Annotated in this window: 98 protein-coding genes and 3 pseudogenes (1 of these 101 cut by a window edge); 48 read left to right on the plus strand and 53 right to left on the minus strand. The window is 70.4% G+C overall.

Annotated features, from left to right (window positions below; genetic code table 11):
• Positions 1–62 precede the first annotated feature (62 nt).
• From ACFRMN_RS04465 to ctaD, 10 genes are all read right to left on the minus strand, one after another.
• Entirely contained in the window at positions 63–6,551 is a 6,489-nt protein-coding gene (locus ACFRMN_RS04465; RefSeq protein WP_383013077.1) for a DUF4157 domain-containing protein, read from the minus strand.
• Complete coding sequence (locus tag ACFRMN_RS04470) at positions 6,548–6,838, minus strand: hypothetical protein (RefSeq protein WP_383013080.1); 291 nt, start codon at positions 6,836–6,838, stop codon at positions 6,548–6,550. The genes ACFRMN_RS04465 and ACFRMN_RS04470 overlap by 4 nt, the downstream gene beginning before the upstream one ends.
• Positions 6,829–8,850 (minus strand): ATP-binding protein, encoded by a 2,022-nt coding sequence (locus tag ACFRMN_RS04475; RefSeq protein WP_383013728.1) that lies wholly within the window; start codon positions 8,848–8,850, stop codon positions 6,829–6,831. Before ACFRMN_RS04475 ends, ACFRMN_RS04470 begins: the two co-directional genes overlap by 10 nt.
• A 33-nt stretch (positions 8,851–8,883) precedes the next feature.
• Positions 8,884–9,786 (minus strand): DUF4255 domain-containing protein, encoded by a 903-nt coding sequence (locus ACFRMN_RS04480; protein WP_383013083.1) that lies wholly within the window; start codon positions 9,784–9,786, stop codon positions 8,884–8,886.
• Positions 9,787–9,790: 4 nt separating this feature from the next.
• Positions 9,791–10,549, minus strand: coding sequence for a hypothetical protein (locus ACFRMN_RS04485; RefSeq protein ID WP_383013086.1), 759 nt, complete (start codon positions 10,547–10,549; stop codon positions 9,791–9,793).
• Complete coding sequence (locus tag ACFRMN_RS04490) at positions 10,542–11,288, minus strand: hypothetical protein (protein WP_383013089.1); 747 nt, start codon at positions 11,286–11,288, stop codon at positions 10,542–10,544. Before ACFRMN_RS04490 ends, ACFRMN_RS04485 begins: the two co-directional genes overlap by 8 nt.
• Before the next feature lie 141 nt (positions 11,289–11,429).
• Entirely contained in the window at positions 11,430–11,954 is a 525-nt protein-coding gene (locus ACFRMN_RS04495) for a phage tail protein (protein ID WP_249950016.1), read from the minus strand.
• Positions 11,955–11,982: 28 nt separating this feature from the next.
• On the minus strand, positions 11,983–13,833 hold the full coding sequence (locus ACFRMN_RS04500; protein WP_383013092.1) for a phage tail sheath family protein: 1,851 nt from the start codon (positions 13,831–13,833) through the stop codon (positions 11,983–11,985).
• A 448-nt stretch (positions 13,834–14,281) separates the two neighbouring features.
• On the minus strand, positions 14,282–14,623 hold the full coding sequence (locus ACFRMN_RS04505; RefSeq protein WP_383013095.1) for a hypothetical protein: 342 nt from the start codon (positions 14,621–14,623) through the stop codon (positions 14,282–14,284).
• A 94-nt stretch (positions 14,624–14,717) separates the two neighbouring features.
• Positions 14,718–16,448: a cytochrome c oxidase subunit I gene (gene ctaD / locus ACFRMN_RS04510; protein WP_383013098.1), complete on the minus strand. Its 1,731-nt coding sequence runs from the start codon at positions 16,446–16,448 to the stop codon at positions 14,718–14,720.
• A gap of 519 nt (positions 16,449–16,967) precedes the next feature.
• Here ctaD and ACFRMN_RS04515 point away from each other — a divergent pair.
• Positions 16,968–18,116 (plus strand): NADH:flavin oxidoreductase, encoded by a 1,149-nt coding sequence (locus tag ACFRMN_RS04515; RefSeq protein ID WP_383013101.1) that lies wholly within the window; start codon positions 16,968–16,970, stop codon positions 18,114–18,116.
• A 90-nt stretch (positions 18,117–18,206) separates the two neighbouring features.
• On the opposite strand, the gene ACFRMN_RS04520 is transcribed toward ACFRMN_RS04515, so the two are convergent.
• On the minus strand, positions 18,207–19,754 hold the full coding sequence (locus tag ACFRMN_RS04520; protein WP_383013104.1) for a carboxylesterase/lipase family protein: 1,548 nt from the start codon (positions 19,752–19,754) through the stop codon (positions 18,207–18,209).
• 169 nt (positions 19,755–19,923) lie between these two features.
• Between ACFRMN_RS04520 and ACFRMN_RS04525 the strand changes: the two genes are divergently transcribed.
• Together ACFRMN_RS04525 and ACFRMN_RS04530 are read left to right on the plus strand one after the other, a co-directional pair.
• A complete protein-coding gene (locus ACFRMN_RS04525) occupies positions 19,924–21,240 on the plus strand; it encodes an aldehyde dehydrogenase family protein (protein ID WP_383013107.1) in 1,317 nt (438 codons plus the stop codon).
• Positions 21,241–21,406: 166 nt separating this feature from the next.
• Entirely contained in the window at positions 21,407–22,327 is a 921-nt protein-coding gene (locus ACFRMN_RS04530; protein ID WP_383013110.1) for an AEC family transporter, read from the plus strand.
• A 310-nt stretch (positions 22,328–22,637) separates the two neighbouring features.
• On the opposite strand, the gene ACFRMN_RS04535 is transcribed toward ACFRMN_RS04530, so the two are convergent.
• The 3 genes and pseudogenes from ACFRMN_RS04535 to ACFRMN_RS04545 all read right to left on the minus strand — a co-directional run.
• Positions 22,638–22,868, minus strand: coding sequence for a hypothetical protein (locus ACFRMN_RS04535; RefSeq protein ID WP_383013113.1), 231 nt, complete (start codon positions 22,866–22,868; stop codon positions 22,638–22,640).
• A 61-nt stretch (positions 22,869–22,929) separates the two neighbouring features.
• The gene (locus ACFRMN_RS04540) at positions 22,930–23,439 is read right to left on the minus strand and encodes a MarR family winged helix-turn-helix transcriptional regulator (RefSeq protein WP_383013116.1); all 510 of its coding nucleotides are present in this window, start codon (positions 23,437–23,439) and stop codon (positions 22,930–22,932) included.
• Between the two features lie 73 nt (positions 23,440–23,512).
• A pseudogene (locus ACFRMN_RS04545) lies at positions 23,513–23,753 on the minus strand (FUSC family protein); the annotation flags it as partial.
• A 153-nt stretch (positions 23,754–23,906) separates the two neighbouring features.
• Between ACFRMN_RS04545 and ACFRMN_RS04550 the strand changes: the two are divergent.
• The 5 genes from ACFRMN_RS04550 (at position 23,907) to ACFRMN_RS04570 (ending at position 28,096) form a co-directional block, all read left to right on the plus strand.
• The gene (locus ACFRMN_RS04550) at positions 23,907–24,380 is read left to right on the plus strand and encodes an SPW repeat protein (RefSeq protein WP_383013119.1); all 474 of its coding nucleotides are present in this window, start codon (positions 23,907–23,909) and stop codon (positions 24,378–24,380) included.
• A 181-nt stretch (positions 24,381–24,561) separates the two neighbouring features.
• Positions 24,562–25,200: a peptide deformylase gene (locus ACFRMN_RS04555; RefSeq protein ID WP_383013730.1), complete on the plus strand. Its 639-nt coding sequence runs from the start codon at positions 24,562–24,564 to the stop codon at positions 25,198–25,200.
• A 196-nt stretch (positions 25,201–25,396) separates the two neighbouring features.
• Positions 25,397–26,260, plus strand: coding sequence for a helix-turn-helix domain-containing protein (locus ACFRMN_RS04560; RefSeq protein ID WP_383013122.1), 864 nt, complete (start codon positions 25,397–25,399; stop codon positions 26,258–26,260).
• Positions 26,261–26,531: 271 nt separating this feature from the next.
• Entirely contained in the window at positions 26,532–27,482 is a 951-nt protein-coding gene (locus ACFRMN_RS04565; RefSeq protein ID WP_383013125.1) for a TauD/TfdA dioxygenase family protein, read from the plus strand.
• Between the two features lie 125 nt (positions 27,483–27,607).
• Positions 27,608–28,096 carry a beta-class carbonic anhydrase gene (locus ACFRMN_RS04570; protein WP_383013128.1) on the plus strand — a complete coding sequence of 163 codons (489 nt, stop codon included), beginning with the start codon at positions 27,608–27,610 and terminating at the stop codon, positions 28,094–28,096.
• 118 nt (positions 28,097–28,214) lie between these two features.
• Here the strand turns inward: ACFRMN_RS04570 and ACFRMN_RS04575 are convergent, their stop codons facing one another.
• Positions 28,215–28,382: a hypothetical protein gene (locus tag ACFRMN_RS04575; RefSeq protein ID WP_383013131.1), complete on the minus strand. Its 168-nt coding sequence runs from the start codon at positions 28,380–28,382 to the stop codon at positions 28,215–28,217.
• Positions 28,383–28,494: 112 nt separating this feature from the next.
• Between ACFRMN_RS04575 and ACFRMN_RS04580 the strand changes: the two genes are divergently transcribed.
• The 4 genes from ACFRMN_RS04580 (at position 28,495) to aspA (ending at position 33,516) form a co-directional block, all read left to right on the plus strand.
• Complete coding sequence (locus tag ACFRMN_RS04580; protein ID WP_383013133.1) at positions 28,495–29,292, plus strand: FadR/GntR family transcriptional regulator; 798 nt, start codon at positions 28,495–28,497, stop codon at positions 29,290–29,292.
• Positions 29,289–30,797, plus strand: coding sequence for an amino acid permease (locus ACFRMN_RS04585; RefSeq protein WP_383013135.1), 1,509 nt, complete (start codon positions 29,289–29,291; stop codon positions 30,795–30,797). The genes ACFRMN_RS04580 and ACFRMN_RS04585 overlap by 4 nt, the downstream gene beginning before the upstream one ends.
• A 2-nt stretch (positions 30,798–30,799) precedes the next feature.
• On the plus strand, positions 30,800–31,930 hold the full coding sequence (locus tag ACFRMN_RS04590) for an asparaginase (protein ID WP_383013137.1): 1,131 nt from the start codon (positions 30,800–30,802) through the stop codon (positions 31,928–31,930).
• A 143-nt stretch (positions 31,931–32,073) separates the two neighbouring features.
• The gene (aspA, locus tag ACFRMN_RS04595; RefSeq protein WP_383013139.1) at positions 32,074–33,516 is read left to right on the plus strand and encodes an aspartate ammonia-lyase; all 1,443 of its coding nucleotides are present in this window, start codon (positions 32,074–32,076) and stop codon (positions 33,514–33,516) included.
• Between the two features lie 66 nt (positions 33,517–33,582).
• On the opposite strand, the gene ACFRMN_RS04600 is transcribed toward aspA, so the two are convergent.
• Positions 33,583–34,197 carry a helix-turn-helix domain-containing protein gene (locus ACFRMN_RS04600; protein ID WP_383013141.1) on the minus strand — a complete coding sequence of 205 codons (615 nt, stop codon included), beginning with the start codon at positions 34,195–34,197 and terminating at the stop codon, positions 33,583–33,585.
• Between the two features lie 87 nt (positions 34,198–34,284).
• On the opposite strand from ACFRMN_RS04600, the gene ACFRMN_RS04605 reads away from it, so the two are divergent.
• The 3 genes from ACFRMN_RS04605 to ACFRMN_RS04615 all read left to right on the plus strand — a co-directional run bounded on the left by ACFRMN_RS04605 (position 34,285) and on the right by ACFRMN_RS04615 (position 36,651).
• Entirely contained in the window at positions 34,285–34,542 is a 258-nt protein-coding gene (locus tag ACFRMN_RS04605) for a hypothetical protein (protein ID WP_351395350.1), read from the plus strand.
• A gap of 178 nt (positions 34,543–34,720) precedes the next feature.
• On the plus strand, positions 34,721–35,593 hold the full coding sequence (locus ACFRMN_RS04610) for a serine protease (RefSeq protein ID WP_383013143.1): 873 nt from the start codon (positions 34,721–34,723) through the stop codon (positions 35,591–35,593).
• Positions 35,594–35,787: 194 nt separating this feature from the next.
• Entirely contained in the window at positions 35,788–36,651 is an 864-nt protein-coding gene (locus ACFRMN_RS04615) for an SMP-30/gluconolactonase/LRE family protein (RefSeq protein ID WP_383013145.1), read from the plus strand.
• A gap of 11 nt (positions 36,652–36,662) precedes the next feature.
• Here the strand turns inward: ACFRMN_RS04615 and ACFRMN_RS04620 are convergent, their stop codons facing one another.
• From ACFRMN_RS04620 to ACFRMN_RS04635, 4 genes are all read right to left on the minus strand, one after another.
• A complete protein-coding gene (locus ACFRMN_RS04620) occupies positions 36,663–37,247 on the minus strand; it encodes a hypothetical protein (RefSeq protein ID WP_383013148.1) in 585 nt (194 codons plus the stop codon).
• A gap of 88 nt (positions 37,248–37,335) precedes the next feature.
• On the minus strand, positions 37,336–38,241 hold the full coding sequence (gene htpX, locus ACFRMN_RS04625) for a zinc metalloprotease HtpX (protein ID WP_383013151.1): 906 nt from the start codon (positions 38,239–38,241) through the stop codon (positions 37,336–37,338).
• A 135-nt stretch (positions 38,242–38,376) separates the two neighbouring features.
• Positions 38,377–40,119 (minus strand): glycoside hydrolase family 6 protein, encoded by a 1,743-nt coding sequence (locus ACFRMN_RS04630; protein WP_383013154.1) that lies wholly within the window; start codon positions 40,117–40,119, stop codon positions 38,377–38,379.
• Positions 40,116–41,633, minus strand: a complete 1,518-nt coding sequence (locus ACFRMN_RS04635; RefSeq protein ID WP_383013157.1) for a cellulose binding domain-containing protein — start codon at positions 41,631–41,633, stop codon at positions 40,116–40,118. Before ACFRMN_RS04635 ends, ACFRMN_RS04630 begins: the two co-directional genes overlap by 4 nt.
• A 259-nt stretch (positions 41,634–41,892) precedes the next feature.
• Between ACFRMN_RS04635 and ACFRMN_RS04640 the strand changes: the two genes are divergently transcribed.
• The 4 genes from ACFRMN_RS04640 to ACFRMN_RS04655 all read left to right on the plus strand — a co-directional run bounded on the left by ACFRMN_RS04640 (position 41,893) and on the right by ACFRMN_RS04655 (position 49,534).
• Positions 41,893–44,883 carry a glycoside hydrolase family 48 protein gene (locus tag ACFRMN_RS04640; protein ID WP_383013160.1) on the plus strand — a complete coding sequence of 997 codons (2,991 nt, stop codon included), beginning with the start codon at positions 41,893–41,895 and terminating at the stop codon, positions 44,881–44,883.
• A gap of 412 nt (positions 44,884–45,295) precedes the next feature.
• Positions 45,296–46,852: a M4 family metallopeptidase gene (locus ACFRMN_RS04645; RefSeq protein WP_383013733.1), complete on the plus strand. Its 1,557-nt coding sequence runs from the start codon at positions 45,296–45,298 to the stop codon at positions 46,850–46,852.
• A 148-nt stretch (positions 46,853–47,000) separates the two neighbouring features.
• Entirely contained in the window at positions 47,001–48,515 is a 1,515-nt protein-coding gene (locus ACFRMN_RS04650) for an MFS transporter (protein ID WP_383013162.1), read from the plus strand.
• Positions 48,512–49,534 (plus strand): glutathione S-transferase family protein, encoded by a 1,023-nt coding sequence (locus ACFRMN_RS04655; protein ID WP_383013165.1) that lies wholly within the window; start codon positions 48,512–48,514, stop codon positions 49,532–49,534. Before ACFRMN_RS04650 ends, ACFRMN_RS04655 begins: the two co-directional genes overlap by 4 nt.
• Before the next feature lie 23 nt (positions 49,535–49,557).
• Here the strand turns inward: ACFRMN_RS04655 and ACFRMN_RS04660 are convergent, their stop codons facing one another.
• The 3 genes from ACFRMN_RS04660 to ACFRMN_RS04670 form a co-directional block, all read right to left on the minus strand.
• Positions 49,558–50,751 carry an MFS transporter gene (locus tag ACFRMN_RS04660; protein ID WP_383013168.1) on the minus strand — a complete coding sequence of 398 codons (1,194 nt, stop codon included), beginning with the start codon at positions 50,749–50,751 and terminating at the stop codon, positions 49,558–49,560.
• Between the two features lie 576 nt (positions 50,752–51,327).
• On the minus strand, positions 51,328–52,050 hold the full coding sequence (locus ACFRMN_RS04665; RefSeq protein ID WP_383013171.1) for a hypothetical protein: 723 nt from the start codon (positions 52,048–52,050) through the stop codon (positions 51,328–51,330).
• 3 nt (positions 52,051–52,053) lie between these two features.
• Complete coding sequence (locus ACFRMN_RS04670) at positions 52,054–52,677, minus strand: RNA polymerase sigma factor (protein WP_383013174.1); 624 nt, start codon at positions 52,675–52,677, stop codon at positions 52,054–52,056.
• A gap of 324 nt (positions 52,678–53,001) precedes the next feature.
• Between ACFRMN_RS04670 and ACFRMN_RS04675 the strand changes: the two genes are divergently transcribed.
• Entirely contained in the window at positions 53,002–53,814 is an 813-nt protein-coding gene (locus ACFRMN_RS04675; RefSeq protein ID WP_383013177.1) for an SAM-dependent methyltransferase, read from the plus strand.
• Here the strand turns inward: ACFRMN_RS04675 and ACFRMN_RS04680 are convergent.
• The 6 genes from ACFRMN_RS04680 to ACFRMN_RS04705 form a co-directional block, all read right to left on the minus strand.
• Positions 53,787–54,713, minus strand: coding sequence for an ion transporter (locus ACFRMN_RS04680; RefSeq protein WP_383013179.1), 927 nt, complete (start codon positions 54,711–54,713; stop codon positions 53,787–53,789). The genes ACFRMN_RS04675 and ACFRMN_RS04680 overlap by 28 nt on opposite strands.
• Positions 54,714–54,890: 177 nt before the next feature.
• Positions 54,891–55,922, minus strand: a complete 1,032-nt coding sequence (locus ACFRMN_RS04685; RefSeq protein WP_383013182.1) for a hemolysin family protein — start codon at positions 55,920–55,922, stop codon at positions 54,891–54,893.
• Positions 55,919–57,253 carry a hemolysin family protein gene (locus ACFRMN_RS04690; RefSeq protein WP_383013185.1) on the minus strand — a complete coding sequence of 445 codons (1,335 nt, stop codon included), beginning with the start codon at positions 57,251–57,253 and terminating at the stop codon, positions 55,919–55,921. The genes ACFRMN_RS04685 and ACFRMN_RS04690 overlap by 4 nt, the downstream gene beginning before the upstream one ends.
• 188 nt (positions 57,254–57,441) lie before the next feature.
• Positions 57,442–58,767: an LCP family protein gene (locus tag ACFRMN_RS04695; protein ID WP_383013736.1), complete on the minus strand. Its 1,326-nt coding sequence runs from the start codon at positions 58,765–58,767 to the stop codon at positions 57,442–57,444.
• A gap of 207 nt (positions 58,768–58,974) precedes the next feature.
• Positions 58,975–59,961, minus strand: coding sequence for a M56 family metallopeptidase (locus ACFRMN_RS04700; protein WP_383013188.1), 987 nt, complete (start codon positions 59,959–59,961; stop codon positions 58,975–58,977).
• Positions 59,962–59,964: 3 nt separating this feature from the next.
• Positions 59,965–60,396 carry a BlaI/MecI/CopY family transcriptional regulator gene (locus ACFRMN_RS04705; protein ID WP_383013738.1) on the minus strand — a complete coding sequence of 144 codons (432 nt, stop codon included), beginning with the start codon at positions 60,394–60,396 and terminating at the stop codon, positions 59,965–59,967.
• 255 nt (positions 60,397–60,651) lie between these two features.
• Here ACFRMN_RS04705 and ACFRMN_RS04710 point away from each other — a divergent pair, with 255 nt between their 5' ends.
• From ACFRMN_RS04710 to ACFRMN_RS04720, 3 genes are all read left to right on the plus strand, one after another.
• Positions 60,652–61,227, plus strand: coding sequence for a TerD family protein (locus ACFRMN_RS04710; RefSeq protein WP_383013191.1), 576 nt, complete (start codon positions 60,652–60,654; stop codon positions 61,225–61,227).
• Positions 61,228–61,294: 67 nt separating this feature from the next.
• The gene (locus tag ACFRMN_RS04715) at positions 61,295–61,873 is read left to right on the plus strand and encodes a TerD family protein (RefSeq protein WP_383013194.1); all 579 of its coding nucleotides are present in this window, start codon (positions 61,295–61,297) and stop codon (positions 61,871–61,873) included.
• Positions 61,874–61,945: 72 nt separating this feature from the next.
• Positions 61,946–62,401: a TerB family tellurite resistance protein gene (locus tag ACFRMN_RS04720; RefSeq protein WP_365751980.1), complete on the plus strand. Its 456-nt coding sequence runs from the start codon at positions 61,946–61,948 to the stop codon at positions 62,399–62,401.
• A 303-nt stretch (positions 62,402–62,704) separates the two neighbouring features.
• On the opposite strand, the gene ACFRMN_RS04725 is transcribed toward ACFRMN_RS04720, so the two are convergent.
• The 4 genes from ACFRMN_RS04725 to ACFRMN_RS04740 form a co-directional block, all read right to left on the minus strand.
• The gene (locus ACFRMN_RS04725; protein WP_383013740.1) at positions 62,705–63,538 is read right to left on the minus strand and encodes a YhjD/YihY/BrkB family envelope integrity protein; all 834 of its coding nucleotides are present in this window, start codon (positions 63,536–63,538) and stop codon (positions 62,705–62,707) included.
• Positions 63,539–63,727: 189 nt separating this feature from the next.
• The gene (locus ACFRMN_RS04730; RefSeq protein ID WP_383013197.1) at positions 63,728–64,480 is read right to left on the minus strand and encodes a PIG-L deacetylase family protein; all 753 of its coding nucleotides are present in this window, start codon (positions 64,478–64,480) and stop codon (positions 63,728–63,730) included.
• Positions 64,477–65,199: a papain-like cysteine peptidase gene (locus ACFRMN_RS04735; RefSeq protein WP_383013200.1), complete on the minus strand. Its 723-nt coding sequence runs from the start codon at positions 65,197–65,199 to the stop codon at positions 64,477–64,479. Before ACFRMN_RS04735 ends, ACFRMN_RS04730 begins: the two co-directional genes overlap by 4 nt.
• A gap of 35 nt (positions 65,200–65,234) precedes the next feature.
• Positions 65,235–66,455, minus strand: coding sequence for a hypothetical protein (locus ACFRMN_RS04740; protein WP_383013203.1), 1,221 nt, complete (start codon positions 66,453–66,455; stop codon positions 65,235–65,237).
• Positions 66,456–66,698: 243 nt separating this feature from the next.
• Here ACFRMN_RS04740 and ACFRMN_RS04745 point away from each other — a divergent pair, with 243 nt between their 5' ends.
• A complete protein-coding gene (locus ACFRMN_RS04745) occupies positions 66,699–67,178 on the plus strand; it encodes a nuclear transport factor 2 family protein (RefSeq protein WP_383013206.1) in 480 nt (159 codons plus the stop codon).
• Positions 67,179–67,440: 262 nt separating this feature from the next.
• On the opposite strand, the gene ACFRMN_RS04750 is transcribed toward ACFRMN_RS04745, so the two are convergent.
• On the minus strand, positions 67,441–67,797 hold the full coding sequence (locus ACFRMN_RS04750) for a PRC-barrel domain-containing protein (protein WP_383013209.1): 357 nt from the start codon (positions 67,795–67,797) through the stop codon (positions 67,441–67,443).
• 205 nt (positions 67,798–68,002) lie between these two features.
• Between ACFRMN_RS04750 and ACFRMN_RS04755 the strand changes: the two genes are divergently transcribed.
• Both ACFRMN_RS04755 and ACFRMN_RS04760 read left to right on the plus strand, forming a co-directional pair.
• Positions 68,003–69,064: a fatty acid desaturase family protein gene (locus ACFRMN_RS04755; protein WP_383013212.1), complete on the plus strand. Its 1,062-nt coding sequence runs from the start codon at positions 68,003–68,005 to the stop codon at positions 69,062–69,064.
• Positions 69,065–69,113: 49 nt separating this feature from the next.
• Positions 69,114–69,602, plus strand: coding sequence for a GNAT family N-acetyltransferase (locus ACFRMN_RS04760; protein WP_383013215.1), 489 nt, complete (start codon positions 69,114–69,116; stop codon positions 69,600–69,602).
• A 21-nt stretch (positions 69,603–69,623) separates the two neighbouring features.
• Here the strand turns inward: ACFRMN_RS04760 and ACFRMN_RS04765 are convergent, their stop codons facing one another.
• The 4 genes from ACFRMN_RS04765 to ACFRMN_RS04780 all read right to left on the minus strand — a co-directional run bounded on the left by ACFRMN_RS04765 (position 69,624) and on the right by ACFRMN_RS04780 (position 72,133).
• Complete coding sequence (locus ACFRMN_RS04765) at positions 69,624–69,995, minus strand: VOC family protein (protein WP_383013218.1); 372 nt, start codon at positions 69,993–69,995, stop codon at positions 69,624–69,626.
• Between the two features lie 70 nt (positions 69,996–70,065).
• Positions 70,066–70,776, minus strand: coding sequence for a phosphatase PAP2 family protein (locus ACFRMN_RS04770; protein ID WP_383013221.1), 711 nt, complete (start codon positions 70,774–70,776; stop codon positions 70,066–70,068).
• A complete protein-coding gene (locus ACFRMN_RS04775) occupies positions 70,773–71,414 on the minus strand; it encodes a phosphatase PAP2 family protein (RefSeq protein ID WP_383013224.1) in 642 nt (213 codons plus the stop codon). Before ACFRMN_RS04775 ends, ACFRMN_RS04770 begins: the two co-directional genes overlap by 4 nt.
• On the minus strand, positions 71,411–72,133 hold the full coding sequence (locus ACFRMN_RS04780) for a DedA family protein (protein ID WP_383013227.1): 723 nt from the start codon (positions 72,131–72,133) through the stop codon (positions 71,411–71,413). Before ACFRMN_RS04780 ends, ACFRMN_RS04775 begins: the two co-directional genes overlap by 4 nt.
• 125 nt (positions 72,134–72,258) lie before the next feature.
• On the opposite strand from ACFRMN_RS04780, the gene ACFRMN_RS04785 reads away from it, so the two are divergent.
• Together ACFRMN_RS04785 and ACFRMN_RS04790 are read left to right on the plus strand one after the other, a co-directional pair.
• Positions 72,259–72,633: a BlaI/MecI/CopY family transcriptional regulator gene (locus ACFRMN_RS04785; protein WP_030352304.1), complete on the plus strand. Its 375-nt coding sequence runs from the start codon at positions 72,259–72,261 to the stop codon at positions 72,631–72,633.
• Complete coding sequence (locus ACFRMN_RS04790; RefSeq protein ID WP_383013231.1) at positions 72,630–73,583, plus strand: M48 family metalloprotease; 954 nt, start codon at positions 72,630–72,632, stop codon at positions 73,581–73,583. The genes ACFRMN_RS04785 and ACFRMN_RS04790 overlap by 4 nt, the downstream gene beginning before the upstream one ends.
• 201 nt (positions 73,584–73,784) lie before the next feature.
• Here the strand turns inward: ACFRMN_RS04790 and ACFRMN_RS04795 are convergent.
• Positions 73,785–74,192, minus strand: a pseudogene (locus tag ACFRMN_RS04795) (hypothetical protein); the annotation flags it as partial.
• Between the two features lie 351 nt (positions 74,193–74,543).
• Here ACFRMN_RS04795 and ACFRMN_RS04800 point away from each other — a divergent pair.
• Both ACFRMN_RS04800 and ACFRMN_RS04805 read left to right on the plus strand, forming a co-directional pair.
• Positions 74,544–75,452 carry an SRPBCC domain-containing protein gene (locus ACFRMN_RS04800; protein ID WP_383013234.1) on the plus strand — a complete coding sequence of 303 codons (909 nt, stop codon included), beginning with the start codon at positions 74,544–74,546 and terminating at the stop codon, positions 75,450–75,452.
• A gap of 278 nt (positions 75,453–75,730) precedes the next feature.
• Positions 75,731–76,771, plus strand: a complete 1,041-nt coding sequence (locus ACFRMN_RS04805; RefSeq protein WP_383013743.1) for an acyltransferase family protein — start codon at positions 75,731–75,733, stop codon at positions 76,769–76,771.
• 96 nt (positions 76,772–76,867) lie between these two features.
• On the opposite strand, the gene ACFRMN_RS04810 is transcribed toward ACFRMN_RS04805, so the two are convergent.
• The gene (locus tag ACFRMN_RS04810; protein WP_383013237.1) at positions 76,868–77,329 is read right to left on the minus strand and encodes a tellurite resistance TerB family protein; all 462 of its coding nucleotides are present in this window, start codon (positions 77,327–77,329) and stop codon (positions 76,868–76,870) included.
• Positions 77,330–77,506: 177 nt separating this feature from the next.
• Here ACFRMN_RS04810 and ACFRMN_RS04815 point away from each other — a divergent pair, with 177 nt between their 5' ends.
• Positions 77,507–78,247, plus strand: a complete 741-nt coding sequence (locus ACFRMN_RS04815) for a dienelactone hydrolase family protein (RefSeq protein WP_383013240.1) — start codon at positions 77,507–77,509, stop codon at positions 78,245–78,247.
• 38 nt (positions 78,248–78,285) lie between these two features.
• Here ACFRMN_RS04815 and ACFRMN_RS04820 read toward each other — a convergent pair whose 3' ends face one another.
• Positions 78,286–79,161 (minus strand): UbiA family prenyltransferase, encoded by an 876-nt coding sequence (locus tag ACFRMN_RS04820; RefSeq protein WP_383013243.1) that lies wholly within the window; start codon positions 79,159–79,161, stop codon positions 78,286–78,288.
• A 188-nt stretch (positions 79,162–79,349) separates the two neighbouring features.
• Between ACFRMN_RS04820 and ACFRMN_RS04825 the strand changes: the two genes are divergently transcribed.
• The 3 genes from ACFRMN_RS04825 (at position 79,350) to ACFRMN_RS04835 (ending at position 82,019) form a co-directional block, all read left to right on the plus strand.
• Positions 79,350–80,402 (plus strand): type III polyketide synthase, encoded by a 1,053-nt coding sequence (locus ACFRMN_RS04825; RefSeq protein ID WP_383013246.1) that lies wholly within the window; start codon positions 79,350–79,352, stop codon positions 80,400–80,402.
• A 70-nt stretch (positions 80,403–80,472) separates the two neighbouring features.
• The gene (locus ACFRMN_RS04830; protein WP_383013249.1) at positions 80,473–80,997 is read left to right on the plus strand and encodes an isoprenylcysteine carboxyl methyltransferase family protein; all 525 of its coding nucleotides are present in this window, start codon (positions 80,473–80,475) and stop codon (positions 80,995–80,997) included.
• Positions 80,994–82,019: an NAD(P)/FAD-dependent oxidoreductase gene (locus ACFRMN_RS04835; RefSeq protein ID WP_383013746.1), complete on the plus strand. Its 1,026-nt coding sequence runs from the start codon at positions 80,994–80,996 to the stop codon at positions 82,017–82,019. The genes ACFRMN_RS04830 and ACFRMN_RS04835 overlap by 4 nt, the downstream gene beginning before the upstream one ends.
• A 62-nt stretch (positions 82,020–82,081) precedes the next feature.
• Here the strand turns inward: ACFRMN_RS04835 and ACFRMN_RS04840 are convergent, their stop codons facing one another.
• Positions 82,082–83,338, minus strand: coding sequence for a DUF4032 domain-containing protein (locus tag ACFRMN_RS04840; protein ID WP_383013252.1), 1,257 nt, complete (start codon positions 83,336–83,338; stop codon positions 82,082–82,084).
• Between the two features lie 161 nt (positions 83,339–83,499).
• On the opposite strand from ACFRMN_RS04840, the gene ACFRMN_RS04845 reads away from it, so the two are divergent.
• Together ACFRMN_RS04845 and ACFRMN_RS04850 are read left to right on the plus strand one after the other, a co-directional pair.
• A complete protein-coding gene (locus ACFRMN_RS04845) occupies positions 83,500–85,032 on the plus strand; it encodes an MFS transporter (RefSeq protein ID WP_383013255.1) in 1,533 nt (510 codons plus the stop codon).
• Positions 85,029–85,616, plus strand: coding sequence for a TetR family transcriptional regulator (locus ACFRMN_RS04850; protein WP_383013258.1), 588 nt, complete (start codon positions 85,029–85,031; stop codon positions 85,614–85,616). The genes ACFRMN_RS04845 and ACFRMN_RS04850 overlap by 4 nt, the downstream gene beginning before the upstream one ends.
• A gap of 38 nt (positions 85,617–85,654) precedes the next feature.
• Here the strand turns inward: ACFRMN_RS04850 and ACFRMN_RS04855 are convergent, their stop codons facing one another.
• Positions 85,655–87,400, minus strand: a complete 1,746-nt coding sequence (locus ACFRMN_RS04855) for a TIGR03767 family metallophosphoesterase (protein ID WP_383013261.1) — start codon at positions 87,398–87,400, stop codon at positions 85,655–85,657.
• A gap of 532 nt (positions 87,401–87,932) precedes the next feature.
• On the opposite strand from ACFRMN_RS04855, the gene ACFRMN_RS04860 reads away from it, so the two are divergent.
• Complete coding sequence (locus ACFRMN_RS04860; RefSeq protein ID WP_383013264.1) at positions 87,933–88,502, plus strand: DUF6630 family protein; 570 nt, start codon at positions 87,933–87,935, stop codon at positions 88,500–88,502.
• A 112-nt stretch (positions 88,503–88,614) separates the two neighbouring features.
• On the opposite strand, the pseudogene ACFRMN_RS04865 reads toward ACFRMN_RS04860, so the two are convergent.
• A pseudogene (locus ACFRMN_RS04865) lies at positions 88,615–88,977 on the minus strand (FGGY family carbohydrate kinase); the annotation flags it as partial.
• Positions 88,978–89,591: 614 nt separating this feature from the next.
• Between ACFRMN_RS04865 and ACFRMN_RS04870 the strand changes: the two are divergent.
• Both ACFRMN_RS04870 and ACFRMN_RS04875 read left to right on the plus strand, forming a co-directional pair.
• Positions 89,592–90,599 carry a hypothetical protein gene (locus ACFRMN_RS04870; RefSeq protein ID WP_383013749.1) on the plus strand — a complete coding sequence of 336 codons (1,008 nt, stop codon included), beginning with the start codon at positions 89,592–89,594 and terminating at the stop codon, positions 90,597–90,599.
• A 98-nt stretch (positions 90,600–90,697) separates the two neighbouring features.
• Positions 90,698–92,227: an amino acid permease gene (locus ACFRMN_RS04875; protein WP_383013267.1), complete on the plus strand. Its 1,530-nt coding sequence runs from the start codon at positions 90,698–90,700 to the stop codon at positions 92,225–92,227.
• 138 nt (positions 92,228–92,365) lie between these two features.
• Here ACFRMN_RS04875 and ACFRMN_RS04880 read toward each other — a convergent pair whose 3' ends face one another.
• Both ACFRMN_RS04880 and ACFRMN_RS04885 read right to left on the minus strand, forming a co-directional pair.
• Complete coding sequence (locus ACFRMN_RS04880) at positions 92,366–93,343, minus strand: glycoside hydrolase family 75 protein (RefSeq protein ID WP_383013270.1); 978 nt, start codon at positions 93,341–93,343, stop codon at positions 92,366–92,368.
• A gap of 68 nt (positions 93,344–93,411) precedes the next feature.
• On the minus strand, positions 93,412–93,906 hold the full coding sequence (locus ACFRMN_RS04885) for an NUDIX domain-containing protein (RefSeq protein ID WP_383013273.1): 495 nt from the start codon (positions 93,904–93,906) through the stop codon (positions 93,412–93,414).
• Between the two features lie 362 nt (positions 93,907–94,268).
• On the opposite strand from ACFRMN_RS04885, the gene ACFRMN_RS04890 reads away from it, so the two are divergent.
• The gene (locus ACFRMN_RS04890) at positions 94,269–94,415 is read left to right on the plus strand and encodes a hypothetical protein (protein WP_383013276.1); all 147 of its coding nucleotides are present in this window, start codon (positions 94,269–94,271) and stop codon (positions 94,413–94,415) included.
• Positions 94,416–94,603: 188 nt separating this feature from the next.
• Here ACFRMN_RS04890 and ACFRMN_RS04895 read toward each other — a convergent pair whose 3' ends face one another.
• From ACFRMN_RS04895 to ACFRMN_RS04905, 3 genes are all read right to left on the minus strand, one after another.
• A complete protein-coding gene (locus ACFRMN_RS04895) occupies positions 94,604–96,808 on the minus strand; it encodes a discoidin domain-containing protein (protein WP_383013279.1) in 2,205 nt (734 codons plus the stop codon).
• Between the two features lie 183 nt (positions 96,809–96,991).
• Entirely contained in the window at positions 96,992–97,765 is a 774-nt protein-coding gene (locus tag ACFRMN_RS04900) for a TetR/AcrR family transcriptional regulator (protein ID WP_383013282.1), read from the minus strand.
• 44 nt (positions 97,766–97,809) lie between these two features.
• Positions 97,810–100,245 carry an RICIN domain-containing protein gene (locus tag ACFRMN_RS04905; protein WP_383013285.1) on the minus strand — a complete coding sequence of 812 codons (2,436 nt, stop codon included), beginning with the start codon at positions 100,243–100,245 and terminating at the stop codon, positions 97,810–97,812.
• A gap of 301 nt (positions 100,246–100,546) precedes the next feature.
• On the opposite strand from ACFRMN_RS04905, the gene ACFRMN_RS04910 reads away from it, so the two are divergent.
• Genes ACFRMN_RS04910 through ACFRMN_RS04920 form a run of 3 tightly spaced genes read left to right on the plus strand, consistent with a single transcriptional unit; the run spans position 100,547 to position 106,404 of the window.
• Positions 100,547–102,610: a SpoIIE family protein phosphatase gene (locus ACFRMN_RS04910; protein ID WP_383013288.1), complete on the plus strand. Its 2,064-nt coding sequence runs from the start codon at positions 100,547–100,549 to the stop codon at positions 102,608–102,610.
• 24 nt (positions 102,611–102,634) lie between these two features.
• Positions 102,635–103,039 carry a hypothetical protein gene (locus tag ACFRMN_RS04915; RefSeq protein WP_383013291.1) on the plus strand — a complete coding sequence of 135 codons (405 nt, stop codon included), beginning with the start codon at positions 102,635–102,637 and terminating at the stop codon, positions 103,037–103,039.
• A complete protein-coding gene (locus ACFRMN_RS04920; protein WP_383013294.1) occupies positions 103,036–106,404 on the plus strand; it encodes a BTAD domain-containing putative transcriptional regulator in 3,369 nt (1,122 codons plus the stop codon). The genes ACFRMN_RS04915 and ACFRMN_RS04920 overlap by 4 nt, the downstream gene beginning before the upstream one ends.
• Before the next feature lie 12 nt (positions 106,405–106,416).
• Here ACFRMN_RS04920 and ACFRMN_RS04925 read toward each other — a convergent pair whose 3' ends face one another.
• The 4 genes from ACFRMN_RS04925 to ACFRMN_RS04940 all read right to left on the minus strand — a co-directional run bounded on the left by ACFRMN_RS04925 (position 106,417) and on the right by ACFRMN_RS04940 (position 110,169).
• Positions 106,417–107,346, minus strand: a complete 930-nt coding sequence (locus tag ACFRMN_RS04925) for a siderophore-interacting protein (protein ID WP_383013297.1) — start codon at positions 107,344–107,346, stop codon at positions 106,417–106,419.
• Positions 107,347–107,443: 97 nt separating this feature from the next.
• A complete protein-coding gene (locus ACFRMN_RS04930) occupies positions 107,444–108,331 on the minus strand; it encodes an ABC transporter substrate-binding protein (protein ID WP_383013300.1) in 888 nt (295 codons plus the stop codon).
• 141 nt (positions 108,332–108,472) lie between these two features.
• A complete protein-coding gene (locus tag ACFRMN_RS04935; RefSeq protein ID WP_383013303.1) occupies positions 108,473–109,132 on the minus strand; it encodes a response regulator in 660 nt (219 codons plus the stop codon).
• A gap of 2 nt (positions 109,133–109,134) precedes the next feature.
• The gene (locus ACFRMN_RS04940) at positions 109,135–110,169 is read right to left on the minus strand and encodes a HAMP domain-containing sensor histidine kinase (RefSeq protein ID WP_383013306.1); all 1,035 of its coding nucleotides are present in this window, start codon (positions 110,167–110,169) and stop codon (positions 109,135–109,137) included.
• A gap of 219 nt (positions 110,170–110,388) precedes the next feature.
• Here ACFRMN_RS04940 and ACFRMN_RS04945 point away from each other — a divergent pair, with 219 nt between their 5' ends.
• The 5 genes from ACFRMN_RS04945 to ACFRMN_RS04965 form a co-directional block, all read left to right on the plus strand.
• Positions 110,389–110,679, plus strand: coding sequence for a DUF3040 domain-containing protein (locus ACFRMN_RS04945; protein ID WP_383013309.1), 291 nt, complete (start codon positions 110,389–110,391; stop codon positions 110,677–110,679).
• 413 nt (positions 110,680–111,092) lie between these two features.
• On the plus strand, positions 111,093–111,578 hold the full coding sequence (locus tag ACFRMN_RS04950) for a cation:proton antiporter regulatory subunit (protein ID WP_383013312.1): 486 nt from the start codon (positions 111,093–111,095) through the stop codon (positions 111,576–111,578).
• Between the two features lie 6 nt (positions 111,579–111,584).
• The gene (locus ACFRMN_RS04955; RefSeq protein ID WP_383013315.1) at positions 111,585–112,901 is read left to right on the plus strand and encodes a cation:proton antiporter; all 1,317 of its coding nucleotides are present in this window, start codon (positions 111,585–111,587) and stop codon (positions 112,899–112,901) included.
• Positions 112,902–113,093: 192 nt separating this feature from the next.
• A complete protein-coding gene (locus ACFRMN_RS04960) occupies positions 113,094–113,636 on the plus strand; it encodes a BlaI/MecI/CopY family transcriptional regulator (RefSeq protein WP_383013318.1) in 543 nt (180 codons plus the stop codon).
• A gap of 4 nt (positions 113,637–113,640) precedes the next feature.
• A protein-coding gene (locus tag ACFRMN_RS04965; protein ID WP_383013321.1) for a M56 family metallopeptidase crosses the window boundary here: on the plus strand, positions 113,641–114,373 show its 5' portion. 251 nt of this gene lie beyond the right edge of the window; 733 of the gene's 984 nt are visible here — the first part of the coding sequence; it begins with the start codon at positions 113,641–113,643; its stop codon lies beyond the right edge, outside the window.

The raw sequence follows: 114,373 nt of genomic DNA on the forward strand, positions 1-114,373 counted from the left end.
CCCGCAGCTCAGCCATCTGTTCAGAGGAAAGATCCATACCCGACTCAACGACCACGGACGCCTCAGGTTCCACAAACAGAATCACAAGACACTAGCCGTCGCACTTCCTCCGTCATGCTCGCCCTTCTGGTGTCCAGATATCGTTGCACATCGGATACTGAGTAGTAGTGAGGGTGGCCGTCGGGAACTTCACGGCCGTACCTCGTGGTGGTTCTCATCTCGCCGCTCGTGCCCAGCCCGGCGATATAGCGCGAGATCTGCCCCCAGGGGCGGTCTGGGGCCGCATTTCCGCCGAGGTGGTTGAAGATGTTCTTGGCCCCTGCAGAGTTGATGAGGAGTCGCGTGTGCTCGTCCGGGGATGGCAGTCGTATATTTCCTATGGTCTTTGTCTTCTTGGCTGTACTGTGTGGTTTCCAGTCGCCCCGGTGCTTCCCGGTTCCCTTGATGTGGTCGTATTCTCCGTAGCTGGAGGTGATCTGCTGGGGAAAACCCGTGAGAAATTGCCCCGTGCTCCCTGGGCTGTCTTTCTGTCGGGGGTGGAAAGAGACAACTGACTTGTACCAGATCATGTCTCCCTCGGCTCCGATATCCGCGTAAGCGAAATTTTCGAGTTGGCTGTTCATCGGCGTATTCACGGAATATCCGGGCGCCGGAACCAAGTTGTTGTTGGATGCCATTCCTCCGAGTTTATCCGGGAGAAGATGCATTCGCACCCAGGCGGAATCGTCGGACAGTCCCTTCGACGTCACGTAATCCCAACCGGGCGGGTTACTGTGGGAGCCCGGCTTTTCGCCTGTGTTCCGTACTGCGCGACTGAGGAACCGCGCCTCCATTGAGCTTGCCTGGTTGCCATTGAACGGCGGAAGATCCGGTTTTGGCAGCCCGTCCTCGCGTAGCTGCTTCAGTGCGATCTTCGGCTGCCGAAGCTGGCGATCGCGCCAGCGCTTGGCCCTCACGGGTACAGAGGAAGGGTTGAGCGTGGCCACGACGTTCACGTCCGGGTCGCCATGGGCTCGCAGGCTGGTGAGTCGGTACCAATCCTTCATCGCGGTGAGCAGCGGATCGAAGCTCTTCTCCCACATGCCGTCTTCGTCAAGCAGCGGAAGGAGCCTGGCGCGTATGCGCGCGGTGATGATGGCGAGCCTCCTACCCAGGCCGTCCTGGGAGTTCTCCTTCCGCCGCTGCAGGTCGCGCTGTTGGCGGCGCTGCTCCTGGCGCGTCCTCTGTTGCTGCCGCAGCAGGTCCCGGCGGCGGGCGTAGGCGTCTCGCATGCGGCGGGCGTTGTTGTCGAGGTCGCGGCGGCGTCGGTTGTCGGTGTCCCTGCGGCCCAGGGAGTCTTTGGCCCTGCGGGTGCGGTTGAGGGCGGCCCGTACCGTCTGCCTGGCGCGGTTCATGGCCCTGGCCGCCGGAGACGTGGGGCGGCGGCGCTGCGTTGGCCTTGGGCGGGTGCGGTCCTGGGGGGTGTTCTGGCCGTCGCGGTCGCGGTCGCGGTCGTTCGGGCGGTCCGGCCGCGGGCGCGTGGAGGTGGAGGGGGAGCTTTGGGGGCGGCGGGTCGTGGGGCGGGGGGTGGTGCCTCGGGAGGGGCGCGGTGGGCGCCTCTGTTCGTCGGTGGTGCGGCGCGCCTGCTGCTGGGCGTTCCTCACCTCCTGGTTCCTGCGCCGCTGGTCGTTCGGCCTCGGCTGCTCCGTCGCCTGTGGCCTGTTCGGGTTGTTCGGGCGCGTGGGGTCCTGGGGGCGGGGCGCGGTCTGGGGGCCGCCTGAGGCGTTCGGGGTGTTCGGCTTGGCGGGGTTTCGTTTGAAGCCCTCCGCCACTCCCTTCAGGCGGTCGCCGACCTTCTTCACGTACCTGGCGACCCCACTCAGCAGAGCCTGATAAGCCAGTTCCAGCAGCGCCACCACACCTGACGCCACGGCCTTGGCGAACAGCAGGCCGGCGTTGCCGCCCTTGACCGCCTTCAGGTAGTCCATGAACGCGCCGAAAGCCTGCAGGATCTCGCTCAGCGCACCCCACGCGGCCTTTAGGGCGTCGATGATCGCCAGGACCCAGCCCGCGCCGGGGATGAGCTTGGCGATGACCTTGGTGATGACGATCTCACCGATGATGAACGGCAGTTGGGGCTTGGCCTCTTCCCAGGCCTCCTCGGCCATCTGCTCCTTGCTCACACCACCGTTGAGCAGAGCGTCGAAGATCGCCTTCGGGAGGCCCAGCACCTCCTGGATCTTCTCGTTGAACCAATTCTTGACGGCCGAGATGATTTCCTGGAAGAGGTAGTTCCTGGCGCCGTCCTCCGCCGAGGCCGCGGCGCCACTGATCCAGCCTCCCGGGTCGGTGATGATGTCCGCGGCGATCAACGCCCACTCACCCAGGGCGTTGAGCAGGCCCAGCGCGAAGTCCATGATGGCCTTGAGCCCGCTCATGACGGCGTCGACCGCCATCCGGAGACCTTCACGCAGCGCGTCGAGGAGACCGCTGAGCATCTCACCGAGCTGGTCGAGGAGATTGTTGACCATCTCTCGAAGCTCGTCGGCGATCTGGTTGACCAGATCGATCGCCGCATCGCGAATCTGGATGATGAGATCGCGAATCTCGTTGGCGATCTCAAGGAGGCCGTCGAGCAGGTCCTTGCCCAGCTGGATCAGGGCCTCGGCGAACTCCTCGAACTTCTCGATGATGAACTCACGGGCCTCCTCGATCCAACCGAGAACAGTGCCCTTGAAGTCCGTGATCAGGCTGGTGATCGCCTCCCGGGCCGCCCGGAAGACCCTGATGATGGCGTCTTTCAGCTCATTGAGCTTGTCCCGGATCCAGTCGAACGCCCGGGAGATCCAGCTGCCCGAGTCGTCCTTCGCGCTGTCGCGTTCGCTCCTGGCGCCTTCCTCCGCCCTGGTCCTCTCTCGTCCGATCTCCTCCTGATCCGTCGTCCGCCGGTTCTCGACGTCCTCGTCGGTCTGCTCCTCCTTGTCCTTGACGTCCTTGCGGATCTTCTCGACCTTGTCGCTCTTCTTCGTCCCGAGGGAGTCGAGCTCTCCGTCCTGTTCCGTCCTCCACCGCGCCCGGGACTCCTCGACCTCGGCCCTGGTCCGTTCGCGTTCTGTGGTCTGGGTCCTCGTGTTGGTCTCGATCTCGCTCCGGACGTCCTGCCTGTGCCGCTCCTGTGACGACCTGAAGTCGTCGTCCTTGGCCTGCCGTTTGTCGGACATCGTCTTCTGGCCGTCGCTGTACGCGCTCTGGAGCTGCGGTCCGCGTTCGTGTTCCGCGACCTCCGAGACCGCCTCCGGCGGGATCCGCCCTCCGACCGGCGCGCCGCCGCCCTGGCCCGCGCCGCCGCCCTGCCCCTGGGCGCCCGGCACGTGTGCGGTCAGCGTCTCCTGCGGTACGTCGGGATAGATCTGGTCCTCGCCCAGCGACCGGCCGGCGTCGTCCCGCCCCGACGAGTGGAGTTCCTGGCCCTTGGCGTCGAGTTCACCGCCCTGCTCGTCGACGCGGCCACCGGTCTCCCCGTCGAGCCCGACGCCGGGCGCCGTGCCCACCGATGCCTGTGCGAGCATCTCGTCCTCGGTCGGCAGGTCGAGAATCCAGCCCACGAGGGCGTCGGTGTCGATGAGGTCGCCGCCACCGACGAGATTGCTGACTCCGTTCACGATCCCGGCGACAGCCTGCCCCCCGGCCGCCAGGCCCAGTTCGATCTTGCTGGGCTCCTCGATCTCCATCCCCGGGATCTCGCCCTCCGGGGCCTGGTCCCCCTCGACCTCCGCCTCCTCCCGCTCGGGGGCGTCGACCTGGGCTGCCGGATCACTGGAGTACTCGCCCGGGGCGGAGGTGCTCGGCGCGCCACTCAACGTCTGTGGGGCGCCCGACGGCCGTTCCGTCGTCGGCGGCGCGGCCTGGAGGGCCTGATGTTCCTCGCCGACTGTCCTGTCGACCGCGCCGTTGACACCACCCAGCGCCTCAAGGGCGCGGTGCGGCTTGAGGTTCGCCGCGGTGCTGAGACCGGCCTCCGGCGACACCTGCGACAGGTTCGGCGCGGCCGGTTCGCGCTTCGCCGTGGCCGGCGCGGCACCGCGTGAGCCCCCGCGGCCTCCGCCACCGCCCGAGGCGCTACGCGTGCCACCGCCGCCCTTGACGGTCCGTGAAGGCGCGGAGCCCGATGAACGCGAGTCGGCTGGTGCGGCCGCCGGGGTTAGCTCCGACGTGGGAGCGGCAGCGGGCTCGGGGGCCGAAGCCGGCGCGGAATCGGGAGCCTCTGACCGCGTGGCCTCCGTCCCGGGCTCCGGCGCACCGCCGCCGGCGGACCTGGCCGCGCCCCCCGCTCCTGAGACATGGCTGTCCCGTGCCGGGGAGACCTCGGCCGAGGTGCCCGTCCCGGAGTCGCGCTCGCCCGAGCGGGCGTCGCCACTCGGGCGGGATCCCTCGGACGTGTCCGCGTCAGCCGTCGGCGCCGAGGACGTAACAGCCGTACCAGAGGCGGTGCCGGTAGTCGTACCGGAGGCCGTGGCCGTACCGGTCGCCGCCGTCCCGCCCGCCGACGCCTTTGTGCCACCTTCCTCCGGAGGCCGGCCCTGGTCCTGGCCCTTGTCCTGATCCTGGCTCCGCTCCGCCGTCTCGGATTCCTGAGCTTCCGGTTTCTGGTCCGGCTCGGATCGCTCTGTTTCCGGTGCCGTCGGTTCCCGGTCCCTGACCTCGGGTGTCGGTTCGGAAGACCCCGTACGGTCAGCGGCCGCACCGTCGGACGACGGCGGCGGACCCACCTCCTGCTCGACCGGCTTCTCGGCCTGGAAGGCGTTGAGCTGCCGGCCTTCCGCTTCGGCGCGGGCGGCCGGGGAAGCAGGCGCGTCACCGTCGGCGCCCGTCGACGCCGAAAGCTCGTCGTCGCCCGGGTCCGACTCTGCCGCGTCTTCCTCGTCCCGCTGTGCCTGTACCTGTTCTGCCTTGGTCCCGGGAGGCTCGGGAAAACTCGGCATCGACGGGTTGGCGCCCTGGTCCGGGGTGATCTTGTCCGCGGTCGGTACACCGGACACATCGAGGTCGGACGCGGGGAGGAAGTCCTCGGGTGTGAGCTCGGTGTTCCACGCGCTGTCCTTGTCGAACGCCTCGTCCGCGTCGAGCTCTTGCGGCTCGCCGCCCGTACCGGACTCCGGGCCCGGCGGCCCGTCCTCCAACTCTCCGTCCTGGGGCCGGATCCCTTCGAGTGTGCTGCGGCTGCCCAGGTCCGCGGTCCTCAGCAGAGCGCCGGGCTCCACACCCGCCGACTCCTGACCGTTCTTGCGACGCTTGTCCGCCTCACGCGGCTGCTCCCCGGCGATCAAGGGCTCCACGGCGCCGGGCCGGTTCTTGGCCGCGGACTCCTCCTCGCTCGCCGTGGGCGCACCGCTGCCCCCAGGGTCACCCGCACCATCGCCGGAGTCGTTCCGGTCTTGCCGCTGAGACCCCGAGGACTGAGTGGCGCTTTCCGCCCCGGCCTTGCCCCCGGTGGTCCCGGCGCCATTGGCGCTGCTCCGGCCACCGCCCTGTCCCGACGCCCGCGTTCCCTGTGAGGTCCGGCCGGACGCTCCGGTCGGCTGCTGTGCCCGGGGCGCGGCCGTACCACCGCCGCCGTTCGACGTCGGCCCCTGCTGGTCCTGTTGCCGCCGCTGGTCCTGTTGTTGTCCTGGAGCGGTTGACTCCCCCTCCTGCGGCGCGCGTCCCTCTCCCCGGTCCTCTCCCCGTTCCCGTACCTGGTCCCGTTCCAGCAGTTCGACGACGTCCGGTACGGCCGCGGGGGCACTCAGGGCGTCCAGTTCGAGCGGGCCGCCGTCCTCGGTCTCCTCGACCAGCTCGATCAGAAGGTCACGCTCCGAGGGGAGCAGGCGCAGCTCCAGTCGGTCCAAAACCGTTTCCTGCAACTCGGGGCTGAACCACGAGAGTTGTGTTCGTACGCGCTTGGAGCGGTCCTCCGGGTCGCCGCGAAGCGAGCGCAGCAGACTGTTCGTCAGCCGGTCCACCAGCGTCGCCGGGTCCAGCTCCTCCATGCGTCGCCGGTCCGCGTCCACCGTGGCGTACCGCAGCCAGCCCGGTGTGGACTCGTCCCGTCGCACGTCCGGGGCCGGTTCTCCGTCCCGTACGGACCGCTGGGCCGCCGACTCCGCCTCGCGCTCCATCGCCTGCTGCGGCAGGCTCACCGCACCCAGATCGCGGCCCGCGCGCAGCGCGCCCAGGCCCTCCGGGTTCTGCACCGTGTGCAGCAGTTCGTGGGCCAGCAGGCGCTGTCCGTCCACCGTGCCCGGACTGTAGGTGCCCTCGCGGAAGAAGATGTCCTGGCCGACCGCGACCGCGTCCGCGCCCAGCAGTTCCGTGAGCGCGCCCGCGTCGCGGTCGGTGTGGAGGCGTACGCGGCTGAAATCGTGGCCGAGCTGTTCCTCCAGCTCGCGCCGTACGCTCAGATCCAGCGGCTGGCCCGCTCCGCTGACGATGTCCTTCGGTTCCGGGGTGGGGGACTTGGCCCGAGCCTTGCGCTTGCGCCGCTTGTCGTTCGCCGACTCGTCCTGCCGTGCCTCGGAGTGTGTCGTACTCATCGTGCCTCACCCCGCCCCGAGAGCCCCGCGTGCACCGCGCGCGCCAGCGCCTCGCCCAGGCGCCGTGGTGAGGTGGTGGCGGGCAGGGGCGGCAGGCCGGAGAGGGCGTCCAGGGTCCGGCCGCCGTCCGTGGCCAGGGGTACGCCCCGGTCCCGTACGAGTCGGGCCAACTCCGTTCGGAAAGCGGCCGAGACGCGGTCGGGGTCAACGCGGTCGAAGCCGTCCAGGACCAGTTCGCCGATGTCCACCCGTATCGCGGACGTGCGCGGTTCCTCGTTCAGACCCATCCGTGCACCTCCGAGGGTGTCAAGGAGCGGTCCAGCTTCAGATATTCGGTGCGTGCCGCCTCCAGCATGTGGCGCATCTGGAGGCGGTCGCCCTCCTCGGCCGCGAGGAAGGCGCCGGACAGCGCGATATTGCGGATGGAGCCGCCTGCCACGGTCAGCCGGGCCAGTCGCGCCGTATCGATGCCCTTCATCGGCGCCCGCGCGGGCAGTACCCGCCGCCAGATCTCCGCGCGCTCGGCCTCACCGGGGAAGGGGAAGTCGACGACGAAGCGGATCCGGCGCATGAACGCCGTGTCCAGGGCCTGCTTCATATTGGTGGTGAGGATCGCCAGCCCCCGGTACGCCTCCATCCGCATCAGCAGATAGCTGACCTCCAGGTTGGCGTACCGGTCATGACTGTCCTTCACCTCGCTGCGCTTGCCGAAGAGCGCGTCCGCCTCGTCGAACAGCAGCAGCGCGCCGCCGCGTTCGGCCGCGTCGAACACCTTGCGCAGGTTCTTCTCGGTCTCACCGATGTACTTGCTGACCACCTGCGACAGATCGATGATGAAGAGATCCAGGCCCAGTTCCCGTGCCATCACCTCGGCCGCCAGTGTCTTTCCGGTACCGGAGCCGCCCGCGAACAGCGCGGTGACGCCCAGGCCCCGGCGCAGTGTCGCCTCGAAGCCCCACTCCTGGTAGACGGTGGCCCGCTGCCGTACGTGCGCGACGATCTCGCGGAGGATCCTCAACTGCCGTTCCGCCAGCACCAGATCACCCCAGGCCGCCTCCGGTTCGATTCGCCGGCCCAGCTCGTCCATCCCCATCCGGGCCTCGGTGAGCCCGGCACGCCAGGCGAGGCCGACCGCGTCCAGGTCGTCCTCACCGGACAGATCCCGTACGACGGCGGCGCCCGCGGACCGGATCAGATGGGGCGGCAGCGAGAACTGCTCGACCAGTCCCCGCAAGTCGTGCTCCGACACCGCCGGTACGTCCTCAAAGGCGTTCGTCCACACCCCCAACTGCTCCTCGGCGTCGAGCGCCGGCACGGTCACCCGCTCGCCGCGCGGCCGGGCGGTCTGCCGCGGGTCGAGACTGGAGACGACGAGCGGAACGCCCGCGCTCTCCACGAACGCGTCGGTGGCGGCGGCCTGTTCACGGTCCGGCTCACCGATCTCCACCAGCAGCGCGGCGGGCAGCAGGATGGCCTCACGCTGCCAGAGCCGGGTCAGCCGGTCGCGTTCCGCCGGATCGGTGGGCAGATCGTCGGCGGCCAGCGCGTACAGACCGAGCCCCGAACGGCGAGCGCCCGCGGCTGCGATATCGGCCCGGGAACGCAGATCACCGCCGACCAGCTCGACACGTAACGGGGCGTACGGCCCGGCGCCGCCCAGCCCCGCCGCGACCCGGCCCGCCGCCCGTTCGTACGAGGCGGGGAGGGAGTCCGGCGCGCTCGTACGGCGCAACAGGCCGTGCAGCCGCGCGTCCAGATACGGCGAGCCGACGAGGAAATGCAGGATACGTTCGTCGAGGCGCAGCCGGGAGGTGGTCAGCCGTGTCTCGTCGTCCAGCTCGACCAGCCGCCAGCGGCGCAGCGGGGCGACGGGCGTCAGCGCGCTCCAGTGCGGTTCCACCAGAGCGGCGAGGGCGAGTGAGAAGGTCGGGTGCGCCCGGTCGGGATCGCCGCTCGCGGCGGCGCACCGGGCGCCGGTGGTCGGGTCCAGCTCCGCGGCGGCGGCGAGCAGGATCACCTCGCGCTCGAACGCGCTGAGCCCGAAGCATCTGACGAGCGCGTCCAGGGTGCCTGGACCCGTGCCCGTGCCCGTGCCCGTGCCGGTGCTGGCGCCGGTGCCGGTGCCCGCGCCCGTGCCCGCCGGCGCGTCGTCCTCCGTCGGGCGCGTACGGTCCTCGGCGCGCCGCGCGTGGGCGTCGACACGCGCGAGGACGGACCGTACGGCCGAGGCCAGCGCGCGACCGTCCGTACCGGCATCCTCCGCCGCGCCCCGGTCCGCCCCCTCGTACGTACCACCCATGCCCTCACCCGCCCCCGTCTCGCGCACCGTGCCTCAGCTCTCCGTGCCGTCGTCGCCCGTGCCGGGCTTTCCGCGGGTGTGGGTACGCGTACGAGAGGTGGACGCGGCGCGCTTGGCCGATGTCTTGGCGGTGGCGGTCCTGCTCGCCGCGCGCTTCTTCGCGGGCGCGCCGGTTTTCGGCTTCGTCTCCGACTCCGGGGTCGTCTCCGTGTCCGACTCCGCCCTCGACTCCGGCTTCGTCCCCGTTTCCTTCTCCGTGACGGTGACGGTGTCGCCGGATTCGGCGTCCGACGGCTCCCCCGCCACCGGCGGCACCGGCGCGCCCGGCGCCCCGAACGGCAGTGCCCGTACCGTCCGCCGCTCCACCGGTTTCGCCGGTACGGGCCTCTCGCGGCCCTCGATCAGCACCAGCGACGCCTGGTAGGCCACCGACAGCGTGTACGGCGTGTGGTGGAGCATCCCCCAGAGCTTCGACGTCTCGTCGATGTCCATCACCGTCGGTGTGAAGCGCACCTTCTGCGCCGACGCCGCCAGATCGCTGCCCGCCAGGTACGGACGTTCGGCCGCCAGCTCGATCAACTCCTCGGGCAGGACCGGGATTTCGTGCAGGGTCCGGACCACACACCCGATCAGCCGCTGGCTGACCAGCTCGGCCTCCTCCCCGTACGCGCTGATCAGATAGTGCAGATCGAGCGGCGCGGCGGGCCGCTTGACCAGCGTGCCGTCCGCCGCGCGCGTCGGCAGATCGGTGTGGCGCATCGAGGCGTTCGGAGTGACCTGGTACAGAAAGACATTCACGGTCGGCTCGGCCGGTGGCTCGGCCGGCGGTTTACGGGTCTCCACCTTGACCGCGATATCCATCTCGGGCCCCAGATTGCTCTCGATCAGCAGGGCGAGGGCCTGGGTGACCGTCGCGATGGCAAGCGCGTTGCTCATGGCCTCAGTTCCTCTTCTCGCCGCGCGACAGATAGTCGTCCAGGGTCAGCGCGGGCGCGCGCCGTCCGGTGTGATCGGGGCGGTCGGCGGCGGTGGAGCGACTTCCGCCGGGCGGCGGCGCCGCGCTCACTTCGAGCCGGCCGATCTGTACGTGCACGACGCGTTCGGCCTGCTTGGGCGCGCGTCGTCCCACCCCGCTCGGCGGGGCGCCCCGGGCGGCGGCGGTGTCGGCGTCGCGTGGTCTGAGCGGCGCGGTGGCGGCCGGGGGAGCGGCGGCGGCGCGCGGCGTGGTGGCGGGCTCGGTGCGCGGTGTGCCGGATGCCGAGGGGGCCGTGGGGCGCCGCGGTGCGCGCGGGCTGTCGTCCGCCGCCGGACGCGGCCCCGGAGTCCGGTGTGACAGTGGCGGGAGCAGCGGCGCCGTGCTCGGTGTGGCGACGGAGCGTGTGGCCGGCTCGGGCTCGCCGCCCGGACGTGCCGCCTCGGTCCGTACCACCGTATGCCGGTCCGACCGGATCTCGCGCTCCTGGCGTACCAACTCGGCTGTTTCGGTGGCGGGTTGAGAAGCGTACGGAATCAGCGCGGCAGGCTCGTCGGGTTCGCGCGGGCCGGACCGCAGCGCCTCCACCCGCTCGTACGGGCCGGGCAGCCGTGGCCGGACCCGCGCCATGCCCCCGACGCCATCAGGGCCCTCGGCGCCCTCGGCACCGCCCACCCCTGGCACCGGCGTGTACCGGGCGAGCAGCCGGTCGAAGTAGTCAGGCATCCGTACACAGCTCCAGGTAGTAACGACGCCGCAGCGGGCTGAGCGCCAGGATCTCCGGCTCGCTCCACCCGTAGGCGCTCGCGAGCAGATGGACGTCGAGCAGCAAGTCCCGTGCCCAGGCGTCCAGTTCGGTCCACAGATACGAGGTGATGTCGAGTGCGGCAGGGGTTGCCCCACCGCACTCGGGGCAGTTGACATTCAGCGTCACGTCGGCCGCCGGATCGGCCTCCGCCGCCTTCTCGGCGAGACGCCGCTCCACGTCCGCGGGCAGCAGCGCGGCCAGCCGCTCCGGTGGCACCGTCTCCCCGCCCCGTACGGCCGAGACCGCGCAGCGCGCCATCAGCAGCCGACGGGCCTGAGCCGCGTCCGGTGCGGAGCCGGCCGCCGTGAGGTCGGCGACGGTGGGCAACCGGAACTCCACCACCCAGTCGCCCTCCTCGACTCGCAGCGGCCCGTCCGGAGTCCGCCCCCGCACACCCAGCAGCGTCGCGTCGAGATCGAACTCCATCGCCTCTTCGCATGACGCGCACTCGACACGAACCTGCATGCGCTCGCCGAACAGCGCCCGGCGCAGCCCGAAGAGATCCGCCTCCCGCGCGCCGACCGGCATCGACAGCAACTCGTCGGTGCCAGCTCCCGGGCGGGCCGCCCGGTGCAGCAGCAGCGACCGTCCAGCGTCGTGCTGCGCCAGCCCGGCTTCCCAGGTGGCGAGCAGCTCGGCCGGCCCCGTCGGCGTCATCGCTCATTCCTCCGGTGTGCAGGTGGTACGGGTGATACGGGTCGTACGGGTGATACGGGTCGTACGAGTGGTACGGGTCGTACGAGTGGTACGGGTCGTACGAGTGGTACGGGTCGTACGAGTGGTACGGCTCCGCGCGGATCAGGCCGGATGAGTGAACGAGGGCTCGACCGGCTCCTCCACCTCGTAGTCCCGCTCCCAGCCCTCGCATTCGAGCTTGACGCTCTGGATGGCGACGGCGTTCGCGTTGGCGTCCAGCTCGCCGAGCACCTGGTACTCGCTCACCCAGGCCCGGTAGAGCTTGTGCGAGACGGCCACCTGCCCGGCCTCATTGAGGACCTGGATGATGATGTCCTTGCGGAAGTCCCGCAGCGAGACCTCCGAGCCGAGCCCGGCCCCGACCTGCCAGACCTTGTTGGCCCAGCGGTCGAACTCCGGGTCGTGGGTGACGCCGCGTTCGAGCGTGACCCCCTCGAACTCGGAGCGGCCCGGCGACTTCCGCGGTGAGCTGGGATCGCCGCCGTGCCGGTGTTTGACCACTTCGGTGGTGCGCTTCAGCGGACTGATCTTGCTGACGCCCGCGACCGTTCGACCGTCCCACAGGACCAGGAACTTGAAATTCTTGTAGGGGTCGAAGCGATGGGCGTTGATCTGGAACTCAGCCATCGGTTTCCTTCGTGTTCCTTTTCCTCGGTTACGACAGGCCGAACTGCCCGGCCACCTGCTGGATCTTCACGATCACGAACTCCGCGGGCTTGACCGGCGCGATGCCGATCACGACATTGACCACCCCGCGCTCGACATCGGCCTCGGTGGTGGTGTCCTTGTCGCACTTGACGAAGTACGCCTCGCGCGGTGTGCCGCCCTGGAAGGCGCCCTGCCGGAAGAGATCGTTGAGATAGGCCGAGGCCTTCAGCCGGATCTGCTGCCACAACTGCTCGGTGTTGGGCTCGAAGACGACCCACTGCAGACCGCGGTAAAGGCTCTCCTCCACATGCAGCGCGAGCCGGCGCACCGGCACGTACTTCCACTCGCTGTCGAGCGCGTCCGCGCCCTGGAGCGTACGGGCGCCCCAGACCAGCGGACCGACCACCGGGAAGGTGCGCAGACAGTTCGCACCGAGCGGATTGAGCAGTCCGTTCTCCCGGTCGTTGAGCTTGACGGTCAGCGACCGGACCCCGGCCAGCCGCGCCTCGGTTCCCGCCGGTGCCTTCCAGACGCCGCGCTCGCCGTCCGTGCGGGCGATGACACCCGCGACGGCCCCGGACGGCGGGAAGGAGCGCAGCCGTCCCGTGAGCGGGTCCGTCAGCTGGAGGTGCGGGAAGTACAGCGCGGCGTGATCGCTGCGTACGGGGTCGAACGCGCCGATCCCGGCACGCGCGGCGTCCACGCTGCCCCAGGTGGACGGCGAGTCCACGAGCAGGAAGATACGCCGCTCCCGGCAGAGCTGCTCGGCCGCGGAGAGCACGGTGACCATGTCCTCGGTGGACTCGTACGCCGAAAGCTCGGGCAGGGCCAGCAGATTGACGTCGTCCACATCGCGCAGCGCCTGCACACCGGTCTTGCGCGCCTCACTGCCGATGAGATCGCGCGGTCCGGGCGGATCGCCGTCCTTGCCGCCCTTGAGCGGGAAGACGGGCGGGTTGACCGACGCCTCAAGACCCAGGTCATTGGCGCACTCGCCGACGAAGCGCACCACGTCGTCGGGGTCCAAGGACCCGGCGACGACCTGGATCCGCCGGCCGAACGCCGTGACCTCGGCGCCGGCGAAGGTGTGCTTCCCCGGGGCGTCCGGGAGCGAACGCAGCTTGCGTTCCAGCAGGAGGGCCAGTTCTGTGACGGTGGCCGGCGCCTCGCCGTCGTGGTCGGGATCGTGGAGCGTGAACTCACGCTCCACATCACCGATCTTCACCTTCAACTCGACGTTCAGATTCGGCAGTTCCGCCGAGAAGGGCTTGGAGACAGTGCCGGAGGGGTCGGGCCTGTCCTCGTCCAGGGCCTTTACGCGGACGAGGGAGGAACCGGCGTTGACGACCGTCTCCACGAACCGTCCGTGGCCGGCGTTCATCGACAGACCGGTGAAGGTCTCGCGGGCGCCGCCGCGCGCGTCGAGGATCCGGAGGTTGAACGTCTTGTCCGGCGTCGGTGTGTCGTGGTCGACGGCCACCCGCAGCCCCGAGCCCCAGACGCCGGGCTCCTTGGCGCGTACCTCAAGCACCGGGCACTGACTGTGCCCCTCGGTGGATTCGAGTGTGACGCGGGCTTCTTCGCCGGTGCCGGCCTTGGCCACGCGCACGATCACCGCGACGGAGCCGCCGTTGCCGAAGAACTGGTGGACGGCGTAGCTGACAGCGCTCTGGGAGGTGAGCCCGCCGAAGCGACGCTCGAAGTCCGCGAAGCTGGTGATCCGCACGGGTTGATTGAGCGGACCCCGGCGGGTGTGCCCCACGAACGCGGTCACCGAGGTGGTGACCGAGGCGATGGTACGGATGCTGCTGGGAAGCTCTTCGATGTATACGCCGGGATAGCCCATGTGCGTCGGCATTCCCCCTCCATTCCCTTCGCGCACCAAGAGATGAGGAGGGGAAGTGAAGGGAATGCGCGAATATGCCGAACTCACCTACGCTCTCCCCGTTGTTCCCCCGTCACACACCCCGTGCGATATCGGTCTCGCAGGGCCATCCGCATGCGGATGCGACTGGCGCATGCGCATGCGCCAGTGGCTCCTGATGCATGAGTGCCGCTTGCGAGTCTGGATTTTGTCTCAAGGGTGGTCAAGATGGCGAATCGGTCATCGGTGATTGTTGACCGCGATGCCGTTCGCAAGCGAAAAGGCATGATCGGAGAGGTATCGCCGGACGGTTATGAAGATGAATTCACGGCTGCTTCACAGGATCGCTCGATCCCGCGTAAGAATCAAGCCGAATTGAAATCCGTCCGGCGCGTCGCCTTGCGTCCGGTTCGTGTGATATGTGCTGCCTGGGCGGTTTCTGTCAACGGGTCAGATAGGTGACCGCGCCACAGGCGCCGCTCGCCGCCCCGATGGCCACAACGGACGCTGCCACCGCGCGCGTTCTGAGCCGCCGGTAGCGCGCGGTGTATTCGTGGCGCAGTTCGGTCGCGCGGTCGGAGATGCGTACGAGCATCGCCCGGGAGGCGGCCAACCGGTCCGCGGTATAGACCCTCTCCACGTCCTCGCGCTGGGCCGTGGTCAGCCAGGGCAATTGCGCGGTGAAGCGGGCCGCCTGCCGGCGTACGTCCTCGACCTCCGCGCTCCAGAGCAGATAACCCTCGATCTGGTAGAGACCGCGGGCGCTGTCCTTGTCGGGCTCCACGCGTTTCTCCTTGCCTTTCTCCTTGCTCCCCTTGTGCGAGTCGCGGTATGAGTCGTGGTACGAGTCGCGCTCTTCGCACAAGGGACCGGGGCGGTCACTTGCGCTGGTCACCCGCTGCCGAGGTGGTGGCGGCGCCGGGGTTGTTCTGCGCCTCGTCGAGCAGCCGGATGGACGGGTAGTGCAGATCGAACGCGGGGGACTCGGAACGGATTCGTGGCAGCGTGATGAAGTTGTGCCGCGGCGGCGGGCAGGAAGTGGCCCATTCCAGCGAACGCCCGTACCCCCAGGGGTCGTCGGTCTCGACCGGCTTGCCGTACTTGGTGGTCTTCCAGACGTTGTAGAAGAACGGCAGCATCGACAGGCCGAGAACGAACGAGGCGATCGTGGAGACGGTGTTCAGCGCGGTGAAGCCGTCGGCGGCGAGATAGTCCGCGTAACGGCGCGGCATACCCTCGGCGCCCAGCCAGTGCTGGACGAGGAAGGTGCCGTGGAAACCGGCGAAGAGCGTCCAGAACGTGATCTTCCCGAGTCGCTCGTCCAGCATCTTGCCGGTGAACTTCGGCCACCAGAAGTGGAATCCGGCGAACATCGCGAACACCACCGTGCCGAACACCACATAGTGGAAATGCGCCACCACGAAGTAGGAGTCGGACACATGGAAGTCCATCGGTGGCGACGCCAGGATGATGCCGGTCAGACCGCCGAAGAGGAACGTGACCAGGAAGCCGATCGACCAGAGCATCGGCGTCTCGAAGGACAGCGAACCGTTCCACATCGTGCCGATCCAGTTGAAGAACTTCACCCCGGTCGGCACCGCGATCAGGAAGGTCATGAACGAGAAGAACGGCAGCAGCACACCACCGGTCACATACATATGGTGCGCCCAGACCGTGATCGACAGCCCCGCGATCGAGATCGTCGCCGCCACCAGACCGATATAGCCGAAGACCGGCTTGCGGCTGAAGACCGGGAGGATTTCCGTGACGATGCCGAAGAACGGCAGGGCGATGATGTAGACCTCCGGATGGCCGAAGAACCAGAAGAGGTGCTGCCACAGGAACGCCCCGCCATTGGCTGCTTCGAAGACATGCGCGCCGAATTTACGGTCCGCCTCCAGCACGAGCAGCGCGGCGGCCAGAACGGGGAAGGCGAACAGGACCAGTACGGCGGTCAGCAGCACGTTCCAGGTGAAGATCGGCATCCGGAAAATCGTCATGCCGGGCGCGCGCATACAGACGATCGTGGTGATGAAGTTGACCGACCCGAGGATCGTACCGAAGCCGGAGAAGGCCAGACCCATGATCCACAGATCGCCGCCGACCCCGGGCGAGCGGACCCCGTCGGTCAGCGGTGAGTACGCGAACCACCCGAAGTCCGCCGCGCCGTTCGGAGTGAGAAAACCGGCTACGACGATGAGCGACCCGAACAGATAGAGCCAGTACGCGAGGATGTTGAGCCGTGGGAACGCCACATCGGGCGCACCGATCTGCAGTGGCATGATCCAGTTCGTGAATCCGGCGAACAGCGGTGTCGCGAACATCAGCAGCATGATCGTGCCGTGAATCGTGAACGCCTGATTGAACTGCTCGTACGAGATGATCTGAATACCGGGACGGCCCAGTTCGGCGCGCATGAAGAGCGCCAGCACCCCGCCCATGATGAAGAACCCGAACGACGTGAGGAGATAGAGCGTGCCGATCGTCTTATGATCGGTGGTGGTCAGCCACCCCACGATGACTTTGCCCGGCTCCCTGCGCCGTACCGGCAGCTCATTCTCGTAGCTGTCGTCGGCCTCCGCCGATTCTTCCGTGCCCGTCGTGGTCACTGCAACGCTCCTCCGGTCAACAGTGGCGTGTGAACTCGGCAGCAGCATGGCGTTGCTTTCACCCGGCCGGTGCGACCTTCTTCCCTCCGGCGCGTCGCGAGAATTGTCTTCGCCTTCCGTGGAATTCCCCGGAAGCGTGCTGTCACTGGGCCGAGGAGCGTCCTCGCCACGTATCGGGGCCTCTGCGCCCGGCAATCACCGCCGCGCCACATTCACCCGATCGTGCGGTCCCTGTTCGCCGTCCGGGACAGGAAGACGCCGCCCGCGAGCACGGCGAGCACGGCGAGAGCGGAGGAGCGAGACCGGAGAGGCGAGACCGGAGGAGCGAGGCCGGCGAAGATGGTGAACGCGTCTCCATCCGAGCCCGCCCCCGAGCCCACCGGCGACTGGCGAGGACCCCGGGCGAGGACATCGCTCCCCTCCCGGACGAGCTCCCCGGCCAGGGAATACGCTCCTGACCCACCTCGTTGAGCGCGGGGAGTGATTGACAACTCTCCAGCGATCCGAGGGAGACCACCCGTGACATCGACGGTACCGGCGACGACATCAGCGACCCCCAACGAGCGGGCGAACAGGGCGGGACAGACCCTTTCCCGCCCCTTCAGCATCGGGGACCTTGTCCTGCCGAACCGGATCGCCATGGCGCCCATGACGCGCAACTTCTCGCCAGGTGGTGTCCCCGGCGCCGATGTGGCGGACTACTACGCGCGCCGGGCGGCCGGCGGCGTGGGCCTGATCATCACGGAGGGGACGCATGTCGACCATCCCTACTCCGGGCGGGAGGAGCGGATCCCGCGCTTCTACGGGGAGGACGCGCTCGCCGGCTGGGCCCGGGTCGTCGATGCCGTACACCGCGCCGGCGGCCGGATCGTTCCGCAGCTCTGGCAGGAGGGCACCGGCCGGGTGACCGACGACGAGTCCGCGGCGAAGGCGGTCAGCCCGTCGGGGCTGGGCCTGGACGGCAACCCGGCGGGCCGGGCGATGAGCCTCGCCGAGATCGACGCGGTCGTCGCGGCCTTCGCCGCCGCGGCGGCCGACGCCGAGCGCCTCGGGTTCGACGGTATCGAGCTGCACGGAGCCCACGGCTACCTCATCGACCAGTTCCTCTGGTCCCGTACGAACCGGCGCGCCGACGCCTACGGCGGCGACGAGGCGTCCAGGGTCCGCTTCGCCACCGAGATCGTCGCGGCCACGCGCGCGGCCGTGTCGCCGTCCTTCCCGATCATCTTCCGGCTGTCGCAGTGGAAGGCGCACCACTACACCGCCAAGGTGACCGAAACCCCCGAAGAGCTGGAACGCCTGCTCACCCCGCTGGCCGAGGCGGGCGCCGATGTCTTCCACGCCTCGACACGCCGGTACTGGGAGCCGGAGTTCGACGGCTCGGAGCTGAATCTCGCCGGCTGGGCGAAGAAGCTGACCGGTCGGCCCACCATCACCGTCGGCTCCGTCGGACTGGACAGCGTGTTCCTGGAGGCCGTCGAGCAGGGCAAGGTGAAGGGGGTCGCGGGTATCGAACCGTTGCTGGACCGGCTGGAGCGGGACGAATTCGACCTGGTGGCCGTCGGGCGCGCGCTGCTGGCCGATCCCGAGTGGGCGGTGAAGACGATCGAGGGCCGGGCGGACGAACTGGTGCCCTTCGACAGCGGCGCGCTGACCGCACTGCGCTGATCAGCGGATCCGCACAACGACGGGACGAGCCGGCCTCCCCGGTAGGTACGCCGAGGGGCCCGGCCGTCCCCTCCGCGCCCGTGCCTTCGGTCAGTCCCAGGCGCGGCGTTCGTCGTCCCTCGGGGCGTGGACGACCTCGGGCGCGCCGGGGCCGTACGTCATCACCGGGCGCGAGGCGTCCCAGGCGGGCCAGCCCGGATCCCCCGTGGTCGCGAAGCGCACCCAGTCGGCGTGCATGGTGTCCGCGAGGGACTGCGGCGCCTCGGTGCCGGTGAGCGAGATCGTGGCCGGCTCGCGCAGGGTGTCGAAGACGAAGCCGATCTCCAGGGCGTGGCACGCGCCGAGCCGCTGGACCGGCGAGGGCCAGGCGAACTCGTAGAAGTAGGTGACGGCCCGGACCTTCCGGCGCGCGTCGGCGAGCCGGGTGAGCGGGATACGCAGCAGCCGGTCGGTGGCGAGCGCGCCAAGCAGCTCCCCGGGCGACGCGTCCGGCCGGTTGGCCCGGTACACCGCCGCGGTCCGGCTCCGTACCCGGAACCGGGCCATGGCCAGCCGCAGCGCGACCGGACCGATCCGGTCGAGCGCGCCGCTGGGTATGAGCCACAGCCGGTACTCCTGCGAGGTGGTCCCCATCAGCAGACCGATCTCCGCGCTCTGCCCCGCCGCCAGCGCGGCGGCCGGGTCGCGGGGCAGCACCTCGCCGTCCACCACGAGATCGAAGCTCGCGCCCCCGCCCAGCGGGCTGCCCGCGGTCATCTCGCGCTGTGCCCGCAGCAGCCGGCCGCGGTCCACCCCGGCGAGGGCCGCCGCCGTGGCCGGGACGCCCAGCCGCCGGGCGATGCGCCGGGTGGTGCGCCGGGCCCTGGCCGGGGTGACGGCGGACGGGACACCGCTCTGCAGCACGGCCCGCCGCAGCAGGCCCGCGGAGAGCGGGGAGGCCAGGATCCCGGCGACGGAGAACGCCCCGGCGGATTCGCCGAAGACGGTGACCAGTTCGGGATCGCCGCCGAAGGCCGCGACGTTCCGCCGTACCCACGCGAGTGCCGCCAGCTGGTCCCGCAGCCCCAGGTTGGCGGGCGCGTCGGGGAACATCCCGAACCCCTCGACGCCGAGCCGGTAGTTCAGCGACACGAGAACCACGCCGTCCCGGGCGAACGCGGCGCCGTCGTAGGTGGGAACGGCCGACGAGCCGTGCCGCAGCGAGCCGCCGTGGATCCAGACCATGACGGGGAGCCCGGCGCCGCCCGGATCGGGGGTCCACACGTTGAGGTTCAGACAGTCGTCCCCCGGCACGGACGGATCGGGCAGCAGCCGGTCCAGCGGCGGGGCGTACGGGGTCTTCGGGGCGGTCGGCCCGAAGGCGGAGGCGTCACGGACACCGTCCCACGGCGCGGGCGCGGCCGGCGCGCGGAAGCGGTACGGGCCGACGGGCGCCGCCGCGTACGGGATACCGCGGAAGACGGCGACCCCGCGCTCGATCCGGCCGCGCACCCGGCCGTACTCGGTGCTGACGACGGGCTGCCGACCGACGACGGGTTCCCCACCGGCATAGGGCTCCACGCCCACGACGGGTTCCGGTTCCGGTTCTGGTTCCGCGTCCGATTTTGGTTCCGCGTCCGGGTCCGGGTCACTGATCATCCGTCACTTTTCCCTTCCCTCATGCGTGTCCCATACGAGCCTTATGCGTCCGTCGTACGTCCTCCATGCGTCCCATCCTTCGCGCATAGTGATCCCGTGCGGTGATCCCGTGCGGTGATCCCGTCCCGCACCACGAGCCCCCGCACCCCGCCGAGCAAGGAGCAGTGCCATGACCACCGTCACCGCGACCCCCGCCGCCACTGTCGCGCGGCTGCGCGCCACCTTCAACACCGGCCGCAGCAAGCCGCTCTCCTGGCGGCTGGGACAGCTCGACGCCCTACGACGACTGCTCACCGAGCGGACCGACGAACTCCAGGCGGCCCTGCTCGCGGATCTGGGCAAGAACCCGGCCGAGGCGTACCGCGCCGAGATCGGGTTCACGCTCAACGAGCTGGACCATACGGTCGCGCGTCTGGAGGAGTGGCTGCGCCCCAGGCCGGCCGCCGTCCCCGATGCCTTCCTCCCCGCCGGGGCCCGGATCGTGCGGGATCCGCTGGGGGTGGTGCTGATCATCGGCCCGTGGAACTACCCCGTGCAACTCGTGCTCGCGCCGCTGGTGGGAGCGCTCGCGTCGGGCAACACCGTGGTCATCAAACCCAGCGAGCTGGCGCCCGCGACCTCGGCCGCCCTCGCCGAGCTGGTGCCGCGCTATCTCGACAACGAGGCCGTCGCCGTGGTCCAGGGCGCGATCCCGGAGACCACCGCCCTGCTGGAGCAGCGCTTCGACCATATCTTCTACACCGGCAGCGGGCCGGTCGGGCGCATCGTCATGACCGCCGCCGCCCGCCATCTCACACCCGTCACCCTGGAGCTGGGCGGAAAGAGCCCGGCCGTGGTCGAGCCGGGCGCCGATCTGGAGGTCACCGCGCGGCGGATCGCGCGCGGCAAGTTCGCCAACGCGGGCCAGACCTGTGTCGCGCCCGACTACATCCTCGCCATCGGTGAGACGGCGGCCGAGCTGGAGCCGCGGCTGACCGCCGCCGTCCGATCGCTGTACGGGGACGATCCCGCGGGCAACCCGAAGTACGGGAAGATCGTCAACGAGCGGAGCTTCGACCGGCTGATCCCGTTCCTCGGCGACGGACGCGTCGTCCTGGGTGGTGGCAGCGACCGCGCGGCCCGCCATATCGACCCGACCGTAATGGCCGACGTCCGGCCGGACGCCCCGGTGATGCGCGAGGAGATCTTCGGCCCCGTCCTGCCGATCATCTCCGTACCTGACCTGGACGCGGCGATCGCCTTCATCAACGACCGTGACAAGCCGCTGGCGCTCTACGCGTTCACCGAGTCCGAGGAGACCAAGCGGCGGCTGACCGAGGAGACCTCCTCCGGCGCACTCACCTTCGGGCTGCCCGTCTCCCATCTGGCGATGCCGGAGCTGCCCTTCGGCGGTGTCGGCGCGAGCGGCATGGGGCGCTACCACGGCGAGTACTCGATCGACACCTTCAGCCACGCGAAGGCGGTCGTCGACAAGCCGCTGAACTGACCCCCCGTCAGCCGGACGCTGTCCGGTCGGAACCGGCGGCAGTGGGCCTGTCCCGGTGCGCGAGATCACGTTGACCTCGGGTGGCGTTCCTCGGGAAGGTTGGCTGCATGACGCATGTACCCGTACGGCCGACGAGGGTCGCCTTCTCCACCGACGGGGGCGTGCGGTGCGCGGGGTACTGACCGGATTCGGCGTCATCGCGGTCGTCATCGGTGTCGGCTATCTGATAGGACGGCGCAGATATCTCGGGGACAACGGGCGCGAGGTGCTCACCAAGCTCGCCTTCCACGTGGCCACGCCGGCGTTGCTGTTCACGACGCTCGCCCAGGCCGATCTGTCCGTGGTCCTCTCCAGCAGGCTGCTGATCACCGCGCTCAGTACGGCGGCCGCCGCCGGGGTGTTCGTGGCGGTCGCGCTCGTACGCCGCTGGGACGTGGGGGCCACCACGATCGGCGCGCTCTGCTCCAGCTATGTCAACGCCGGGAATCTCGGCATCCCGATCGCCGTGTATGTCCTCGGCGACGCCTCGCTGGTGGCGCCCGTACTGCTCTTCCAGCAGATCGTGGTCACACCGATCGCGCTGACGGTGCTCGATCTCTCGGGCTCCGGCGAGAAGCGACCGGTGTGGCAACGGGTGACGACACCGCTGCGCAACCCGGTCGCGGCCAGCTCGCTGTGCGGAGTCGCCGTGGCGGCGACGGGGGTGACGGTGCCCGGCCCGGTGCTGGACCCGCTGGTACTGATCGGCAACATGTCCGTTCCGGCGGTGCTGCTGGCCTTCGGTATCTCGTTGTACGGCAGCGCCCTCCCGGGCCGGGGCCCCGACCGCCGGCCCGTGCTGCTGTCCGCGGTCCTGAAATCCGTGGGCCAGCCGCTGGTGGCCTGGGCGCTCGGGGCCCTGGTCTTCGGGCTGCACGGCGCGGCTCTGCTCGATGTCGTGGTGACCTCCGCGCTGCCGGCCGCGCAGAACCTCTATACCTACGCGTCCCGCTATCGCGTCGCCGAGCGGCTGGCCCGCGAATCGATTCTGCTGTCCACGATGCTGTCGGTGCCGGGGCTGGTCGTGGTGGCGGCGTTCCTCGGCTGACGGCGGTTGCGCCACCGGGGTCATCCGGTCGCCCGGTCACGCCGTCACGCGGTCACCCCGTCACGTCATCAGTCGAACGCGTCCAGCGCCCGCTGCCAGGAGTCCTTGATTCCGATACCGAACCCCGCCGGGGCTAGGCCCTGTCTTCAAAGTCCCGCCTGCTCGGCGACGCCCGGCACGCACGCTCGCCGCGTTGTCGGGATCACCCCAGTACATCCAGTACTGGGGCGACCCTCCGCCTTGCGATCGCACGCACCGACCGCCGCCGAGCCCGCCCTCCGGGCGGACGGCGCTACTTTGAAGACAGGACCTAGGCCGTGCGATCGCACGCACCGGACGCTGCCGAGCCCGCCCTCCGAGCGGACGGCGCTCCTTTCTCCAGCTTGCGCGTCTTGTTCCCGCCGTAGGCGAGAGGGGAGTTGCAGTCCTCGCGCCTGGCCCAGACGCGGGCGCCGCCGAGGAAATCGGTCAGCCGGTCCAGCCGGTGGATCGGGCTCGGTCCGAAGAGCAGGGGATAGCGCGGGAAATCCTCGACGGGCACGGGGGAGGTCCTTTCTGCCGGAAGGCGTCTCCCGGTACGGCTTCCCCCGTGGCGCGCCCCGTCAAGAGTCGAGCAGGCTTCCCAGCCGCCCCTCCAGCAGGACCAGCAACTCGCCCAGCGAGCCCGCCAGCCGCTCCTGGTTCCGGGTGCCGAGCCCGTCCAGCAGGGTGGCCTCGTACCCCAGTTGCTCGGGCAGCAGCCGGTCGAGCAGTTCACGCCCCTCGGTGGTCAGGGACAGATGGGTGACACGGCGGTCCCGCTCGTCCGGGCGCCGCGCGATCAGTCCCCGCTCCTCCAGCTGGCGCAGCCGCTTGGTCACGGCAGCCCCGGAGGCGAAGGTCTCCCGGGCGATCCTGCCCGGGGTCAGCTCCCGGTCCGTACGGCGCAGGGTCCCCAGGATGTCGAACTCGGGCCGGGTCAGTCCCTCCCGCCGGAGGGGCGCGTCGGCGGCCTGCTGGAGGAGCGCGGAACAGCGGTTGAGCCGTCCGATGACCGCCATCGGGGCGGTATCCAGATCGGGCAGTACCTGCTGCCACTGCCGCATCACGCCTGCGACGATGTCCTCGGCCACGGGTACGCTCCTCTGCTCCGGTTCCGGCGGCCTACAGTACGGGCGCGACCGGCGCGGTGTGACGGACGAGCAGGGCCAGGGTGCGGGCACGGGCCGCGTACGGCAGACCGTGCGCGTAGAGCGCGCACATCGCCCCGGCGGAGGTGGAGTGGATCAGATCCGGACGGCCCAGGTCCTGTCTTCGAAGCAGCGCCGTCCGTCCGGAGGGCGGGCTCGGCGCCCGCCGCGGCAGCGGCAAGATGTCGCCGCGGCCGCCGCAACCGGACGGTGCTCCTGACCGGGAGCGGGCGGACCCGTGGGGTGTGCTCCGGCAGGGAAAAAGATTAGCGTGTGTTTTATAGGTAAAAGATATCTCGGTCTTCTTATCCCACCACTACACAAAAGCTCCCAAAGCGCGCAGAATGGGTCTGGTGCGGCTCGATGCCGTGCAGCACGGTCAGACTTCGCGATCGAAGGAGGCGAGTCGTATGGCCGACGTCTCACACCCGAGGCAGGACGTCTCACATACGAGGCAGGACCTGGCCGGTCACCCCGATGTCCCGGAGATGCGGGAGCGTTACAACCGCATGCTCGGTGGACGCGATGTGGCGCTCGTCGACGGACCACTGTTCCTTGTCGGCCTGTTCTGCGCCCTGTCGCCGTGGATCATCCACTTCACGACCACCCAGCCGGCACTGGCGACGCACAACCTCATCATGGGAATCGCGCTCGTGGTTCTGGCGGTGGGCTTCACCGTCATGCCGCAGCGCATGTACGGCCTCAGCTGGGCCATGTGCGCCATGGGTGTGTGGCTGATCATCGCGCCCTGGGTCGTCGGCACCGGGCCCGACAAGGGCATCATCTGGACGAACGCGGTCATCGGAGCGCTGACCATCCTGCTCGGTCTGGTGTGCGCGGGAGCGGCGATGAAGAAGGGCCGCGGCGCCACCCGAAGGACCTGAGTCGAGCGGTTCGGCCCGCCCCGGGATGCCGGGCGGGCCGGCCGTCCCTCGAAGAACAGGCGCGGCCTCTTCCCCGGTGAGCGGCCCCTCTCCCGGAGTCCGGGAAAGCTCCCGAAGTCCGGGAAAGCTCCCGAAGTCCGGGAAAGCTCCCGAAGTCTGGGAAAGTGGGGCCATGCAGGCCATGACGCGCACCGAACTCACCGATCTCGTCGATTCCCTTCTCGACGGGCCCTCCCCGCTTCCCATCGTGTCCGCGGGTGATCCCGTGCTGCGGCGCCCCGCGGCCCCGTACGAGGGACAGCTGGGGGACGCCCGGCTGGAGCGCCTGGTGCGTGTGATGCGCGAGACGACGCATGCCGCGCCCGGCGTCGGACTGGCGGCGCCTCAGGTCGGGATCCCCCTGCGGCTCGCGGTCATCGAGGACCCCGCCGAGGTGAGTGACGAGGTGCGCGCCGCGCGGGGCCGGGTGCCACAGCCGTTCCGCGTGCTGGTCAACCCGTCGTACGAGCCGCTCGGCGACGGCCGGGCCGCGTTCTTCGAAGGCTGCCTGAGCGTCCCCGGCTGGCAGGCCGTGGTCGTACGGCACGCACGGGTCCGGCTGCGTGGGCAGGACGAGCGGGGCCGGGAGCTCGACGAGGAGTTCTCGGGATGGCCCGCCCGTATTGTCCAGCACGAGACGGACCATCTCGGCGGGACGCTCTATCTCGACCTCGCCGAGACGCGCTCGCTGTCCAGCACCGAGCACGCCGTCGAGCGTTGGTCACAGCCCACCCCCGCCCTGGCCGCGCGGGAACTGGGCTTCACACTCCCCGCTTCCTGACCGATCGGCTCCTCGACCGGTCTCGGAGCACCGCTCCCGACGCCCCTCCCGACGCCCCCCGACGCCCCTCGGACACCACTCCCGGGAGTTCCGAACGGGCCGTCAGATACCCATGTTCAGGCGCGATTCGCTGTGGCAGACTGCCCCGGTGTAAGCGGTGGTGCTCGGGGGGTGCTGTGGTGTGTAGAGGTGGGACGTGAGCGAGCCGCGCTCCGCGCCGACGATCGGCCAACTCGTCCTCAGCAAGCAGTTGCAGACCCTGCGCGAGGGCGCGGGTCTGAGCAGGGAGCAGGCCGGCAAGCTGCTGCGTGTCACCGCCGCCACCGTCCGCCGGATGGAGACGGCCGAGGTCTCGCTCAAGATCCCTTATGTGCAGATCCTGTTACCCGCCTACGGCGTGCCCGCCGACGATGCCGAGATCTTCCTGCGGCTGGCGGACGAGGCGAACGAACCGGGCTGGTGGCAGCGGTTCTACGACATACTCCCGGACTGGTTCAGCGGATACGTGAGCCTCGAAGAGGCCGCCACGACCATTCGTTCCTACGAACCGCACTTCGTACCGGGACTGCTCCAGACCGAGGAGTACGCCCGCGAGGTCCTCACCGCGGGCGCCCTGGGCCGGATGACCGAACCCGGCAGGGTCGAACGCCATGTCGCGCTGCGCAAGCGGCGCCAGGCGCTGCTGACCCGTGCCGATGCCCCTGCCCTCTGGGTTGTCCTGGACGAGACGGTGCTACGAAGACCCGTCGGCTCGTCGGCGGTGATGCGGGCACAGATCGACCGGCTGCTGGCGGCGACGGAGCTGCCCAATGTGACGATCCAGATAGCCGAGTTCGCCTCGGGTCATCACCCAGGCACCTACAGTCCGTTCGTGCTGTTCCGCTTTGATCTGCCCGAAGTGCCTGACATGGTGTACATCGAGTATCTGACCGGTGCCCTCTATCTCGATCAGAACGCCGAGGTCACCGAGCACAAGCAGGTCATGGACCGGATGGTGGCCCACGCGGAGTCCGCGAGCCGGACCAGACAACTCCTCACCGAGTTCCGCCGGGCGATCTGAGGTACGGTGCCTGCCATGGGTACGTACTCGACCTTCCGTGCAGCGGAGCCGCGTCACAGCGGTCCCCACGGTGAGTGCGCGCCCCGCGGCCACAGCTTTCTGCGTCGCCGCGGCCGGGTGGGATCTCCCCCGGCCCGTTCCTGTCGCTGACCCGCGACACCACCCGTAGCGCCCGCCGGCCCGCCGTTCTCACCGGGCCCGTCCGCTCCGGGACCTCGCCTCCGCCGAACTGCCCTGTGTGGCGCCTGCCGTCGTTCCCCAGAGGAGACCCGTGACCATCGCCGCCCCCTCCACCACCTCCGTACCGTCCGTGTCACCCGCACTGCGTGATCACCGCATACCCGCCGACGGCCTGTACGAAGGCCCTCGTGCGCTGCGCCGCGTCCCGGAGAAGTGGGAGGACCGGCCGTACGAACTCTTCGAGCTCGTCCCGCAGGGTCGGATCATCGGCGCCGAGATCCGCGGGCTCGATCTGTCCCTCCCGCCGGCCCCCGCCGTACGCGAAGAGCTCAACCGGGCGCTGCTGGAGTGGAAGGTGCTCTTCTTCCGCGGGCAGCATCTGTCCTCCGACGCGCAGCGCGCCTTCGCCCGCAACTGGGGCGAGTTGGAGACCAATCCGCTGCTGGCCACCGGCGACGCTCCGGAGGTGGTCCGTTTCGACCGGAGCGCGGTGCCCACCTTCGAGAATGTCTGGCACGCGGATGTGACGTTCCGCGAGCGGCCCGCGCTCGGCGCGGTGCTGCAACTGCGCGAGGTGCCGCCGGTCGGCGGTGACACCATGTGGGCCGACATGGCGGCGGCGTACGACAATCTGCCGCGGGACGTGAAGGACCGTATCGACGGCGCCCGCGCCGTGCACGACTTCGTCCCGGGCTTCGTCCGGTTCTCCTCGCCCGCTCAACTGGTCCCGTTCCAGGAGCTGTTCCCGCCCGTCGAGCATCCCGTCGTACGGCGCCACCCCGAGACCGGCCGGCGGATGCTGTTCGTCAACACCTCTTTCACCACCCGGATCGTGGGTCTTGAGCGTGCGGAGAGCGACCGGCTGCTGCGACTGCTGTTCCAGCAGGCCCACGTGCCCGAGTACCAGGTGCGGTTCCGCTGGCAGGCGGGGGACATCGCCTTCTGGGACAACCGCGCCACCCAGCACTACGCGGTCAATGACTACGCTCCGCACCGCCGGGTGGCCGAGCGCGTCGCCATCGCGGGCGACCGGCCCTTCTGACCGCTGCCGCCGCCCCCGGGGATCGCCGCCGCGTGGCAATGTCGTAGCGGGACGGATTGTCGCCTTCTGTAGTCGAATGCCGGGCCTCTACTCTGACCCGGTCAGCTACGGAAAGTGGGACAGATATGTCCGTCACCGACGAATACCTCGCCAACAACGCGAAGTACGCGGCTTCCTACGGGGGCGCGCTGCCGCTTCCTCCCTCCCGGCGACTCGCTGTGCTCGCCTGCATGGACGCGCGCCTCGACGTCTACCGCATCCTCGGTCTGTCGGACGGCGAGGCGCACGTCATCCGTAACGCCGGGGGAGTGGTCACCGATGACGCGGTCCGCTCCCTGGCCATCAGCCAGCGCCTGCTGGGTACCCGCGAGATCATCCTCATCCACCACACCGACTGCGGAATGCTCACCTTCCACGACGACGACTTCAAGCGCGACATCGAGGCCGATACCGGTATCCGGCCGCCCTGGGCGGCGGAGGCGTTCCCGGATGTGGAGGGGGACGTACGTCAGTCGCTGCGCCGGATCACCACCAACCCGTTCATCCCGTACACCGACCACGTGCGCGGATTCGTCTTCGACGTGGGCAACGGAAGGCTCAAGGAAGTGAAGTGAAGGGAGGCGGATCAGCCGTGCCGGCCCGCCCGTTCGCTCGGTGACCACAGGATGAGGGAAAGGCCGTAGTCGAAGCGCTCGTCTAAAGAGGTGTCCTCGAAGTGCGCCACCACCCGGCTCAGTGAGGGGTGGTGTCCGGAGGCGAGCGCACGGGCGAGGTCATGGCCGGCCGACTCCGGAGCCGCTTGCTCTCCTGGGACAGTCCCAGTACGAAGTAGACCAGCGTCCAGCAGGCCCACGCCGCCTCGCGCTCGGGCAGCCCCGTGCCGAGCAGTGCCTCGACCATGGTCTCGGCGAGGCGGAGAGTGGCGGGCTCCGCGCTGTAGGTGCCGGAGCTGGAGGAGCACGCGCGGACGGAATTCTTGACAGCGATCTCCCGGGGGGTTCAGGATGCGCGGGTGAACCTGTCAGACAGCCAGACAGCTGGCGAGGCGCCCAAGCGGATCAGTGCCCTGGAAGCGGTGCTCGGTCATCTTCGCGGCGCCATCGAGCGCGGTGAGTACGCCGTGGGGGAGAAGCTTCCCTCCGAGGCGGAGCTCTGCCGCCGCCTGGAAGTGAGCAGACCCGTGCTCCGGGAGGCGCTGCGCGCGCTCCAGACCATGGGGCTCACGGTCTCGCGCACCGGCAAGGGCACCTTCGTCCTCTCCCACGGTCCGGTCGAGGACCCGACCTTCGGCGACTACTCGGCGAGCGACCTCCTTGAGGTGCGCCGCCATGTGGAGATCCCGGTGGCCGGGTACGCGGCGCTCCGCCGCACCCCCGAGGACCTTGACCATCTCGCGCATCTGCTGGAGCGGATGGAGCGGGAGACCGACACCACCGCGTGGGTGGCGATGGACACCCTCTTCCATCTCGCGGTCGCGCGGGCCGCCCAGAATCCGGTCTTCCGGCGAGTCATCGAGGAGATCCGGGACGCGCTGGCCCGCCAGTCGGCGTTCCTCAACGATCTCGGCGGCCGGCGCGAGCAGTCGAATCAGGAGCACCAGGCGATCGTCGACGCGCTCGTGGACCGTTCCGAGCACGACGCCGTGGAAGCCATGACCCACCATCTGGCCCGCGTCGAGTCGACGTTGACCACCATCGTGCGCTCGCCGCGGCGCGCGGTTCCTCCCACAGCAGCTCTCCCCACAGCGATTCCCCCCACAGCGATTCCCCCCACAGAAGTTCCCCCCACAGAAGGCGAAGCCCGGGCGTGAGTGAACGATCCCTCCACAAGCCGCGACCGTCACAGCGGGAACCTGAGCCGCACGGCGCGCACATCGACGCCGGTGACGCCGGATACAGCAAGTCCCTGAAGTCCCGGCATATCAATATGATCGCCATCGGCGGAGCCATCGGCACCGGGCTGTTCCTCGGCGCGGGCGGCAGGCTCGCCGACGCCGGGCCCTCGCTGGCCGTGGCCTACGCCGTCTGCGGAGTCTTCGCCTTCCTCGTGGTGCGCGCCCTCGGAGAGCTGGTGCTGCACCGGCCGTCCTCCGGTGCGTTCGTCTCGTACGCCCGTGAATTCCTCGGTGAGAAGGGCGCGTTCGTCGCGGGCTGGATGTACTTCCTGAACTGGGCGACCACCGGCATCGCGGACATCACGGCGGTGGCCACCTATACCCACTACTGGGGCATGTTCACCGACGTCCCGCAGTGGGTGATCGCCCTGATCGCACTCGCGGTCGTGCTGACCGTGAACCTGATCTCCGTGAAGATCTTCGGCGAACTGGAGTTCTGGTTCGCGATCATCAAGGTCGGTGCGCTGGTCCTCTTCATGCTGATAGGCATCTTCCTGCTGGTCACCCAGCAGCCGGTCGACGGCCACACCCCCGGTCCCTCGCTGATCACGGACAACGGCGGCTTCTTCCCGGCCGGGATGCTCCCGATGCTGCTGGTCATCCAGGGAGTGGTCTTCGCGTACGCCTCCGTCGAACTCGTCGGCGTCACGGCGGGCGAGACCGCGAACCCGGAGAAGATCATGCCGAAGGCGATCAACTCCATCATGTGGCGCGTGGCCCTCTTCTACGTCGGCTCGGTCGTGCTGCTGACGATGCTGCTGCCCTGGAACGCCTACTCCGCCCGCGAGAGCCCCTTCGTGACCGTGCTGTCCAATATCGGCGTGCCCGCGGCCGGCGGCGTGATGAACCTCGTCGTCCTCACCGCCGCGATGTCGAGCCTCAACTCCGGCCTCTACTCCACCGGTCGCATCCTGCGTTCCATGGCGATGTCGGGGTCCGCGCCGAAGTTCACCGGGGTGATGAGCCGCAGTCAGGTGCCGTACGGCGGGATTCTGCTCACCTCCTCGATCTGTGTGCTGGGCGTCGGCCTCAACTACCTCGTACCGAGCGAGGCGTTCGAGATCGTGCTGAACTTCGCCGCGCTCGGCATCCTCAGCACCTGGGCCATGATCATGGTCTGTCATCTGCTCTTCTGGCGGAAGACACAGGCCGGGCTGCTCGTACGCCCCGGCTACCGGCTCCCCGGCTCGCCGTGGACCGAGATCGTCACGCTGGCCTTCCTCGCGTCGGTGCTGGTCCTGATGTACGCCGACGGCGGCGCGGGACGTACGACCGTCCTGTCCCTGCCCGCGATCGGGGCGGCGCTGGTCGTGGGCTGGTTCCTGGTACGGGGCCGGGTCGGGACCGTACGGGAAGCCGCTGCCGCTGCCCGTACCGGTACCGGGACTTCCCCCGGCACCAAGAACGACAACGAGAGCTGAGCATGAGCGACCCCACCCCAGCAGGCACCACCCCGTCGCGCCCGCCACGACCTACGCGCCCCACGCAGGGCGAGCCCCCCGCCGTCCGCGAGCCGGCCCATGTCCCCGTCGCACATCTCGTACGGGGAGGCGTTGTCGAGGGCGTTCACTACGGCTCGGTCGTCGTCCTCGCGGCGGACGGCGGTGTGGAGTTCAGCGCGGGCGACATCGAGGCCGCGTTCTACCCGCGTTCCGCGCTCAAGCCCGTCCAGGCGGTCGGACTGCTCCGCGCGGGACTGCCGCCGCTCGACAGCGAGTCGCTGGCCCTCACGGCGGCCAGCCATTCCGGCGAGGAACGCCATCTGGCCACGGCCCGGCGCATCCTGGACGCCGCCGGGCTGACCGAGGACGATCTGCGCAATGTGCCCGATCTGCCGTACGACCCGGCGGTGCGGGACGAGTGGATCCGCGCCGGGCTCGGCCCGAGCCGGCTCGCCCAGAACTGCTCGGGCAAGCACGCCGCCATGCTGATGACGGCCAAGGCCAGGGGCTGGTCGCTGGAGAACTACCTCGACCCCGGGCATCCACTCCAGTGGGAGATCGCCTCGACCGTCGAGGAACTGACCGGACAGGGCATCGCACGGGTGACGGTCGACGGCTGCGGCGCACCGCTCTTCGCCGTATCCCTGCACGGTCTCACCCGGGCCGCGGCCCGGATCGCGACGGCCGTGCCCGACAGCCCCGAGGGCCGGGTCGCGCACGCCATGCGCGAGCACCCGGAGATGGTCTCCGGCAGCGGCCGGGATGTCGCCCGGCTGATGCGCGCGGTGCCTGGACTGCTCGCCAAGGACGGGTTCGAGGGCGTGCAGATCGCGGCGCTGCCGGACGGGCGGGCCGTCGGCGTGAAGATAGCCGACGGCGCCGATCGCGCCAGGATGCCGGTGACCGCGGCGGCGCTCGCGCGGTGCGGGATCGATCCGGAGGTCCTGGCGGGATTCGACCACGCGCCGGTCATCGGGGGCGGACGGGAGGTCGGAACCCTGCGTGCGGCAGGCGAGCCGGCCTCCTTCTTCGCCCCGCCGGCCGGTTCGGATCCGTCCGCCCCGCCTGCCGCGTCCGCGCAGGGTGAGCCGGGCGCCGCGTCCGTCGCGTAACACCGTTCCACCGCTCAGCCGTTCCGCTCCCCCTTCCCCCTTCCCCCTTTCCCCCTTTCCCCCTTTCCCCCTTCCCGCTCCCGTCTTACGCCGTCCACTCGCCACGGGACACCCACCCTCGGCTCTTACGAAGGACCCGCGACATGACTGCCGGCCACCGCCGCGAACACGACCTGCTGGGCGACCGCGACATACCTTCCGACGCGTACTGGGGAATCCACACCCTGCGCGCCTCGGAGAACTTCCCCATCACCGGTACACCGATCGCCGCCTACCCTCATCTGATCAACGCGCTCGCCGCCGTGAAGGAAGCCGCGGCCCGTGCCAACCAGGATCTCGGGCTGCTCACCGCCGAGAAGGCCGACGCCATCTCCGCCGCCTGCCGGGAGATCAGGGACAAGGGCCTGCTGCACGACCAGTTCGTCGTGGACGTGATCCAGGGCGGCGCCGGTACGTCGACCAATATGAACGCCAACGAGGTCATCGCCAACAGGGCGCTGGAGATCCTTGGCCACACCAAGGGCGACTACCACGAACTGCATCCGAACGAGGACGTCAACCTCAGCCAGTCGACCAACGACGTCTACCCGACCGCCGTCAATGTCGCCACGATCATCGCCGTACGGGAACTGCTCGACGCGATGACGATCCTGCGCGAGGCGTTCGCGGCCAAGGCCGAGGAGTTCCGCGAGATCCTCAAGATGGGCCGGACCCAGCTCCAGGACGCGGTGCCGATGACCCTGGGCCAGGAGTTCTCCGCGTACGCGGTCATGCTGGAGGAGGACGAGTGCCGGCTGGCCGAGGCCGTCTGCCTCGTCCACGAGATCAACCTCGGCGCGACCGCCATCGGTACCGGTCTCAACGCCCCGGCGGGTTACGCGGAGGCCGCCCGCCGTCATCTCGCCGCCATCACCGGACTGCCCCTGGTCACCGCGGCCAATCTCGTCGAGGCCACCCAGGACTGCGGCGCCTTCGTCCATCTCTCCGGCGTGCTCAAGCGCATCGCGGTCAAGCTCTCCAAGAGCTGTAACGATCTGCGGCTGCTCTCCTCGGGACCGCGCGCGGGCTTCGCGGAGATCAATCTCCCTCCGGTGCAGGCGGGTTCGAGCATCATGCCGGGCAAGGTCAACCCGGTGATCCCGGAAGTCGTCAACCAGGTCGCGTTCGAGGTGATCGGCAACGACGTCACCATCACCATGGCGGCGGAGGCGGGTCAGCTCCAGCTCAACGCCTTCGAACCGATCATCCTGCACTCCCTCTCGGAGAGCATCACCCATCTGCGGGCCGCCTGTGTCACGCTCGCCGAGCGCTGCGTGTCCGGTATCACCGCCAATACGGAGACCCTGCGCGCGAGCGTGGAGAACTCCATCGGGCTCGTCACCGCGCTCAACCCGCACATCGGCTACCTCGCCGCGACCGAGATCGCCAAGGAGGCCCTGGCGTCGGGGCGCGGTGTCGCCGAACTGGTCCTGGAGCGGGGGCTGCTCCCGGCCGACCGGCTCATGGCCCTGCTGCGCCCGGAGGTGATCGCGGGTACGGGCACGGGCACGGCTACGAGTACGGGCACGGCTACGGACGCGGCCTGATACGGGTACGGGCGTGGACGCGGCTTGATACGGAGCCGCGTCCACGCGCCCCCGGCCGTGCCCCGTTCACGGCGAGCCGTGCTCCCTGCGGGGGAACGACTGGAGCTGTACGACGACCGGGAGCGCGTCCGGGGCGGACTCGGCGTCCGGCGCGGGGAGATGGCGGCCGATGACGGCCGCCAACTCCTCGTTGAGGGCCCGCAACTGGTCCGGTGTCATCCGCAGATCACGCCACTGCGAGAGCGTGCCGGCGTCGCGCCACTCGTCCCCCCACTCCTCGCCCAGGTAGTGCGTGACCCGGTCGAAATGCTGTCGCAGCAGTTCGTGGGTGAAGACCGACACCGCGCCCCGGGCATCGGGATCGTCCCGGAAATCGGCGGTGTTGAGTACGTTCGTCACATTTACCGTGCGCCACCACCGCTCCCGTTTCGTACCGCGCCCGGTCTCCTCCTCGATGAAACCGTGCTCGGCGAGATGGCGCAGATGCCAGCTGATGGTGCCGGTGTTCTCGCCGAGGCGTTCGGAGAGCAGGGTGGCGGTGGCGGGGCCGTCGAGCCTGAGCAGTTCGAAGATGCTCATCCGCAGGGGATGGGCCAGCCCGCGCAGGCTGCGCGCGTCGAGGCGCCGGGTGGGCTTGGCGGCGGACGGTGCGGCGCGCTCCGGCGTGGGTTCTTCGGTCATGCCGGAATCGTATGGTGCGCGTCCGTGGCGTCCCTCCGCCGGTGGAGGAGCGCGTGTCCTCTGCCGTGTCCACGCGTTACACCGATCATGAACGCGTATCGATTTCTCACCGCCGCCGCGGCAGGCTCCGCGCTGCTCGCCGCCGTCGCCCCCGCCGCCCAGGCGGTCGAATTCGGCTCCACCCTCAGCAGTGCGGCGCAGACCGCGGCGACCGTGGGCACCAAGGCCGAGCCTGTCGTGGAAGGTGTCCTCGGGAACAAGGTCGACAAGAAGGTGGGCGCCGTGAAGGGCGCGGTGAAGGCCGGTGCCGACGCGGTGAAGGCCGGGAATGATCTGATCAACTGAAGGAGATGACAGTGGGGGCGGTGCCGGTCGGCACCGCCCCCACTGTCATGTCGGGGGCCGGAATCCCAGGGGTCCGCGAGAGGGATTCATGGCCAAGGCATGGTTGCCCGCTGCCACACATGCGTCAACAATGCCCATGACAAAACCGAAGGAACTTCGGTCACAGAGGGGACCCCACATGAGAAAGCCTCTCCTCGGCGCGCTGCTCGCCGTTCTGCTCCTCGGAGCGGGAGCGGCACCCGCCATGGCCACAAGCCATGACGCGGGCGCGCCCACGAAGACCGCCCGGACCGCGGCACCCGCCCAAGCCAAGGTCCAGGCAGTCGACTTCGCCGGAACGGTGGCGCTCAGCAACTGTTCCGGCTCCGTTGTCCGTACGCCCTCCTCACAACCGAGCGACCCCGCTCTCGTGCTGTCCAACGGCCACTGCCTGGAGAGCGGCATGCCCACCGCCGGCCAGGTCATCGTGGACAGGGCGTCCACCCGTACCTTCAGCCTGCTGAACTCCTCGGGCACCGGCGTCGCGACCCTGCGCGCCAGCAAGATCGCGTACGCGACCATGACCGACACCGATGTCTCGCTCTACCAACTCACCAGCACCTACGCACAGATACAGAGCGCGTACGGGATATCGGCGCTGGAACTCAACGCCACCCGCCCGGTCCAGGGCACCGCGATCAAGGTCGTCTCCGGCTACTGGAAGCGGATCTACAGCTGCGACATCGACGGATTCGCCTACCAGTTGAAGGAAGGGAGCTGGACCTGGAAGGACTCGGTCCGCTACACCTCCGCGTGCAACACGATCGGCGGCACCTCGGGCTCGCCCGTTATCGACAACACCACGGGCAAGGTCGTCGCCGTCAACAACACCGGCAATGAGGACGGCGCGCGCTGCACGGTCAACAACCCGTGCGAGGTGGACGAGAACGGCACCGTGACCGTACGCCAGGGCATCAACTACGCCCAGGAGACCTACGGGATCGTGCCGTGCGTCGGCACCGGCAGCAAGGTCGATCTGACCCGTACCGGCTGTACCCTGCCCAGGCCCTGAGAAGCGGGCACGCGTACACGGTGTGGCGCCGCCGGGGGACCGGCGGCGCTGTCGGCACACGACCGGCGCGGACCGTACGGGCTGAAGCGTGCGGCCCGGAGCGTGTGATCGTGATCGGGGCCGCCGATGGTGCCGGACCCGTCGGACGGTCGGGTCGTCGGGCCGTCGGGAAGGCCGGGACGAGAGGGGGCGCCATGCGCGCCGAGCAGTGGACCGGGGTCGTCACCCATCACGGCGAGGGCCCCGGCTGGGACCCCCACACCGGGCGGTTGAGGATCGTCGACCTGCTGGCCGGAGACCTCCTCACCTTCGGTACGGAATCCGACCGCGAGGGCGGGTACGAGCGGTGGCATCTCGGCGAGGTCGCCGCGGCCTGGCGGCCCCGGCGCTCCGGCGGCGTGGTCGCGGCTGTCGAGCGGGGCTTCGTCCTGGTGGCCGAGGACGGCACCGTCACCCCGGGCGACGAGCTGTGGACCGACCCCATGGTCCGGATGAACGACGGGGCCTGCGATCCGGCCGGCAACTTCTACTGCGGTTCCATGGCGTACGACACCCGCCCAGGTGCCGGTTCCGTCCACCGCCTCACGCCCGACGGCGCCACCTCGGTCGTGCATACCGGGGTCACCATCTCCAATGGCCTCGCGTGGGCACCGGACGGTGGTTTCGCCTACTACGTCGACACCGCCACGCGGACCATCGCCCGGATCACGACCGACCCGTCGACCGGACACTTCTCCACCCCCGAGCCCTGGGTCACCATCGACCCGGACGACGGCTTCCCCGACGGCCTCACCCTGGACGCCGAGGGGGGAGTGTGGGTCGCCCTGTGGGGCGGCTCCGCCGTCCGCCGCTACGCAGCCGACGGCACCCTGGACGAGGTGGTGAAGGTAAACGCCCGCCAGGTCAGCGCCTGTTCGTTCGGCGGTGACGGCTACCGCCGGCTCTTCATCACCACCTCGCGCCAGGACCTCGCGGACGGCGACGACCCGGCGGCGGGCGCCGTGTTCACCGTCGATCCGGGGATCGCCGGGCTCGCCCCGCTGCCGTACGCCGGGTGACGACGCGGCCGTCAGAGCCCCGGCGCACCCCAGACGGGGAACCAGCGAGCGAGATCGGGCTCGATCCTCAGATCGTTCCCGAGCACCGCTCTGACCTGGAGTTCCCGCTGATTGTCACGCTTCTCGGCGGTGCCGGGCAGGGGCGCGAAGGGGTAGAAGCTGCCGCGCTTGTAGAGATACACGAGAGCCAGCGGCCGCTGCTCGGTGTCCCGGAAACTGAGCAGTGAGCAGAGCAGCTGCGGGCCGAAGCCGCCGTCCTGGAGCAGCGTGTTGACCGCGTGCAGATCGTTGACCAGGGTGGCCGTGTCGTCGGGCGCCCGGCGCGCGAGCAGCCAGGTGTAGCCGTACGAGTCCTGGCTGAACTCCACCGGGCGGCTGCCCTGGCTGGTGTCCGCGTCAAGCAGCTCCCGCACGTCCTGCCGGATCCGGGCGAAGCCGCCGCCCTCGACGCCCGCGAAACAGACCGAGCCGAGGCCGGTGGGGGTGTATCCGGCCCCGGCCTGGAGGGTGAGCGCGGCGGACGGGAGGGCGAAGAGCTGGTCGAGATCGGGGCTGACCGGTTTGCTCCGGCCGAGGATGGCGTCGAGAAGGCCCACGGGACCAGCTCCTCACAGTGACTGACGGCAGTGGACGGCGCTGACGGCGCTGACGGCGCTGGCGGCGGTGACAGCGGTGACGGAGTGCTTACGGACGGGCGAGTTCGGCGGAGATACGGGCGAGCTGGTCCAGCCGCTGTTCCAGCGTCGGGTGCGAGGCGAGCAGCCGCCCCAGGCTCTCCTTCGAGGCGAACGCGGGCACGAAGTAGAAGGCGTTGTACGGCTCCGCCTTCCGCAGGTCCTCCGTCGGGATCCGCGCCATCTGGCCGCTCACCTTCGTCAGCGCCGAGGCGAGCGCGGAGGGCCGGCCGGTGAGCAGCGCGGCCGTACGGTCGGCGGAGAGTTCGCGGTAGCGGGAGAGCAGCCGGGTCAGCAGGAACCCGATCGCATACACCACCGCGCTGACCAGCGGAATCAGCAAGATCGCGAGCCCGGCGGGGCCGGCGTTCCTGGCGCTTCTCGACAGTCCGCTGTAGAGCGCGATCCGGGTGATCAGACCCGCGAGCACGCCCAGGAACGAGGCGATGGTCATCACAGCGACATCGCGGTGCGCGACATGCGACATCTCGTGGGCGAGGACCCCTTCCAGCTCCTCGGGCTCCAGTCTGCGGAGCAGACCGGTGGTGGCACAGACCAGTGCGCTGCGTTCGCTCCGGCCGGTGGCGAAGGCGTTCGGTATGTCACTCCGTGCGATCGCGACCTTGGGTTTGGGCATGTCGGCCAGCGCGCAGATCCGGTCGACGGCGCCGTGCAGCTCGGGTGCCTGCTCGGGGGTGACCTCGCGCGCTCCCATGCCGAAGGCCGCGATCTTGTCGCTGAACCAGAACTGTGCGATGAACAGCCCTCCGACGAGGATCAGGATGATCGGCCAGAACTTCCCCAGCACGGCCAGCAGCACACCGACCAGGACCACATACAGCAGGCCGATCAGGAACATGGTGGTCACCATGCGGGTGGTCAGACCGCGGTCCTGGGTGTAGCGGGTCTGTGTCATCGCTCGCCTCCATTAATTCTCTCTTCTTTCATTTTCCCCCTTTCCTGGCGAAACGGAATAAGCGCACTATATGGAAGGCGTAGGACCGGCCCCCCGAGGCGCCCCCCGGCCGGTCCTACGCCCGTTCCGCGGCCGCTACAGCGCCGGGTTCGCGTTCTTCAGCAGCTCCTGGAACTGCGCGGAGAACCAGTCACCGGACAACGGCGCGTTCGGCAGCGCGCCGGACATGTTGTTGTTGTTCCGGGGGTTGCCCGTGTATGTCGGGTCGCACATCCGGTCGAAGCCCTTGCCCTGGTTGTTCGGGATCTCCTTGCTCGCGCCGTCGGACTCGCCCGGGGGCTTCATCCAGACGTACGCGTCGATCCCGGCGGCGGGCGACGCCTTCGGCCGCTCGCCCAGTCCGGCTCCGGACTGGTTGCACCAGTTCCCCAGGTGGATCCGGCGGTCATAGCGCCCGCCGTCCACATAGGTGTCCACACTGGTCCCCGGGCCGGGTCCGGCGGGCCGGGCCGAGCCGCCCCAGCCGTTGCGGGAGGTGTCGATCAGCATGCCGATGCCCGACGGGAAGCCGACGTTCACCAGCTCCTGCCGGAAGGCCTGGGCGAACGACTGCTCGTCGACGTAGCGGTTCCAGTCCACCCACTTCGACTCGCGGACCGACTTGCCGGCGACGCTGTCGTTGATGGTGAAGTTGTTCTCCTTGAGCGCGCCGTAATTGGCGGTGTTGGCGATGAAGCCGTGCACCTTGTCGACCGTGCTGCCCTCGGCGGTCGCGGCCTGCTTGAAGATCTGCGCCGAGGCGTTGAAGTTGTCGTCCCAGCCGATCCAGCCGTGGTGGCCCGCGTCGACGTAGTTGTAGACGTTGGGGACGGAGCCGAGGTGGTTGAGCGCGTAACCGACGCCCTTGACGTAGTTGCCGTTCGCCTTCATCACATCGCACTGCGGGGTGACGGTCGGCCGGGGCGTGACATTGGTGACCAGATTGGGCAGCGAGTCGATCTCGACGGTCGTCACGATCCGCAGGCCGGCGTACTTGCTGTCGGCGAGGATGGCGGCGATCGGATCGATGTACTCGCTTCGGTAGCGGCCGATCTCCGTCGGGCCCAGCTCCCCGTTGGAGGCGAGCGCGGCGCAGTCACGGCCCGGCAGGTTGTAGATCACGAGCTGGACGACGAGCGGCTTGCCCGCGGCCTGCCGCAGCGCCTCGTCGAGATGGTCACGTAACCCCATGCCCGTGCCGACACCCTCGATGGCCGCGATCCGGTCCAGCCACACACCGGTCGGCTGGTTGGAGATCTTGCTGCCGCCGGGCTCGGCGGCGGCCTTCGCGGACCACTCCGGGTTCACATACACCCCGGCGCCCGCGTACGGGTTGTCGACCTTGGAGCCGGCGGGCGGGTCGGTGGGCGGGTCGGTCGGGGGATCCGTGGGATCGCCGCCACCCGGGGTGTTACAGGTGACCCCGTTCAGCTTGAAGGCGGCCGGAACCGCGTTGGACCCGGTGACCGAGGCGTTGAAGCCGAAGGACGCCGAGGCGCCGGTCGCCAGCGCGCCGTTGTACGACACATTGGCGGCGGAGACGGCCGTACCGCTCTGCGTGATCGTGGAGTTCCAGCCCTGCGTCACCTTCTGATCGCCGGCGAAGCTCCACTCCAGCTTCCAGGAGTTGATCGCGTCTCCGGTGTTGGTCACGCTGACGTCGGCAGTGAAGCCGCCGTTCCAGGCGGTCTGGATCCGGTAGTCGACGGTGCAGCCGGCCGCGGCGGCGCCGGGGGGCGCGTCCAGCGCGGTCGCGGTCCCGGCCGCGGCGGCGACCAGCGCGAACGCGGCGAGCGCCGCGCCTCGTGCACGTCGCGGAGGGGTGGTGGTGCGGCTCATGAGAGTCCCTTCAGATGGTCGCGGAGTCCTACGCCGAAGTTGGTGGGCGTGCCGTTGTAGTCGCTGATCAGAGCGGGTCCCGAGGAGCAGTCCCAGGTGTTCCAGGTCCACCCGAGATAGGAGGCGCCATGGCTGTCGAGCCATGCCATGACCCGGTCGATATAGCCGTGTGAGCAGGTGTTCTCGCCGATCTCGCCCGCCACGAAGGGCACTTGGGCGGCCACCGGCGCGAGCTGTTCGTTCCAGCAGCTCTCGCTCGCGCAGACGTTGAAGTTGTACGTGTGCCAGGCGGCGGCCAGATTGCCCGCCGGGTCGGCGGGCCGGTACTTCAGCCACTGCCGCATGTCGTTGGCGTAGGCGATGCCGGGCACGAGCACCAGGTTCTGGGCGCCGGTGGCCCGTACCGCGTTCACCAGCGACTGCATTCCGGCCACCTCGAAATCGATCCCCTGGCAGCTGCCGCCATCGCGCCAGCAGGTCCAGGCCGCGTCGAGATCGCCGGTGGCCCGGTCCGGGAACGGCTCGTTGAAGAGGTCGAAGACCACCGCCGGGTCGTCCTTGAAGGTCTGCGCGACCGAGGTCCAGAAGGCCGGTGTGTACTGGGTGTTCGGCATCGGCTTCTGACAGGTCGCGTACTCGGTGTCCGGGCAGTGGTTGTCGTTGCCCGTGTATCTGCCGTGGGTCCAGTGCAGTTCGACGACCGGCGTGATGCCGTACGTCTCCAGCCTGGTCACGAACTGCTTGACCGCGGTGATGTAGTTCGCACCGGCATAGGCCGGCTTCACATGCGGGAGGCCGAGCCAGCACTCCTCGTTGAGCGGTATCCGTACGGTGTTGACCTTCCAGTCCGCGATGGCCCGCACCGACGCGTCGTCCACCGGGCCGTCGAAGATGCCGTAGCCCTGGACGCACGCGAACTCGCCGCCGGAGCGGTTCACCCCGAGCATGCGGCGGGTCGCGCCGTTCTCGTCGACCAGTTTGTTGCCCGAGGCGCGCAGCTTCGGCGGAGCACCGCCCGGTCCTGGCGGATCGGTGGGTGGGTCGGTCGGCGGATCGGTGGGCGGATCCGTCGGCGGATCGGACGGGTCGCCCGGCCCCGGACCGCCGTCGCACGCCACGCCGTTGAGCCTGAACGCGGTGGGCGCCGGGTTGGACCCGGACCAGGAGGCGATGAACCCGGCACTGAGCGAGCCGCCGGTGGCGATCTTCCCGTTCCAGCTCTCATTGACGGCGGTCACGGTCTTCCCGGACTGCGACCACTTCCCGCTCCAGCCCTGGGTCACCTTCTGACTTCCGGGGAAGTCGAAGGTGAGTGTCCAGTTCTCGACCGGTGAGCCGTTGTTGGTGAGCGTGACAGCGCCCTGGAAGCCACTGTCCCACTGACTGGTGGTGCTGTAGTCGACGGTGCAGCCGGCCGCGGTTCCCGACGCGGTCGGCTGCGGTGCGAGAGCGGTGCCCGCCACGGCCAGGGCCGCGGCGGCCAGCAGTGCGGTGAGGCGCGGTGGTGCTCGCATGGAGCGACTCCTCGATGGCCGATACGCCGCCTGACACGGCGTATGACTGATGGAAGCGCTCCCACTGGTTGGCTTCCGACGGTAGCGCCGAAGTCGTGTGAGTCAACAGTCCAGTTGAATTCTTTTACCTCGCGACTCGCCCGGACGTGCGTCGTGTTCAAACTCTTGACAGGTTCACGGTCCCGCTCAACGCTTGGGAGCGCTCCCACTGGTTCGCACCCCCACACCACCCGCACCGGACCGCGAGGAGGGCCACCCCATGCTCGGCTTACGAGGTTCACCACCAGGGGCACCACCGCCACCCGGAAGATCCGGCCGATCACGTGGAATCCGATCGCGTGGAATCCGGCCGAGTGGAGTCCGACCGCGTGGAATCCGGCGCCTGCTCACCGCGCTGGCCGCGGCCCTCTCCCTGCCGCTGGGTCTGACCGCGGTCAACAGCACCCCCGCGCACGCCGCCGCCGTCCAGTGCGGCGTCGACTACAAGACCAACGACTGGGGCTCCGGCTTCACGGCCGACCTCACGATCACCAATCGCGGTACGGACCCCATCGACGGCTGGACGCTCAGCTACGGCTACGCCGGCGACCAGAAGCTCACCAACGGCTGGAACGGCAGCTGGAGCCAGTCCGGCAGGACCGTCACCGTCAAGAACGCCGCGCACAACGCGAGGATCGAGCCGGGAGCGGCGGCGACCGCCGGTGCCAACTTCGACTACAGCGGCGCCAACGCCGCGCCCACCGTCTTCGCCGTCAACGGCGTGAACTGCACGGGCGCGCATCAGCCGCCCCTCACCGTGCTGACCAGCCCGGCGCCCGGCGCGGTGTTCACGGCGGGCGGCACCATCCCGATGGCCGCGACCGCTGTCGCCGCCGACGGCGCGGGGATCTCCAAGGTCGAGTTCTACAGCGACACCCAGCTGCTCGGCACGGACGCCACCTCCCCGTACACCTTCGACTACGCGAACGTTCCCGCGGGCGATCTCTCGCTCTACGCGAAGGCGTACGACGGCCAGGGCGCGGCAGCGGAGTCCACGCCGGTGGGGGTACGGGTCACCGCGGGCCCGTCGCTGGTCGCGAGTCCCGCCCAACTCGGCGTGCAGCAGGGCAGGACGGGCACCTTCGGGGTGAAGCTCTCCACCCGGCCGGCCGCCGATGTGACGGTCACGGTGGCCCGTACCGCGGGCAACACCGGCCTCACGGTCACCTCCGGCTCCACCCTCACCTTCACCGGCGCCAACTGGAGCACCGCCCAGCAGGTGACCGTCTCCGCCGCGGCCACCGGCACCGGCGCCGCCACCTTCACGGCGACCGCGCCGGGCCAGACCAAGGCCGAGGTGACCGTCACCCAGCTGGCGGCGGCCGGCACCTACGACGCCCGGTTCCTCGATCTGTACGGCAAGATCACCGACCCGGCCGCCGGCTACTTCTCGCCGGAGGGCATCCCGTACCACTCGGTGGAGACCCTGATCGTCGAGGCGCCCGACCAGGGGCATGAGACGACCTCGGAGGCGTACAGCTATCTGATCTGGCTCCAGGCCATGTACGGCAAGGTCACCGGCGACTGGAGCAAGTTCAACGGCGCGTGGGCCACCATGGAGCAGTACATGATCCCCACCCACGCCGACCAGCCCACGAACAGCTTCTACAACGCGTCGAAACCGGCCACCTACGCCCCCGAGTGGGACCTGCCCTCGCAGCTCAACAGCAATGTCCCGGTCGGCAACGACCCCCTCGCCGGCGAACTGAAGAGCGCCTACGGCACCGACGACATCTATGGCATGCACTGGATCCAGGACGTCGACAACGTCTACGGCTTCGGCAACTCGCCCGGGAAGTGCGAGGCCGGACCGGCCGACCAGGGGCCCTCGTACATCAACACCTTCCAGCGCGGACCGCAGGAGTCCGTCTGGGAGACCGTGACCCAGCCGACCTGCGACGCCTTCAAGTACGGCGGCAGGAACGGCTATCTCGACCTGTTCACCGGGGACGCCTCCTACGCGAAGCAGTGGAAGTTCACCAACGCGCCGGACGCCGACGCCCGCGCCATCCAGGCCGCCTACTGGGCGTCGGAGTGGGCCAAGGAGCAGGGCAAGGGCGGCGAGGTCGCGGCCATTGTCGCCAAGGCGGCCAAGATGGGGGACTACCTCCGCTACGCGATGTACGACAAGTACTTCAAGAAGGTCGGCGGCTGTGTGGGCGAGACGGCCTGCCCGGCGGGCAGCGGCAAGAACAGCTCGCACTACCTGCTCTCCTGGTACTACGCCTGGGGCGGTGCCACCGATGCCTCGGCCGGCTGGGCCTGGCGCATCGGCTCCAGTTTCAGCCACAGCGGGTACCAGAACCCGATGGCGGCCTGGGCGCTGAGTTCGTACGCCGATCTCAAGCCCGCGTCCGCCACCGGACAGCAGGACTGGAACACCAGCCTCAAACGGCAGGTGGAGTTCTACCGCTGGCTCCAGTCCGCCGAGGGCGGCATCGCGGGCGGCGCCACCAACAGCTGGCAGGGCCGGTACGCGCAGCCCCCGGCCGGCACCCCGACCTTCTACGGCATGTACTACGACGAGGCGCCCGTCTACCACGACCCGCCGTCCAACCAGTGGTTCGGCTTCCAGGCGTGGTCCATGGAGCGGGTCGCGGAGTACTACCACCAGACCGGCGACAGCGCCGCCAAGGCCGTGCTGGACAAGTGGGTCGCCTGGGCCCTGTCCAAGACCACCGTCAACCCCGACGGTACGTACCGGATCCCGTCGACCCTCCAGTGGTCCGGCAAGCCCGACACCTGGAACGCCACCACGCCCGGCGCCAACACCGGTCTGCATGTGACCGTCGCCGACTACACCAATGACGTCGGGGTGGCCGCCGCGTACGCCAAGACCCTCACCTACTACGCCGCGAAGTCCGGCAACGCGGCGGCCAGGACCACCGCGAAGGCGCTCCTCGACGGGATGTGGGACCACCACAGGGACGCGCTGGGGATCGCGGTCCCGGAGACCCGCGCCGACTACAGCCGCTTCGACGACCCGGTCTACGTACCGAGCGGGTGGACCGGCACCATGCCCAACGGCGACACGATCAACGGAAGTTCCACCTTCGCGTCGATCCGGTCCTTCTACGAGAGCGACCCGGCCTGGTCCAAGGTCGAGGCGTATCTGAACGGCGGGGCCGCACCGAGCTTCACGTACCACCGCTTCTGGGCGCAGGCCGACATCGCGCTGGCCCTCGGCTCGTACGCCGATCTCTTCGAATAGCGGTGTTTTTTCGAGGAGTATGACCGATTGCTCGTGGAGGGCCCCGGGCGTCACCCGCGCGGGGTCCTTCCGCTGTCAAGAGCCGTATCGATGCGACCGATTGATGTCTGTATGCCGCACTGAATTGACAACACAAGGTCAAATCCTGGTATCTGATCTGTTCTTACGAGTCCGATCGATGTCACTCTCTGGACGGCTCAGCGCGCGTAGATCACGCGGTGGGCCAGTGGCACTCGCACAGCTCAGCACCATCGGGCGGCGGTCCACCCAAGGCCGTCGCTTCCCCACACAGGGCCGTTCCCGACGGCCCGGCACTCTTGGAGACTGAGTGAGACTCGTAGCTTCCGCCCCCCGCACCCACATCGCCCGCAAGAACGTCGTCCGTGTCGCGGCCCTGGTCGCCTCCGCCGCCATGGTGGTCGTCGGCGTCCAGTCGGGACCGGCCGCCGCCCAGCCCGACCCCACCCGGGAGAGCGGCGCCACGGCCCTGGAGCTGAGCCCGGCCCAGCGCGTCGACGCCATCAAGTCCGCCCAGGCGGACGCCGCGAGCGAGGCCGGTGCTCTCGGCCTCGGCGGCCAGGAGAAGCTGGTCGTCAGGGACGTCATCAAGGACGCCGACGGCACCGTCCACACCCGTTACGAGCGGACCTACGCGGGCCTGCCCGTCCTCGGCGGCGACCTCGTCGTGCACGAGGCCCCGGCCGGCGGGCGCAGCGTGACCAAGGCGACCACGGCCCGAATAGCCGTGCCCTCCACCGACGCCGAACTCCCCGCGGCCACCGCCAAGTCGAGCGCGCTGAAGACCGCTTCGGCGGAGAAGACCGCCAAGGCCGCGGCGGACACCGCGCCCCGCAAGGTGATCTGGGCCGCCGACGGCAAGCCCGTGCTGGCCTGGGAGACCGTCGTCAAGGGCGTCCAGCCCGACGGCACCCCGAGCGAGCTGCATGTCATCACCGACGCGGCCACCGGCGAGCTGCTCTTCACCGACGAGGCCATCGAGGCCGGCACCGGCACCGGCAAGTACAACGGCTCGGTGACCCTCGGCACCACCAAGAGCGGCACCACGTACAACCTCACCGACGGCGGTCGCGGCGGCCACAAGACGTACGACCTGAACCAGGGCACCTCCGGCACCGGCACGCTCTTCACCGACGCCGACGACGTCTGGGGCGGCGGCCGGCAGAGCGCCGCCGTCGACGCGCACTACGGCGCGGCCGAGACCTGGGACTTCTTCAAGAACGTGCTGGGCCGCAACGGCATCAAGAACAACGGGGTCGCCTCCTACTCCCGCGTCCACTACGGCAACAACTATGTGAACGCGTTCTGGAGCGACAGCTGCTTCTGCATGACCTACGGCGACGGCTCCGGCAACGCCAACCCGCTCACCTCGCTCGACGTGGCCGCGCACGAGATGAGCCACGGCGTCACCGCCGCCACCGCCAACCTCACCTACAGCGGTGAGTCCGGCGGCCTCAACGAGGCGACCTCCGACATCTTCGCCACCGCGGTCGAGTTCTACTCCAACACCGCGAGCGACCCGGGCGACTACCTCATCGGCGAGAAGATCAACATCAACGGTGACGGCACGCCGCTGCGCTACCAGGACAAGCCGAGCAAGGACGGCGCGTCGAAGGACTACTGGTCGTCCACCCTGGGCAACGTCGACGTCCACTACTCCTCGGGCCCGGCCAACCACTTCTTCTACCTGCTGTCCGAGGGCAGCGGCGCGAAGACGGTCAACGGTGTGAGCTACAACAGCCCCACGTACGACGGCTCCACGGTCACCGGCATCGGCCGCGACAAGGCCACGCAGATCTGGTACAAGGCGCTCACCACGTACATGACGTCCTCCACCAACTACGCGAAGGCGCGCACCGCGACGCTGAGCGCGGCGGGCGCCCTGTACGGCACGACCAGCGCCGAGTACAAGGCGGTCGGCGCCGCCTGGACCGCCATCAACGTCAAGTGACCTCGATGGTCCGGCACCACGGCTGATCTCCGGGGGTACGGGCCCGCGCGCTCCGAGCACGCGGGCCCGTACCCCTTCCGGTCCACCGGATCCACCGGTCGGCGCGCTCCGGATGAGGGAACGGGGCGCGCGAACTAAGGTGCGATTCATGGCCGGAGATACAGGGCGGGGGAGCGGACAGGACGCCGCCGTGACGCCGGACCCGCGCCGCTGGAAGGCGCTGGCCGTATGTCTGGTGGCGGGCTTCATGACGCTCCTGGACGTCTCCATCGTCAATGTGGCCCTGCCGTCCATCCGCGAGGGGCTGCACACCCCGGTCTCCGACCTCCAGTGGGTGCTGTCCGGCTACGCGCTCGCCTTCGGCCTCTTCCTGATCCCCGCCGGGCGGCTGGGCGACGCCCACGGCCGGCGATCGGTCTTCATGATCGGGCTCGCTCTCTTCACCCTGGCCTCCGCCGCCTGCGGAGCAGCCCAGTCCAGCCTCTGGCTGGTGATCGCCCGGCTGGTACAGGGCTTCGCCGGAGGCATGGTCACCCCACAGATCTCCGCGCTGATCCAGCAGATGTTCGCCGGCCGTGAGCGGGGCCGGGCGTTCGGCATGTTCGGCATGGTCGTCGGCGTCTCGACGGCCGTGGGCCCGCTGCTCGGCGGTCTTCTCATCCAGCTGGCGGGCGCGCGGGAGGGCTGGCGCTGGGTCTTCTACGTCAATCTGCCGCTGGGCGTCGTCTGTCTGCCGCTGGCCCGGCGACTGCTGCCTGACACCCCCTCGGCGGGCCCGGTACGTATACGCGATCTCGACCCCTTCGGGGTGCTGCTGCTCGGCACGGGCGTACTGGCCCTGCTGCTGCCCTTCGTCCAGTCGCAGCAGTGGCACGGCTGGGAGAAGTGGCTGCTGCTGATCGTCGCCGCCGCGCTGCTGGCCGGCTTCGTGAAATGGGAGTCCCGGTGCCGGCCCGGCGGCACCCAGCCGGTGCTGGACCTGCGGCTCTTCCGCGTCCGCTCCTACCGGCTGGGATGTCTGCTGATTCTGCTGTACTTCGCCGGGTTCACCACGATCTTCTTCATCAGCACCCTCTATCTCCAGAGCGGACTGCACTACTCCGCCCTGGAGGCCGGACTGGCCATCACCCCCTTCGCGGTGGGCTCCGCCGCGGCGGCGGGCATCGGCGGACGGCTGGTCAACCGGTTCGGGAGACCGCTCGTCGTGGTCGGACTGATCATGGTCACGGTCGGTCTCGCGGCCACCACGCTCGCCGTACACCTGGTGCCGGGACGCGGCGCCGGGTGGGCGATGGCGGCGCCGCTGCTGGTGGCGGGCCTCGGCAGCGGGCTCGTCATCACGCCGAACCAGACACTGACCCTCGCCGAGGTACCGGTGCCCATGGCGGGCAGCGCGGGCGGCACGCTCCAGACCGGTCAGCGGGTGGGATCCGCCATCGGTATCGCCGCCGTGGGATCGGTCTTCTTCGCCCAGGTGGGGCGGAACGGCTGGGCGACCGCGTTCGACCACGGTCTGATCGTCTCGGTGGCGTTCGTGATCGCGGCGCTGCTGGTCGCCGTCGCCGATGTGCTCACGGCGCACCGGGACGGAAAGCGGGGTACGGGAAAGGGGCGGCCCTTCACCCATCGAGCGTCCGGACCACCGGAAGGAGACCAGCGATGAGCGGCGTTCCCACAGAGCGCAACGCGGAGTACGGAAAGAAGCCCTTCACACGTTCGACGAGCCATTTCGCCGACCGGATCACGGCCGACGGCAGGGACGGCTGGCCCGTCGAGGCCGGCCGCTACCGGCTCGTGGTCAGCCGGGCCTGCCCCTGGGCGAGCCGGGCCCTGGTCTCCCGGCGGCTCCTCGGTCTGGAGGACGCGATCTCGCTCGCGATCGCCGACCCGATCCAGGACGACCGCAGCTGGCGCTTCACCCTGGACCCGGACGGCCGGGACCCCGTCCTCGGCATCCGGTTCCTGAGCGAGGCGTACGACGCGCGGGAGACGGATTACCCCGGCGGGGTCAGCGTGCCCGCGATCGTGGACGTACCGAGCGGGAAACTGGTGACCAACGACTTCCAGCGGATCACGCTGGACTTCGCCACCGAATGGACGGCGCTGCACCGGCCCGGCGCGCCGGATCTCTACCCCGAGCCGCTGCGCGACGAGATCGACGAGGGCATGGAGGGGATCTACCGCGATATCAACAACGGCGTGTACCGCGCCGGGTTCGCGGACGGGCAGAGCACCTACGAGGACGCCTACCGCGCGCTGTTCCGCCGTCTCGACCAGGTGTCGCGGCGGCTGGCGGACCGCCGCTATCTGGTGGGGGACACCCTCACCGAGGCGGACATCCGGCTGTTCACCACGCTGGTGCGCTTCGACGCCGTCTACCACGGACACTTCAAATGCAATCGGTCCAAACTCACCGAGGACCCGGTGCTGTGGGCCTATGTCAGGGACCTGTACCAGACCCCCGGGTTCGGTGACACGGTGGACTTCGACCACATCAAGCGGCACTACTACCAGGTGCACACCGGTATCAACCCGACCGGCATCGTGCCCCTCGGCCCCGATCTGTCCGGCTGGCTGACCGCGCACCACCGGGAGGAGCTGGGCGGACGGCCGTTCGGGGACGGGACGCCGCCCGGTCCCGTACCGGGGGGTGAAGAGGTACCACCGACGGGACGCCCCTGAGATGACCGCTCCACCGGCCCCCGTCAGCCGTCCACCGGGGGCCGGCGCAGCAGATACAGCGCCGCGCACGCCACCAGCACCACCACACAGGCCGTGAACGTCAGCCCGGCGCCCTTCAGCCCCAGCCCGAGCGTCAGCGCGCCGACGCCGACGACGGGCAGCGAGATTCCCGTATACGCCACGACGAACAGGGCGGAGACCGTGGCGCCCCGGTGCTCCGGCGGCGCCGCGCCGCTGACGGCGGTCATCGCCGCGCGGAAGGCCAGCCCCTGGCCCAGACCGCCCAGGACCGCGCCCGTGACGAGCAGCGCCAGCGACTCCACCGCCAGCGACGTGCCGACCAGCACCAGACCGGCCACCAGCACCAGACAGCCGTCCGGCAGCGCCCGGCGTACCCCCAGACGCCCCATCAGCGCCTGGCCGATCGTGGAGGCGAGGAAGAGGGAGAAGATGACCGCTCCCGAGACGGCCAGATTGTGCACGTTCAGGGTCTGGGCCACAAAGGACGGCGCCACCGCGGTGAACAGACCCAGCAGGGCGAAGCCCGCGAACGCGGCGAGCGCCGACGGGGCGAACACCCCACGCACCTCGGGCGGCACCACCAGCCCCTGCGGCTTCAGCCGGGGCCGCCGGGTCGGGTGCGCGACGGTCTCCGGCAGGAACCAGGTCAGTACGGAAGCGATGACCACCAGCACGAGATGGGCGAGGAAAGGCAGCCGCAGCGGCCACGGCGCGTACTGCGCCAGCAGCCCGGACAGCAGCGGGCCACAGCCCAGGCCGCCCATGTTCGCCGCGGTGGCGGCGAGCCCGGCCCGTGCCTCATGGCCGGGCGGGGCCAGTTCCAGCACGGTGACGGTGGCCGCGCCGCTGAGCAGCCCGGCGGCGAAACCCGACAGCAGCCGACCCGCGAACAGCAGCGGAAGCCCGCCCTCGAACACGAAGCAGAGGGCGCTCGCGGCGGACAGCCCCAGCGCGGCCAGCAGCACCGGCCGCCGGCCCACCTGGTCGGAGAGGTCGCCCGCCAGCAGCAGTACGGCGATCACCCCGAGGGCGTAGACGGCGAACACGACCGTCACGATCAGTTCGGAGAAGCCGAGCTGTGCGCGGTAGAGCCCGTACAGCGTGCTGGGCAGTGTCGTACCGGCCATACCGACGGCGAACACCCCGGCGGCCACGGGGTAGCCGAGACGCCGGCTTCCATGAGAGCGATCCGTCATACCAGCCCCGTCCTTCGAGCGCCGCCCTTCGAGTCCGGCCCTTCGAACCCCGTACGTCCGGCACGGACGCCGCGGCCGGCCGCCGGCGCGGCGTCACGGCGGCACGACGCGCGTCAACTGTCGTTGGCCGTACCGGCCTTTGGTCGGCGGCGCATCAGGACCGAACCGCCGACGAGCGCGGCGTGTACGGCGCGGGTCATCGCCGTCACCTTCGCCCGGACGAACGACTCGCCGAGGCTGCTCGCCGGCGGATCGACACCGCCCGCGCCCTTCGTCCCCGGGGTTGGGGACCTCTCCGGTCCGCTTCAGCAGACTCACCAGCGCGGCGACCTCGTCCAGCGGCCGGGCGGTCGCGGCCGTCCAGAGCAGGGCCGTATCGGCGCGTCGTCGGAGGGCGTGGGATCAAGAGACATGGCGCTGCTCCCTTTACCGAACTCCACGGGCGGCGCTCTCACCGTGAAGGGCCACCGTGCGCCAGAGGGGCGCACGCTTGGATACATCAAATGCCCCTGTCGGACTTTTGTGCCATCCGGGACCGGCATAAGAGGAGATCCGCCGAATCGACCGGCCCGCGCGCTATCCGGCAGGACTGCCGTCGGCACCCCGGGTGAGGTCGGCGGGCAGGGAGCGGTCGGGCTGGGGGACCTCACCGAAGTCCTCGTCATCGCTGTGCACGCGGAGCCGGTTGATCACGGCCTCCAGCGCGGCCGGCAGGGTGGGGTGACGTCCACGATGGCACTGGCTGAGCAGATCGTGCCTGACCGTCTCGGGCAGCAGCGAGGAGAGCGCGGACGCCGCCGCGGGCCGTCCCGACCCCGGCAGACGACGGGACTGGCCGCGCCAGTACGCCGCGTCCTTGAACTCGGCCCGCTGCTGATGGGCGAGGAAGAGACAGAAGGCAGCGGTGCGATTGCCACCGCCGGCGGCGAACTGCCACCAGAACTGGGCCGCGTCACGGTGCCCGGTCAGATGCAGGAGCGCGGCGAAGACGACGGCGCCCTCGGGGTCGATACGGTCATGGTCCACCAGCCGGGACAGACTGGCCGCCGCCTCCGGCGCGTTCAGGACGAGAGCGACGGCGAGGCTGAGGTCATGCGCCGCCTGCTCGTGGGCCGAGGGATAACGGCGCGGCGCCGCGCCCGTCTCCGTACGGCACGCCGCTTCCCGCACCGTCCGCCGCGCCCCGGCCCGGCTCCACGCCGCGGCGGTGTCGTAGTCGTCATAGGTGGCGGTGAGGACTTCCGCGTCATCAAGCAGCGCGTCGATCGGCGCGGGATCGGGTTCGTCGGGATGGCGCACGGTCTACTCCTCCGCCTCGGTCTCCCGTACGTCGAGATCCTTGGCCAGTCGTCTGCGGGCGTGTCGTACATGGGACCGTACGGTCGCGACTTCGATGCCCATGTACTCGGCGACCTCCTCGTCCGGGACCTGGAGGACATGGCGCAGTACGACCACGTCGTACTGCCGCTCGGGAAGCCGGGCGATGGCCCGGTACAGCCCGATCTCCCGTTGCAGCAGGTCGAATTGATCGCGCTGCTCGTGGTTGAGGAGCTTGCGGACCGCCGCGTGGAAGGCGGCGGTGTCGACCAGCGCCGATTCCCTGTCGTGGTCGTCCAGCCACCACGCCACCTCCTCCTTGAGGAGCGCCCACGCGTACCGGGCCACCGATTCCTGTGTCAGCACATGCGGCCAGTGCTCCAGCAGCCGGGCGCAGGTGGCGTCGACCACGGTCTCGGCGGCGGCCCGACTGCCCACCTGTGTATGGGCGTAGCGCAGCCACAGCGTGTGGTGGCGCGCGTCGAACGCGTCGAAGGTCAGCGCCAGCCGGTGGTCCGTCCCGTCCGGGGAGACCGGATCGCCGCGGTCGTCCACGTCCTGGGCGCCTTGGGAGACGCGGACCACCGGACGTTCCGGATCGACGTGCACACATTCCCCGTTCCCTGGACACACCGCGCCGCTCCACGGCGGAGGGCGCCGGTGCGAGAGGTGTGCCTCTCTTCACCTGTCGGCCAACCGGATGAGCACCCTCGATGTGCGGGACACACCCCGGGTTTCGTCGCGGACCGTCATCATATGATTACCGGGCCGTGGAACGGGCGGAGTTTCCGGATTGTTTCGCCGCCGCGTGCGCCCGGTCCTCTCCCATATGACCTGCCCGCAGGGGGAGTTGGTCCATCTCGTACGGTTGTCCGCATGCGGCGGTGGGAAGTCACCGACTGTTATCCGGCGATGAGGACGGGGGGTCGCGCGATGGGCGACAACGGTGCGGTGGATCTTGAACTGGACCGGGCGCATTCAGCCCGGATGTACGACTACTACCTGGGTGGGACGACCAACTTCCCCGCGGACCGCGAGGCCGCCGCGAGGGCCATCTCCGCCTTCCCCTCCATTCTCTCCACCGCCCGGATCAACCGGCGCTTCATGCACCGCTCCGTCCGCTTCCTCGCGCGGCGGGGCATGCGGCAGTTCCTCGACATCGGCACCGGAATCCCCACCTCTCCGAACCTCCACGAGATCGTCCAACGGGAGGTGCCGGAGGGGCGCGTCGTCTACACGGACAACGATCCGATCGTGCTGGCCCACGCCCGCGCGCTGCTGCACAGCCACCCCGCGGGACGCACCGCGTACGCGGAGGCCGATGTCACCGATCCCGAGGCCCTGTTGGCCGCCGAGGAGATACGCACGACGCTCGACTTCAGCCGCCCCATAGCGCTCAGCCTCAACGCGCTGCTCCACTTCGTCACCGATGACGAGCACGACGCCCACAGCATCGTCGAACGCCTCAAGTCCGCGCTGCCGTCCGGCTCCACGCTCGCCATCGCGCATGTCACCACCGAGTTCGACCCCGAGGGCATCGCGCTGCTCACCACCGCCTACCGCGCGGCGGGTACGCCGGGACAGGCGCGCACCCGCGAGGAGATCGCCCGTTTCTTCGCCGGCTGGCAGCTCCTCGAACCGGGGATCACGCCCTCGCACGAGTGGCGCCCCGACCCCGACGAGCGGAGCGGGAACGTCTCCAACAAGGAAGCCGCCTGCTACGTCGGGGTGGCACGCAAACCCTGACCACCACCCGGCGCCGTGCGGGGGTGTCCGTCGTTCTCGCCGTGCGCCACCGCGAGCCCGGCCTCGACCTCGTCCAGCGCACGGCGCGCGGCGGCTATCCGGGCGAGCAGCACCGCGCGCGACTCGTCCATGGCCGGTGCCGCGGGCCGGGCCTCGCTCTCGGTCCGCGCGTCCTCCAGTTCGCGTGCCTCCTCAAGGGAGTTGATGACGACCCCGATCAGCAGATTGACGAGCAGGAACGACCCGAGCAGGACGAACGAGGCGAAGTAGACGATCGCCCAGCGGGAGACCTCCAGGCCGCCACGGACCGCGTCCCCGAGGCCGTCGAGGGTGATCAGCAGAAAGAGGGTCAGCGCCGCGCGGCCCAGCGAGCCGTAGTGTTCCGGATCGGCCGCGGCGAAGAAGACCCAGCCGAGCATGGCGTACACATACAGCAGCAGCGCCCCGACCAGGACGAAGCTCAGCGTGCCCGGCAGGCTCTTGCCGACGGCGACGATGACGATGCGCAACTGCGGCAGGAAGCGGGCGGCGCGCAGCACGCGCGCGAGCCGGAGCAGCCGCAGGACGGTGGCGTTCTCACGGGCGAAGGGTGTGAGGGCGAGCCCCACGACCGCCAGGTCGAAGACATTCCACGGATCGCGGAAGAAGTCCTTGGGGCGCTCCGCGTAGGTGGCGGCGCGCAGCAGGATCTCCGTGGTGAAGGCGGCGAGGAAGAGATGCTCGGCAACCTTCAGCTCCCCGCGCCACTGGTCGACCGCGCCGGTGTACGTCTCGATGCCGAGCAGGACGGCGTTGCCGATGATGAGGCAGAACACCGCGGTGTTGAAACCGGCGGACTCCACGATGCGCCGGCCGCGGTCGGCGAGAGCCCGCTGTAACCGGCTCGTCCCGTCGGACATCAGAGAACTCATTCCCCATACGAGATACGAATGCGAATACGGACACGGATAGATAAACGGATAGATCAGCAGGGCAGAAGTCAGGACAGAAGTCAGGACAGAAGACACGACATGAGACAGGACATGAGAAGCGGCCGGTGCCCGGGGCGGGGCACCGGCCGCTCTTCCACCGCGCGGTTACGCGGCGGTCGGTGAGCCGGCCGCGGGGCCGACCAGTTCCTCCAGGACGTCTTCCATGGTGACGAAGCCGATGACGGTCCCCTTGTCACCGCTGACCGCGGCGAGGTGCGTACCGGCGGCGCGCATGGCCGTCATGGTGTCGTCGAGCGGGGTGTCGATCTCGACCCTGATCACCGTGTGCAGCGCACTGCGCGGGAAGGGCATGGTCCGCTCGGCGGCACTGAGGGCGTCCTTGATGTGGAGATAGCCGAGGATCGTGTTGTCGGGCCCGGTGACCGGCAGCCGCGAGAAGCCGGAGGACGCCGCGGCGCGCTCCAACTGCTGCGGAGTGACCTGATGGTCGACGGTGATCGTCCGGTTGAGCGGGACCATCACCTCACCCACCGGACGGGTGCCCAGTTCCAGGGCGTCGCGCAGCCGCTCGCCGTCCGCCGGGTCCAGCAGCCCCGCCTCGCTGGAGTCCTTGACCAGACGGGCGAGTTCGTCGTCCGTGAAGACCGAGGAGACCTCGTCCTTGGGCTCGACCTTCAGCAGCCGCAGGATGGCGTTGGCGAACGCGTTGATCCCGAAGATCACCGGGCGCAGCGCCCGGGTCAGCCCGACCAGCGCGGGTCCCAGCGCGAGCGCGGTCGGGGCCGGCGCGGCCAGCGCGATGTTCTTCGGCACCATCTCGCCGATCAGCATGTGCAGATACGTCGCCAACGTCAGCGCGATCACGAACGCGATCGGGTGGATCAGCGCCTCCGGCACACCGATCGCCTCGAACGGCGGCTCCAGCAGATGGGCGATCGCCGGTTCGGCGACGGCGCCGAGCACCAGCGAGGAGATGGTGATGCCCAGCTGAGCCGTGGCCATGGCCGCGGACAGATGCTCCAGACCCCACAGGGTGCTCTTGGCCCGGCGGCTGCCCTTGATCGCCTGGGGCTCGATCTGGCTGCGCCGTACGGAGATCAGGGCGAACTCGGCTCCGACGAAGAACGCGTTGGTGAACAGGGTGAGCACGCCGATGGCGAGCTGCAGGCCGGTCATCGGTTTCCCTCCGCGAGCTGGGTGGCCGGGGCGGGCTCGGTGACCCTGACCCGGTCGGCCCGGTGGTGCTCGATCCGCAGGACCGCGAACTGCCAGCCCGCGATCTCCAGCGTGTCGGTCAGGACGGGCAGCCGCTCCAGTCGGGTCGCGAGCAGCCCGGCGAGCGTCTCGTACGGGCCCTCCGGCGCGCCGAAGCCGATCTCCGCGAGCTGGTCAAGACGGACACTGCCGTCCGCCTCCCATACGCGGCGGCCGTCGGCGGCCGGCCGGCACGGTGCCAGGTCGGGGGTCTCGTGCGGATCGTGCTCGTCACGTACCTCGCCGACGACCTCCTCGACGATGTCCTCCACGGTGGCGACGCCCGCGGTGCCGCCGTACTCGTCTATGACCACGGCCATCGTCCGCGATTCGCGCAGGCGACGCAGCAGCCGGTCCACCGGAAGGGAGTCCGGGACGAGCAGCGGGCTGGTGGCCAGCTCGGTCACGAGGGTGCTGTCACGCCGGCTCTCGTCCAGGGCGAGGACATCGCGGATATGGATGGTGCCGATCACCTCGTCGAGACTGTCGCGGTAGACCGGGAACCTTGACAGGCCGGTGGCCAGCGTCAGGTTCGCCGCGTCCGTGGCGGTGGCGTGGGCCTCCAGGGCCCGTACGTCCACGCGCGGTGTCATCACGTTCTCCGCGGTCAGGTCGGCCAGATGCAGGGTCCGTACGAACAGCTCGGCGGAGTCCGCCTCTATGGCGCCCTCCCGCGCAGAGTGGCGCGCCAGGGCGACCAGTTCCTCGGGGGTACGGGCGGACGCCAGCTCTTCGGCGGGCTCCAGCCCGAAGCGGCGTACCAGACGGTTCGCGGTGTTGTTGAGATGCCTGATCAGCGGGCCGAAGGCGGCGGTGAAGCCACGCTGCGGCCCCGCCACGACCTTGGCGACCGCGAGCGGGCTGGAGATCGCCCAGTTCTTCGGGACCAGCTCGCCGATGACCATCAGCACGACGGTGGACATGGCGACGCCCAGCAGCGTGGCGACAGTGGGCACCGCGCCCGCCGGCAGGCCGGCCGCCTCCAGCGGGCCGCGCAGCATCACGGCCAGGGACGGTTCGGCGAGCATGCCGATGACCAGCGAGGTCACCGTGATGCCCAGCTGGGCGCCGGAGAGCTGGAACGTCAGCCGCTTGGCCGCCGCCAGCGCGCTCGCGGCGCCTCGCTCACCGGCGGCGGCGGCGCGTTCCAGCTCGCCGCGCTCGACGGTGGTCAGGGAGAACTCGGCCGCGACGAACACCGCACAGGCGAGGGTGAGCGCGAGGGCGAGGAGCAACAGAAGTACTTCGGTCACCGTGCCACCTCCGGTCCATCGCTCGACGGGACGGGGACGGCACGGCTCGTACTGGGAGGCTCACCCATTGCGGGAACGTAGCTCCTTCTCGGGACAGAGGGTAAGGACGGGGTGGGCACCCCGTCCATCAATAGTAAAGGAATCGCAAAGCAGCGCAATGTTGTGTCCGGCACACGACAGCGCTCGGATCATCGGACCGCGTCGAAATCCTTGCCCACGGTCAGTGTCACCACTCCCGGGGCGGCTCCCGCGTCCTGCCGGGCGACGCTGCCGGGCAGTCGGGAGGCCAGCACCTCGGCCGGTTCCGCTTGGTCCTGCGGATAACCAACCGTGGTCTTCTTCAATTCCTCGGGCGCGTCACCGACACCGACGACAGTGAAGCCCGCCGACCGCAGTGTCTCCGCGACCTTCGACGCCTGGCCCGTCGTGCCGGAGCCGTTGAGGACCTGGACCCGCACCGTATGGGCGTAGACCGGGCTCTTCGCGTCGGCTTCCAGTTTCTCCTTGTCGACCTCGGTGTCCTTCGCCAGGGAGGTGAACAACTCCGCCGCCTGCGGGTACTGCCAGACGACATTCGCCTTGTCGGTCGGCACATCGGCCTCCCGCGGGTAGTTCGGCACCGTCAGGAACGTCAGCCGGTCGGTGGGGATTCCCTTGACCTCGGACGCGAGACCCGAGAGGGGCTTGATCCCCGCCAGCGCCTTGTCCGTGGTCAGCGACTTCGTCGCCGAGTCCAGGAACCCGTACAGCGCGTTCGGGCTGGTCAGCTTCTCCTGGGCCTTGGCGGCCAGGGCCTCCATGAACTCCTGCTGCCGGCCGATACGCCCCAGATCGGAGCCGTCCCCGACGCTGTAGCGGGTACGTACGTACCCAAGGGCATCCTCGTCCCTGACGGTCTGGCACCCGGCGTCCAGGTCGAGATGGGCCTTCTTGTCATGGATCGCGCTCTCGGGGCAGACCTCGATGCCGTCCAGCGCGTTGACCATGCCCTTGAAGCCCTGGAAATCGACCGACATGAAGTGGTCCATGCGCAGGCCGGTGTTCTGTTCCACCGTCCGGATGGTGCAGGCGGCGGCGTCAAGGACCTGGCCGGTCGTACCGCCGATGGCGAACGCCTCATTGATCTTGAATTTATGCGGCGCGGACCTGCTGCCGTCCCCCTTGTCGCAGGACGGTATGTCCACCCACGAGTCGCGGGGGAGCGAGATGGCCGTGGCCCACTTACGGTCGGCGGACACATGCAGGACCATCAGCGTGTCCGACTGCATGGTGGTCAGGCCCTTGCCGTACTTCGCGTTGTCGCCGCCCCGCGAATCGGACCCCACCACGAGGATGTTCTTGGACCCCGGGCTCAGATTGACCGGCCGGCCGCCGCCGATCTTGTTGTCCACGTCAGCGGAGTGGATATTGCCGTTGAGGTCCTGGTAGATCCAGGCCGCCGCGCCGGACACCCCGATGAGCAGCACGGCCAGTGCTCCGCCCGACCACACGGCTATTCGGCCCCGCCGGGTCAGCCTGGCCTTCCGGGCCGCCCTCCGGCCGCCGCGGTGACCCCCGCCCGCCGAGCGGCCCCGCCGCCCGCTGGATTCCCTGCCCACGCTGATCCTCCGTGCCCGTCGCCGGCCGCCGTCCGTCCGGGCGGGCCGGTCATCGCCCCGTGCGACGGATGCACTCTACTTGCTCTACAGCTCTGTAGAAACAACTGGGTGTTCCGTCGGCGTTCACAGCGGCGTGGCCGCTTCGAGGGCGACGAAGAGCGCGAGGGCCGCGTTGAGGGCGGACAGGGTGGACGCTGCGGCACCGGCGGCCGCCACACAGGCGGCCATTCCCGCGCGGGTCAGCGCGGGCGGCCGGCTCCCGCGCTTCGGCACCGGGCCGAGCAGCGCCGCCACCCGGCGCGGCACCGGGCCCACCGCCGCGAACGCGGCCAGCCCCGGCACCGCTACCCGGCGCGAGAACAGCGCGGCCTTGCCCACCGCGCGCGCCGTGATCCGCCGGTCGCCGGTGACCCGCGCCGCCTCCTCGTCCGCCCAGCGCTCCGTGCTGTACATCACCGCGGCCCGCAGCGGCCGGAGGAAGGGGTTGGCGCGGCCGGCCAGCTGAACGGCGAGCAGCAGCCGGTGGTGCCGTCCGGCCAGATGGGCGCGCTCATGGGCGAGCAGCGCCCGCCACTCCGCCTCGTCCAGGCAGGACAGCATCCCCGTGGAGACGATGATCCGCCCGGGGGAGCCGGGCAGCGCGTACGCGTAGGGCTCCTCGTCGTCCAGGACGGCCACCTCGGAGCCGAAGCCGGAGAGGGCGCTGGAGCCGGAGATGGAGCCGGAGCCGAGGCCGGTGCGCGACCGGAGCCCGGCCAGCGCCCGGTGCGCGCGGAAGCGGAAGCGCAGATGGCGCCGTACGGTCAGTGAACACGCCACGACGACAAAGGTCAGCGCGACGATGGCCGCCTTGCCCGCGACCTCGTCATACGGCACGGCCGCCCGTACCTCGGGATCGGACCAGCTGTCCGGGAGCGGATTCCCGGGCAGCCGCGCGGTGCCGACGACCACGAGCAGGCCCAGACAGAACGTGCTGCACGCCGCCAGTACGACGGCGACCGAGGTCAGGAACACCGCCGCGCTGCGCGGATGCAGATGGTGCTCGGCCAGCCGCGCGATCGGCAGCGCGGTAAGCGGCAGGACGAGCGGCAGGAAGACGAAGACGCCCATGGGTCAGTTCTCGGGGCCGGGTTCGGGCCGGGCTTCGGGGCCGGTGTCCCTGAGCAGTGAGCGCAGCACCCGCTCGTCATGGGGTGAGAGCGCCGACACAAAACTGGAGAGCACCGCGTCGCGGTCGTCACGCTCATCGAGCAGACGCCGCATCCGCAGGGCCGTGAGGCCCGCCTCGTCCGCCACCGGCGTCCACAGGAAGGAGCGCCCCGAACGGCTGCGGGTCACGGCCTGCTTGCCGAGGAGCCGCGTGAGGATGGTGATCACGGTGGTGTACGCCAGCTCGCCGTCGAGCCGTTCCTGCACCCAGGTCGCCGCCACGGGGCGGGTCGCCGAACCCAGCACGGCCAGCACCTGGGCCTCCAGCTGGCCCTGGCCGCGTCTGTTGGTACGGGACGTCTGGTCCCGGTCGTCCCCGTTCCCGACGTTCCCGATGTTCCCGACGTTCCCGACCACGAAATGGCCTCCTCCCGCACCGCCGCCCCAGCCGCCCTGGGGCCGGGGCATCTTAGCCAGCTTTTCGCGGCGCACCTTCTCTTCGAGGCGCACCTTTGCGGCAGCCAACTTCTACAGTGTTGTAGATTTACGATCGTGCCACAGCCACACGGCACAGCGTCGCGCCGGGACGTCCGGCGCGCCGGGTACCGGGACGGAACGTGCCCGGTTCCGGGACGGAAGAAGGGAAGCAATATGGGTGTGAGCCTCGCCAAGGGCGGCAACGTCTCGCTGAGCAAGGAGGCTCCCGGTCTGACCGCCGTGCTGGTCGGCCTCGGCTGGGACGTACGGACCACCACCGGCGCCGATCACGATCTGGACGCCAGCGCCCTGCTGGTCGACGGCTCCGGCAAGGTCGCCTCCGACCGGCACTTCGTCTTCTACAACAACCTGACCAGTCCGGACGGTTCGGTCGAGCACACCGGGGACAACCTCACCGGTGAGGGCGAGGGCGACGACGAGACGGTCAAGGTCAATCTGGCCGCCGTGCCCGCCGATGTCACCAAGATCGTCTTTCCGGTGTCGATCCATGACGCGGAGTCCCGCGGTCAGTCCTTCGGACAGGTACGCAACGCGTACATCCGGGTGCTCAACCAGGCGGGCGGCGCCGAGCTGGCGCGCTACGACCTGAGCGAGGACGCCTCGACCGAGACCGCGATGGTCTTCGGTGAGCTGTACCGCAACGGGGCGGAGTGGAAGTTCCGCGCCATCGGCCAGGGATACGCCTCCGGCCTCGCCGGTATCGCCTCCGACTACGGCGTCAACGTCTGACCGCCCGTACCCGTATCCGCCGTACCGCGACCCGCGCGTCCGACCCCCACGCCCCCAGGAGCGAACGATGAGCGTCAACCTTGCCAAGGGCCAGCAGATCAGCCTGACCAAGTCCGGCGGAGGTGAACTCACCGTCGTCCGCATGGGTCTGGGCTGGCAGGCGGCCCGCAAGGGCTTCTTCGCCCGTATGACCGCCCGCGAGATCGACCTGGACGCGTCGGCGCTGCTCTTCGCCGGGAAGGAGGCCGTCGATGTCGTCTTCTTCCAGCATCTGACCAGCGATGACGGTTCGGTGCGGCACACCGGCGACAACCGCGTCGGCGGCGCGGGACAGGGCGGTGACGACGAGTCGATCGTCGTGGACCTCCAGCGCGTCCCCGTCCATGTCGACCAGATCGTCTTCACCGTCAACTCCTTCACCGGCCAGACCTTCGAAGAGGTCGACAACGCCTTCTGCCGACTGGTCGACGAGACCAACGGCCAGGAACTGGCGCGCTACACACTCACCGGCGGCGGCAAGCACACCGCGCAGATCATGGCCAAGGTGTACCGCTCCGGCGGTGGCTGGCAGATGTCCGCCATCGGCACCCCCGCCGAGGGACGGACGTTCCAGGACCTCATGCCGGCCGTCGTCCCCCACCTGTAGCCGCTGTGCCCCGGACGTCCCGTCCGGCATCCATCACCATCACCCCGCCACTCACGATCCAGGAGACTCCACGTGGCCCTGTGGGACCGCATCAAGGATTCCGCCGCGTCGATGCAGACGCAGCTGAACGCGAAGAAGAACGACCTCAAGAGCGGCGCCTTCCGTGACGCCAGCATGGCGATGTGCGCCCTGGTCGCGGCGGCCGACGGGTCCATCGACCCGTCCGAGCGCCAGCGCGTCGCCTCGCTGATCATGACCAACGACGTACTGCAGAACTTCCCCGCGAGCGACCTGCAGACGCGCTTCAACGACTACTGCCAGAAGCTGACCGCCGACTTCGACTTCGGCAAGGTCGGCGTGCTGCAGACCATCGGCAAGGTCGCCAAGAAGCCCACCGAGGCGCGCGCGGTCATCCAGATCGGCATCGTCATCGGCGGCGCCGACGGCGACTTCGACGAGAGCGAGCGCGCGGTCGTCCGCGAGGCCTGTTTCGCGGTCGGCATCGCGCCGAGCGAGTTCGACCTCTGACGGTCATGAGCCGGGCGTGCCGTCTTTCGTACGGCACGCCCATCGGGCGCTCTCCGCGGCCGGCGCACTCGCGTTGTCTCAGCGATCGGCCACGCGGCGTCCCCAGGTCGTACCCGTCAGGGTGAGCACGGCCCCGAGCACCCCGGCCGCTCCCAGGAAGCGTGGGGACGACACGGGGACCGGATCTCCTGCGAGGACGGGGTGCGGAGACCTCGTCGGCTCGCGCGGGAATGATCACCGTACCGGTGCGTGAGGCGTCCGGGAGGAAAGCGAAGCGGGCGCGGAGAACGAGGAGCGCGCCGCTCAGGAGCCGCCGGCTTCGCCGGGCCGGTCCGGGCCGTCGCCGCGATGAGTCTCCTCGTACGCGTCGATACACCTCTGGATCCGCCGGTGTGTGCGGTGTTCATGGAAGAGACGGCCCACCAGCGCGCCGCCGTAGACGACGAAGCCGACGCCGACCAGCCAGGACTGGATGACCAGAACCGTTCCGAACGGGCCATAGGTGACCGCGTTCGCGGCGATCAGCGGGGAGAAGACGACGCGCGAGAACACCCGCAGTCCGAGCAGCCCCAGCGCGGTCGCGATGGCGCCCGGCAGGAGCGCCTGCCAGCGGACGCGACCGGCCAGGAGCACCCGTTGCGACCACCAGAAGAAGAGGCACGTCCCGATCACATCGCCCAGGGTGGCGAAGACGATCTCGACGACGGACTCGGAAGTGACGGGTGTGTTGACGAAGGCCAGGAGGAAGAAGACGAGCACCGCCAGCCACAGGACATGGCGCCACATCGTGTGCCAGCGCGCCGTCGGCAGCTCCCAGACCCGCTCGTAACCGGTCTGTACGGCGGATCCGAACGTCAGCCCGAACACGGCGAGCGCGGCGAGCCCGAACGCCGTCGTACGCTGCAACGCCTGACCCGGTCTGCCGAACAACTGCTGGATCTCCGCCTGTGCGGTGGACGACACCCCCAGCCCCTGCCCCAGCCAGCGGGCGAACCCCTGACCGCTCGCCGGATCGGCCGCGGCGACGAGGATCAGCAGAGGCACGAGAGTGAGAAATCCGAGCGCGGCGAAGCTCATCGCCCGGTGTATCAGCTCCATTTCACGGCCGCGGTTCCAGGCGAGCACGGCGGCAGACATGGCGATCGAGCGATACAGGCTCTGGAACCGGTGTCTGTGCTCCGTCGCACCGAAACGCTTGCGGGTCATAGGTCGTCTACTACCCGCCGAGGGCGCCGCACCCGTGCACGGCCCCCGGATGGGTGCCGCGAGCCCCGTCCGGCCCCGCCCGCGCGGGCAAGCCGCGGACGGGACGGAGCGAAGCGCTTCCTACCCGGGTTCTCCCGGGGATCCGGCGTCCGCCAGCGACCAGACGCGTTCGGCGCGCAGCGGACCGCCCCGGGCCATCACGCTCCCGTGGTCGATGGCCAGCGGCGCCAGCTGCGAGGCGTAACAGAGCACCACCGCGCGCTTGGCCGCCCACTGCTCGTCGGACAGCGCCAGATCGTGAACGGTCCGTATCCGGTAGCGGCTCGCGATCTCCCGATAGGCGACGCCGTAGTGCTCGTCCCCGGCGAGGGCCGTGTCGGTCTCCGCGCTGCCCCACTCCTTGAGATGTCCCGTATAGGGAAGGTCGGCGTAGACGTGGGGGAGCGGCCTGCCGAGTTCGCCGAGGACCCGCAGCGCACGGTCGCGTACCTTCGCGTGATCGGCCTGATTGGTGCCCAGGGGAATCAGCAGCCGCGTGTCGGGGGCGAGGTCGGCGAGATACGTGTCGATCTCATGGAGCGGGCCGCCGTCCCCGTAGGGACCGTCGGGATGTCCCAGGACGACCCGCTCGACACCGAGCAGCGCACAGGCCCGGGTGTCTTCCGCCACCCGGGCGAGATGCGCCTCGCCGCCGGATGAGAAGCCGCAGGTGCTGTCCCACCAGGAGACCCCCTGTCCGGGACACGGCGCGCCGCCGTACACGGTCACGACGGTGACGGGCGAGTCGAGCGCGGGGATCAGACCGGCGAGTGACAGCGCGGCGTCGTCGAAGTGCGGAGAGAGGATCACGGTGGAGGGCGGGGGCGGTGTCATACGGACGTGCTCCTGTCGGTGACCGATGGTGAGGGTGTGGGGGAGGCGCCTGGCGATACGGATGGCTCCGTCGAGGGCGAGGGCGAGGGCGGGGGCGGGGGCGGGGGCGGGTGCGTGGCGAAGCGCACATCGCGGAAGGCGGCGTCCCACTCGGCGTCGTCGCCCTCCCACCGCCCGGGGGCGGTCGCGACCGTGCCCCAGCTGATCCCGGGGCCGAGAGCGCCGCCGTCCGGCGGCGGGGTACGGCGCAGCCAGAGCAGATCGAACCGGTGGCGCGGATACGCCGTCGCGATGACCAGCCGCAGCCGGCGCAGATCGGCCGCGCTGAGTTCGTCGAAGGCGTCGTGGTGGACGTACAGCACATACGCGGACGATCGCGCGAGCGTACGCCAGCGGTCGGCCAGCGCCCGGAACTTGGCGCGCACGCTGTCGAGTTGCCGGTCGATGTCGGACCGCGTGAGCGTGCTGCCCGACGTGGGGTGGAAGTCGTGGAAGAAGCGGATGTCGGAGCCCCGGTCCAGCGCGCAGAGACCGTCACTGAACGGTTCGACCATCCCGGGCCGCAGTATGCCGGCGAAGTCACCGGCGATCGTCTCCACGACGGACTCGAAGTCGAGATCGAGCCAGTCGAAGAAGTGCGCGCGGTCATCGCCGGTGATCCGGCGGATCTGATGGGTGGACTCACAGTGGTAGCCCAGCCCGACACAACGGTCGTACATGTCGCACATCTCCGGTCTCCGGTCTCCCCGGGCGGTCAGCCGTTCGTGCGCCGCAGGAGCAGCCCCACGCTGCCGCGCTTGCTCAGATAGGCGCGTCCCGCGCAGACGGTCTCCAGTTGCGGGGGCACGAGAACGGTCTCCTCGTCCGCCCGCCAGGTGGCGGACCGCTCCAGCCAGGGGCGTACGCGTGAGGCCAGCGCGTCGGGTTCGAGGGCGACGAAGACGAGATCCGTGGCCAGATCGTCGAGGAGCGCCAGATCCTGGCCGTAGTAGAGCATTTCGATCAGCAGGTGCGCGGTGGCGCGGGGCGCGTCTTCCTTGGCCAGCTCCGCGAGGCCGGCGCCGTCCACGGTGACCGCGTCGGTCCCGGCGAGCGCTGCGGCGAGCCGGGACCGGAACGCCGCGTTGGGTTCGGTGGCCCGTACGGTGAAGCCGGCGGTGGCGAGCCGGTGGGTCAGCGCCCCCTCGCAGGCCCCCACCTCCACCAGCGTGCCGCCGGAGCCGGAGCCGGAGCCGGAGCCGACGTCGGCGCATCGCTCCCGTACCCAGGCCGCGGTGGCGTCCAGCCGTCGTTCCTCGTACGGCGAACTGCCGAACTCCCAGGGATCCACCACGGACGCCGCCTCGTCGTCCAGGCTGGCGAGCAGCGCGAAGAGCCGTTCACGCTGATCGGGGTCGGTGTCGAAGAAGCGCTCGATGGCGGGGACACGCGGTGTCTGTACGACGAACTCGGGGTCGGCCTCGGCCAGCAGATGTCCGCACGAGCCATTGACGAAGTCCAGCTTGGCGGCGATGTGTTCCCGCCCCAGCGGACGGTCGAGATCGCTGAGGACCTGAAGGTACGGCGAGAATCCGACGGCGTGCCGCAACTCGGCCCTCGTGAGGTCGGCGTCGGAGTCTTCGGCGTGGGCGTCGGCGTCGCGGGCGAGGGCGGTGTCACGGCCGAGACGCCCGCGACTGCGCCGGTTGTCCGCGGGGGAGTGCGTCCAGATCCGGAAGGGCCCTCCGGCGGCCGCCTGTCGCAGGAGGGTGGCGACCACCTCGGGCCCCGGTGAGGTGATGTCGTCCGTCACGAGCCCGACATGGGACGCGATCAGGGCGAGGCGTTCCGGCGCTTCCATGCCCGCGCCGAGGATCAGCGTCTCGGCGCGATCGGCGAGGATCACCCGGGTCTCGCCACCGCCGTCGTCGGTGAGTACGGACAGGAAGTCGAGGACGGCGTCCTCGGCCCGGAGTACGACAACGATATCGATCACGCTACTTCGGTCCTCGGTACGGAGCCGACAGGGGGGAGCGGGGCAGGTGAGGCCGGTCGGGGGTGCTCGGTACGGGGTGTCGGCTGGCAGGGACCCTAGCGGTCACCGCCTATGTGGTCCAGACCAATTGGATGAATGATCGTCGAGTTTCGGCCACCTCGGCCCGGCCGGGCGCCGGGCGCCGTACGCGCCGAAAACGACGGGCGCCGACGGGGCGTTGACTGTTAGGAAGGGGAGATGGAGATGATCACGGAACCCTTCGGTCCCCTGGAACGTCTGCTCGCGGAGCGGGCCTGCGAACGTCTGATCACCGAGTTCGTCCGCCGGCTCGATCTCGGGGAACCGGGCACGGTCGCGGACCTGTTCACGCCCGACGGAGTCTGGGAGTGGGCTCATGACAGCCGCCGGGTGGAGGGACGCGACGCGCTCCGCGCCTACTTCGGCTCCCGGCCCGCGGACCGGCTGTCGCGTCGTATGAGTACGAACGTCCTGGTCACCGTGGACTCAGCGAACACGGCCACGGCCACCTCGTACTTCGCCACGTACAGGGTCGACGGCTATACCGGGGGCATCGTCCCGACACGGCCACCGGCGAATGTCGGCCATTACGAGGACACCTTCCGCAAGGTCGGGGACGAGTGGCTGCTCGCCGCCCGGTCGCTGTTCCTGCCCTTCGGGGGACCGACGGAGCGTCTTGCCACTCCTCGGCGGCAGGCGGACTGAAGAGGCCGAGGGCACGAGCCCGCCGGAGGCACGAGCCCGTCGAGGGCACGAGCGCGCCGGCGCTCCGGCTTCACCCATGTGGACCACGTCAAGTATTTCGACACAAGGGGCATACCGTCGATCTTTTCTCGACCGCCTCAGACGGAATTCGCGACCACTTCATGCCCCGTATCCGGCGAATATCGAGAAAAACCTCGCCTGATCCCCGCGCGGCCCCGGCGGCGCGCGGCGCGGTACACACACCGCGCCCCGCGCCGCTTTTTCAGCGGCGGCCGAGCCGGCGCTCGCCCTGCGCGCCGGTCGAGTAGGGCAGTCCGTAGTGAGAGAAGATCCGCGGTTCGTCCTCGGCGAGCAGTTCTCCGTCGGTATCGATCGACGGGGCGTCCTTGGCGAGTTTCCGGTCCCACGGGATCTTCAGATAATTCGGCCCGACGGTGGCCTCGGCCAGCGGCACAAAGACGAGCCGCCGTTTGGTGGGCAGACCGATCGTGACCGTGGCGAACGACGGGAGGTCCGTGGCGGTGTCGACATAGATGGCTTCCAGCGAGCCGATCTTCCGCTTTTCGCCATCGACCACATCGTGGCCGCGGTACTCCCGGATGTCCTCAGCTTCGAACACGAGCGACTCGCCTCTCCTCCGCTTATCCTCTGCTTATCCGTATTTCCAGGACAGTACCCGGCCGGGGCATCGGACCGATGCCGACCGCGCCCGTATCCGCCGTTCGGGGTGGCGGACGGTTACACTCGAAAAACATTCCGGTCGGTGTAGGCGATCAACACAGCCGGCTCAAGACGGTCGTGGGCGACCCGAAAGGCGTGGCTGAATGCCGATCCATCCCTCAGGTGAACCCGCGGTGCTCGAAAAGCGGCGGGAAGCCGGCAGTGATTTCGCCTGCCTGTCCAGGAAAATCACCGCGGCCGGCCTGATGCGTCGGCGGCCCGGGTACTACCTGGTGCGGATGTCACTCATCGCCGTGCTCTACGCGGCCGGGTGGGCGGCCTTCGCCCTCCTCGGCGACAGCTGGTGGACGCTCGCCGTCGCCGCGTTCCTCGCCGTCGTCTTCGGACAGGTCGCTCTCGTCGCGCATGACGTGGGCCATCGCCAGGTGTTCCGGCTGCGCCGGTCCAGCGCCTGGGCCGGCCGGATCGCCGGGAACCTCGGTATCGGCATGGGATACGGCTGGTGGCAGGACAAGCACTCCCGGCACCACGCCAATCCGAACCACGTGGAGCTGGATCCGGACGTCGAACCCGACGTACTGGTGTGGACCCGCGGTCAGGCGCGCGCGGCCAAGGGGCTGCCCCGGCTGATCGGCGGCTCACAGGCCTATCTGTTCTTCCCGCTCCTCGCGCTGGAGGGCATCAACCTCCATGTGGCCGGGGTGCGGGCGCTTGCGGACCGTTCGCTGAAACAGCGGCGCCGGGAGGGCCTACTGCTCTTCACCCACTTCGCGCTCTATCTCGGCGCGCTGTTCGTGGTCCTGCCGCCGGGCAAGGCGGTGGCCTTCCTCGCCGTCCACCAGTGCCTGTTCGGCCTCTACCTGGGCTCGATCTTCGCCCCCAATCACAAGGGCATGCCCACCCTGACCGGTGACGACCGCCCCGACTTCCTCCGGCGCCAGGTCCTCACCTCGCGCAATGTGCGCGGCGGCTGGTTCACCGATCTCGCGCTGGGCGGGCTCAACTACCAGATCGAGCACCACCTCTTCCCGAGCATGCCGACGCCGCATCTGCGCAGGGCGCAGCCAGTCGTCCGGCGCTACTGCCAGGAGCTCGGGATCGACTATCTGGAGACGAGCCTCCTCACCTCCTACCGCCAGGCGCTCAGAAGCCTGCACGACGCGGGCGCCCCACTCCGGTCGGCCGTGGCCGCCACCGAGGTGTGAGCGGGAAAAGCGCTGGTGGGTGCGCGGGGCGTACGGGCATCCTGGCCGCATGCTGATCAGGGAAGCCACCACCGAGGACTGGGCCGCCATCTGGCCGTTCTTCCACCGGATCGTCGCCGACGGCGAGACCTTCACCTACCCCCTCGGGCTCGGTGAGAGCGACGGGCGAGACATGTGGCTCGTCGCGCCCCCGAACCGTACCGTCGTCGCCGTGGATGACGCGGGTACGGTCCTGGGCACGGCGAAGATGAACCGGAACCACATGGGCAACGGCTCGCACATCGCGAGCGCGAGCTACATGGTCGACCCGGCGCACGCGGGGCGCGGGGTGGGCAGGGCGCTCTGTACGTACACGATGGACTGGGCCCGTGCGGCGGGGTACCGCGCGATGCAATTCAACGCCGTTGTCGAGACCAACGCGCACGCGGTGAAGCTGTACCGGTCGCTCGGCTTCGACGTCCTGGGCACGCTCCCGGAGGGCTTCCTGCACCCGGCGCACGGCTATGTCGGGCTGCACATCATGCACCGCGCGCTCTGAGAGCGGTTCTCCGGACAGGTCCTAACGGTCCTGGAGGACGGACAGGATGTTCCCCGCCGGGTCCGTGAACCACGCGATGTACGGGCCGCCGCCCCGGAAGATGCCCTTCGCGTCCGCTTCCATACCGGGGTAGCGCTCGAAGCTCACGCCCCGGCGGCCCAGTTCGTCCACCGCCGCGTCGATGTCGTCCACCGGGAAGTTGAGAATCGTGAACGACGCGGGTGTGTGACCGGGCTTCGGGTAGACGAGCACGGCGGCGCCGCCCGCGAGACGCAGACGCAGCAGGCCGTGCTCCTCTTCGACCTTCAGTCCCAGCGTCTTTCCGTAGAAATGCCTTGCCTTCTCGATGTCGTCCACGGCGAATCCGCTGAACGCTCCGCTGTTGCCGAACATGACGGCCGTCCTTTCTCGATACGGGCTGTCGAAGAGGTAGACGCTCACGGGGCCCGGGACTCATCGGCCGTTATGGCGAGCGCTTGCGGGTAGGCGCCCGCGGGAGCGGCCGCCGGGCGGGGATGAAGGACGCGCCCAGGCCGAGCCAGGTGGCGGCGTAGAGCCATCCGCCCACGACATCCGTCGCCCAGTGCACCCCGAGATAGATCCGGCTCAGCCCCACGGCGACGGCCCAGCAGACGAGGAGCGCGATGAGCACCCCTCTCAGCCATCCGGGGATCGCGTGGGATCCGCGGCCGAAGCGGACGAGGCCCCAGATCAGCAGACCCGCCGCGAGCGCCGACGTGGTGGTGTGCCCGGAGGGGAACGCGAAACCCGAGGCATGGGTCAGCCAGTCCGCCATCGGCGGCCGGGGACGGGCCCCCGCCGCCAGGAGGCCGTAGCGGCCGGCCTGCCCCGCGAGGAGGAACACCAGCGCGCCGGCCGCCGCGAGCAGCCGGTGTCGCTGGTCGCGGCCGGCGAGCAGCCCGGCCACGACGGCGCAGAGATAGGGGTACGGTCCGGTGCCGCTCGCCGTTACGGCACGCGCCGCCGTGATGCCCGCGGGGGACGAGCGGTGCCTCACCGACCAGTCGAGCGCGTCCCTGTCCAGCGGGAAGGGGGCGCCACCATGGCCGGTCGCGAGCACGGCCAACAGGGCGAAGGCGGCGGCGCACAGCGCGGTGATGATCAGCGGCGCCGTGCGGACGGCTCTGCGGACCGGCGGTGCCGTACGGCTCACCGGCGGGCCACCAGCGGGCGCAGCGGGGTGTCTTGGAGCCGTTCGGCCAGCGGAGCGGTGCGTCGCGCGAGACTCATCAGCGCCCAGGCCACCACCGCTCCGACCAGCAGCCCGAGGACGACGTCGTGCGGGTAGTGCGCCCCGACCCAGACCCGTGATCCGGCCATCAGCAGCGCGGCCGGGACCGCGACGGCCGCGAGCGCGCGGTCGACGAACAGCAGCGCGACGGCCGCCGCCGCCGCGATCGCGGCGTGGTTGCTCGGCAGCGACCAGTCGCCCAGCGGAGGGCACGCCTCGATGGTGATCGTGTGCAGCGTCTGGCAGGGCCGCTGCTCCCGCATCACCGCCTTGAGGGCCAGACCGGCGATGTACGCCAGGACCAGCGCGAGTGGCGCGGCGAGCGCCATGACGGGCCGCGCCGAGAGCCGCGGGGCCCCGGCCGTCGGCCGGGCGCGCCACCACGCGGCCAGCAGGAGCGCGCCGAAGAAGACCAGACCGTACGTGGACCAGAGGGAGACGGCGGTGTCCAGCCAGCCGGGCGAGTGGTTCGCCTGGCCGGTCACGGACCTGTACAGGCCCTCGTCGAACCACCGGTCCTCGGACGCGGACGCCGTCCCCGCCCACGTGCTCGCCGTCAACGCGCCTCCTCGGGGGACTCGGAAACGGATCCAGCAACTCCGGTCCCAGCGGCTCCGGTCCCGGCCGGGGGCGTGCCCGCCCGGCGCGAGCGCAGTACCTCCAGGGCCAGCGGAATGAGCGAGATGATCACGATCACCGCGACGATGGGCAGCAGATAACGGTCGACGTTGGGTACGGACGAGCCGAGCGCGTATCCGGCGAGAACGAGACCGACGGTCCAGACCGCGCCGCCGAGGACCTGCCAGAGCGTGAAGAGGCGTGCGGGCACGTTCAGGGCGCCGGCCAGCGGGTTCAGCACGGTGCGTACGACCGGTACGAAGCGGGCGAGCACGATGGCCTTCGCGTGGCCGTACCGGTCGAGCAGTTGCTCCGCGCGGGCCGCTCCCTCGTGGAGCTTGCGGGCGCGGCTGCGCGCCAGCAGCGCCCGGCCGCCCCGTCGGCCGATCCAGTAGCCGGTCTGCGCGCCCAGCAGCGCTCCGAGGACGGAGGCGATCAGGACCTGCGGGAGCGAGAGACGCGCGGTCCCGTCCGCGCCGGAGACGCAGAGCAGCCCCGCGGTGAAGAGCAGCGAGTCCCCGGGGAGGAAGAAGCCGACGAGGAGGCCGGTCTCGGCGAAGAGGACGAAGGCGATGCCGAGGGCGCCGAACGCGGAGAGCAGTGATCCCGCGTCGAGAAGGTTCACTGCCTGCGGCATCGTCGCGAGGGCGGATACGTCCATTGAAGGGCTGCTCCCATAATGGTGGACGGAGGATGGACAGAGGTGTCCCGCTGACGATCTGATTGACTACAGTTCTGTAGACGGTCTACTTCACTGTAGACGAAGAGAACGGGAGGAGCGTTCCCATGGGCGACGACGGCGCGGAACGGCGGCCGGCGGGGGAGCTGGAAGCCGGTGTGCTCGCCGCGCTGTGGGCGGCCGAGGAGCCGCTCACGCCCGGACGCGTACAGGAAGCGCTGGGTGGATCGCTCGCCCGCACCACCGTCACCACGATTCTGTCGCGGCTGTACGAGAAGGGCAGTGTCACGCGCATCCGATCGGGGCGCGGCTACGCGTACTCCCCGACCGAGGACGCCCCCGGACTGACCGCCCGCCGTATGCACTCCGAGCTGGCGAAGGACGAGGACCGCAGCGCGGTGCTCGCCCGCTTCGTCTCCCAGCTCAACGACGAGGACGAGCGAATGCTGCGCTCCCTGCTGGACGGCGGAGAGGCCGGATGACCTACCTCGTACTGATCCCGCTGCTGATGCCGTTCCTCACGGCGCCCGTCGCCTGCCGGGTCGCCGCCGTTCTCCCGCCGCGCCGCGCGGCCTGGCTGCTCACCGCCGCCGCGCTGGTCCTGGCCGTCAGCAGTTCGGCGGCCCTGGTGCTGCTGGTCGTGCCGGGCGCGTCGTATCTTCCCGCCGTCGCCGTCCTCGGTGAACTCGCCGAGCCGCTGACGGCCGGACCGCCTCCCGTGACCATCGCGCTCGCGCTCGTCGCCGGGGCTCTGCTGGTCTGGCGTACGGCGGCCCTCACCGCCGCCGCGCGGCGCGACCGGGCGGAGCTGCGCCGGGCCAGGACCGTCACCGGCGGTACGGACGACGAGCTGGCGGTGGTGCGGGACGACCGGCCCGACGCGTACGCGCTGCCGGGGCGCCCGGGCCGGATCGTCGTCACCACGGGCATGCTGCGCGCCCTGGAACCGCCCGAGCGCGAGGCGCTGTTCGCCCATGAGCGCGCCCATCTCCGTGGCCGTCACCATGTCCTGCTCGCGGCGGCGGAACTGGCCGCGCTCTGCCACCCCGCCCTGCGCGCGCTGCGTGAGCCGCTCGGCTACGCGCTGGAGCGCGCCGCGGACGAGGCCGCCGCGGCGGCCGTCGGCGACCGGCGTCTCGCCGCCCGCGCGATCGGGCGCGCCGCGCTGGCCGCCCGCGGTGTGCCGGGTCTGTCCGGGTCGGTCAGGCCCCGGACCGTACTCGCGGCGACCGCGGGCCCCGTGCCCCGGCGGGTAGCCGCGCTGCTCGGCACCGGCGCGAGCGGCCGGCCCGCGCTCACGCCCCCGACCCGCCGCCTCGTCGCGGGCGCCCTGCTCGTGTGCCTGACGCTGTCCGGCGTCTCGGCCGTGGGGGCGGCGAGCGACCTGCACACCCATATCGAGGTCGCGCAGGGAGAGAATCCCGGGCACTGACCGGCGCCGCCGTCGCCGATAACCCGGGATTCCCCCGTCATTCGCCCTTCACCGGGATACTCGGCCGAACTCCAGGGTGTCCCCGAAGGAATCATCACCCCCGATCCTCCGGCCCGGACCACCGCCGAGTCTTCGGTACTCGTGGGCGGAGGCCGGCGTGGAAGCGACCAGTGGGCGTTCTGGGCGAAGCGGCTCCGGCTGGGCTTCCGGTGTGATCAGAGCCGGCAGCGCGCGGTCCATACGCAGCGCGTCCACCGATTCCGCCAGCAACTCGTATTCCGTGGTGTCGTCGCGGGTGGCGACACGGATGAGACGCCCGGCCGCCAAATGCTCGGCGACCATGTCCTGATGGGCGGTGTCGTCCCGCCAGGTCCGGAGTGTCGTCGGTACGTCCGGCACGCTCCGCGCCACCGGAGTGAGCGCGGCGGCCGGAAAATGTTCGTTTTCCGGGCTGGGATCGAGCCGTTCCGCGATCCAGGTCGCGCGATCCCGCAACCACCACAGTGCAAGTGCCAGAGTGGGAGCGCGATATGTTCCCAGCGGAACGCCGATACGCTGTCCACCGCAGATTCCGTACGCGGTGACATGGCATAGGAATTCGTCATGCACGGCCGCTCTCCTTGCGCCGTTCTGTGGGCCTGATGGCCTGGGCCGCAGTGCTTTTGCAGGGACGTTGCGCGGGTACCGTCGGGCGCCGTGGCGGAGCGATTTCCCGGGGGAGTGGAAAACGACCCTGGAATGCCCGAACTTCCAACTATGAAGCCTTTACTGACGTCCTGTCACGACGCGGATCCGGCCAGATTCGGAGCGTAATCACCACCGCGTATGGCGGAAATTTCATGACACCGCGCCGGGATGGAAAGTTCATCGCCATGCGGTCATATGCCAGCATCTGCGGGTACTGCGCGACGCCGGCCCGTCGGGGTCCGGCAGGTCTCGACGCGATGGAGGACGCCCCTCATGAATACGAACCCGCACGACGGCACCCCGTACGACCACACCCGGCACGACATCTCGCAGGACGACACGCTGACGACGGCCGCTGACGGCCGGACCGCCCTGCGGATGGAGCGCAGGCTCCCGCACCCTCCCGAGAGGGTCTGGGCCGCGCTCACCGAACCCGCCGCTCTCGCCCAGTGGTTCCCCTCCGAGGTGACCGTCGACCTCACCCCCGGCGGCGCGATGGGCTTCCACTTCCCCGGCGTCAGCGGGCCGGGCATGACCGGCACCGTCACGGATGTCGACGAGCCCCGCCTCTTCGCGTTCACCTGGGGTGCCGACCATCTGAGCTGGTCCATCACGCCCGACGGCGAGGGCTCGCTGCTCACGCTCGTGCACACCTTCGACGATCTCCAGGGCGCGGCGAGCTTCGCCTCCGGCTGGCACCTCTGCATCACCGCCCTGGCCCAACTGCTCGCCGGCGGCCCGGTCGCCGTCGGCCGTGACACGGGCGAGCTGCACGAGACGTACGTACGGCGGTTCGGCCTCGGCCATGGCACCGCCGAGCCCGCCGGGGGTGACGCCGGCGGTGCGCGGATCCGGCTGGAACGTCAGCTGGTGCGGCCTGCCGCGACCGTCTGGGACGTCCTGTCGGCCGGCATCGAGCCGGCGGCGGGCCTGCCCGTCCCCGCCGGGTTCACCGCCGGGAACGTCCCGGCGGGCCATGTCACGGAGGTTCGGGCGCCTAAGTCGCTCACCTACACCTGGGAGCCCGCGGGGTCGGTCACCTGGGAGCTGGGGGAGGGGACGGGGCACGGGGCGCGGCTGGTGCTGACCCAGACAGGTCCCGAAGGCGTCGACGTGGACGCGGCCCTGGCCGCCTGGCGGACGCGGATCGATCAGCTCGCCGCGGATCTCCTCAAAGCCTGACTCGCGGCGGACCTCGTCAAGGACTGCGGGGATGTGGCCGGAAGGAGGCCGTGTGGCGAGTGTGTGACGGCTCGGTAGGGGCCGCCCGATCCGCGCCGCCCAGGTGGAGAGGCGGCGGCAGCCCTGGTTAGGGTGCCTTGAATGTTCGCCCCACGATTTCCCCCCACATTTTCTGTAAGAGGCGTGTTCGCGGATCCGGGTTCCCTCTGGGAGGCCCTGTGACGCAGCTCACTGATCAATCGGTACGGGCCACGGCGACCGCGAAACCGGCGGAAGCCGTGCCGGCCGCTCCACCGGCCAAGAAGCGGGACGCGTTCTTCGACAACGCCAAGTTCCTGGCGATCGTGCTGGTCGCGATGGGACACGCGTGGGAGCCGCTGCGGGACGGCAGCCGGGCGGTCTCGGCGCTCTACATCGTCGTCTACACCTTCCACATGCCGGCGTTCATCATCATCTCCGGCTACTTCTCGCGTAGCTTCGACTTCCGGCCCGACCGGGTGCGCCGGCTGATCACCGGCATCGCCGTGCCGTACATCGTGTTCGAGGTCGCCTACAGCCTCTTCCACCGATGGGCCGCGGACGATCCGTCCATGGAGATCACCCTGCTCGACCCCTGGTATCTGACCTGGTTCCTGCTCGCCCTCTTCGTCTGGCGGATGACGGCGCCGATCTGGCGTCTGGTGCGGTGGCCCGTGCCGGTCGCGCTGGTGATCGCCATGCTCGCCACCACCTCACCGGACATCGGCGACGACCTCGATCTCCAGCGGGTCCTGCAGTTCCTGCCGTTCTTCGTGCTCGGCCTGCGGCTCAAGCCCGAACACTTTCAGCTCGTCCGCCGCAAGGAAGTGCGCGTCCTGGCCGTTCCGGTCTTCGCCGCCACGGTCGTCTTCGCGTACTGGGCCGTCACGCGGATGAACATGGCGTGGTTCTTCCACCGCGACAGCGCGCGGGAACTGGGCGCGCCCTGGTGGAGCGGGATCCTGATGACGCTCGCCCTCTTCGGCTGCTCCCTCGTACTGACCGCGTGCTTCTTCGCCTGGGTCCCCAGCCGCCGTATGTGGTTCACGGTGCTGGGAGCCGGCACGCTCTGCGGCTATCTGCTGCACGGATTCCTCGCCCAGAGCGCGAGCACCTGGGACTGGTACGACGCCGACTGGCCGCACCAGCCCATCGGCGCGGTGTTCGTCACGGTCCTCGCGGGCGTGGTCGTCACGCTGCTCTGTACGCCCCCGGTCCAGCGGCTCTTCCGCTTCGCGCTGGAGCCCGAGATGGCATGGGCGTTCAGGACCGACCCCGCCGAGCGGCGCGGAAAGAGCTGACCGAGGACGCCGGGAGACCTGGACGTACGACCGCGGGGCGGGGGCCGACGGCCACCCCCCCGCGGCTGTCCGACCGGTAGAACGGGTGGGGCCGCGCTACCGGGCGAGGGGGTAATCGGGCGGCGGCAGGTCGAGGGCGAAGCAGGCTTCGCGGACCACGGCCTGTTCCGTCTTGTCGAAGTCGCCGTCGGCGCCGCCGATGACGATGCCGATCTGGATGACGGCCCGTGCCTCGTCGGGCTTCTTCCTGGCCTTGCCCACCTCCTGGAGGACCCCCACCTTTCCGAACGCGAAGTCGGCGGTCAGCTTGTTGAGATAGTCGTCGAAGCGGCGCTGGAGGTCTTCCGCGGGGAAGTTCCGCAGCACCTCATTGGTGGCGATCAACGAGGCGACCCGCTGGCGCTCGGCCGGGTCGACGGAACCGTCGGCCGCGGCGACCAGAGCGCACATCGCCATGCTCGCGTCGCGGAACGAGCCGCTCTTGAGGTCGTTCTTCTTCGCCATGAGCTGCGTCTGCATCGTCGCGGCGGATTCCTTGAACCGGTCCCACAGGGCCATTCCGTCATCTCTCCTCAGGTGTCACACAGAGCCACTCCGACAACGCGCGAGACCGCCGCCGCGTGCCCGTCGGGTGTACCCGGGCGTGGCCCGGAGAGGCGTACGCCCTCCGGGCACCCCCTCTTCATACGATCATGATGTCGCCCCGTCACCGCACCGAAGCTGGGAGCACTTGCCATGGCCACCGAGCCGATCGACCCCCGCGACTCCACCGCGCCCACCGAATCCACCCTGCAGAACGTCTCGTTCCCGAGCGCGGGTACGACCGCCTACGGCTATCTCGCCGTACCGCCCGCCGGGCACGGCCCCGGCATCATCGTCATCCAGGAGTGGTGGGGACTGACCGCCCACATCAAGGACGTCTCCGACCGCTTCGCACGGGCGGGTTTTGTCGCGCTCGCCCCGGATCTGTACGGCGGCCGGGTCGCCCATGACTCCGGCGAGGCGCTGCGCATGATGAGCGAACTGCCCACCGAGCGCGGCGTCGAACTGCTCTCCGGCGCCGTCGACTATCTCCTCGCGCGGCCCGAGACGGACGGCGACACGATCGGCACCGTCGGCTTCTGCATGGGCGGCGGATTCGTGCTCAGCCTCGCCGCCAAGGACCCGCGGATCTCCGCGGCCGTGCCGTTCTACGGCGTCAACCGGGACGGCGTCCCCGACTTCTCGAACCTCAAGGCCGAGATCCTGGGCCACTACGGCGCGGAGGACGACACCGTTCCGCCGTCGAGCCTCAAGGAACTGCGTACCGCGATCGAGTCCCAGTCCGGGATCGTTCCGGTCATCCATGTCTACTCGGGGGCGGGCCACGCCTTCTTCAACGACGGCCGCCCCGAGGCGTATCACGCCAAATCCGCCGCGCTCGCCTGGGAACGTACGATCGCCTTCCTCCGCGACCGGCTCGGCGTGTCCGGCTGACGCCCTACCCCGGCCGGCGCCGGGTCCGCCGCGGTACGTCAGTTGAGCGCGGCCCCCTGCGAGAGCAGCAGCGCGACATCGGCGCCGGCGACCACGATCGCCGCGAGGAACGGCGCCTTGGGACGGTGGCGGCCCAGCAGTGAGCCGCCGACCGCCGTGATCAGCGCCACGGCGACGGCGACGGCACCGAGCGCGCCCGCTCCGCCGAGCGCGAGCAGGACCGTCGCCGCCACCAGCGGGGCCGGCAGCAGCAGCCGCACCGCGGCCGGCCCCAGCCGCTGCGGCCAGCCCCGTACCCCCAGGGCGAGATCCGCCTCGATGTCAGGCAGCACATTGCCGAGATGCGCGCCGACCCCCACCAGCGCCGCGGCGGTGACGATCCACCAGGCCGGCCGGGGCTGCCCCGGCAGACCGAGCGTCACAAAGGCGGGCAGGGAGGCGAACCCGATCGCGTACGGCAGCCACGACAGCGCCGTCGACTTCAGCCGGAGGTTGTACAGCCAGGCCGCGGCCACCCCCACCAGATGCACCACGCCCGCGAGCGTCCCGTACGCCAGCGACAGAGGGACGCACAGAGCCAGCGCCACCAGGGCAGCGGCCCGTACGGTACGCGCGCCGACGGCCCCGCCCACCACGGGCTTGGCGCGCCGTCCGGCCGCGGTGTCCCGCGCCGCGTCGACGGCGTCATTGCTCCAGCCGACCGACAACTGCCCCGTCAGAACGGCGGCGGTCACCAGCAGACAGCCGGAAGCGTCCTGCCCGGCGGTCACCGCGAGCCCCGCGACCAGCAGCGTCACCGCGACCGTGGGCCCCGGATGACACGCCCCCAGCAGCGCGGCCACCCGGCGCGGCCACCCTCCCGGCGGCCCCGGCGGCGTACGGACGGTGCTCCCCGGCTGGTCGATGGCGTCCACGCGCTCATCGTAGGCAGCACCACCGACAGCGGGCGGTCGTCACGCCGCACCGCTCGCGAACGCCGAACCATCCGTCACGGCGAGGTCGTACAACCGCCCCTGAGGGGCCGTACAGGCGACTTCGTGTGTGGCGCGACCGAGCGGGGGCAGGGATGGGCACGTCAGTCGCCCCCGACATCGGACCGCAGATGACTAGCATCGCAGCCGTCCATGGAGCCCTGGCTCCGCATCGGTACGCTCAGCACGACATCACGGACATGGTCGCCAAGACCTGTCTGCCCGCGGGTGCCGACCGGCGGGTTCTCGACCGGATGCACCGCGGCGCGCGCGTGGACACGCGCCACACGGCCCTGCCCCTCGACCGGTACGACGGTCTCAGGGACTTCGGGGCGGTGAACGACGCGTTCATCGCCGGGGCGGTACCGCTGGGAGCCGAGGCGGTCGGCGGGGCGCTGGAGGCGGCGGGGCTGTCCCCGCGCGATGTCGATCTGCTGATGTTCACCTCGGTGACTGGTATCGCCGCGCCGTCCGTGGACGCGCGCCTCGTCGGGCGGCTCGGCCTGCGCTCCGACGTCAAGAGAGTGCCGGTCTTCGGGCTCGGCTGTGTGGCGGGAGCGGCCGGTATCGCCCGGTTGCACGACTATCTGCTCGGACGGCCCGGCGATGTGGCCGTCCTCCTCTCCGTCGAGCTGTGCTCGCTCACCTTCCAGCGCGACGATGTCTCGGCCGCCAACCTCGTCGCCACCGCGCTCTTCGGGGACGGCGCAGCCGCCGTGGTCGCCTGTGGCCCCCGTCGCCGGGCCGCCGGCCCCGTCGTCATCGACACACGCAGCCAGCTGTATCCGGACACCGAGCAGACCATGGGCTGGGACATCACGGGCTCCGGTTTCCGAATCGTCCTTGACGCGAGCGTTCCGGATCTGGTCCGCAAGAACCTCGCCGCGGACGTCGACGGATTCCTCGCCGACAACGGACTGGCGCGTGGCGACATCACCGCGTGGGTGTGCCACCCCGGCGGGCCGAAGGTGCTTGAAGCCGTCGAAGAGGTCCTGGAACTGCCCGCCGACGCCCTCGACATGACCTGGCGTTCGCTGGCGGCGGTGGGGAATCTGTCGTCCTCCTCCGTGCTGCATGTGCTGCGTGACACGCTGGCCGAGCGCCCGCCACCGCCCCGTACGTACGGGCTGCTGCTGGCGATGGGGCCCGGATTCTGCTCCGAGCTCGTGCTGCTCCGCTGGTAGGGCCGACGGCCGCGCCGCCGGTAGGGCCGGCGGAGCGGGACGGGGCGAGGAGACCGACGGACGGGGAGACATGATCTGGTACACCGCGCTGGTACTGGCCGTGGGCGCGGAGCGCGTCGCCGAACTGGTCGTCGCCCGCCGCAACGCGCGCTGGAGTCTGGCGCGCGGCGCCGTCGAGCGGGGGCGGCGGCACTACCCGCCGATGGTCGCCCTGCACACCCTGCTGCTGCTCGGCTGCCTCGCCGAAGTGTGGCTGGCGGACCGGCCGTTCGACCCGTCGCTCGGTTGGCCGATGGTCGCCGTCGTGCTGGCCTCGCAGGCGCTGCGCTGGTGGTGCGTCCGTACGCTCGGCCCGCGATGGAACACCCGGGTGCTGGTCGTGCCGGGACTTCCGCTGGTGACGGGCGGCCCGTACCGGCTGCTGCGGCATCCCAACTATGTGGCGGTGGCGGCGGAGGGGATCGCGCTGCCGCTCGTGCACGGCGCCTGGGTGACCGCGCTGCTGTTCACCGCGCTCAACGCCGTGCTGCTGACGATCCGGATACGGTGCGAGAACCGCGCGCTGGAGTCGGCCACCGCCGGCGCCCGGCCGTGATCGATCTGCTGGTGGTGGGCGGCGGACCCGCCGGTCTCGCCACCGCGGTCCATGCCGCGCTGGCCGGGCTGGAGACGGTGGTGATCGAACCCCGTACCACCCCCGTCGACAAGGCGTGCGGCGAAGGCGTGATGCCGAGCGGCGTACGCGCGCTGTCCGCCCTCGGCCTCAGCCCGCTCCCGGGCCATCCGCTGCGCGGCATCCGCTATGTCCATGGCACCCACTGTGCCGAGGCGCCGTTCGACGACGGACCCGGGCTCGGGGTACGGCGTACGGAACTCCACGCCGCGCTGGCACGACGGGCCGCCGAGGCCGGTGTCAGGACCGTGACCGGCCGGGTCGGCGAGGTGGAGCAGAGCGCGGACTCCGTGACCGCGGGCGGGCTGCGGGCGCGCTGGCTGGTCGCCGCGGACGGGCTGCGCTCACCCGTACGCCGCCGCCTCGGCCTGGATCTCCCGGACCCGCGGCCCCGGCGGTACGGGCAGCGGCGGCACTACCGCATGAAGCCCTGGACGGACTTCGTCGAGGTCCACTGGTCCGCGTCGGGGCGGGCGGGGGAGGCGTATGTGACCCCCGTGGCGGACGATCTGGTCGGGGTTGCCGTACTGACCACGGTGAAGGGCGGTTACGACGACCATCTGGCCCGCTTCCCGCGACTGCTCCCGCTGCTGGACGGCGAGCCGGTCGGCGCCGTGCGCGGCGCGGGCCCCCTGCGCCAGCGGGTACGCCGCCGCAGCGCGGGCCGGGTGCTGCTCGTCGGCGACGCGGCGGGCTATGTCGACGCCCTCACCGGCGAGGGCGTCGCGCTCGCGCTGGCGTCGGCGGAGGAGGCCGTACGGTGTCTGCGGGCCGGCCGGCCGCAGGAGTACGAGCGGCGGTGGCGTGCGCTGTCCCGGCGCCACCGGCTGCTGACGGAGGGGCTGCTGAGGGTCAGCGGCCACGCGGCGGGAGCCCGGCTGATCGTCCCGGCGGCGGCCAGGATGCCCGCGGTCTTCGCGGCGGCCGTACGTGCCCTCCAGTGAGAGTCCGGCGCGGGCCCCGGGTCCGGCCCCCCAGCCCAGGCCCCCCAGCCCTGGCCCCGGGATCAGGGAGAGAGACCGCCTGCCGTGTCCGTTCCCGAGGGAGTCATCGCGTTCACCGAGTGCGGCAGTACGTTCACGAGGTAATCCGCGATCGTCGCCTCCAGACCGATATCGCGCCCCGCCGCCTCCGACAGATACCAGCGGTGCTCAAGCACCTCGTGGTAGATCTGCGCCGCGTCCATCTCGCCGCGCGTCTCCAGCGGTACGGCCCGTACGGTCGGCCGGAAGACATCGCGGACCCAGCGGTGCGCCAGGACCTCGGGCCGCGCCCCCAGCGGATCGCCCGGCGCGTAGTCCTCCTCGCCGGCCATCCAGCTCTCCAGGTCGTTGAGCAGCCGGCGCGCCTGGTTCTCCTCGGCGTCCAGGCCGGTCAGCCGCAGCAACTGCCGCTGATGATGGCCCGCGTCCACCACCTTCGGCAGGAAGGTGACCGTGTCACCCACCGGGGAACGCTCGATCTGCATCTCCGCGACGTCGAAGCCCAGATCGTTGAGCCGGCGGATCCGGCGGTCGATGTAGTGCCGCTTGTCCACCGGGTACACCGACTCGCGCGTCACCTCGTGCCAAAGGTCCTCGTACCGCTGGACGATCGCCGCGCCGAACGGCACCGGATCGACGGAAGGGTGCAGCGCGCCCGACGCCTCCAGGTCCATCAGCTCCCCGGCGATGTTCACCCGGGCCAGCTCGATGTCGTAATCGCGCTGTCCCCGGCTCAGGTTCTGCTGGATCTGCCCGGTCTCGGCGTCCACCAGATACGCGGCGTACGCGCCCGCGTCGCGCCGGAAGAGCGCGTTGGACAGCGAGCAGTCGCCCCAGGCGAACCCGGCGAGATGCAGTCGTACGAGGAGGACGGCCAACGCGTCCATCAGCCGCTTGACGGTGGTCGGCCGCATCGTCGACTCGAACATCGAGCGGTACGGCAGCGATCCCTTGAGATGCCGTGTGATCAGCGCCGGCTCCAGGGGCGCCCCGTCCGCGTCCACCCGCCCGGTCACCACCGCGACCGGGTCCACGGCCGGGATTCCGAGGCGGTGCAGATCGCGGAGCAGACCGAACTCGCGGACCGCCCCGCGCTCGGATATCTCCTTCACCGCCACGACCTCGGGCCCGGCCGAGGCGAAGCGCACCACGTGGCGCGAGATCCCGCGCGGGAGCGCGACCAGGCACTCGTCGGGCCACTGGTCGAGCGGAGTGTTCCAGGGCAGATCCAGCAGCACGGCCGGCTGCTCCGGATTGGTCGCGCTGATCTGCAGCGCCATCGTGCCTCCCACGGCGGTCGTCGGGCGGGCACCGGACATGGAACCGCCCCGGACAGTGTGCCGGGTCGGGTCGGACGGCCGGAGGGGCACCGGGGTGCACAGGTGTATACCCTGTGGGTGAACAGTTGTGCACCCCTGCCGCTTCCCCCCTACGGAGAGAGATGCCCGAAGCGATATCCGAGCCCTCCGCGTCCGGGCCCTCCGCGTCCGAGCCGTCCCCGTCCGGGCCCTCCGGGGCCGAACCTTCCGCGTCCGCACCCGACGCACCGCACCCCCGGTTCCTCGTCGCCGTCCTGGCGTTCTGCGGCGTGGTCGTGGCTGTCATGCAGACGCTGGTCGTACCACTCCTGCCGCACATCCCCGCGCTCACCGGCGCCACCCCCGCCGCCGCCAGCTGGCTGGTGACGATCACGCTGCTCACCGGCGCCATCTGCACCCCCGTGCTCGGACGGGTCGGCGACATGTACGGCAAGCGCCGGGTGCTCCTCGCCTCGCTCGGCGTGCTGGCCGCCGGCTCCGTCCTGTGCGCGGTCAGCTCCCACATCGGGGTACTGATCACCGGCCGGGCCCTCCAGGGCGCCGCGCTCGCCGTCGTACCCCTGGGCATCAGCATCATGCGGGACGAACTGGCACCCGAGCGCGTGCTGTCCTCGGTCGCCCTGATGAGCTCGACACTGGGCATCGGCGCGGCCGTCGGACTGCCCGTCGCCGCCCTGGTCGTCGAGCACTACGACTGGCACACGATGTTCTGGGCGTCGGCCGGGCTGGGGCTGCTCGACATCGTGCTGGTGCTGCTCTGCGTACCGGAATCACCCCTGCGCACCCGAGGCCGCTTCGACGCCCTCGGCGCGCTCGGGCTGTCCGCGGCCCTTGTCAGCCTGCTGCTGGCGGTCACCCAGGGCGGGGCGTGGGGCTGGACATCCGTCCGTACTCTCGGGCTGCTCGTCCTCGCCGTGCTGATCGGACTCCTCTGGGGCCGCTACGAGCTGCGCGTCACCAGCCCCATGGTCGATCTGCGGGTCTCCGCGCGACCCGCGGTGCTGCTGGCCAATATCGCCGCCCTGCTGATCGGCTTCGCCTTCTACGCCAACTCCCTGTCCACCGCGCAGATGGTGCAGGAGCCCACGAGCACCGGCTACGGCCTGGGCGCTTCCATCGTCGTCAGCGGACTGTGTCTGCTGCCCGGCGGCCTCACGATGGTCGCCCTGTCCCCGGTCTCCGCGCGGATCTCCGCCGCGTACGGCCCCAAGACCACGCTGGTACTCGCCTCGGCCGTCCTGGCCGTCGGCTACGCGGTGCGCTTCTTCACCAGCCACCGGCTGTGGACGATCATCCTCGGTGCCACCGTCGTCGCCGCGGGCACCGCCATCGCGTACTCGGCGCTGCCCGCGCTCGTGATGCGCGCGGTGCCCGTCAGCGAGACAGGTGCGGCCAACGGCCTCAACACCCTGATGCGCTCGGTCGGACAGGCCTTCTGCAGCGCGGCGGTCGCCGCCGTACTCACCAGCCTCACCTTCCAGGCCGGCGGCCGTACCGCCCCCACGCTCCACGCCTATCTGCTGGTCTTCGTCCTCGCGGGTGGCGCCGCGCTCCTCGCGCTGGCCGTCACCCTGTGTCTGCCGCGTCAGCGGGGACGCGCTCCCGGTAGCGTCGGACGGGACAGGACGACATCGCTGGCCCGGGAGGGCGCATGAACGGGCAGGCAGCCGGCGGGGGCGCGGGCGGCGCGGCGACGGCCGAGGCGGGCACGGGACGGGACGCCATCCTGAGGGCCGCGCGGCGCGCGTTCGCCTTCCGGCCCTACGCCGAGGTCACGATGCGGGGCATCGCCGCCGACGCGGGGGTGAGCGCCTCGCTCATCGTCAAGCATTTCGCCACCAAGGAAAGGCTGTTCAACGCCGTCGCCGACTTCGAGGCCGCGGCCGACCAGCTCTTCGCGGCGCCCCTGGACACGCTGGGCAGACATCTGGTGCTGACCATGCTGCGCAGCCGCCGCGAGCGGCAGGCGGACCCCTTGCTGCGCGTCGTGTTCTCGCTCGGCCAGGACGACGAACGCACCCTGCTCCGCGAGCGCTTCGGCGCGCAGATCACCGAGCGGCTGGCCGGGTCGCTGACCGGCCGTGAACGCGCTCTGCGCGCCGAGCTGATCTCCGGCCAGCTGCTCGGTCTCGGCGCCACGCTCAGCCTGTACCGCGAAGGTGCGACCGGACGGGCCGCCCCCGAACGGCTGGCCGATCTGTACGCGCCCGCGCTCCAGCGTCTGATCGACGCCGACTGAGAGCCTGATCGGACTCCCGGCCGGGAACTGATGAAACGTCAGCGGCTCAGCAGCAGCTCGGCGTTGCGGTCCGTGGACTTGCCCGCCGGGGCGGTGGTCGAGCCCGGCGCGTTGTGCGACAGCTCCCGGTAGAGGGCGGCGAGACCGGTCTGCGACAGGTCCTCGAAGTCGGTCCTGTGCGGCGCCGCCGACTCGATCAGTGTGGTGAACAGCGAGAGTGTGCCGTCCCCGTTGTCGGTGATCTCGATGACCCGCGCGAGCTGCGGGAAGTCGATGTGCGAGGCGGTGGAGATCTCCCAGAAGCTGCCGTGCGGCAGGATCGAATTGCGGTGGCTGTGCCCGTTGACCCAGGCCAGCACATTGCGGTTCCGCTTGAGCAGCGCCAGGACCTCGGCACCGCTGTGCCGGGCCTCGCCGGGGTGGGCGGGGTCGGGGTGGGTGTTGGTCATCGTCCAGCTGTTGTGATGGCTGAAGATGACGACATATCCGTCCCGGTGTGCCGCGAGCTCGCGCTTCAGCCAGTTGAGCTGGGCGGTGTTGAGCGAGCCGGTGTAGTGCCCGCCCCGGTCGGTGGTGTCGAGGCTGATGCCGGTGATGTTCTCGCCCATCGGGAACGTGTAGTAGAGCGTGTCGTTGTCCAGATTGGCCGCGGTATAGCCATGGCCGGCCGGACCGGCGCCCGCCCGCGCCGGGTCGAGGTGCGCGGTCAGATACTCACGCGGACCGAACGGCGCCCGGCGCGGATCGGCGGTGACGGACCGCATCGCGCGCTTCGAGCGGCGCAGCAGGTCGATCAGCTTCGCCCCGTTGGGGTCCCCGCCCTTCGACAGGAGCTTCAGCAACTGCTTGGCCTCGGCGTCGGGGATCCCGTACAGCTTCTTCGCGCCGACGGCGAACTCCGCGAGGAAGCCGGACCGGTCGACCATCGCACCGCTGGCCAGACCGTCGTGATTGCCCACGGTCGAGTACCACGGGATCCGCAGCCCCGGACTGTTCACCGAGCGGATCGCGGCGTCGAGGAATCCGTCGATACGGGGGTAGCCGAGCCGCTTGTCGGTGTCGCGGCGCGAGTCCTCCGGGTGCCAGAACAACCGCTCGTCGGAGTTCTGCACCCCTTCGTAGCGCTGGAGGTCGCCGGTGTTGGGGGAGATACGGCCACCGCTCATCACCGTGAGGAACCAGTCGAGTTCCGCCAGGGAGTTGTTGTCGGTGTTGTCACCCGTCGTCACGGCGAAGGACAGCGGCGCGCCGGTCGCGGGCCCGGCCTTCAGCGCGTTGATCTGCTCGATCAGTGCCACCGCCCCCGGGACGGTGAGCGCCTCCTGCGGCCGCCACCCCGAGAGCTGCTGCGAGCGCAGATACTCGGTGCGCACCGGGTGCTGGACATCCACCAGATGCAGATCGGTGAGCTGGACGAAGGAGCTGAGTACGGTACGCCGCTGGGCGCGGCCGGGCCGCGGGGCCGCCAGCGTCTCGCGGACGACCCTGCGCCAGCCGGGACCGTCGCCGAGCCGTCGGAAGGCCGCGGCGCTGTCGCGGGGCGCGGCCACCGTGTCCAGCGTCGTACGGGCGGGGACGGTACGGGTGGGCGTGGCCGGGGCGGCGGGGGTGCGGGGGCCGGGAACGGAGGGCGCGGCGGTCGTTCCGGGCGCGGCGGCCGCCTCCCCGGAACCGCCGCCCGCGCCGAGCGCCAGACCGATTCCGGCGGAGACGCCGACCGCTCCGGTGGCGGTGAGAAAGGAGCGGCGGTCGACGGCGGTGACTGCGGAGCGTATGCGTGCCATTCTGCGGCCTCCCGAGTGCGAGCGCGTCTACGAGTGCGCCGGGGATGGCCCCCTGGCTACTCCTCGATGGTTGACACCGGGCGTGGCCTGCGCGTGAACGACGTTCCAACGGCCAACACCGATCACCACACAGGGATCACCGCGTCGGCGAACCGTCGCCGCGCCCATGGCCACAGGACCGGAGCCGGTCACTCACCGTTCACTCTGCGGGGAAGGGCGGCCGGTCGGCCGGCCCGCGCGGGTTCTTCGAAATTGGTGCGCATACGTCGCGGCGGGCCGGGCACACGCGTCTTGGAGCCGAGCTCGCGGCCGCCCCCCGGCCGCCCGAGCTCTCCCGGCCCCACCGGTGCGTCCCCCCTCGCCGGTGGGGCCGCCCCTTTTCCGGGCTTTGCGGGCCTGGCGGCCTTGCGGGCCTTGCGGGTGTTGCCGGGGCCTTGCGGGGCCGGTCGGTTGTCAGACCCCCGTGGCAGGGTGTTCCCCGGGCCGGTGTTCCACCTGAACACCTCGCGTCCTGACCTGAGGAGCTGTCATCATGACGGATCGTCCCGCTCTCGCCCCCGCCGCCGAGGCGCTTGCCGCGCTGGCCGAGCTGCTTGCGCCGGGCCGCGCGGCCGTCGCCGAAGAGGTGCTGTTCGCGTACGACGATCCGGACGCCTACGTACGGACCCATGCCGCGCGTCTTGAGGACCGCGGGATCGACGCGCCCATCGAGAACATCGCGTGGATCGCGCTCGTCGACGCCCTGACCGCACAGGGGCTGCTGGCCGAGGTCGACTGGAAGGAGGACGCCGACGAGATCAGGCGTCAGCTCCGGGGCCTGGAATCCCGTCCCACCGCCGACCCGTGGTCCGTCGCCGCGCCGGATGACGCGGACGGCACGGACGGCACGGACGGCACGGACGCGGTGCCGATGGACACCGCCGCCTTCCTCAACGACGCCGGACGGCTCCATCTGGATCTGGGGGTGGCGCTCGCCGTGCTCGACATAGAGTCGGACTGCTATCCCCTGGTCTGCTTCCCGGCCCAGCGGGCGAGTGAGCTGACCCCGCTCGCCGCGCGCGCCGGTTTCTACGCGGCGGTCCTGGGGTCCGACCATCTCTGAACTGTGCGCGCGACGCGCCGGCCCAGGGCGGGGCCCGCGCTGATCACGATCGGGCCGCCGCCGGGACCGGCGCGGTCGATCCACTCGGCGGAGGCGTACAGCCTCCGGCGCCCAGTCGCTCCGCGCGCCGGTCCTGCCGGACGATCGCGTCGGTGAGCGGCGTACCCGTACCCGGATCCCAGGCGAGCACCGCCTTGCCCTGGTTGGCCAGACCGACGGCCGCGACCGGCTCCGCCGCGTCGGCGAGCGCCTGGTGCCCGGCGTCGAGTAACGAGCGGAGCAGGACGGCGGGATCGACCTCCACCAGTCCGCCGGAGCCGTAGCGGGGCGGCGCCGGCGCCGAACCCGTACCGATCACGCCTCGTTCGGGGCAGATGACCAGCGCCTTGGTGGACGAGGTGTCCTGGTCAACGGCGAGTACCGGCCGGGTGGTTGGGCCGGCGCGGGGGCGGGGCGAGTGCTGGGCCGGCGGCATATCCCGTTCTTCGGTCGCGGAGGGGCACGAGGGTGGCGTCGATCGCGGCGGGTCCTGATCGCTGAGCGAAAGCGTGATGCGGGTCAGAGCGGGCGTCAAGGGGCTCTGGACCGTCCGTGCGCGGGTGCGGCGGCGGCCCGTCCCGGCGCTCCGGGAAATCGTCCGGGCGTCGCCGCCGGGAGGGCGCCAATCCGCTTTGATCAACAGAGAGTTGCGAAAGATCAGCAAAGTGTTCGAGCCATGTCACTCTGGCCCCTACACTGATCGCCGCAGTGGCAGGGAGTGCTCTTCTGCTCTTCCTCACCTGCGGCACGGCAGGTTGGTGCCTTCTGCGACGACGCCGGATCGCTCCACCCCCCACCGTCCTAGAGGATCTATGACGAACATATTTTCAGCCAGACGCCTCTTCGGGCGCGTCCGGCTCAGTACGTCCTGTAGGCAGCCCGCGGTGGCCGGCACCTCCCGGCCGCCGCGGATCGGGAGTTCCGTGATCCCGGGGCCGGGGAGCGTCCGCCACCCCCGGGTCCCCGGGCCACCGGGGACAGGGACGGAGGGCCGGTGCTAGCTTCCCCCGCCCCGCCGTCCTCGCGCGCATGGACGGAGCGCAGGTCCTGATGGCGAGCGACAATATGCGCCCCGTTTACCACCCGGCGGGCCACGACAACGAACTGCGCGCCGCGGTCCAGGATCTGCGCACCGGCCGCTGGGTCTCGATGCGCAACCTCCTTGCCGAGACGCCCGATTGGCCCCTGTGGACCCAGCGCACCCAGGTGCTCGCCGCCGTCGCCGCCGGCTCCGACGCCGTACAGGCATGGCTGTCCGAAGAGCCGCGGAGCGTCGCCGCACTCGTGATGCACACCCGTGTCCTGGTGGAGCGCGCCGTACGGGCCCACCGCGAGGGGCACGCCCGCACGCAGGAGCTGTGGCAGCAGGCATGGGAGGCGTGCGGCACCGCCGCGCGTCACGCTCCCGACGACCCCGTGCCCTGGGTATGTCTGCTGGCCCTGTCCCAACTCGACGGCAGACAGCGACTGGAGGAACACCGGCTGGCGCCGCCGGGACCGATGCTCTTCCCGGGTCCCTGGGCCCTGCTCGCGGAGGCCGACAAGCGCGATCCGTACAACCGCGAGGCGTACCACCGCATGCTCCAGTTCGTCTACGCGCGACGGGCCGACGGATCACTCTCGGAAGCGGTCAACTTCGTCCAGTGGGCGGCCTCTTCGGCTCCCGAGGGCTCGGCGCTGCACGTCATGCCGCTGTTCGTACGAGTGGAGCGTTACCGCCGGGAGAACGGTCACGAGAAGGCGCTCGACCTCCACTGGGTCACGGAGGACGCCACCCGGGACGCGCTGCGGGCCCTCCAGCTGTGGTTCGACCACGCCGTCCTCGCCGAGGCCTCGCTGCTCGACCTCAACCAGCTGGCGCACGCGCTGTGGGGATCTCTCCAATTCGCGCAAGGAGCCCGGGTGTTCGAGGCCCTGGGGCCGTACTACGTCTCCGTGCCGTGGGCGTATCGTACGCGCAGCCCCGGCGACGCCGCGCAGGCCGAGGACGTGTTCCTGCGCGCCCGCAGCCGGTGTCTCGCGGCTGCCCGTGATCCGCGGGACGGGCCGGCCGGCTGAGCGGCACCGTCCGCCGCGCCGCTTGTGTTCCCCCGCCCTCGGCAGCACGTTCCGTACCCGTCCCCACTATTTGTTGTTCCTTCCCGGAGGTCCATTCCATGTCCACTTCGCCACCGACCTGGTCGAAGGCCGGTCCCATGCCCCAGAAGGACGAAGAACAGCGGCTGCGCGAACTCGGCTACCAGCCCGTCCTCGCCCGCCGCATGGGCGGCTTCGGCAACTTCGCCATCAGCTTCTCGGTCATCTCCATCCTGTCCGGCTGCATGACCCTGTACGGCTTCGGCATGGGCACCGGCGGTCCTTCGGTGATGCTCTGGGGCTGGGCCGGCGTCGGTCTGTTCGTGCTCTGCGTCGGCATGGCGCTGGCCGAGGTCACGAGCGCGTATCCCACCTCGGGCGCCCTCTACTACATGGCGGACCGGCTCGGCGGCCGTAAGTGGGGCTGGTACACCGGCTGGCTCAACCTGCTCGGACTGCTCGGCGCGATCGCGGGAATCGACTACGGGGCCGCGCTGTTCACCGGAGCCTTCCTCAATCTCCAGTTCGGCTTCAGCCCCAGCCCCGGCTGGACCTTTGTCATCTTCCTGTGCATCCTGCTGCTGCACGCCGTGCTGAACCTGTTCGGGGTCAAGCTCGTCAGCGTGCTCAACTCGATCAGCGTGTGGTGGCATCTGGCCGGTGTCGCCATCATCGTCGGCGCTCTGGCGATCGTCCCCGACCACCACCAGTCGCCGTCGTTCGTCTTCACCGAGTTCGTCAATGACACCGGCTGGCAGAACCCGCTCTATGTGGCCGCCATCGGGCTGCTGCTCGCGCAGTACACCTTCTGCGGCTACGACGCCTCGGCCCATCTCTCGGAGGAGACCTCGAACGCCTCCGTCACCGCCGCGCGCGGGATCGTCCGGGCCATCTGGGTCTCCTGGATCGCCGGCTTCGCCCTGCTGGCCGGTCTCACCTTCGCCATCCAGGACTACGCGGGCGCCCAGAACAGCGCCACCGGCGTGCCGCCCGCGCAGATCCTGATCGACGCCCTCGGTTCGAGCGGTGCCACGGCCCTGCTGCTGCTCGTGATCGTGGCGCAGCTGTTCTGCGGCAACGCGGAGGTCGCGGCGGCCAGCCGGATGGTGTTCGCCTTCAGCCGTGACAACGCCCTGCCGGGCTCGGCGGTGTGGCGGCGCGTCAGCAGCCGTACCCAGACCCCGGTTCCCGCGGTCTGGCTGTCGGTCATCGTCGCGGGTGTGCTCGCACTGCCGTCCCTGTATTCCACGACGGCGTACGGTGCGGTGACCGCCATCAACGTCATCGGGATCACCCCGGCGTACGCCATCCCCATCTTTCTGAAGCTGCGCGCGAAGGACCGCTTCGAGCCCGGACCGTGGACCCTGGGGCGCTGGAGCAAGCCGATCGGCTGGACAGCCGTGGTGTGGGTTGCCTTGGTCACCGTCCTCTTCTGCCTGCCCCAGTCGAACCCGGTGACGGTCGACTCGATGAACTACGCCGTGATCGCCCTGGCCGTGGTGCTGATCCTGGCGACCGCGTGGTGGTACATAGCCCGTGGCTCGTACAGCACCCCGCAGGCGTACGGCAGCACGCGCGAGCAGTCGGAGATCTCGGAAGGCATCGTCTGAGTGTTGCTCCCGTCCGGCGGGGCGTGGTGTGTGCGGCGGGGGTCCGGCCCGAGGGCGGGCCCCCGCCGCACGTACGCGCGGTGTTCCGCCGTCCGGCTCGCCGGCGTTCTTCGCGCCGGCTTCGCGCGCCGACTCCGCTCAGTTGTCCATGAGGAATTGTTTCGCCAGCTCGTCGCCTCGCCGCACGATGGTCTCCTGGTCGTCCAGCCGGGAGATCTCGGAGTCCTTGAAGACGATGTACGTCACTCCCGACGGGACTCCACCGCGCGCGGGGTCGGGCACGATATCCAGCGCGCGGGCCGTGGCGTAGGACGCCTCCCCGATGATTCCCGGTGGGCCGGTGTCACCGACGACGGCGTACTCCACCTTGTCGCGGTGGATGACCGCCGCGACGGATCCGCCCCGGATGCCCGACGAGCGGAAGTTCCAGATGGAGCTTGACAGGGGCACGACGATATACGGCAGCTCCTCCGGGTTGAGCGCCCTGCCGTCGGCCTGGGTGTAGGCGGTGGTGTCCTGGTAGTACGGGTCCGCCGCGGAGTTGCAGTGGGCCGTGGCCTGGCCGTCGCAGTCGATGTCCATGTCGGCCTTCCAGAACACGGCGCCCTTGGCGTCGCAGACGGGGATCGTGGCCTTGGTGCCTTCGCCGGCGCGGTACCGCCCGTTGGAGATCTGGTCGCAGCCGTCGGCCCTGGACAGCAGAGCCGCCGCGGTGACCGGTCCGTCCTCGGGGAACCCGTCGTGCCTGAACGATTCTTTAGCCGCGGGCGGCCCGGCCGCGGGCGGTGGCGCGCCGTGGCGTTCGGGCGATGCGGAGGGCGGTGCGGAAGAGGGCGGTTCGGAGGAGAGCGGTGCGGAAGAGAGCGGTTCGGAGGAGAGCGGTTCGGAGGAGGGCGGTGCGGCGGGGCGTGGTGCGGAGGGGCGCGAGGACGTCGCTACGGAGGAGGTGGCCGCGAGGGCGCGGTACGCGGGATCGAGCGACGCGAGGGCGGGGGATTCGGGGGCGTGCGGCGTCTCGGCGGGTACGGCCAGGGCGGGGAGCACAGTCGCGGGCATGACCGCGGCGGCGAGCAGCGCCGTACTGGCGGCGACGAAGACATGGGGGCGAGGGGGCACGGAAGAGATCCCTTTCCTGAATGAACCGGGCTGGACGGCGCGGCCTGGGCGGCACCGGGATGGCGGGGTCAGCGGCGGGGCGGGGACGGCCTGCGGCCGTCACCTATGCACTCGCTCAGCCGGTCGAGGAAGACCCGCTGCCCCGTCACCAGTGGCTCCACGGCGTTCTCCAGGGAGAACCAGGCGACACGGTCCAGCTCGGGGAATTCGCGCAGGACACCCGATCCTCTCGGCCACTCCATGGTGAAAGTGCCTGGCACGGCGAGGGCGGGGTCGAGATCCCCCTCTACGGCCCAGACCGTGACCGTCTTGCCACTCCGCTGCCGGGTCTCGCCGAGCGGGATCCACGGTCCGTCGGGCGGTGGCAGGCCCAGTTCCTCCTGGAACTCCCGGCGCGCGGCGTCCACCGGCCGCTCGTCCGGTCCGTGCTCACCTTTGGGGATCGACCAGGCGGCGGCATCGCGGCCGGACCAGAACGGCCCGCCCATGTGCCCGAGAAGCACCTCTGCACCGGTGTCCGTGACCCGGTACACGAGGAGGCCCGCGCTCTGTTTGCCCGACATGCCGTCAGTCTGGGCACTGATACATAACGTTGCATTCCGGACATCGGTCGTCTGTGCGGGGTTGGCTCACGTCTTCGACACTGACGTGCGGCGCCAGGCCCGAGGGCGGCGGTGCCCGCGGCGCATCATCGGACGCGTCACGAGAGGCCGCAGCTTTACGGAGTGTCCCGCCGGGCCGATCGTATGAATGATTGCGCCGGACGAGGGTGCCGCGTCCGGTCAGTACACGGTGCGGGTCCGGCGGTCGTGTAACGGAGCGCACGCGAGGACGGAAATGGGGCGTCGATGGTCCGTCAGGGGGTAGGCGCGAGAAAACCCGCCCGTCCCGGTTCCCGGACCGCGGCCGACGACATGGAGACGACATGCCCGGAATGATTGAGCGCATCAAGCGGTTCGCCGGCAGTCCGCAGGGGCGCCGCGTGACGGAACAGATACGCCGCGCCTCCGCTGATCCGAGGAAGCGCGCGCAGGCGCGTCAGCTGCTGGGCAGACTGCGCGGAAGGCGTTGACGGAGCCGCACGGCTGACGGGTGGTACTGCTGACGGGGCGTACGGCGGGGGAGGGGCGGGGCCCGGCCTCGGCGCGAGGCCGGGCCCCTTCACGCGTACGCCCTCGTACGTATCCCCGCCGCGGGACCCGCCGCGGAACTCGCCGCGGGACCTTCTACGGGGCGGGGCGCTCTACGGGGCGGGGCGTTCTACGGGAACGAGGTCACCGTCGACGGAACCGTCGAGGTGCCCGAGGTGGGTGATCCGACGCTGTTGATCACATGGTTGTACTGGCCCATGCCGCCGAGGGAGACGACCAGGAGATCGTGGAACCTCACTCCCGGTTTGACCGGCGCCTGGAAGCCGTGATCCTGCTGGATGGTCGAGTCCGAGGTGTAGTTGCAGTAGCTGCCCAGACCCCAGCCCTCGTGGTTGTTGACGGTGTCCGCGACCTTGTAGGCGGCGTAGCCCTTGATGGCGCCGTTCTGGATGGCGGCCTGGTTGGGGGCGTCGTAGGCCTTCTCGTTCTGGAAGAAGATCGTTCTGCCGTTCTCGCCGTACCACTCCACGTCGTACTTGTTGAAGTGTTCGACGAAGAGCCCCGTGGCCAGCACATCGTCACCGTTGACCCGGATACCGTAATCCGCGCGGTTGGTCTCCCAGCCGACGCCGGCGCCGTGGTCGGCGCGCCAGACCCAGGTGTGGTCGATGATCGTGTCATCGCTGTTGATCACCATGCTGGTGGTGGCCTTGCCGGGACCGGCGCCGCCGATCCTGATGAACACGTCCTGGACCGTGGTCGGATTGGCGGAGTGGTCCGCGCTCGCGCCCTGGGGGCCGACCTCCAGCAGGGTCGGAGAGTTGACCGGACCGGCGTCGATCAGGAAGCCGGCCAGCTTCACCCCGTCCACATCGGCGACCTTCATGGCGGTCACCCCGTTGTCGGGGACGATCGTGGCGAGCCCGAGCCCCAGCACGACGGTGTTGGCGCGGTTCACGTTGATCGGCTGGTCGACGTGGTAAATGCCGGGCGTGAACAGCAGGTTGAGCCCCTGGGCCAGCGCCTGATTGATCGTCGCGGCCGTCGCGCCCGGCTTGACGACATAGAACTGGTCGAGCGGCAGGGACTGGCCCTGCGGCGCGCCATTGCCCCAGGTGGTGCCGCGCGCGTTGGTGCGCTTGGCGGGGACGAACACCTTGTACGCGTTGCCGTCGAGGTAGAGGAAGGGCTTTTCGCGTGAGACGGGGGTGTTGTTGAGGGTGGTGTAGGGCGGGTTGGGGAAGCTCTGGGCGGGGGCGCCTTCGACGCCGGAGAAGGTCATGTTCCAGACGGCGTTGGTCCAGCCGCCGACGGAGCTGTCGCGGGTGTACCACTGCTGCTGGGAGTAGGGGCCGACGGTGCCGTCGACGCGGCTGTCGGCGATGTAGCCGCCGCTGGCCCAGCCGTATCCGTTGGGTGCGAGGTTGAGGCCGCCCTTGACGTGCATTCGGCGGAAGGGGGCTGCCTGGGCGACGGCCCACCGGTTGGTGCCGCTGACGGGGTTGAGGGCCAGGTTCTCGGCGGAGCGCCAGAAGTTCTGGGTGGCGTTGCCGTTGAACCAGCCGGCGTCCACGGTCACATCACCGTTGAAGGTGGTGTCGTCGGGCGAGAGCCCGAGTCCGGAGATCGAGGTGTAGAAGCCGAGCTGCGCGTTGATGTTGTTGTACGTGCCGGGCTTGAACAGCAGCTGGTAGCGGCCCGAGCCGAACTGCGCCGACTCCTGCTGCCGGAAGATCTCGTCCAGCCTGCCCTGGATGTTCGGCGTCGACGGATCGAAGACCAGCACGTTCGGCCCCAGATCACCACCGCCGGGGAGCGGGTCCCCGCCGCCCGAGGTGCCGCCGAAGACCTGGAACTCCCAGAGCGAGTAGCCCCATTGGGTGGCGCGGGCGGTGCCGTACACCCGTACATAGCGGGCGTTGCCCGAGACATTGAGCGTTTCCGTGCCGCCGGGCCCGGTCGTGGTGGAGTACGCGGTGGTCCAGCTCGTGCCGTTGGCGGAGAACTCGATCCGGTACCCCGTGGCGTACGCGGTCTCCCAGCGCAGGACGATCTGACTGATGGCGGAGGTGGCGCCGAGGTCGACCTGGATCCACTGCGGATCGGACGCGGCACTCGACCAGCGGGTCCCGTTGTCGCCGTCGACGGCCCCGGTGGCGGGGGTGCCGGCGTTCTCCTGGCTGGAGGCGGTCACGGGCTTGCCCTGGGAGAGCAGGGTGGGCGCGGCCTGGGCGGAGGTGCCGGGGATGAGGAGTAACAGGGAGGCGATCAGGGTGGCCGCGAGGGAGGCGGCCAGCCCGCGCCGGCGCGCGGGGCGCCGACGCGCGGGCGAGGGTCTGCGGAACACCGGCGAAGCGAGCGGAGGAGCGTGCATGGGCAGGTCTCCTGAGTGTTGGGCAATGCGGAAGGCACAGCGGGAGAGAGCTTGGAGAGCGCTCTCTGAGTACCGGAGATGCTTCTCCCGTGTTTCGTACACGTCAAGAGTTGCGCCCGAACCCGCAGGACTCGTTCCGCGGTGGACAAGAATTCACCGCCGGGGCGCGGCCGTTGTGGGCATTTATGTCGCGTCTCGGGTGGGCGTCGTTTCAAGATCTGACGACGGGGGTGCGTCCGCGGTGTCCGGTGCGTTCGACACGCGCTCCAGCCACTCGCTCAGCAGCGCGGCCTCGGCGGAGGTCAGGGCCGCGGGCGGCGACTGCCGGATCAGTGCTCCCAGACGGGTCGCGGCGGCCGGGGTGCCGGCGGGGGCCGTGGTCGCGTCCTCGGCCGAGGCCTCCCCGTACATCGCCTCCGGCGTGAACACGGCGGCGTGCACCGCGTCGCGGACCCGCCGTGACATATCGGGGTCCGTGAAGGTGGCGGGGCGGGCGACCAGCATCAGCGCTACGCCGACATTGGCCGACATGACCATCTGAGCGGCGAGTTCGGGGGAGATCCGCAGCTTGCCCTGGGCCGCGGCCCGTTCGAGATCGCGGGTGAGGATCTGATGGGCCTCCAGGGCGGAAGCCGGCGGCTTGCGCATCAGTGGGGAGTTCATCAGCCGGTACAGGTTGGGATTCGCCAGCGCGAACGCGACATGGGTGTCCCAGCCGTCACGCAGATCCTGGATCGGGTCGGCTCCCGGCCGATGAAGGTGCTTGGTCGCCAGGTAGGCGTCGAAGCCGTGGTCGACGACGGCGGAGAGAAGCCCCTCCTTGTCGCCGAACTGCCGATAGAGCACCGGAGCGCCGACCTGGGCGGCTTCACAGACCGCGCGCGTGGAGATATCGCCGTTCGGCGACTTCGCCACAAGATCGGCGGCTGCCTCCAGAATGCGCGTCCGTGTGCTCATGGAAAGGATGCTATCAACCTGGGCGTAGCGTTGCTATCCCGAGGTCAGAGCAGTCTCCACAGATGGTCATCCGTGCCGTTGTCGGCGAACTGGACCACCTGGGCGCTGTTGGCGGTCGACATCCCGTCGACGCCCAGTACCTTCCCGCTGTGCTTGTTGCGGATGCGGTACCAGCCGTCGCCGCTGTCCAGCAGCTGCCAGAGATGGTCGTCGGTCCCGTTGTCGGCGAACTGCACCACCGGTGCGCTGTCGGCGGTGGACATGCCGTCGACGCCGAGCACCTTGCCGCTGTTCCCGTTCCGGATCAGGGACCAGCCACCGCCCGCGTCGGTCAGCTGCCAGGCATGGTCCGCCGTACCGGAATTGTCGAACTGCACCACCCGGGCGCTGTCGGCCAGCGACATTCCGTCCACGGCAAGCACCTTCCCGCTGTGCTTGTTCTGGACGCGGTGGAAGGCCGGCTCCGGTGTCCAGGGACGGCCATCGGGGTGCGCGGTCGGGAAAGCGGTGACACGGAGCCTGGCCGCGCCCATCGGGATCAGTGTGACCAGCTCCACCGCCGAAGCGCTGCGGGCCGGGCTGTCCTGAAGGGGAGCGACGACCCGCTGGTCGTCCGCGATCCACTCGGTGATGCGGCGGGCGGGGGCGGTGATCCGTACCGGTGTCCCCTCCTGGGTGAACGGATCGCCGGACAGCGGGCCGCTGTCGGCGGAGAACCGCAGATCTGCCGGCGGATCCGCGGGCCGGTCGGTGGCGAGGCCGTAGTTCCACGGTCCGCTCGCGCGCACGGCGAGTTCGGGGAAGTCGACCGTCCCCGCGTAGCGCTCGTACCGCTCACCGATCCGCAGGGAGTAGGTCAGCGGGCCGTGGTCGACGCTGACGGCGCCGTGGTTGTCGTCCCAGCGGCGCACGGTGGTGCGCTGCGGCAGTCGCAGGGTCACCCGGTCACCGTCACTCCAGGTGCGGTCGACCTTGACGAAAGCCGGGCCCGACGTGGCGGCTGTCCGCCGTCCGTTGACGGAGAGTTCGGGTTGTTCGCACCAGCCGGGAATCCGCAGATAGAGCGGGAAACGGAGACGGCGCGGGGTGGTGACGGTGAGGGTGACCATCTCCTTGAAGGGGTAGTCGGTGTCCTCGGTGACGGTGATCTCCGTACCGTCGGCGACCTTCGCGCGGACGCGGCTCGCCGCGTACATCGCCGCGGCCAGCCCGCGATCGGGGGTCGCGAGCCACAACTCCTCGGTGAAATAGGGCCAGCCCATGCCGTAGTTGTGCGGACAGCGGCGGTACGGGACGACGCCGGGCTGGTACGACTGCATCGCGAAGCCGTTCTGGAACTGCCCCTGGGTCTTACGGGAGTTGTCCAGATCGACGCTGTTGGCGGAGGTGATGTAGTGCACGCCCCGGCCCCAGGGGTCCGTGGCGGCCGGGAGCATATTGAAGGCCAGCTCCTCGCAGCGGTCGGCCCACACCGGGTCGCCGGTGATCCGGGTGAGCAGTTCGTGGCTGGCCATGAACTCCACGATTCCGCAGGTCTCGAAGCCCTGCCGGGGGTCCCCGAAGCCGGGCCTGGCGTTCTCGTCCCCCGCGAATCCGCCCCCCGGGAACTGGCCGTAAGTGCCCATGACGGTGGCGTAGTTGCGGTAGGTGGAGCGAGCGAGCTCGGCGGACCCCGAGCGCAGGGCGTACTGCGCGGGCTCGCGGAAACCCTGCGCGATATTGACATTGTGCAGATCGGGGAAGTGGTCGACCCAGTTCGCGCCGTGTGTATGCATGGTGTCGGCCAGGTCGAGAAGGAAGGGCTCGCGGGTGCGGTTGTAGACCCACATGGCGACGTCGAGTCCGTCGCCCCAGCGTTTCGACACCCAGCTGGAGTTGAACGCCCCGGGGCCCTGCGCGTTCATATAGCGGAGAAAACGCACGATGAACGGCGTGATCCGCTCGTCGCCGGTGAACTCCTCGTGCGAGCGCAGCGCCTGGAGCAGCGGCAGATAGGGCCAGAAGTCGGGGCCGCCGTTGAGCGCGGTACGCAGCCGGGTGGGGCCGAAGAAACCGTCGGGCCGCTGAGTGGCGAGGATCGCGTCGATCCAGCGGCGGCTTGTGGTGAGCGCGTCCCGGTCGCCGGTGAGCGCGGCGAGGCTGACGTAGCCGCGCAGCCAGTAGGTGACCTCCTCCCAGCCGTCCTTCTCCGGGTGGACCCAGCCGGATTCCTCGAACCGCAGGAAGTGGGAGATCTCGGCGTAACGGCCGAAGAGACCGTCGAGGAGAAGGCGCAGCTGCCCCGAGAGCCAGCCGCGGGCCGTGACGCTGCCGAGGGGGAGCTTCTGGAAGGCGGTGGGGGCGAGCGGCGCGGCGTTCGGCGCGTACCAGCCGCCCGGTGCCGGAGCTACGCCGGAGGCGGAGGGCGCGAAGGGGCCGAGGAGGACCCCGCCGCCGATCGCGAGGGCGCCGGTGTGCAGAAAACGTCGTCGGTCGAGCATGATCAGGGACTCCCATCCATGTCAGTGCCGAGCAGTACAACGTTGAAAACAGCGGGAGTTGGCATCACAGCACGCGGCTGTCGCCCTGTCCAGGTGTGTGGCGGTGGGACTCCGGAGGTCCGAGAGGGGGCCCGGTCGAGAGGGGGGTCGGACGACACTCTCGATCTGGTCAACGACACTCTTTATCTGGTTAACAATGCGACATTTTGCCGGGAAAGTTACGCTACATGCGTTCGAGTGCCACGAAACTCAGGAGCCCGGCCCGCTGACCGGGCTCCCAGCCCACCTCCGGAGCGGGCGCATGGCAGGACGCGATCGGGACCGGAACCGGCCGGTGATCGGTGCGGACGAGAGACTCGCACTGAACCGCATGGGCAGCTTCGACTGGGACCTCGAAAGCGGGGCCGTCGAGCTCGATGCGGCGGGCCTCGCTGTGTTCGATCTGCGCCCCGACGAGTACGACGGCGCCGAGACCCTGAGCTCACGCATACCCCGCGAGGAGGGCCGGCGCCTCCAAGCCGTGGTGGACGCGGCGATCCGGAGCGGCCGGACCTCGTACGGCTCGTTCTTCCAGCTGACGCGCCGCTCCGGATCGCGGCAGTGGACCCATACGAGGGGCCGCATCCTGCGCGACGAGAGGGGCCGCCCGTACCGCGTTGTCGGCATCGTACGGAACGCCACCGCGGACCTCTCCGAATTCACCGTGGTCAACCCGGCGGAAACGGGCCGCACGGGCATGACCGGCATGGTCCACAGCACCACGGACGCCCTCTCCCGGGCGATCACCGTGGACGATGTCGCCGCCGCGCTGACGGGCGCCGGCGGTCTTGAGAACTTCGGCGCCGACGGACTCGCGCTCGGCCTGGTGGAGGGCGGCGCCCTGAAGCTCATCGCGCTGGCCGGCGAATCCATCGAGGTGCTTGACGACCTGCGCCTCCACCGCCTCGACGGCTCCCTGCCGCTCGCCGAGGCGGTCCTGAACCAGCGGCCGCGGTTCGTCAGCTCACTGCGCGATCTGGTGATCGACCGCTTCCCCCGCCTGCGGCCGTACGTCCGGGGGCTCGGTGCCAACGCCGCGGCCTTCCTGCCGCTGGTCGCCCAGTCCCGCTCCATCGGCTGTCTGGCGCTCTTCTACCGGCGGCGTACGCACTTCTCGACCGAGGACCGCGACATGCTGATGGGCCTCGCGGGCATCGTGGCCCAGTCGCTCCAGCGCGCCATCCTCTTCGACCAGGAGCGCGAGTTCGCGACCGGCCTCCAGGCGTCCATGCTGCCCCGGGACATCCCGGAGTTCCCCGGCGCCGAGATCGCGGTCCGCTATCACGCGGCCTGGAGCGGCAGAGAGGTGGGGGGCGACTGGTACGACGTCATCACCCTGCCCGGAGGCCGGGTCGGCGTCGTCATCGGTGACGTCCAGGGGCACGACACACACGCCGCCGCCATCATGGGCCAGCTCCGTATCGCCCTGCGCGCCTTCGCGGGCGAGGGCCACGCGCCCGCGACCGTCCTGGCACGCGCCTCGCGCTTTCTCGCCGAACTCGACACGGAGCGCTTCGCGACCTGCGTATACGCCCAGGTGGACCTGGCCACCGGCGGGATACGCGCCGTACGGGCCGGCCATCTCGGCCCGCTCGTCCGGCACAACGACGGCAGAATCGGCTGGCCCCACCTGCGCGGCGGACTGCCACTGGGGATCGCCACGGCCTTCGGACAGGAGGACTACCCGGAGACCCGACTCGACCTCGTACCGGGCGAGACCCTGGTGCTGTGCACCGACGGGCTGGTCGAGGATCCCGGCAGCGACATCTCGGTCGGGATGGACGCGCTCGCCGAGATGGTACGGACCGGCCCCGGGCGGGCGAGCACGCTGGCCGACCACCTCTCGGAGCGGCTGTGGGAGCGCTGGGGGACGGGCGACGACATCGCGCTGCTCGTGCTGCGCCGCCGCCCCGATCCCGGCACCGACCAGGCGCCCCGTATCCACCTGTACGTCCACCAGGCCGACCCGGAGGGCCTGGTCGAGAGCCGTGCCGTGCTGCGCCGGGCGCTGGCGGACTGGGGGCTGGCCGAGCTCATCGACGATGTGGAGCTGGCCGCGGGCGAGCTGCTGGTGAATGTGTTGCTCCACACCGAGGGCGGCGCCGTACTCACCCTGGAGGTCCTGCCGGAGCCGGTGCGCCGTATACGCCTGTGGGTCAAGGACCGCTCCAGTGTCTGGCCCCGCCGCCGGGAGCCCGGCGAGGCGGCCACCTCAGGAAGAGGGCTGCTGCTGGTGGACGCGGTGGCCGCGCGCTGGGGGGTCGAGCCGCGCGGGGACGGCAAGGCGGTCTGGTGCGAGTTCCAGCCGGACGGCGGCCGGGGCTGAGCGCGACCAGGCCCGGGTGACGCCGTGCTGAAGGAGCAGCTGGTGATCGCGCACCGGGACGCGCCGGCCGCCGGTGAGCGGCAGGCGAGTCCGGTGTACGGGGTGTTCCTTCATACACACCGGCAGTACCGGCTGACGGCCGATCACCTGGTGGGGCACGTCGCCCGGTGGCCTGCCGATGAGCCGGCCGGGCTCATGCTGGGCGCGTTCTCCTCCTGCGGGGACGCCGCCTACCGTGCGCGCGGCGACGCACTGTTGGAGGAGCGGGCGGCGGTGGCCAGGCCGGACAGCTGGCCGTGGATGAGCCGGGCTGCCGCTGACGAACGCTCCGACTTCCGGGATGTCCTGGCCCCCGTGGTGCGGGCCTCGGCGGACGGGGTCCGAGGGCGGCGTCCCCCGGCCCGGGCTGCGGGGACAATGGTCCCGTGACCTACCGCTATCGCGTGCTCGGCACCACCCGGGCCGTTCGCCAGGACGGGACCGAGGTGCCCCTCAGCGGGGCGCGGCTGCGGGCGCTGCTCTGCGCGCTCGCCGCCGCCGGGGGCCGGGCCGTGGGCACCGGACAGCTGGCGAACCAGATCTGGGGCGAGGACACGCACGCGCCCGCCGATGAGGTCGCCGCGCTCCAGGCCCTGGTGGGGCGGGTACGGCGGGCCCTCGGGAGCGCGACCGTGGCCTCGGCGCCCGGCGGCTACCGGCTGAACGCGGACCGTGACGACATCGACCTCTTCCGCTTCGAACGGCTCGCCGCCGAGGGCAGCGCGGCCCTCGGCGCGGGCGATCCCCGACAGGCGGCCACGGTGCTGGACGAGGCCCTGGCGCTCTGGGACGGGCCCGCGCTCGCGGACCTCCCCGGCCGGGACACCGACCCGCGGGCCGTACGCGCCGAACAGCGGCACACCGAGGCGCGCCGCGCCCGGCTGGCCGCCGACGTCGCGCGGGGCAGGCCGGAACGGGCCCTGGCCCCTCTCGCCGCCCTCGCCGCCGGGCAGCCGCTCGACGAGCCGCTTCACGCGCTGCGTATCCGGGCCCTGCGCGCGGCCGGCAGACCGGCCGAGGCCCTTCAGGCGTACGAGGAGGTACGCACCCGGCTCGCCGAGCGCCTGGGCACCGGACCCGGCGGTGAGCTGCGCGCCCTGCACGCCGCGCTGCTGGCCGATGACGAGCCCGGGCCCACCGCCCCGGCGGCCCCGGCGCCACGGCCCGCCGCCCTACCCGCTTCGCCCGGCCGGGCCGTCCCCGGCAACCTCCGGGCCCCTCTCACCTCCTTCGTCGGCCGTGAGCCTGAGCTCGCCGCGCTCGCCGCCGGACTGCCGGCCACGCGGCTGATCACGCTGACCGGCCCCGGCGGCGCCGGAAAGACCCGGCTCGCCCTCGAAGCCGCCCGCGCGGCCGCCGGGACATGGCCGGACGGCGTGTGGAAAGCCGAGCTGGCGCCCGTACGTGACCCCGCCGCCGTGGCCGAGACGGTGCTCACCGCGCTCGGCGCCCGCGAAACCGGGGTACGGGGCCCGGCCGCCGGGGACGGCACGCCCCGCGACCCGCTGACCCGGCTCGCCGAGTACTGCGGACAGCGTCGGCTGCTGATCGTGCTCGACAACTGCGAGCATGTGATCGACGCCGCCGCGGGACTGGCGGAGACGCTGCTCACCGGCTGCCCCGGAGTGAGCGTGCTGGCCACCAGCCGCGAACCGCTCGGCGTGCCGGGCGAGTCCGTACATACCGTCGGACCCCTGCCGCGGAACATGGCGCTCCAACTGCTCGCCGAACGCGGCGCCGCCGCCAGGCCCGGATTCCGTACCGCCGACGATCCGGTCGCGTGCGCCGAGATCTGCCACCGGCTCGACGGGCTGCCGCTCGCCATCGAACTGGCCGCCGCGCGGCTGCGCGCGTTCGAGCCGCGACAGCTCGCGGACCGGCTGAACGACCGCTTCCGGCTGCTCGGCGCCGGCAGCGGGGCCCGGACCGTACTGCCGAGACAGCGGACCCTGCGGGCCGTCGTCGACTGGTCCTGGGAACTGCTCACCGAGGGCGAACGGGCCGTACTGCGCCGTCTGTCGGTCTTCTCCGGCGGCTGCGCACCCACGGAGGCGGAGGCCGTGTGCGCGGAGAGCGCCGAGGACGGGTACACGCTGGGACTGCTCGCCTCCCTGGTCGACAAGTCGCTCGTCGTCGCCGACCCCGGGGGCGTGGACGGTATGCGTTACCGGCTGCTGGAGACCGTCGGTGAGTACGCGGCCGAGCGGCTGGACGCGTCGGGGGAGCGGGCGGCCGTCGAGCGCCGTCATCTGGCCGCCTACCGGGAGCTGGCCCGCACCGGCGACCCGGAGTTGCGCGGTCCGCGCCAGGCGCGCGTGCTGCGCCGGTTCGAGCGGGAGCACGACAATCTGCGGGCCGCGCTGCGCACCGCCGTCGACCACAAGGAGGAGCAGGAGGCGCTCTGTCTGGTGCTCTCGATGGGCTGGTTCTGGCAGCTGCGCGACCACCGGCCCGAGGCCAGTGCCTGGTCCACCGCCGCCGCCGCGCTCGGCCCCGATCCTTTCCGCGCGCCGGTACGGCCCGCCGTACCCCTGACCGAGCCGTGCACGGCGCACGCGCCGCCCTGGCCGGAGGAGCGGCTGTGGGAGGCGCGGCGCGGAGCGCGGCTGCTCGTGCTGGCGAGCAGCGGCCAGCGGGATGCCTCAGAACCGACCTGGCCCGGTACGCCGACACGGCTGCGGGCGATCGTGGCGGCGTATCGCCCCGGACTGCCACAGATCTGCCGTCAGCCGGGAACCATGTGGTTCATCGCCAAGCTGATGGTGGGGGACTTCCCCGGGATCGACGCGGCCCTGGACGCACAGGTTCGGGCCTGCCGGGAGCGGGGGAGCGGCTGGGACCTCGGGCTGGCGCTGATGCTCAGGGCGCAGTTGGTGGGCGGCCGCCCCGACGGACCGGCCGGAGCGGCGCGTGACGCGGACGAGGCGCTGGCCTGCTTCGAGCGGTCGGGGGATCTCCACGGAATCGCCCAGTCCCTCGGGGCCCGTGGTGAGTTGTACGAGTACCAGGGACGGTACGAGGAAGCGGCCACCGACTTCGAACGCGCCATGGAGAGCTGTGCGCCGATCGGCGCGTATGCCCAAGTGCCCCTGTTCAAGGCCCGGCTGGCGTCCGTACGCCTGGAGACTGCCGGGGATCCGACCGCCGAGCGGAACGCCGAACGGCTGCTGATCGAGGCGGTCGAGGAGGCCGCCGAGGCGGCCGGGTACGCCGAGGGCACGGCCCGGCTGCTGCTCGCCCGGCGCCTCGGACGCACCGGACGGACGGATCAGGCACGTGCGCAGCTACGGGCCTTGGAGGAGAGAGCCCCGGTGGCGGGCACGGCGGGTGAGGGCGCAGGCCTCGCCGAACAGCCCTTCCTCGGTGGTGTGGTCGCGGGCACGCACGGCTGGCTAGACTGTCTGGACGGGGAGTTCGAGCGGGCGCGGGAGCGGACCGCCCAGGCCGTACGACTGCTGGACAGCCTGGCCTATCTGGTCACCCCGCACCTGATTCTCCATCAGTTTCCCTGCGCGGCCTGGGTCAAGGCCCGGCTGGGGGCCGCCGAGGACGCGGCGCGACTGCTCGGCGCGTACGCCCGTCACATCGCCCTGCCCGAGAGTCTCCGGCTCGGGACCCTCCCGTCCGTCCCCGACAGGGAGCTCCTTGCCAGGGCCGAAGCGGCCGTACGCGCGGCGCTAGACGAACGGACCTGCGCCCGCGCCCGCGCCGAGGGCGCCGGCCTCCCGGTGAGGGAGGCCGCCGCCCTCATCTGACGCTACGTCAGATCAGTCGCGTCCGAGATCAGCCGCGTCCGAGAGGCGTTCGCGCGCCTCCGCCAGATCCTCCTCCGTCGGAGCGTCGTCCTGGGTGAGGTCGAGCCGCCAGTAGCCGGAGAAGTGCACCGACCGCTTGTCGAGCCCCCGCTCCGCGACGAGATGGCGCCGCAGCGCACGGACCGCGCCCGCCTCACCGCCCAGCCAGGCGAGGACCGAGCCCGCGGGGAATTCGGCGGCGCGCACCGCCGCCACCAGTGGGCCACCGCGCCCGGCGGGCGCCCCGCCGCGGTGCAGCCAGTGCACCGTCACCTCGCCCGCCGTCTCGAACCGCTGCTCCTCCGCCGCGTCCACCACCTCGACAAAGGCCACCGCACGGGCGCCTTCCGGCAGGGCCTCGACGAGGGTGCCGATCGCGGGCAGGGCCGTCTCGTCGCCCGCCAGCAGCAGCCAGTCGGTGGTCCCCAGCGGCACGGGTGTGGCGAAGTACGCGGACGGTCCGAACATGCCGAGTACGTCACCGGGCGCGGCCTTCCGCGCCCACGCGGTCGCGGGGCCGGCGTTCGCCTCTCGGGGGCCGTCGCCGTGGAGCACGAAATCGATGTCGATCGTGGCGCGCAGCGGATCGTGCGACCGGACGGTATAGCTGCGCGTCCAGGGCCGCTCCTCCTCGGGAATCGCCTGGAACGCGCCGTACCACCGCATCACATCGCCGTCCGTTCCGGCCTCCGGCAGCCGTGGGACGCGCTGCCCCGGCCTCGGGAAATACAGCTTCACCTGTTGATCGGGCCCGTCCAGCGTGAAGTCGCCGAGGGAGGGGCCGCCGAAGGTGACGCGTGCCATGTGCGGCGAGATCCGCCGGACCCCGGTCACTTCGACGGTCCGTAGCGGCAGCGCCCGTGGTGCGGCGCCGCCGCCTGGCTGAGGTGCGTTGTCTGTCATACGGGCAACGCTGGCAGTCGGCTCCGACACGCCACCGACAGCGCGCCTACACCGACCCCGCGCCTACACCGACCCCGCGCCTACACCGACCCCGCGCCTATACCCCGTCCGCGGCGCCGACAGCGTCCACGGCGTCGGCGACGGTGTGGAGGAACCGGGCATGCGCGCGGTGACTGACCGGCGCTTCGGGGTTCCACGGCACGATCCGCGCCCGCTCCTCGATGGCACGCCAGTGCGCGTTGCCCCGGAGCTGATCGCGCGGCGCCGCGTTCGCGCGTACGTCAGCGAGCACGATGTCCGGTGCCGACGTGGCCGCCTCGGCCCACTCGACCGTACGCCAGTTGGCCCCGCCGCCCTCCTCGGGCTCGATCAGCGCCACCCCCAGTTCGCTGACGGCCCGTAGATCGGGCCAGGTCAGCGGCCGGGCCAGATACGCCGTTTCCGGTCCCGCCGCCGAGAGAGCCAGCACCCGGGGCGCACCGGGGCGCCCCGCCGACGCGCGCAGCCTGGCCTCCGCCCGCTTCAGGTCCGCCTCCGCGGGCCGGAGCGGCGTACGCAGCGAGCGGGCCAGCGCGGTGAACCGGTCCCTGATCCCGTCGAGCGAACGGTCCTTCCCCACATCGAGGACGACGACGGGCACCTGCTCCTCCAGATGCTTGGCCGCCTCGGGGTCGATGCCGTAGACCTGCCCGCCGCCGTAGCTGACGGCGACGACAAGATCCGGACCGGCCGCGAACAGGGCGTCCAGATCCAGGGCGCCGCCGGCGCCGAAGGAGCGCAGTTCGGCGAGGGGCAGCTCGCCCGCCTTCGCCGGGTCGGGGGTGTCCCCGTCATGGTGGGATCCGAAGATTCCCAGTGGACGCAGACCGTGGTCCCAGAGGGTCGCGCCCGCCTGTATGTAGGCCACCACCCGTGTCGGGTGGCTTCGTGCCACGGTGAGATGGCCGCGGTCGTCAGTGAACTCCCAGCTGTTGCCCGGGTTCATGCCTCGCCTCGTTCCGCTTGGGTTGGTGCGGTGTCCTGGGCGCCGAATCCGTACGCGGGTTCGTGCGGGCGCCACCCAGTCTCTGCCCAGCACGGAGCGCGCGGACTCCCGCCGCGTGCCCGCGGTGCCCCTGACGCGTGCCTACGGCTCGATCAGGCCGGCTCGGATCGCATAGCGCGTGAGCTCCAGGCGGTCCCGCAGGCCGAGTTTCTGGAGGAGGTTGGCGCGATGGCGTTCGACGGTCTTGGCGCTGATGACCAGGATCCCGGCGATCTCCTTGGAGGTGTGCCCCTCGGCCACCAGCTTGAGGATCTCCTCCTCGCGGGGCGTGATCGCGCTGTCCGGGATGCTGTCGCCCTGTCGTACCCGGTCGAGGTAGTTACGGATCAGGGCGGTCACGGCCCCGGGATAGAGGAACGGTTCGTCGCGCATCGCGGCCCGGCACGCCTCCACCAGGTCGCGGTCGGCTACGGACTTGAGGACATAACCGCTCGCCCCGGACTTCAACGCCTCGAAGAAATACTGCTCGTTGTCGTACATGGTCAGCATCAGAATGCGGGTCTCCGGCTGGAGCCTGGCGAGTTCGCGCGCCGCCTGGAGGCCGGTCAGCCGGGGCATCGCGATATCCAGGATGGCCAGGTCGGGCCGGTGTGTACGGGCCATCTCGATGGCTTCCGCGCCGTCGCCCGCCTCGGCGACGACCGTCAGATCCGGTTCGTTGTCGAGGATCAGCCGGACTCCCCGGCGGACCAGGGCGTGATCGTCCGCCAGGAGGATGCGGGTCTGGGTCGCCTCGGGCATGGTCAGTCGCTCCCCTTGATCTCTTCGCTCTCGGTGGTCTGGCTGCTGTCGCCGCTCTGGTCGCTATCACTGCTGTCACCGCTGATCGGTACGCGCAGCCGTACGTCCGTTCCGCCGTCGGTTCCACCGCTCCGCGCGCGGCCCCGCCCCACCGACAACTCGGCGCCGATGAGCAGGGCCCGTTCGCGCATCCCGCGGATGCCCGCGCCTTCCGTCGCCGTACCGATCCCGCGCCCGTCGTCCCTGAGGCGCAACTCCACGCCGCCGGTGGTGCGCCGGAGCGTGAGAGCCACCTGCCGCGCGTCGGCGTGGCGCACGATATTGGTGAGGCCTTCCTGCGCGACCCGGTAGAGGACCAGTTCGGCATCCTCGCCCAGCCGGGGCAGTGCGCTGTCGAAGCCGCATCGGACGGAGAGGCCGGAGTGCGTGGTGATCTCGCCGGTCAGTGCCTTGAGCGCGCTGATCAGACCCAGTTCCTCCAGCACACCGGGGCGGAGCCGGCGGGCGATCCGGCGGATCTCGTCCAGACTGTCCCGGGTCGTCTCCTGCACATGGCGCAGTTCGTCACGCAGCGGTGCGGGCGCCCGGTCGGCGACGCGCTTCAACTCAAGCAGAACCGCCGTGAGGGTCTGGCCGATCTCGTCGTGCAACTCCTGGGCGATCCGGCGTCGTTCGGCCTCCTGGGCGGAGAGCGCGAGCCCGCTGCTGGCGGCGCGTTCGGCCTCCAGCCGGTCGAGCATGGTGTTGAACGTCCTGATCAGGTCGGCGATCTCGCCGTGCCCCGATACCGCGGGCCTGCGCCCGGGACGCAGCAGATCGGTCGTGGTCATGGCCCGGGTGAGCCGTTGCAGCGGAGCGAGTCCGATCCGCAGCAGCGCGGCGTTGGCGACGAGCATGGCCGCCAGCCCCAGGGCCATGATCAGCGCTTCGGTGAGCAGCACGGGGGCGGAAACGGTGACGGGGCCGAGCAGCAGCAGGGCGGTGGCCGCGAACAGGACCGCGGCGTTGAGCAGAAAGATCCGCCAGAACAGGGACACGGAACGCGGGCCTCCTCGCAGTAGACATCCCCCACTATCGCCCCCACTATCGCCCGCCCGGGCAGAGCCGTCCGACCGCCGCCCCGCGCTCCCGTCCTCCGTGGGGGGCGCACGCCCGCGTGTCTACATGCCGGCCACCCCCGGATTTGGGTGCCGCCTCCGATGGCGGCCGGGTGCCCCGGCGGGTGATCGTGTGAAGGACCCGACGAGAGGGAACTCGTGGCAGCCTTCGAAGACCGGCGACTCGGCGATCTCGCCGCGCAGCTGCGCCAGGACGACCCCCGGTTCGCGCGCGCCCTGGAGAAGGGCTCCCCCTGCCGTCCACGTGAGTACCGGCACGGCGTCGCCTGGCTGCTGCTGGCCGTCGCACTCGGCGGATTCGTTCTGGGCGTCGTCGTCGGACATGGACTTCTCATCGCCGGCGGCCTCGTGCTGGCCGGGGTCGCCGCTCACCTCTTCGACCCCGACCGGGGCCGCGTCCGGCAGGGCATCGCCCGCACTTCGGAATAGCCCTTTCCAGGACGAAACGCCCTTTTCCTCACGTAAGGCCCAATCAGCACATTTTATTTTACGTTAAAATGGCGATCGGGTGACCGGCACTGCCTTGAGTGTTGGTGTGCCCATGGCAGTGATTCTGGGCGAACGGTCGGTCACGCGGGGCTTGAGGGGGCGGTTTCCATATGCGCGCTCCCCTGCCTGTACGCCGCGCCGGGTCGACTGACGCCGCGTCAGTCCCGTCACGGGTGCCCTTATCGGAGTGTCCCGCACCGTCGCCCTCCGCGCCGGTGCTTCCGCACGGCGCATGACGCGGAATCCCTGTCCGGTGGTGGGCGGCGCACTGTCCCGCCCGGCCGCCAGGTGAGCCCGCCCACGGGGCCGCCGTGCCCACACACCCTCACGTCACGCCCGTATGGAGCGTTCCTATGGAACCCACAGCTCACGTCAGCAAAACCGCCCTGCCCGGGGTCGGCACCCGCTACGACCTCAGCACGGACGCGGGCAAGCATCTGTCGGTCGTCGTGCACCAGGACGGCCGGCGCATCCTCGCCTTCCACGATCCCGAGGACGACGACAACTGCCGGGACGCCGCGACGCTCGCCCCGCACGAGGCGACCGCGCTCTCCAAGCTCCTGACGCCCGATCCCGTCGCGCATCTGCACCAGCACCTCGAAATCGATCTGCTCACCGAGCACATCCAGCTCACCAAGCGCTCCCCGTACGTGGGCCGGACGCTCGGCGCCACCCAGGTGCGCACCCGCACCGGCGCCTCGATCGTCGCCGTCCTGCGCCGCACCGACGCCTTTCCCTCACCCACCCCGGACTTCCGCTTCGCCCTGGGGGACACGCTCGTCGTCGTCGGCACCCGGGAAGGCGTGGACGCCGTCGCCGAACTGATCACCGGAGGATAAGCGCCCGTGCACGACACCACCGCACTGCTCATTGAACTCGGGGCCATCATCCTGGGCCTCGGGATACTCGGCCGGCTCGCGGGCCGGGTGGGCTTCTCCGCCATTCCGCTCTATCTGCTCGCCGGGCTCGCCTTCGGCCAGGGCGGGCTGCTTCCGCTCAACGCGAGCGAGGAGTTCGTCGCCACCGGCGCGGAGATCGGCGTCATTCTGCTGCTGCTCCTGCTGGGGCTGGAGTACAGCGCCTCCGAACTCGTCTCCAACCTCAAGACCCAATACCCCTCCGGCATCGTCGACTTCGTACTGAACGCCGTACCGGGCGCCGCCGCCGCGCTGATCCTGGGCTGGGGGCCGGTCGCCGCGGTGGCCCTGGCCGGGGTGACCTGGATCTCCTCCTCCGGCGTGATCGCCAAGGTCCTCGGCGATCTCGGCCGGCTCGGCAACCGTGAAACACCCGTGATCCTCGGTGTCCTGGTCATAGAAGACCTCGCCATGGCCGTCTATCTGCCGCTTCTCACGGCGCTGCTCGCCGGACTCAGCCTCGCCGGCGGGAGTCTCACGCTGCTGATCTCGCTCGGCACCGTCGGCGCCGTCCTCTATCTGGCGCTGCGTCACGGCCGGCTGATCAGCCGCGCGGTCTCCTCCGACAACCCGGAGATGCTGCTCCTGGTCGTCCTCGGTCTCACGGTCCTGGTCGCCGGGGTCGCCCAGGAGCTCCAGGTCTCCGCCGCCGTCGGCGCGTTCCTCGTCGGTATCGCGCTCTCCGGCGAGGTCGCCGAGGGCGCGCACAACCTGCTCGCCCCGCTGCGCGATCTGTTCGCCGCCGTCTTCTTCGTCTTCTTCGGTCTGAACACCGACCCGGCCGCCATTCCGCCGGTCCTCGTACCGGCCCTCATCCTGGCGACCGTCACCACCCTGACGAAGATCGGCACCGGCTGGTACGCGGCCAAGCGGGCCGGAGTACGGACCGCCGGCCGCTGGCGCACCGGCGGCACGCTGGTGGCGCGCGGTGAGTTCTCCATCGTCATCGCCGGACTGGCGGTCGGGGTGGAGCCGCGGATCGGGCCGCTGGCCACCGCGTACGTACTCATCCTGGTGATCCTCGGCCCGCTGGCGGCCCGCTGGACGGAACCTCTGGCCCGGCGTCTCACGCGTAAGCCCGCGCCCGCCGCGCCCGCGCCGGCCGCTGCCGCCGCCTCGGCCTCTCCGGAGGTGTCCGCCTCGTCCGTAGCGGAACCGTCCATAGCCGAACCGTCCGTAGCGGAAGCGTCCATAGCCGAACCGCCCGCCGCGGAAGCGAACGACGCGGCGCCCAGCCGCCCCTGAGCCCGGACCGGTCCGGGCCCGGCTCCGTCCGGGCCCGCCGGTTCGAGCTCCGACCGGGCTCGGCTCCGGGACGACGAGAACGGGACACAGGACGCGCGCCCTCGTCCTGTGACCCGAATCGAAATCTACAGGACTGTAGAAGAGTCCGGGAGTATGCCTCACACGAGCGCGGGGCACGCCGGGCTCAGTAGCATGTACGACCTGCCCCGTGATCTGGTGGCGCGGCAGGAGGGAGACATCGTGAGGGTGCACGGCAGTCCGGACGAGCGTCCTCGCCGCCGCGGCCAGGGCGAGCTGGAGGCCCAGGTACTCGCCGCGCTGCGGCAGGCGCCGGGGCCGGTCACGGCGGCCTGGGTGCAGGACCGGATCGGCGGGACACTCGCGTACACGACGGTGATGACCATCCTGACCCGGCTCCAGGCCAAGCGCGCGGTGACACGGGAGCGCGCCGGTCGCTCCTTCGAGTGGCGCGCGGCCTCGGACGAGGCGGGACTCGCCGCCCTCCGGATGCGCAAGGTACTGGACGGGGAATCGGACCGCGAGGCCGTACTGGCACGGTTCGTCACCGCGCTCTCGCCGGACGACGAACGGCTGCTGCGCGACCTCCTCGTCCTGCCGGAGGACGGCCCTGACGCGCGCCCCGCCCTCGAAGCCGGCCCCGGCCCCGGCGCTGTCCCTGGCGCCGACCCCGTTCCCGAGTTCGGGGACGAACCCGAGGACGGGGCGGGGGCCTGACGGAATGGGGATGTTCGTCTTTCTGCCGCTCGTCCTGCCGCTGACCGCACTGCCGATCGCGCGCCTGGCCGAAGTCCATCTCCATCCCCGTGTCGCCACCCGGCTGCTGTCGGTGCTGGCCGGTGTCCTCGCGCTGTGCAGCACCCTCTGTCTGGGGCTGCTGGTGGTGGTCGGTACGGCGCAGCTGCCCGGCAATCCACTGCCCGACGGCTGGTCGGACCCGGAGGTCAGGGAGGCGGTCCCGTACGACGAGGTGGCGGGCAAGGCGGCCATCGTCGCCCTCGCCGGGGTCGCCGTCGCCTGCGTGGCCGCCGCCTGGCGCCACCGGCGGGTACGCCGCAGCGCGCACCGCGCGCTGGCCGGACTGCCCGACGGTGAACTCGCCGTGCTGACCGACGACGCGCCGTACGCCTACGCCCTGCCCGGCCACCGGGCGGGGACAGGGCCCCTCGCCGGCTCCGGCGTCGCCGCGCGGGGGCGGATCGTGGTCTCCACGGCCATGCTCGCGTGCCTGGACGATCAGGAACGCAGCGCCCTGATCGCGCACGAGCACGCGCATCTCAGCGGCCGGCACCACCGGTTCCTGCTGGCGGTACGGCTCGCCGCACGGGCCAATCCGCTGCTGCGGCCGCTCAGGTCGGCGGTCGCGTACACCACCGAACGCTGGGCGGACGAGGAGGCGGCCAAGGCCACCGGCGAGCGTACGGTCGTGGCCCGCGCCATCGGCAAGGCCGCGC

The organism is Streptomyces sp. NPDC056835 (assembly GCF_042789485.1).
In the GTDB taxonomy this organism is placed as follows: domain Bacteria; phylum Actinomycetota; class Actinomycetes; order Streptomycetales; family Streptomycetaceae; genus Streptomyces.

Bases quoted from the DNA above. Each gene is read 5' to 3' on its own strand.
- ACFRMN_RS04640 (WP_383013160.1), top strand. From the start codon at position 41,893: ATGCTCGGCTTACGAGGTTCACCACCAGGGGCACCACCGCCACCCGGA.
- ACFRMN_RS04815 (WP_383013240.1), top strand. From the start codon at position 77,507: ATGGCCACCGAGCCGATCGACCCCCGCGACTCCACCGCGCCCACCGAA.
- ACFRMN_RS04790 (WP_383013231.1), top strand. From the start codon at position 72,630: ATGACCTACCTCGTACTGATCCCGCTGCTGATGCCGTTCCTCACGGCG.
- ACFRMN_RS04765 (WP_383013218.1), bottom strand. From the start codon at position 69,995: ATGTTCGGCAACAGCGGAGCGTTCAGCGGATTCGCCGTGGACGACATC.
- ACFRMN_RS04645 (WP_383013733.1), top strand. From the start codon at position 45,296: ATGGTGGTCGTCGGCGTCCAGTCGGGACCGGCCGCCGCCCAGCCCGAC.
- ACFRMN_RS04490 (WP_383013089.1), bottom strand. From the start codon at position 11,288: ATGACGCCGACGGGGCCGGCCGAGCTGCTCGCCACCTGGGAAGCCGGG.
- ACFRMN_RS04855 (WP_383013261.1), bottom strand. From the start codon at position 87,400: ATGGCACGCATACGCTCCGCAGTCACCGCCGTCGACCGCCGCTCCTTT.
- ACFRMN_RS04630 (WP_383013154.1), bottom strand. From the start codon at position 40,119: ATGAGCCGCACCACCACCCCTCCGCGACGTGCACGAGGCGCGGCGCTC.
- ACFRMN_RS04575 (WP_383013131.1), bottom strand. From the start codon at position 28,382: ATGGTCGAGGCACTGCTCGGCACGGGGCTGCCCGAGCGCGAGGCGGCG.
- ACFRMN_RS04500 (WP_383013092.1), bottom strand. From the start codon at position 13,833: ATGCCGACGCACATGGGCTATCCCGGCGTATACATCGAAGAGCTTCCC.
- ACFRMN_RS04925 (WP_383013297.1), bottom strand. From the start codon at position 107,346: ATGACAGACAACGCACCTCAGCCAGGCGGCGGCGCCGCACCACGGGCG.
- ACFRMN_RS04680 (WP_383013179.1), bottom strand. From the start codon at position 54,713: ATGTCCGACGGGACGAGCCGGTTACAGCGGGCTCTCGCCGACCGCGGC.
- ACFRMN_RS04860 (WP_383013264.1), top strand. From the start codon at position 87,933: ATGACGGATCGTCCCGCTCTCGCCCCCGCCGCCGAGGCGCTTGCCGCG.
- ACFRMN_RS04520 (WP_383013104.1), bottom strand. From the start codon at position 19,754: ATGATCAGTGACCCGGACCCGGACGCGGAACCAAAATCGGACGCGGAA.
- ACFRMN_RS04480 (WP_383013083.1), bottom strand. From the start codon at position 9,786: ATGAGCAACGCGCTTGCCATCGCGACGGTCACCCAGGCCCTCGCCCTG.
- ACFRMN_RS04600 (WP_383013141.1), bottom strand. From the start codon at position 34,197: ATGACCGAAGAACCCACGCCGGAGCGCGCCGCACCGTCCGCCGCCAAG.
- ACFRMN_RS04605 (WP_351395350.1), top strand. From the start codon at position 34,285: ATGAACGCGTATCGATTTCTCACCGCCGCCGCGGCAGGCTCCGCGCTG.
- ACFRMN_RS04935 (WP_383013303.1), bottom strand. From the start codon at position 109,132: ATGCCCGAGGCGACCCAGACCCGCATCCTCCTGGCGGACGATCACGCC.
- ACFRMN_RS04910 (WP_383013288.1), top strand. From the start codon at position 100,547: ATGGCAGGACGCGATCGGGACCGGAACCGGCCGGTGATCGGTGCGGAC.
- ACFRMN_RS04475 (WP_383013728.1), bottom strand. From the start codon at position 8,850: ATGGGTGGTACGTACGAGGGGGCGGACCGGGGCGCGGCGGAGGATGCC.
- ACFRMN_RS04725 (WP_383013740.1), bottom strand. From the start codon at position 63,538: ATGTCTGCCGCCGTGCTCGCCTGGAACCGCGGCCGTGAAATGGAGCTG.
- ACFRMN_RS04470 (WP_383013080.1), bottom strand. From the start codon at position 6,838: ATGGGTCTGAACGAGGAACCGCGCACGTCCGCGATACGGGTGGACATC.
- ACFRMN_RS04655 (WP_383013165.1), top strand. From the start codon at position 48,512: ATGAGCGGCGTTCCCACAGAGCGCAACGCGGAGTACGGAAAGAAGCCC.
- ACFRMN_RS04875 (WP_383013267.1), top strand. From the start codon at position 90,698: ATGTCCACTTCGCCACCGACCTGGTCGAAGGCCGGTCCCATGCCCCAG.
- ACFRMN_RS04710 (WP_383013191.1), top strand. From the start codon at position 60,652: ATGGGTGTGAGCCTCGCCAAGGGCGGCAACGTCTCGCTGAGCAAGGAG.
- ACFRMN_RS04830 (WP_383013249.1), top strand. From the start codon at position 80,473: ATGATCTGGTACACCGCGCTGGTACTGGCCGTGGGCGCGGAGCGCGTC.
- ACFRMN_RS04755 (WP_383013212.1), top strand. From the start codon at position 68,003: ATGCCGATCCATCCCTCAGGTGAACCCGCGGTGCTCGAAAAGCGGCGG.
- ACFRMN_RS04730 (WP_383013197.1), bottom strand. From the start codon at position 64,480: ATGACACCGCCCCCGCCCTCCACCGTGATCCTCTCTCCGCACTTCGAC.
- ACFRMN_RS04905 (WP_383013285.1), bottom strand. From the start codon at position 100,245: ATGCTCGACCGACGACGTTTTCTGCACACCGGCGCCCTCGCGATCGGC.
- ACFRMN_RS04685 (WP_383013182.1), bottom strand. From the start codon at position 55,922: ATGACCGGCCTGCAGCTCGCCATCGGCGTGCTCACCCTGTTCACCAAC.
- ACFRMN_RS04735 (WP_383013200.1), bottom strand. From the start codon at position 65,199: ATGTACGACCGTTGTGTCGGGCTGGGCTACCACTGTGAGTCCACCCAT.
- ACFRMN_RS04810 (WP_383013237.1), bottom strand. From the start codon at position 77,329: ATGGCCCTGTGGGACCGGTTCAAGGAATCCGCCGCGACGATGCAGACG.
- ACFRMN_RS04885 (WP_383013273.1), bottom strand. From the start codon at position 93,906: ATGTCGGGCAAACAGAGCGCGGGCCTCCTCGTGTACCGGGTCACGGAC.
- ACFRMN_RS04555 (WP_383013730.1), top strand. From the start codon at position 24,562: ATGACGCGCACCGAACTCACCGATCTCGTCGATTCCCTTCTCGACGGG.
- ACFRMN_RS04495 (WP_249950016.1), bottom strand. From the start codon at position 11,954: ATGGCTGAGTTCCAGATCAACGCCCATCGCTTCGACCCCTACAAGAAT.
- ACFRMN_RS04650 (WP_383013162.1), top strand. From the start codon at position 47,001: ATGGCCGGAGATACAGGGCGGGGGAGCGGACAGGACGCCGCCGTGACG.
- ACFRMN_RS04715 (WP_383013194.1), top strand. From the start codon at position 61,295: ATGAGCGTCAACCTTGCCAAGGGCCAGCAGATCAGCCTGACCAAGTCC.
- ACFRMN_RS04785 (WP_030352304.1), top strand. From the start codon at position 72,259: ATGGGCGACGACGGCGCGGAACGGCGGCCGGCGGGGGAGCTGGAAGCC.
- ACFRMN_RS04960 (WP_383013318.1), top strand. From the start codon at position 113,094: ATGTACGACCTGCCCCGTGATCTGGTGGCGCGGCAGGAGGGAGACATC.
- ACFRMN_RS04635 (WP_383013157.1), bottom strand. From the start codon at position 41,633: ATGCGAGCACCACCGCGCCTCACCGCACTGCTGGCCGCCGCGGCCCTG.
- ACFRMN_RS04780 (WP_383013227.1), bottom strand. From the start codon at position 72,133: ATGGACGTATCCGCCCTCGCGACGATGCCGCAGGCAGTGAACCTTCTC.
- aspA (WP_383013139.1), top strand. From the start codon at position 32,074: ATGACTGCCGGCCACCGCCGCGAACACGACCTGCTGGGCGACCGCGAC.
- ACFRMN_RS04485 (WP_383013086.1), bottom strand. From the start codon at position 10,549: ATGCCTGACTACTTCGACCGGCTGCTCGCCCGGTACACGCCGGTGCCA.
- ACFRMN_RS04760 (WP_383013215.1), top strand. From the start codon at position 69,114: ATGCTGATCAGGGAAGCCACCACCGAGGACTGGGCCGCCATCTGGCCG.
- ACFRMN_RS04900 (WP_383013282.1), bottom strand. From the start codon at position 97,765: ATGAGCACACGGACGCGCATTCTGGAGGCAGCCGCCGATCTTGTGGCG.
- ACFRMN_RS04840 (WP_383013252.1), bottom strand. From the start codon at position 83,338: ATGGCGCTGCAGATCAGCGCGACCAATCCGGAGCAGCCGGCCGTGCTG.
- ACFRMN_RS04950 (WP_383013312.1), top strand. From the start codon at position 111,093: ATGGAACCCACAGCTCACGTCAGCAAAACCGCCCTGCCCGGGGTCGGC.
- ACFRMN_RS04895 (WP_383013279.1), bottom strand. From the start codon at position 96,808: ATGCACGCTCCTCCGCTCGCTTCGCCGGTGTTCCGCAGACCCTCGCCC.
- ACFRMN_RS04700 (WP_383013188.1), bottom strand. From the start codon at position 59,961: ATGGGCGTCTTCGTCTTCCTGCCGCTCGTCCTGCCGCTTACCGCGCTG.
- ACFRMN_RS04800 (WP_383013234.1), top strand. From the start codon at position 74,544: ATGAATACGAACCCGCACGACGGCACCCCGTACGACCACACCCGGCAC.
- ACFRMN_RS04825 (WP_383013246.1), top strand. From the start codon at position 79,350: ATGACTAGCATCGCAGCCGTCCATGGAGCCCTGGCTCCGCATCGGTAC.
- ACFRMN_RS04845 (WP_383013255.1), top strand. From the start codon at position 83,500: ATGCCCGAAGCGATATCCGAGCCCTCCGCGTCCGGGCCCTCCGCGTCC.
- ACFRMN_RS04850 (WP_383013258.1), top strand. From the start codon at position 85,029: ATGAACGGGCAGGCAGCCGGCGGGGGCGCGGGCGGCGCGGCGACGGCC.
- ACFRMN_RS04745 (WP_383013206.1), top strand. From the start codon at position 66,699: ATGATCACGGAACCCTTCGGTCCCCTGGAACGTCTGCTCGCGGAGCGG.
- ACFRMN_RS04870 (WP_383013749.1), top strand. From the start codon at position 89,592: ATGGCGAGCGACAATATGCGCCCCGTTTACCACCCGGCGGGCCACGAC.
- ACFRMN_RS04525 (WP_383013107.1), top strand. From the start codon at position 19,924: ATGACCACCGTCACCGCGACCCCCGCCGCCACTGTCGCGCGGCTGCGC.
- ACFRMN_RS04660 (WP_383013168.1), bottom strand. From the start codon at position 50,751: ATGACGGATCGCTCTCATGGAAGCCGGCGTCTCGGCTACCCCGTGGCC.
- ACFRMN_RS04610 (WP_383013143.1), top strand. From the start codon at position 34,721: ATGAGAAAGCCTCTCCTCGGCGCGCTGCTCGCCGTTCTGCTCCTCGGA.
- ACFRMN_RS04465 (WP_383013077.1), bottom strand. From the start codon at position 6,551: ATGAGTACGACACACTCCGAGGCACGGCAGGACGAGTCGGCGAACGAC.
- ACFRMN_RS04890 (WP_383013276.1), top strand. From the start codon at position 94,269: ATGCCCGGAATGATTGAGCGCATCAAGCGGTTCGCCGGCAGTCCGCAG.
- ACFRMN_RS04550 (WP_383013119.1), top strand. From the start codon at position 23,907: ATGGCCGACGTCTCACACCCGAGGCAGGACGTCTCACATACGAGGCAG.
- ACFRMN_RS04930 (WP_383013300.1), bottom strand. From the start codon at position 108,331: ATGAACCCGGGCAACAGCTGGGAGTTCACTGACGACCGCGGCCATCTC.
- ACFRMN_RS04675 (WP_383013177.1), top strand. From the start codon at position 53,002: ATGGGCGACAACGGTGCGGTGGATCTTGAACTGGACCGGGCGCATTCA.
- ACFRMN_RS04570 (WP_383013128.1), top strand. From the start codon at position 27,608: ATGTCCGTCACCGACGAATACCTCGCCAACAACGCGAAGTACGCGGCT.
- ACFRMN_RS04590 (WP_383013137.1), top strand. From the start codon at position 30,800: ATGAGCGACCCCACCCCAGCAGGCACCACCCCGTCGCGCCCGCCACGA.
- ACFRMN_RS04615 (WP_383013145.1), top strand. From the start codon at position 35,788: ATGCGCGCCGAGCAGTGGACCGGGGTCGTCACCCATCACGGCGAGGGC.
- htpX (WP_383013151.1), bottom strand. From the start codon at position 38,241: ATGACACAGACCCGCTACACCCAGGACCGCGGTCTGACCACCCGCATG.